Source organism: Bacteroidota bacterium (assembly GCA_016718825.1).
In the GTDB taxonomy this organism is placed as follows: Bacteria; Bacteroidota; Bacteroidia; order J057; family JADKCL01; genus JADKCL01.
The window spans coordinates 1-81,876 of the sequence record JADKCL010000029.1; the positions used below are offsets into that span (position 1 = coordinate 1).

Here is an 81,876-nt window from a genome sequence, read left to right on the forward strand (position 1 = left end):
AAGACCCTTCACGTAGTTGGTGCTGTCCATTGCACTCCTCGGTCGGGTGGTAGAATCAGCTTTCCTTTCAGGGGTAAATCCGTTGCGAAAGTGCCATGCCTTGGCAGCGCAGACACCGCACCCCTTAGCCTCCACCGTGTGGCTCAGGTGGAAGCCCCACTACCTTGTGCGAATAGGCAACGGTGACTCGAACAGTACAGAAAACCACCCTTCGTTCGAATGTAGGTGATGTCGCAGACCCAAACCTGCTCGGCTTCCGTAATTCCTAGATTTTCAAGGGGATAAGGCCACTTTCGATAATGATGGCGGGGAGTTGGTCGTGCGCGTGTTTGCGTTTAGGGCGCACCCAGCATACCGCGCTCGCGCAGCAAATCGAGCAGTTTGTCCCGACCACAATGTTAGGCCGCGATCCTCCAACTCGGTCCCATCATGTCTAAAGTGTCCGCACCGAACCGACCATTCTGCGCTGATTCTTGACCAACTCGACGATTTCGTCCTCCCGCATCCTGCAGTCGTCGAAATGCCAACCATGGTCATGCCCAGCCTGCAGCTTTGAATACCCAAACAGTTCACAAAAGCCGCTTAATGCTCGCTTTTTTTGCGGCGAGGCAATCATCCTTCTGGACTGTTTTAAAAGGCCGAGACTCTTTCTAATTGGCACCACCAGTTCCTCTTCAGCTACGTCAATCATCGTTGAATACGCCAGACTGCGAAGACGCTCGTCCTCAAGCCAGCCTCTCCAGTTCCCTTGATGCGAAGGTCCTTAGGCGTCAGCATCGCTTTTCCTGATCGGTCAAAGTGGCCAAAATTGAATCGGAAGAACAAATTTCAGCCATTTTTCCGAAATGTAACCACCCATTCCTTTGCGGTGTCACGCCCCTTGAGACCATGTTTCTCAGCGACCTGCAAATAGCTAAGGTCACCCTTCTCATAGTCCATCGCCCACTTGTTGGCGAAATGAATGGCGTACTTGCTCAGCCCCATCTGATGTTTTCCCGCCCCTTGCATAACTCTTACAACATTTGTGTAAAGCTATTTCAGGACAATTCCCATGGGTTGAATCCCTTCAATAAGATGGGTGTACTACCCTTGGAGCTGCAACACAAACATAGAAAATGAACACCGATTCCGTCCTTTGTCGTTTCGTTAATGTTCTATCACCAATTTCCGCGTCTGTATCTCACCTTCCACTTCTACACGAATGAAATAGATCCCAGCGCTCAGGCCAGAAGTTTCGATGAAGGTTTCGTTCTTTCCTGTAGCCATCGCTACTTGACTCGCTTTATGTTTCAGCACCCTTCCATGAAGATCGACCACGACGGCATCTACCACGGCAGGGAACCTAAGGTTTACTTGCAAAACAGCTTGCCGGTCCGCGGGCACGGGATACACCTGCCACCCCGCCAATGGCCACGCTCCTTGTGCTTCATTCACTGCATCGTAAATCAAAATGGAATCCCCCAGCGCCGAGAGCAGGATCGGATCAAAATCCTGATCGACAGCGACTGCATTCAACAGCCTTACCGGCACATACCCCAAGGTGGCAGTGAGCGGATACACCACCGCAGGTAGGAAGCCTACGCGCATCACGGAGCCAGCGCCGTTATGCCCGATACGATCCATGCGGCTGATTCCAATGTGCCAATCTGATCCCGAGGACTCGGGGTATGTCAATGTCAGCAGGTCGGGAATCCCATTCCCCAAAAACGAAACCGGAAACCGTCCATAGATCGTCCCTGGGGTCACCTGTTGCGCGTCGATTTGCAGGCTGAATGCAACGCCATGGCCTATGTTGACAGGGTTGCCGTTGTCTCCCCAATGCACTTGGAAAAACACGGTGTCGCCGGCAGGGAATGAATCCTGCTCCGGCACGACAAACAGCGGAATCCCTGCTGTCACACCCGTTCCCTTGTTGTGCGTAAGGCCATAATGGATCGAAATCAGGGTGGTATCCATGAAATTGACCGTGCCATTTCCGTCACAATCCGGGTGCTTGTGGTTTACCAAACTCGGCAGTGCCGTCGACCAGTCGGGTGCGGGCTGTCCGTACCAAGATGGACTTGCTCCGGGACGTAGGACCATTGAAACCGAATCCATAGCCTATGGCCAGCAAATCCTGGTTGTCGGCAATGCCATCGTGGTTCGCGTCGCCGGGCCATACACAGTCGGGATTCAAGGAAAGGCTCATCGTGTCCGAGCCCACACAGCCATTGGCATCGGTGGCTTGCAGCCAATAGGTCCCCGCAGCCGCAGCCGCAATGCTCGATCCCGTGCCGGCATTGCTCCAAAGGTAGGCTGTCATTCCTCCGGGGCCACTGATCATCCATGTGGTGTCGGGGCAAAAAGAGGTGTCAGGCCCGATGCTGAAGGTATTGGCGGGGAAAACACTGAGGCTGCTCGATGCGGTGGCGGTACAGCCATTGGCGTCGGTGACAGTTACAGAATAGGTACCAGCGACGGTCACCGTGATCGCACTCGTGGTGGCATTCGTGTTCCAAAGATAGCTCGCGAAGCCAGGCGTGGCAGTGAAGGTTGCATTCGTCCCCGAGCAAATCGTCTGGTTAGGACCGATGGATGCTGCTGGAGCGGTGTTGACGGTGAGTGTTGCAGATGCGGTCGACGTGCACCCGTTGGCAGCTGTGGCAGTGACCGAATAGGTTCCCGCAGTCGAAACCGTGATGGAATTTGTCGTCGCGCCATTGCTCCAGAGGTAACTGGCGAAGCCGGATGTTGCGGTGAAGGACGCTGTGGATCCCGAGCAAATTGTCTGATTCGGACCGATGGATGCTGCTGGAGCGGTGTTGACGGTGAGTGTCGCTGAGGCGGTCGACGTGCAGCCGTTGGCATGTGTGGCAGTGACCGAATACGTTCCCGCAGTCGAAACCGTGATGGAATTTGTCGTCGCGCCATTGCTCCAGAGGTAGGAATTGAAGCCGGATGTTGCCGTGAAGGTCGCGGTGGATCCCGGGCAAATTGTCTGATTGGGACCGATGGATGCTGCTGGAGCGGTGTTGACGGTGAGTGTCGCAGATGCGGTCGACGTGCACCCGTTGGCAGCTGTGGCAGTGACCGAATAGGTTCCCGCAGTCGAAACCGTGATGGAATTTGTCGTCGCGCCATTGCTCCAGAGGTAGGAACTGAAACCGGATGATGCTGTGAAGGTTGCAGTCGTCCCCGAGCAAATCGTCTGGTTGGGGCCGATGGAGACTGCTGGCGCGTTGTTGACCGTGAGTGTCGCAGATGCGGTCGACGTGCACCCGTTGGCAGCTGTGGCAGTGACCGAATAGGTTCCCGCAGTCGAAACCGTGATGGAATTTGTCGTCGCGCCATTGCTCCAGAGGTAGGAATTGAAGCCGGATGTTGCCGTGAAGGTCGCTGTGGATCCCGAGCAAATTGTCTGATTAGGCCCGATGGATGCTGCTGGAGCGGTGTTGACCGTGAGTGTCGCAGATGCCGTCGACGTGCAGCCGTTGGCATGTGTGGCAGTGACCGAATAGGTTCCCGCAGTCGAAACCGTGATGGAACTTGTCGTCGCACCATTGCTCCAGAGGTAATTGGCGAAGCCGGATGTTGCGGTGAAGGACGCTGTGGATCCCGAGCAAATTGTCTGATTAGGCCCGATGGATGCTGCTGGCGCGGTGTTGACCGTGAGTGTCGCAGATGCCGTCGACGTGCAACCGTTGGCAGCTGTGGCAGTGACCGAAAAGGTTCCCGCAGTCGAAACCGTGATGGAATTTGTCGTCGCGCCATTGCTCCAGAGGTAGGACGCGAAGCCGGATGTTGCCGTGAAGGTCGCGGTGGACCCAGTGCATATTGTCTGATTCGGCCCGATCGAAAGCGCAGGAGTAGGGAAATTGCTGAGATTCACGGTATCTCTGGCAATGCATCCCGCACTATTGGTGACCGTAACCGCGTAATTTCCTGGCGTGGAAACGGTGATCGTATTCGATGTGTTGCCATTGCTCCAAGCATAGCTGGTATAGCCGCCGATAATGCTGAAGGTGGCAGTGGCACCTGGGCAACGTACTTGGTCTGCACCCAATGAAACGGTGAATGGCACAACGGTAGCGGTTGCTGTATCCGTGAAGAAGCAGCCATTGGTTGTTTGCTGGGCAATTAGGCTGATGGTTCCAGGCGCATTCATTGTGGTGGAGGCGGTGGTGGCACCATTGCTCCAGAGGTACTGCCCATAGCCCGGCGCAGCTGAGATGGCTGTCAATCCGGGAGTACAAACGGTTACATTGGACAGCAAAGCGGGAGCGTAAGCAGCCTGGTTGATCGTTCCGCCAGCAACCGTGATGGTCTGGCTAGCGGTGCGCGATCCGCATCCGTCGGATGATGTGAGCGAAATCGTCGTACTTCCGCAGGGCAGCGTGACCGTAACGGAACCTCCGGTGACGCAGGACATTCCGGGAATCGTCCATGTCAGATTTGCACCCGGTGAGGAGTTCGATGTGAGGGTTACGGTGTTGCCAGAGACCGCGTAGGTGAATCCTGCAAACAATGACGAGACGCAAGGCGAAACGCATTGGATGCTTCCGGTGCCGGATATCGGGTTAGGGTTGACGCCCCAAGAGAGCAGGGTGCCATAAGGCATGAAGCTGAAGTTGCCCAACCCCATGCTGGTTGCCGGATTTGAAGTATATGTGGGGTCAGGCTGAAAAGAATAGGACAAGCTGGATGTCGGGAGCTGGCATTGCGTGTTGGATCTGAATTTGTGCAGGGACAGGCTGGTGTTGCTGATGCCTGCACAAAAGTATGCCCCGCTGGGGAGTAGGCTGGCAGCGAGGTATTCATCCTTCACCGGCGCCGTGCCATAGGCTGCCAATGTGGGATTGATATTCGAGGCGGTGATGTCCAAGATCATCAGGTCTCGCGTATCCGTGTAGTTGAATCCAGAGATTCCCATCGAGCCAAATAGACGCAAGTTCCCGTCGGGCTTTAACACCATCTTGGACGGTGAAATCCTCAGATATGGAAACTGCCCACCGATCCCGCGGTCGGCATCGTAACGCATATTGGTACAGGCATGGGTTTGGGTGTTGAATTTGCCGATCGCGACGGAGTAGTTCCAATTGCCTTGAGAATTGTAGTCCACCGCAGCTGCGTAGAAGATATTCCCATTGCAGTCCATTTGCACGGCGTCCCGTTCGAAATAGGACGAAGATGCGGGGCTGTAATCGTACATCGACACATTATATCCGCTGGTCACTGCCCCATTTTGCCCCAATCGGATGAACCACATATGATCGGACCAAAATTGATTGCGGGCAACCAACCAATAGCTGCTATCAGGAGCTTGGAAGCCTGCAATTCCACGAAAAAAGCTGTCATAACCCGTCCATTGCACCTGAAGGTTGGCATCGAGCTTTACATACCGAGACTGCGTTCTGCTACACAGGAAGTACCCGCCATAGCGGAGCTTGTTCACTGAAATATAGGGAAAGCCTCCATCGACGGCTTGGTGACGCAACACATTTCCGGCTTGGTCCACTTCCATCCAAAACTCAGTCATATAGGCCACCCCGGCTTGCGTGGTTCCGCCGACAACCAGAAAGTTTCCGTTGGGCATATCCACGACATCGTTCAGCTGATAGTTTGCTGTCGGAAAAGTCTTGGTCCACAGCACGGTTCCGACCGTGTCCACAAGCAGCACGAATGCCCCTTGGCTGCTTGCGCCTACGACCAAACTGTTCCCGTTTGCAGCGGAGGCGGTCCCCATCGGCGTCGTGGTGCCGAGGAAACTCACGTCCTCACGATAATAGGAATTGCTATTTGCCACCAAGGTGACTGCATGACAAACCGTACTGGAGCCGCAACTGTTGCTCACGGTTTGGCAAATGTTATAGGTACCGGGTGCTGCATAAGTATGAGTCGTGACCGGCCCGTTGATGATGGTACCGTCCCCGAAATTCCAGCTTTGACTCGTCGCATTGATGCTCTGATTCACCACTGTCGCCGTGGCACCGCCCAATGTCACCGAAAAACCTGGGGTAGGCACGCCCGAGAAGACATTCACATTGGAATAAATCGTATCCCTGCAGAAGCCACTGCTGAAAATCAAACTGATCGCGTAGTTGCCTGCCGCAGTTGGCGTCCAATGCAGGGTGTCTCCAGTGGCTGCGGTTGTACCATTCACGAGCCATCGCAGGCTGTCAAAGACAATGTGCGTGTTTTCATAGAAAGTGGTCAGTGATCCCACGCAGGAACTGGTGGGTCCCGCGATTTGGGCAGTCTGGCAGGGATTCACTTGGAGGCTGAAGGTGTCGGCTCCGCAACTGTTGGTGGCGACAAGCTGGGCGGTAAATGGACCAGCCGAGGCATAATGATGCAGTGGATCGGGAGATGACCCAAAGGTGCCGTCCCCGAAATCGTATTGAAGCGTGTAGTAGCCAAAGACTTCATCTGAAAACTGCACGTTTCCACCGCCCAGGGCCTGGGCGGAGAACGTGACGCAGGGTTTGTGGCAGGTGTATTGAGGCATTCCTTGTCCAGGGCCATTCCCGGGAGAAAAAAGCGACAACGTGTCTGGTAGAAACGTAACAGGAAACGGCGTGGTGGTGGGAAGACCAGCAAGCGATGCGGAAGGGAGATAAGGAACGCTGTTCGCAACGAGTCCATTGGGTAGCGGGTTCCCACCGCAAGTGGTGCGGATGTTGTATCCTCCAAAGAGCTGGACGGACTCCGAGGTATGGCTGATACCGAAACCACAATCGCCCTCCAATTCGACTGCCAAGGCATCGCCGAACGGCGTGCTTTGCAAACTGGAAAGAGCGGTCTCGGCCTGAGATGGGCCTCGATAATGCTGATGCCCATCAATGTTTCCATCAGTATCCATCAGCAATGCAGAAATGAATTGCATTCGCTGATATCCATTGCAACCCATACCGCAGAAGTCCTTGCCATTGGCAAATACCATCAGATCATTGCTGCCGGGCATTGCTACAGCCTCCAGCATCGTCACCTCAAACCCACATAAGCCAAATGGCGGTACTTTGACCGATTTACTCCACCACAGGTTCAAGTTGCTGTCCAGTCGTACCACAAAGGCTGTATCATGACGAAAACTCAAGGCAGCCAATCCATGATCTTGATAAACGGCATACCGGTCAGGAGCGTTTTGGATCACCTTGAGCACATTTCCATTGGCATCCAATACGCAGATTTGCGATCCGACCTCCACGTACATCCGCTGGTCTATGCCCCACTTTGCGCCTTTCAGTGTGCCGTTCAAGCCGATTCTCTTCTGGAAATCAGGCGTATATCCCGTGCTGAAGCGCATCAATCCGAATCCTGGCGAGCCATCTGTGTAAGTAGCAAAGACATGTCCGCTCGTATCCGCGACAAGGGCTTTCACTTCCAAGCCCATCATTTTGAATTGCGTGAAAACAGTGCCTTGCTCAGAAAAAACGGAGAATCGGGAGACTGCGGCATCGGAGCCTACAAGCCAAACCTTCCGATCCTTGTTGATCACAGCATAAGGCAGCGCAGTCGATGAAGCGAAATTGGGCCATAGTCCAAGAATCGTGTTGAATTGCGGATCCAAAACAGCAATTGGCCATTGAAATTGACCATGTGCACTCGTTACAATGTGTCGGTCCATCCCCATCGCAGCATTCGAAGTCACGACACCGGCAAATTCTCCCCAGATGTAGTAGCTTCGCCCCGATCCATGCGGAAAGTTGGGGGGTGAGGCAACCTGTCCCGGTAATAAGTTGGCAATGCCGATCAGGAGAAAGATCGACAAGAACAACAAACCAAAGCTTGTACTGGGCAACTTCATCACGGAACAAATTCAAATTCAAAACTGACGGCAAATCAAGCCATTGCTGGGACCATTTTCTGCGTCAACGTGAAGATAGAAGATTTTGCCGAAATAATTGAGTAAGCTTTCTCCGCGCTTCATTCTGAGGCAACAATGAATATCGATGAAGCCCGAAGTGGGAGTATTCTAATTCGCGTTTTCGATGAGCAAAAATTCGATAATTCCGAACGCGCACTCCACCCTCACACGCGCCGCCAGGCGCCCTAAGCATCCACTTTCTGCACCACAGCCAGCCTACCCCGGTCCTCCTTTGAAAGTAGCCACTGCATGCCGTCGGTCAATTCTGCCATATTTCCGATATCGACCGCCGTCTTTTCACCGCCTTTCGTCAGGGTCAAATCGGGCATCCGTTGATTCAACAAGATCCATTTGCGTAGGTGGAAATTGAAGTAGCCGATCGGTTTATGAATTAGGAAGAGGAAACAACTCCATCGCGATTGGTTGCCTACGGCTTTTTCGGCGCCTTGTCTGCACGGTTGGTGAATTGCTTGTAAATGATCTGCGGAATCTTGAACGGGCTCATCGACATGGAAGTCGCCTCCAAATTCTGGAAACTCCCATCCCGCCAATTCGGGGACAGCGCGTAGCGCTCCAAAAGCTCCTGCGTGATTTTCCCTCCGAATTGTATCCTGCTCACCACGTTTTTGGATTTTGGGAGGATAACTTGGTGGGGGTGGGATTGTTTTTGATGGGATGGGTTTCGAATGCTCTTTGTGCGTAATAAAGCGAGCGAATCGGCTTAGCGGATATTTCTTCGGAAAAGAACGTTGATTCCACGAGACATCTTTTTTATCTTTTGCGTTACGTTGCCTATATTGTCGTTACAATAATTGAATGCTACGGACTTCGCTTCATTCGATCGGTGCGACTATAGGTTTTTACCTGACCTGCCGCTTTTTCCATGCGGACCTTGTTCTATGGATGGTTTTTTCCTTGGGAATTCTCTCTGGGTTGGCTGCAAAACCTATTGAGAAAAACCGGATTCGTCCTTTGCTGCTCTTTTTGATCAGCTCGACAGCGATTTCGTTTTTGATTTCAATTGTGGACCCAATGACGTGGATTCACTTCCCATTCTTGCCCGCTTCGGCATTTATTACTGCCACTTTTGTTTTGGGAATTGAATTCAAACGTAATCCTCAAATCGCCTCTATCCGCAATAGCGAGCTCATTCTGTATGCCCTTCTGATTTTTGTGGGACCCTTGGCTTTCAGTGCTTCCGATAGATTCGAAGACGGAATGTGGGCGAAAATGGTGCTTTATTTGGGTTTTGGGATTCTTTTCGCGCGGAAGGGTGTTCCTTGGTTGCGCGCTCAATGGCTGCTTGCGCCCTTGATACTCTTATATGTTGTGGCGTTCTTCCCTTCCGATGACCCTTTTATTTGGATAGTCCTTTTGCTGCAGCCTACCATTGCTGTTATATGCTTCAATTTAGGATATTGGTTCATTCAACGCGATGCGATCGTCAAAGTACTTTCATCCGGGTTGATGTTGCTGATCGTGTTGCTGTACGTGATATTCATTCCCAAAATCATGTTTGACCAATCTTGGATTGAGGTCAATCAAAAACTACCGGAATTTTCACTTTCAAGGATCGATGGCAATACGATTGGCACGCGTGATGTTCAGGGAAAGGTGGTTTGGATGAGCTTTTTCAGTACAACTTGCCGACCATGTTTGGATGAAATGGCGCATACTCAAACAATTGCCAGACAATATTCGAATAACCGATCGGTAACGTTCCTTGCCGTTGCAAGCTCTCAATTTGACTCTTTTGAGAAATTTACCAACGCCAAACAATTTCATGAATTCGGTTTCGTGGTCGGATTTGAAATGGAACCTACACTTGCATCCGCGTATGCGCCTGAAGGCGTTCCCGTTGGAATTTTGGTGGACAGATCGGGAACAGTCGTTGCAAAAAAGACAGGTTTCTTTGCCAAGGATGGCATTCGTTTCGAAAATAAGCTTTCGCAGGCGATTGAAAAATTGCTGAGGGAATAATTTCCCTTTTGGAAGGTCAATGAGGCTTGATGCAACTGCGAACCAATACGTTGCTTGTTGGGTTCTGCAAAATGAATCAAGTATATACATTACCTTCACACCCTCAACCCACGCAGAGAAGATGAGTACCCACCCTCCGGTTTCCAAACAGCGCAAATGGGCAAAGCGGGCCTATTGGTCGGTGGTGCTCGTTGGTTTTGTTTGGCTTTGTTTGCTCCTGACGAATGAAGTCTTTTACGCGAGGGTTTTGCCGGCGTCGAGCGATTCCTTTCTTTGGCGCGGCGGATGGGACAGCGACAAGCATCTCACGTTGAATGGTCGCGTGGACATGGAAGTCGCCTCCAGATTCTGGAAACTCCCATCCCGCCAATTCGGGGACAGCGCGTAGCGCTCCAAAAGCTCCTGCGTGATTTTTCCTCCGAATTGTATCCTGCTCACCACGTTTTTGGATTTTGGGAGGATAACTTGGTGGGGGTGGGATTGTTTGTTTTGGTTTATCTTGCAAGTGTCGTATGATTTAGTGGCCTCAATGAAGAAAATCAATGGGAAATAAGCACGAATACTATTTTGACGATCCAGAAATTGGGATCGACCGTGAAACGAGTCATCCCAAGTACAATGCGATCATCCATGATCAATTCTATTTTGACTGTCTGGACGAGTTTTCACCTTTTGGGAACGACGAGGGTGCAGAAACCTTGATGGCGCTCAACGAATGGTTTAATGAAAAATCCGAGGACGAAGATGTGGTTGATTGGATGCTGGATCGGATCGATGGGTATGGATTTCCGTTCCAAGCAGATATTGCATCAATGCTTCAAGATTCGAGGACCATTAACGAAGTTCATGAAGAGGATGATAACTTCTTCCTTTGCATGGATGAAACGATCATTGCAACTGCATTCGGACAATATAAAATTTCGGGACTGATTGACGAGGAACTCAAGAAAGTTGGACTGATTGCCATTGATCGACAAATCTTGCTAAGCCGGCAAGATCTGCAAAATGGAGGATTGGACTTACGTAAATTGTACAAAGTTGTCGATCAGGAAAGTACACGGCCAGACGCAAACGGCAGTACAAGTCACCTCACGCATAAATATTTGGAGCGTCTAGGGATCATGAAGAGAGACCTACAGAAATTTGAGGTGGGATGAGTTGATTCCTTCAGTTGCTACAAAGTTGATTCGGGAATCAGCATAAAGGGAACTGGAGAGATCGTTGGGATCGGATCTACAGCCATTGACAATAACCTCGCCTATCTGAGAGATCTGGGATTGCTCAAACGTATTGGGACCAAAAGGTGGCAGGTGGATGATCCAGTACATCCAGGCCATAAGTGGGTAGATGGGTGGGTAGATAATGATCAATGATGATGCATAATCAATTCTTAATACATTGATTGTTAGTTGTTTGTAATTATTTTTGGAAATGATTCTTGCGCAAGGTGGGTAAATGAGTGGGTAGAAAACTTGAGATTGGATGTTTCTACCCATTCGTTTTTTGAAGCCCCAAAATGGCATCATTGGTGAAGTCAACACGCAGCACGATTGGGTCTTCGGTACTGTGGAGGTGTTTCTTCTTTTGATTCTGAAAGTGGAAGTAGGTTTTTCTGGCAAAGGATTGAAATCAAGGTTTGATTCGTGGTTTTCAAAAGCGGTTCATTTCCCTCGGATTTTGAACAAATAGTTTTCCAAATCATCGCGAACATTGTCAATTAGGGTCCAAAGATGCTCTTCGTGAACTGCTAATTCCTCTTCTAAATCGGCATCTTGAAATTGGCTCGATTTTGATGATTGAATATTGCGGAAGTTCCTGCGTGCCGTTCACAAATCGTTCCCTCATATCCGTAGGTTTTAGCCCAAAGTTCTTCAATGTTGCAATAATTGCCTCGAGACATTCTGAAACGCGATTGTTTCCAGTTTCTGTGAAACTATTCAAGGCGTTTTCAAAGTTATAAACTGAAGAATTGGACAGCAGGATGGTCAATCCCGACATTAGAAATTCTGTTTGAAATTCGAGAATGTAGGCAGCCGGATAAAAATAGCTGGGAATGGGGTTAATTCTTTCTTGATCAAGTAAATATAAATTTTCTTCAGAAAATACCTCAATGGAAAAGTGAACAACAAAGTCCGCAGAACTGAGATGATGCGTGTTTTCCTCCGTGAGTAGCATTTCGTTATTTTTTAGGTCAAATTGACCTCAAGCATCCACCATCTGCACAACAGCCAACCGTCCCCCGTCCTCGCGAGACAGCAACAACTGCGCCCCATCCTTCAATTCCGCCATCTTACCGATCTCAATGGGCGTCTTCACATCCCCTTCGATCAATGTCAAATCCGGCATGCGCTGATTGACCAACACCCACCTTCCTTGATGGAAATTGAAATACCCGACGGGCTTTTTTTGTTCGGGAGTCGTGCGCTCATTGGGGAAAATGTTGCGCATCATGTGCCATTCGTAGATGTATTGGTCGCTGTACACCATCAGGCGATGGTTGTCGGGCAGGAATTTGCCACCGCCGCGGCTGCTGTACAGGTTCAGGACCGGAAGTTGTCCTTTGTAGGGCGTGTCACAAAACGGACACTTCGGACTCATGCTGTTGTCAAAGACATACCATTTCTGAATGCACCTTGGGTTGCGGCAAGGCTGCACCAAGTCGTTGGTCTTGACCAGCGCTTGTTCCCAGTCATTGGCGGTCGGACGTTTGCTGGGATCGTGTAATCCCTCCAAAAATGCGCGGTCAAAGAGCTCCTTCAAATACGGGCCACAAATCGAATAGGGCATTTTGCTCGTGTCTTTCCAGGGCAATTCGCTGGGTTTGACTTGGTCGAGCTTGATGCGGTTGCTTTTGTCGGTCGGATGCTCGACAAACATCGCGTTTTTGCCCATGCTCAATTCCTCGTCCTTGGCCGGATCCATGTCGTGGACCTTGCTGCCGCGCAACGGATGGCGGTAGAGCAAGTACATGTAAATCAGCACCGCCAAGGCGTGCCGGTCCGTATTGATGCTCGGCAAAACCCGCTTCGGATCGTTTTTGGCCAAGTGATTGGTCGCCATCACCTCGGGCGCAATAAAGTCCGGTGTGCCGACCACATCCGGCGGAAATTTGCCGGGTACGACCAAGCCCATCAATGTCGATGATGGCAGCGTTTCCACCTGCAGGATCAACAAGGACGTTTTTGTAGCTCAAATCGCTATGCGCCAAGCCTGCGGCATGCATCCTGCGCACTGCGCGCGATTTTAATGCTGATCGCCAGGTAACTGCGCCAAGTCCCGCGCTCGCGGATGTCGAGAAATTTATTCTGATTGCTGGCGGATGCAAACCATTTCCCTTCCTTCTCATTGCCCTTGATGCCGAGCATGTCGTTGTTGACGGAGCCGTATTGGAAGAAAAAATGGGGTTTGTAGGTCGGACAAACAACACCGAGTTTGCCATCGTGTTCGACGATTTTGGTGGGCCAGCAAAAAAGTTCTTCCCAATAATTGCCGCCTTCTTGCCCGAAAATACGTTCGCGGAAAAGGCCAACGATGTTTTGGAGGCGGTCTTTGGAGGCTGCGTCCTGCTTGTCGCGAAAGAATCCGACGACATAGGACTTGTCGGGGCTGAAGTACACGTCCTTCATGCCGCCTTGGCCGATCATTTTGTTGATGTATTCGACGGGGCTGCCGTCTGTGGCTTTGATTCGGACGATGTCGCTCATGGGTTTTGCTTAGAATAAAATGGCAATTGTGCGGTCATCGTGTTCGCCGGCGGCCCAGAAATCGAGCCATTCCAGCATTTGCTCGGGTGCATCGAGGTTGTCGTGATCAAATGTCACGGTCTCGCTGAGTTCGTCCCAGAGCTTGTCCCAATTTTCCTGCTGCAACATATTGTGATCCGTATGGAATTTGGGATCGCTTACGCCGTCGGTCATCGCAATGACGGCAGTAAAGTCCTCGACGACATCAAATTCGATGCGTTTCATGACGGTGGCACCGTCGGCCCAAATTTCGGGCATGGTCAGAAACCGCGTCTGCCCCGCGAATTGTCCACCGTCGGGAGTGCCCATGAGTTTCATGTATTTGCCTTGCTGCAAGACGCCCACGGCACCGTCGCCCACCCACCAAGTTCCGACAAAGTAGCCAAAGTCAAATTGGCGGACGATGGTGATCATCAAAGTCGTATGAAAGGCTTTGGGCATTTCACCGATGCTATCGGCTTCCTCACAAATTGCTTTGTAGCCGGCATAGGCGGCATGGCTCAGTGCCTCGTAAATGCGGCTGCGGATCTGTCCGCGCAGGAGCTCGCTCGGCTCGCGCGTCCATGCGCCTGCGAGGGCTTCCAAATCAATGCTCAGTTTTTCGTCGAGCTTGGTTTGCAGGACTTGAACGGCTTTTTCGACGGCAATTTGCGAACCCCGGCGTGAGTAGGGGGCCGAACCGGCACCATCGGCGACCGCCATGATGTACCAGCTTTCGGGCTCATTCACCGCCAATTCAAACTCGTCGTCCCGGAAGGTTCCCGAGTGCGCATGCGAGCGTCCGCGGCGGCTTGCGGCGACCATGGTGCGCCCCGACATGTGCAAAAAGTCGCCTCTCAGATGCGGCTTTTGATAGGGAAGGCTCGCATCGGGATCGATGTCCTTCCACATTTTGCGCGGATCGGGCAGGATGTCGACTTCGCCTTGGAGCAGATAGTCTTGCGCGGGCAAGTCACCTTCGGCAGCAAATCGCAGCAAAATGGTCACAGGGACCTTGCCGTGATTGTCGGGGCAACCGCTGATCGACAATTCACCATCAAAATTGAAGGTGAGGCCGACTTGCTCAAAGCCTGTTGCTTCCCAAGCCGTGAGGTGGTCCAAGCTCCTGTGGAGCGGACTGATGTCGATTTTTTGCAGGTAATCGACACCCATTTTACCATTGGGAAGGTTGAGTTTCACGGGCTTTACTGTTGGCTCGACCGGAGCTTTTTCTTCAATTGTTTCGGGAGCGTCCCCGTCTGTACCGGGGTTGTCAATCGGTGGTTCGTCGCCGTCGCCCGCGATGGGGAGTTCGGTGTTGGTTTCTTCGAAGGATTCTTCTTTGATTTCCTCGGCAGGCAATTCATTTTCAGGCTGATCCGAATGAGTTTCTTCTACTGGGTTTTCTTGCGAATCTACCCTTGGATCAATTTCCGGCACCGGAATCGGAAATTCCTCGGTTTTCTCCTCCGGAATGTCGAACGCATCCGTCGGGAGGTCAATCGGCGCAGCGTCAATCGTCTGCTTTTCGATTTCGTCTTCCCTCAAGTCATCCGCCTCCGCATTTTCCTCCTCAACCTCCAATCCAACGGGCTGATCGTCAGTCAATACGATTTCTTCCTCCACCAACACCAAATCCGGATCGGCCGCTTCCAAGGCAATGTCCGGTTCGGGAGCGCCCAATCCCGCTGCGAGAAATGCCTCATGGACAGCGTCCTGCAATTCCGCATAGCGCACCAGCAAAGCCTTCAGTTCAGGATGCTCCATGAAGGCCGGGAAATCCTTGAACAACAGCTGATGATCGCCTTTGAAACGTGCGCGGAGGGCGTTTTGAACGAAAAGCCTTTCTTCTTCGCGTTCCTGATCAGCTCGGTTGGGAATGAACATTGTAGGGAAAATTAACCGCGTGTACGTGAAATGTCGAAACTACTGTTGCCACCGCCATCGCCCATCCGCAGATTGGCGTTGCACCAAGGACAGGTGGCGGTATTGCTGCGCTCGTCGACACAAAAGATATTGCCGCAAGGGCAAAGGGCCAACCCGATGCTATTGCCGCAGCAAGGACAGTGGGGAACCCCTTGCAATTCGTCGCTGTTGACTTTGGAATTGCCTTGCCCTTCTTGCGTGAGTTGAAAATATTCTTCGCCGACGGGAAACGCGCCACTCAAACGATAGCCGCGCGAGATACCTGCCGAACCCAACCAATCGCTGTTGGCGCCGGTTCCGGCTTTGTCATACTTAATAAGGTAGTGTTTCTTGGTGTTTTGGCACTTCCCAAGGAAGGTCGCGACATTTTGGTCGACCACAACGCTTCCGCCACCACCGGTTGCCGAACCGGGCTTTTCGTCCATAAAATGTTTGTCCACGGGAGCAAGGTTCAAATCGTCCTTGCTATAGAGGTTCACGCTTTGGCTGCTTGCTTGAATCGAAGCCGTGATCCACTTGAAAAATGCCTTGTAAGCATTGGCATCGCTATTTTTGAACAGCATGACCGTGTCCGTCAAGCGGTAGAGCACGCTCAAATCGGCGCCCGTGCCAAAGGAAACGGCAACGACTTGGGCCTTGTTTTTCCAGTCCCGGTTCCAAGTATCCAAGGCGGCCTGAAAATTGTCAGTCGGCGAGCCATCGGTGAAGATAAACACGATTGGTTTCCAGTCGCCTTTGCGTTCCATGGTGGTTTTGACCAAGGTTTGGCTCATGTCACGCATCAGGTGATTCAAGGCTTCGCCCAAGGCCGTTCCACCACCAAGGGGTAATCTCGGCGGATAAAACGTGATCACATCTGTCATCGGCGTGACCGTTTTGGCTTTACCTGCGAAGGCAATCACCGAAATGTACACCGTCTCCAACGCGTATGGATCGCGCTTGAGCTCTTGAATGATCATTCCCAAGCCGGTTTCCACCTGTTGGATCGGTTCTCCGACCATGGATTCCGAAACGTCGATCAGAAAATATACCGGGAGTCGTCTCATGGATTTTATTTTTGCTTCCTTCGAATGTTTACAAGCCCATCATCATCACCAAGGCAAGCCCGGCGATGATCAAAAACAGCACCAATTGCCCCATGTCGAGGAAAATCCCTTCGCCGACTTTGTAGGGTTTCATGCTTTTGCCGATGCCGCGTGCCATGGCACCGAAGATTTTGTCACCCGTATCAAACCAACCACGGTGCTTAGCATCGAGTTTGTCCTTGTGCGGGGCAAGTTTGGCGTAGACATACATCCCGACCAATCCCGCCACGACGACAAGCTTGATCAAAACGCCAAAAAAGCCGAATTTCATTAACAACAGACTCATATCACTACGTTGACTTCAGGTGGAGGAGGAGGGAGGCTCGCTTCTTGGCTTGTGCCCAAGCTTTTGTTGCCGGCACTGACCGAAGCGGAAACCCATTTGAAAAAGCTGCCGAATGTATTTGCATCCGTCGTGTCGAGGCTCACAATGTTGTCGGTGATGTCTTTCAGCGAATCGGGTTTTGCCTTCGGACCCGCTGCGCAGGCCACGATATTCCCGAAATTGAGCGCCTTGACCTTGGGAACGGCTTCCCGGAAGGTCATCAAGTCAGACGGACTGCCGTCCGTCATAATGAACAACAACGGCATCCAGTCGCCTTTGCGGTCGGCCGTCGTGCGGATGACTTCCGAATTGACACGCTTCACCAGCAGCTCCAAGGCTTCGCCCAGATTGGTCGGGCCGCTTTCAGGAACTTGTATATCAGGCAATTGAAAGACTTCGAGTTCGGTGAGGGGTACCAACACCTTGACATCGCGGTCGAATGTGATGATGCTTAAATGCACCGATTCCAAGGCAAAAGGATCCTGCCGCAGACTCGAAATCATGGATTCGAGGCCGACCTTGACAGATTCGATGGGCTCGCCGCGCATGGAGCCGGATGTGTCCAAGAGCAGGTAAACGGGTAGTCGCCGCATTGGGAGAGAACGAATTGGGTGAATTAAACGACAATGTTGATTTCGGGTGGGGGCGGAGGCAATTCCTGCAAGCCTGCCACTTCTTTGCCGGAGGCTTCGACCTTTTGGCTGCCCGTGGAGATCGAAGCCGATACCCACTTGAAAAATGCCGAAATCGTGCTGCTGTCGGCCGTATCGAGGGAAACAATGCTTTCCGTGATCTGCCTGAGCGAATCGACATTGGCATTGGCGCCGGCAGCGCAGGCGATGATCATGCCAAATTTCTTGGACCGGATCGCGGCCAAACCTGCTGCCAAATCATCGGTCGGCGTGCCGTCGGTCATCATAAAGACGATCGGTTTCCAGTCGCCCTTGACCTCGGCTGTGGTGCGTGCCACTTCCGTATCGACCTTTTGGGCGAGCAACTTGAGGGCGTCGCCCATGCAAGTCTGCCCTTGGGCCTGAATATTCGGCATCTGAAAATTGGCCAACTCCGTGAGTGGCACCACCTGACGGGCGCCATTGTCAAAGGTGATGACGCTCAGATAAGCCGTCTCAAGCGCATAGGGATCTTGACGGAGTGCAGCCACGAGGGTCTGCACGCCGTTTTTGACCGCTTCTATGGGTTCTCCAAACATCGACCCCGAAGTGTCTAGCAGGAGGTAAACCGGTAATTTTCTCATTCTAAAGGATCCAACGTCTTAGACGTATTGTTTCAAAATTTCGACGAAAGAGTCTGCGTAGTAGGCATTGCCCGTTGCGCGGAACTTCCATTCTCCGTCTTTGCGATAGACTTCACCAAAGATCATCGAGCATTGGTTTTCGTAGGAGGCATCCTCGCTGAGTGAATAGCGGGCGATTTCCTTGCCTTTGGCATCCACCGCGCGGATGAAGGCGTTGTCAATCAAACCAAAGTGTTGATTTTTTGTTCGGCCCTGATAGATCACGACCAAAAAGACGATTTTGGTGTACTGTGCAGGCAGCTCATTGAGCTTCACGATGATACGCTCATCGTCGCCGCCGGTACCGCCCGTCAAGTCGTCACCTGTGTGCCAGATTTTACCTGAAGGGTGGCGCAAGTTGTTGAAGAAGATCACGTCGGAATCCACCAAGCCGATCTTACGGCCGCCGCCGAGGTCGCGCTCGTAGCCGAAGTTTTTGACCTTGTCCTGATCATCCAACAGGAACGCCATGGCGTCCAAGTCAAATTCAGCCTCTTCGGCGCCAAACATCTTGCCAAAGAAGCCTTTTTTCTTTTGACGGACTTTCCAGCCCAAACCGATCGTGACCATCGACAAGTCATTGACATTCTTGTCAAGATTGATGGTCTGCCCTTTTGAGAGATTAATAGCCATGTGTATCTATTTTGAAGAGTGTGAGATCAAAATCAATTGTAAATGCCCAAGTATTCGCCCAAGCCCCCACGGTTGCCCATGCCCATGGCCTCAAAACGCCATTCCTTGTCGCGGCGGTAAAAGCGGCCGATGGTCACAGCGGTTTCGACCGAAAAGTCTTCGCTGAGCTCATATTTCATCATTTCGGAGCCTGTGCCTTGGTCGATCACACGGATGTAGGCATCCTTGACCTGCCCGAAATTTTGTCCTGCCTTGGAGGCGTCGTGGATCGTGACCACGAAAATCAGTTCCTCGACGCGTGCATCGACTTTGTCGAGGTCCACCATCAAGGTTTCCTCGTCTTCGCCGTCGTCATCTCCCGAAGCAGACTGCACGTCGCCGGTATGCTGCACAGCACCGTCAGGCGATTGAAGGTTGTTGTAAAACACAAAAAACTCGTCTTCGGGGAGTTTCCCGTTTTTGCCGATCATGAAAACCGAGGCATCGAGGTCGGCTTCCTTGCCGCTGACAGCAGGTTCCCAGCCCAAGCCCACAGCGACTTTGCTCAATCCTACATTGACGCGCTGACCTTTTTGAAGATTAATTGCCATAACAAACTGTGTATTAAGGATTTGCCAATAACAATAGCGAGAAAACAATTCCCAACCCGGCCATCCGCCCAACCTAGGCACGCCGATTAGGCAGACCATCACGGCCTTTTGACCTTCGGGGCCTGAAAATTAAGAAAAATTCAAGGATTGAAACCAGCCAATTTGGCCAAAAGTTTCCACGTCAACCGATTCCAAGCAAGGCCTCCAATTCGTCGAGCAATTGCTCGCGCTGTTCCTTCAGATTCTGGAGAATGCTGCGTTTGCGTCCTTTGATCCGCAAAAGGCTGGTCAACCCGGCAAAGCGACGGGCAAGCTGCGCATAAAGGAGGGCAAAAATGCCAATAATCGGCAGCGACACCCCGAATCCGACAAGCCACCAACCCGAGAGGCCGACAAGCCACGCCGCCAAAATGAGCAGGGCGTACCAAATCGGGAACAGAAACATGCCGACCACCATCATGATCGGCGAATGGTATTCGATTTCGTCGCTGATTTTGGGTGCAATCCAGCCAGGAAACCAATAGGGAAGCCAATTGGTGATGGCGCCTGCAGCAAAAATCGGGGCTGTCGGCACAAGGAAAAGCAGTATGGCGAACCAAACCCAGCCGCTGTTCAGTTTCTGAAACCGTTCGCGAAAAAAGCCTTCCCGGATCTGCAGCCTGTCCATCATAGCAAACCAGCGCTGGAAACGAAGTCTCAATTGCGCGTAGGATTCGCTGTTTTTGGCCTTGAGGTCGCGAAGCTTGTCGGCGATATGGCGCTCAGCAAGGAGGGCGTCGTGACCGCGGTGCTGACCATCGTCTTCCTTGAGCTGCTCCCGCAGCAGGCGGGTCACCTGCGAGAACAGCGTTTCCTGCTCCTGATCTTCCAAAACGACCATTCGGCTTTCGATTTGCAGGCGCACGGCTTCGGTGAGGGCACGCACGGCTTCAAAATTGTCCTTGGCATGGATTTCGGCAAATTGGGAGACCGGAATCGGCTCGCCCACGTCGATGCGGATGCGGGTACGTGAGCGGGTGGGCGCGGAATAGTTCAAAGCGACGGGCATCAACACAAGGCCTCCTTGGAAGTTGTTGGCGGATTCGTAGCTCATGGCAATGCGCGCGGCGCCCGTACGCAGTTCGCGCAGGCGTTTTTCGGCGTAGCTCGTACCTTCGGGGAATATCAGCAAGGTCCCGCCTTTGCCCAGGTAGGCGCGTGCATGTTCGAAATTATCCTGATTGTCAATGTTTTCTCCCGGCCGAATGTCTTGCTTCCGATAGACTGGGATCACATTGAAAAAGCGCAGCAACTTGGCCAATGGTTTGTTCCGAAACAGCGAACCATTGCCCATGAATCCGGCCATTTGATGCAACAAACTCGCCACGATCAGCGGGTCCATCAAGGTATTGGGATGGTTGGCCACCACGATCATCGGACCCTTGCGCGGAAGGCGTTCACGGCCATTGACGGTAAATTCTTTGTAGAATATCCGCAGCGTCAGACGCACCCAAACCCTCAAAATCATGTACAGCACGATCATTCTACCAAGATACGAAGGAATGGATAATGGAGAATGGAAAATGGAAAATGGAGAACTGCGCAGCAATCAGCGAAGCTAATCGCCGCAGTTGGGCCGGGAAGCGAAAGGGCAAAGCTGATTTTTGACGGGGTCCAAAATGCAAACGGACTCCAACATTGCTGCTGAAGTCCGATGCGTCGGGGGTTGGAAAATTCTTGTCCGGAGTCGGAGGAAAGGGGTTTCAATCCTTCGCCTTCATTCCGGTGGGATTTTGTAATCGTTTTGTCCTCAAGGTCGAGTGCTGTGATTTAGAGGCGGATAACCTTCTTGGTCAAGTGTTTCCCGTCGACCGTGGCATTGACGTAGTACAATCCGGCGGTTGATGGCATCTCGATCGTCGTGGTCGTTTCCGAAAGTGGATATTGGCCTACGACCTGTCCCAATTGATTCAGGATCTCCACGCTTCCGACCGTGAATGGCGCATTGACAGCGATGTTGAGCAAGTCGTTGGCCGGGTTGGGATAAACTTCGAAATTCATGGACTTCTCCTCGGCGATGCCCACGGAAATGTCTTGATGTTGGATCAATTGCTGAATTTGGCCCAAAGAAAGCGCATTGTCAAACACTTTCAATTCGTCGACGGAGAGACCATTGAGTTTGTCTGGTGCAAGGTCGCTCACCGCAGTTCCAATGTAGATTTTGGCGTTGGCATTCGGTCCCGAGGCGTTGTACAAAGTATCTGCAAATTGACGATCAAGTCCTCCGTCCACGTAGACGGAAGTGACAAGTCCGTTGTTTTGCGCCACGACATGGTGCCATCCCAAATTGTTGAATGAAAATTCGAAGTTTGTCGGTAGGGCGCCTGCCGAAGTGCCATCAAAAAAGGCGGTCATTTTGCCACTACCCATCTTGACACCAAATCCTAAGTAGGCACCTTGAACAATAAAACCTGTGGTCGAGGTCGCTGCTTGGCTGTTGGACATGATCCAGAAGGAAACGGCTGCTCCGGGCCAGTTGGAGTTGTTGATCGCATTGTCTGACTCCAAACCGATGCCGCTCACATAGCCGATGCAAGTGTCGGTGGTCACTCCCGTGGAGCCCAAGGGAATGAAGTTATACGCAGACCCGGAACCGTAAGAATGCAAATGGTTGAGGTTGACAGTATTGTCGCGCAAGGCGGGGTTAAAATCGTAATCCACCACCATGTTCTGCGCGAATAGGCTGGAAAAAGAGGCAAGCAAAACGAGGAAAAGTAAATGCTTTTTCATTCGGATTTTGATAATTGTTGATAGAATGCCCCTTGCTGCTAGCGATCAGCAAAGGGACAAATGTGATATTATGTTCCAACACGCAGCGAATGAAAACGGAACATAGCCTCGCAGCCATGCCCCGTTTCTTGGTGTTGGTAGAATTGATTATTCCTTTACAAAACGGGTTGCGGCTTTGCCACCTTCCGTTTGGATTTCGATCAGGTACATTCCTGCGGTAAGAGATGCCACCGATATCCTGTTTCCCATAGCCGAAAGTACTTTTTGACCGGTCATATTGTAGATGGCAATATTTTCGATCGGTTCGTTGATTTGAACCATCAAGAACTCCGAAGTCGGGTTGGGATAAACGGTCAAGTCCAACTGGGATTGTGGCATTTCGATGGACACGTTTCCTTGAAATTCATAGGCGCCGAGGATCCATCGAATAGCCGATCGATCTTGGATTTCCAATAATGTCGAGGTAAGGATTGACGGGTGTGGTGGCCAAAGTATCATCAATACCCATCGAACCTTGCATCAATTGAAAATCTCCGCCGCCAGAATTGACGAAGGTAGCGGACCCAGCCCAACAAGTTGGGCACAAAATCAGCCAACTGTTGGACTGAGGCATCAAAGATTCTCTAAAATTTGCAACGGCACCACTTGATCCAAGGACAGCAGGTGCAGTATTGTCGTCGGTGAAAATGCAGTTATTGAGCGAAATCGTTCCGGAAGTCGAAAATTGGAACACGTTGCTGCCTCCGATATTGCCCGCAAAGGTTCCATTCTGTACCAAAAGATCTGATTCAACCGTGGTAATCGCACCTCCAAATCGGGTAGCTTGGTTGATCCAAAATACGCAGTTGTACATTTTGATGTTGGAATACACAAAGTTGGCTGCTCCACCGTCATATTGTATGGTTTTGTTGTTGGTGAAGTTGCAAGCAACAAATCTTGAGTTGCTCCCTTCGGCATAAATTGCCCCGCCTTGGTTGTAGGTAGTGTTGTTCCTGAACAGCATGTTGGTGAAGTAGGCATCACCGCGCAAGATCATCCCGGAGCCGTTTTTTTCAGTCGATGTATTGGAAGAATATCCATTTTCGACGACAAATCCATCCATTACTGCTGTTGTGTCGATGTGCGCATAGACGTTGATGACATGTTCAGCAAATACGCCGGTCGTAATCTCGCCATTCAGTGTGGCCTTGTTGTAAACGGGATCTCGTTGGCTGAGGGATGTTTCGGTTCCTAGGAATCCACCATAAAGCACCACCCCGTTTTTTAGCCAAAAGCTGCGTCTTTCAACGTCATTGGGAAATACTCCCAAAGTATCAATGGATGGTTTGTAAGTGCCAACGGCAACCCAAATAGTGTCTCCTGAAGTCGCCAAATGAATCGCAACTTGGAGATCCGTGTAAGCATTAGCCCAAGACGTACCATCGTTGGCACCGGTAGCGGTTTCTGCCACAAAAATTTGTGCATTTGCAAATTGGAAAAGGAAGGCAGCAGCAACGAAGAGTAATATTTTTTTCATAATAAAAAATGTGGTTTCTATCAATTTGATATCAAATGTAGCGTGCGCTTGCGTCCGGGTATCTTAATGTTCAGCAACGGACATTTTGATTCATGAATGGACGGTTTGTGGCTACAATACGATGGAAAAAAAAAGAGGGCCAAGGCCCTCTTTTTTTGAATATTTCGATCGATCAAGGATTGGTCGTGGTTACTGGGAAACTCCAGTGCCAGAAAACTCTTCCATCACCTTCGACACGAAGGTCGACGGTTACAAAATCACTCTGTTGGCCAGTGCTTGGAGACAATGGCATGACGCCAGCAAGGATGACAGGCTGATTTCCGTTTCCGTTGCCATTGTTACCATTTCCATTGCCGGGAGAAGGCGGCACGACAACAACGCGGGACGACAACCCAATACCGCCACCAACAGTGCCACCAGGTACGCGGTCACCAGTAGCGCTGAAGCTACCGCGATTGTAAAGGTGAGCAAGATTGCCCGATACGCGAACCGCCAGGATGCCAGAGCCATTGCCCATGTCATAAAGTTTCACTTCAGAAACAACGGCGTTGCCGTTCTGCGCATGGGCGCCGATGCCTGCGAAAATAAGCAGCAGCAACAAGGAGAATAGTTTCAAATTTTTCATAGCTCTTTTTTGGTGTTTTGAACTGCACCAAAGATGCAATACCGGTCGGGAACGGGAAGCATCCACTTCAGTAATGGACATTTTAATTCAGGAATGGACGGATATCAGGGCTGATATGAAAAGAAAAGAGGGCCACGGCCCTCTTCTCTATTTTGATCAATCCATATCCTTGACGGAAATGGCTTAGATTCCTGTGCGATCTCTTTTGATTCGGCCTACCCTTGAATAGGTATAGTCGAGACCGTTGCCAATGCGGCGGAGGCTCACTGTCAAAGTCACCTCGTCATTTTCATTGGTGACTGGCGCTCCAATTGGAAACACGGCTGCAAGGAGTACTTGTTCGTTTCCGTTGGGATTACCATTTCCTGGTACTGGCGGTTGGACCACAACCCTGCCACCATCGCCAATAGATCCGCCTGCTGCTCTACCTGCAACTGCATCTCCAGTGATGGTAAATGTACCACCGGTGTATTGGCTTGCAAGGTTTCCTGAAAGCTTGACGACAATCATGCCGGAGCCGTTGCCCATATCTTCGATGTCGATACTAGACACGACGACATTGCCATTTTGTGCATTCGCACCAAATCCGGCAAGGATAAGCAGCAAGAACAAGGAAAACAGTTTCAAATTTTTCATATCTCTTTTTTGGTGTTTCGAACTGCTGCAAATGTGTTTGGTAGATTTTGAATCAGGTGCTTTTTTTTCAGGAACGGCCATTTTCCTTCACGAATGGGTCGGTTCTGCAATCGAATCCGGTAAAATGGTCGAAAAACAGGGTCTCAGCTCGGCTATTTACTTCGCGCGTCGCAAGAGCGCGAAACTCAACCGTGCAGATTCCGAATGTGCCTCAACCCGCAAGCGCAACGGCACGCAGTTGGATTCCCAAGGATGTCCTTGCCGATTGTTGCCAGCGTTATAGATGGTTCCCTAAACCTGACGCCTTGGTGCGCTCCGTTTCAGTCGGGTTATGCTGTTTGCATCAAGATCAGCGTTGTCTCACCGATCTTTGGAACCCATACGCTATGGCGAGCATTCCAATTATTCATGCCGCAATGCTTCAATCGGATCCAATCGCGCCGCTTTTCTTGCAGGGTAATAGCCTGCTGTGACCCCAACTACAAAACAAATCATAAAACCACCGATCACCCAATTCCAAGGAATGACAAATCCACTGCCGAGGAGCAGACCGACAATGTTGCCGACGAGGATTCCAAACCCAATCCCGAGAATCCCTCCCAGTTGTGTGATCACGCTCGCTTCGGTCAAAAACTGGAACATGATATGCCCATTGGTCGCGCCCAATGCCTTTCGCAGGCCAATTTCCTTTGTGCGTTCCGTCACGGAGACCAGCATGATATTCATCAAGCCGATCGAGGCACTGAGCAGTGTGATCAACGCGATCAAGGTCGCCGACCAAGTGAGGTAACGCAGATTCTCCATGAAATTGCTGAGAATCGCCTCCATCTTGATGATCCCGAAGTCCTCATCCTCGCTCGGCTTCAACTGTCGCACACGCCGCATGAGTCCCACCGCTTCATAGCTGTTGTCCTCGAGCTTGTCGATGTCTGCAGATAGCACGTGCAAGCTGAAGCTCCGGTCGGCAACGTAGAAGTCCTTTTGCAGCGTGGTATTGGGAATCACGCAAATTCGGTCGCCGCCGGCCATTCCTTGCGCACCGATTTCCTCAAACACACCGATCACCTCATACCCTTTTCCGTCCATGAAGACCGTCCTCCCAACAGGATCTGAGGCCGGAAAAAGGACACGTTGCACCTCGTACCCCAAAACGATCACGTTGCGCGCAAGCCTGACGTCGGAGGCTGTGAGGTTCCTGCCTCTTCCAATTGCGTAATTGTCTGTTGCAGAATAATTTTCGTCAGCACCAAAAACCTGGAGATTTCCTTGTGTGCTTTTGTTTTGGTATTTGCATACAGCAGCAAAACTGCCCATTCCGACGATGCTGACAGGTCCTAAAGTGTAGGCTTGCTTAAACTGCGTCGCTTGGGAGTAAGTAATCGGATCGTGAAGATTGTCTTTGTTGCCTTGTCGTGAGGAGCGTAACGTTGAGGTGTAGTTTTCGATGCGGAAGGTATTGGTGCCTAAGCGGACGAAGCTGTTGGAAAACCAGAATTTGATCCCGTCGATGGATGTAAGCACGCCAATCAATGCGCTGAGCCCAAATGCGATAATCAGCATCGTCAGCACGGTCCTGAGCAGGTTTCCTTTGATGGCGCGCAACGCCTCGATGATATTCTGGAGCAGTAACATTTACGTCCTTGGATTCACATCTGCGAAGGTCTGTGGAAAACCTTCCCGATTCCCCGAAATTCGCGTAATTTTGCGGGCTATTGTCCACAAAAATATGTTGATACCCTGCACTGTGCAAGGGTTGGGATTGGAGTAAATTGCCGCGTTATTCACTTGTCTAATTACCGAATAATCTGAGAAAATGGCTGGAAAAATTATAGAGCGGGTCATCGAGGAAGAAATGAAGAGTGCTTACATCGACTATTCGATGTCAGTGATCGTTTCCCGCGCCTTGCCAGACGTCCGCGACGGACTCAAACCGGTACACCGCAGGGTTTTGTACGGAATGACCGATCTCGGTCTGGGCGCAAGCAGGCCTTATAAGAAGTCGGCGAGGATCGTCGGTGAAGTTTTGGGTAAGTATCACCCACACGGCGATAGTTCTGTGTATGATGCCATGGTGCGTATGGCCCAAGATTGGAGTCTGCGTTATCCTTTGGTCGATGGTCAGGGCAACTTTGGATCGATTGACGGTGATCCACCCGCAGCGATGCGTTATACAGAAGCACGCCTTCGCCGCATTGCAGAAGAGATGTTGGCCGATATTGACAAAGAAACCGTCGATTTCAGGCCCAACTTTGACGATTCGTTAAAGGAGCCAAGTGTCCTTCCTGCCAAGGTTCCCAACTTGCTCATCAACGGAGCGAGCGGGATTGCCGTGGGTATGGCCACCAATATGGCCCCACATAACATCACGGAGGTGATTACCGCGACGATCGCCTACATTGAAAACCGCGACATCACCATCGCCGAGCTGACCAAAATCGTGATTGCGCCCGATTTTCCTACCGGAGGCATCATTTATGGGTACGAAGGTGTCATGCGTGCATTCGAGACCGGTCGCGGCCGCGTGGTCGTGCGTGCACGTGCCCGCATCGAGGAGCAGCCCAACGGCCGTGAATGGATCATCATCGAGGAAATTCCCTACCAGGTCAACAAGGGAAATTTGCTCGTCGGCATCGGCCAACTCATCAATGAAAAGAAGCTCGAAGGCATTTCAGACCTGAGAGACGAAAGCGACCGCGACGGTATGCGGATCGTGTTTGAGATCAAGCGCGATGCGATGGCCAATGTGGTCTTGAACCACCTTTATAAGTATACGCCGCTGCAGCAGTCGTTTGGTGTCAATAACGTGGCCTTGGTCAATGGCCGCCCGATGACGCTGAACCTCAAGGAGCAGATCAAATACTACGTGATCCACCGTCATGAAGTGGTGGTGCGTCGTACGGAATTCCTGTTGCGTGAGGCCGAAAAGCGCGCCCACATCTTGGAAGGTTTGTTGATCGCCTTGGACCACTTGGACGAGGTGATTGCCCTGATTCGCGCTTCACAAAGCCCGGATGTGGCCCGCGAAGGGCTGATGACCACTTTTGGCCTCAGCGAAATCCAATCGCGCGCGATTCTTGACATGCGTCTGCAGCGCCTTACCGGCCTCGAGCGTGACAAAATCCGCGAGGAGTACAACGAGTTGATGAAAATCATCAACTACTATAAAGAGGTGTTGGCAAGCGAGCCGCTGCGCATGGAAATCATCACTGCGGAACTGATCGAGATGCGCGAGAAGTACGGCGATGAGCGCCGCACGAGCATCGAGTATGCCGCAGGCGACATGAGCATGGAGGATTTGATCCCCAACGAGGAGGTCATCATCACCGTTTCGCACGAAGGGTATATCAAACGCACGTTGACCAGCGAAATCCGCAGTCAGAAGCGCGGCGGGAGAGGAGCCAAGGCGGCAGGAACCAAGGATACCGACTTCATCGAGCACTTGTTTACCGCTTGGACCCACAATTACCTCATATTCTTCACGCAAAAGGGCAAATGCTATTGGTTGCGTGTGTATGAAGTGCCGGAAGGTAGCAAGCAGAGCAAGGGCAGGGCGATCCAGAACCTGATTCAGATCGATCCGGACGATAAGATCAAGACCTTCATTACGGTGCAGGACTTGAAAAACGAGGATGCGCTCAACAATACGTCGGTGATCATGTGTACCCGTCAGGGTGTGATCAAAAAGACCTTGTTGGAGGCTTACTCCCGGCCACGTGCCAATGGTATCAACGCCATCAACATCAACGACGACGACATGTTGTTGGAAGCCAAGTTGGTGAAGCCGGGCGAAGAAGTCGTGATCGGTTTGCGTTCAGGCCGTGCGATCCGCTTCCCAGAGGATCAAACCCGCAACATGGGCCGTTCATCGACCGGTGTGCGCGGTGTGACTTTGGCACATAAGAAGGATGCTGTCGTGGGCATGGTGATCATCCATGAACCGAATGCCACCTTGCTCGTTGTGAGCGAAAACGGATTTGGAAAGCGTTCCAGCATCGAGGACTATCGCCGCACCAAGCGTGGTGGCAAGGGTGTCAAGACGATCAACATCACGGAAAAGACGGGTGATCTGATTTCGATCATGTCGGTGAGCGATACGACCAATGACTTGATGATCATCACCAAAAACGGAATCACGATCCGTACGCCGCTCGGCAACATCCGGGAGGCAGGCCGTGCAACGCAGGGTGTGCGCTTGATCAAGCTCAACGACGGTGACCAAATTGCAGCCGTGACCAAGGTCATGGAGGCCGAGGAGGAGGAAGTCGAATTGGTCGAAGGTGCAGACGCTGTTGTCAGTGGTCCTGAGGCAACCGTTGAAGGCGATGCGCCTGAAGTCAACGGTGGCGATGATGCTCCGGTTGAATAGTAAAATAGACGGTCAGGCCCTTCCGGGCTTGCTCGTGATAGATTGAAATATGTCGGATGTCAATGCCTTTGGGCTTTTTTGCGAAGCAATTGAAAAGGTTGCACCGTAAGAAAGTCCAGAGGTGACACCCGACATTGTTTTTCAAGGCGTTCTTTAGGGGTCGGAGGCTCGTTTTTAGCCGCTTTGGCTTCGAAGTTGCTCCGATTCCATCAGCTTAGTGGTGTTGATCTTTCGTTATTCTTGGCAATTGAAACAATAACTGCGAAATTGGCACTGAAATGGATAGAGGGGACTTGGATTTGAATTCGAGAACATAGATTTAGATAAAATATCCTACATCATGAAAAAATCGGTTTTGTTGATGATGTTTTTGATGCTCTTGACGGGCACGTTGGCTTGGGCCCAACCAGGGGACTCCAAGATTGAAACAGGCATCATTAATTTTCAAAATGGGGACTTCAAAAAGGCATTGGATGCTTTGAATGAAGGCCTTTCTGACCCAGGCGTACTCAAGCCCAAAAATTTGCCACGTGGATATTACCACCGTGCTTTGGCTAAAATTCAAGTAATGGGGGCAACAGCGCAGGCCTTGAAAGGTGCCACACCGACCGAGGAACAAGCGAAGTCCTTGGAAGACATGCTGATGGGTGCTTACGATGACTTGAAAAAGGCGCGTGCCACCGATGACGGTAAATGGGGTAAAAAGGTCGATGTTGAATTGGCGAAGCTGAACTTCGGCTTCAAGCAAAGCGGTTTGGCTGCCCTGAATATGACCTATGACAAAGGAACTTCTCCGGAGACCAAAAAGGAGGCCTATCAAAGTTTGGTTGATTTGATGAACCTTTCGATCGAGATCGATGCGACTGACTATTTCCCTTTTGACATGCGTGCGCAAGGCAAGTTGGGCCTCGCAGACTCCGTTGGTGCACTTGCTGATTTCACGACTGCCGCTAAATTGATCGAAGGGAATACCCATACTCGCCCTGACTTGTTCATCGCTTATACCTATTACCGCAAGGCGATCATCGAGCGCTACAATCAGCATAGTGTGGATGCCGCACTTACCTCCATCGAAAAAGGCAAGGCTGTGATGGAAAAGGAATGGGCCAAAATCACGGCGAAAAAGGCGGAAATGAAGCCTGAGGATTTTGCCAAACAAGAAAAGCAGTACAACGACGGCATGGAAGACCTTGGCAAGTTTGAATTGGACTTGCTGTTGAATGCCCCTGAGAAATTGCAGCAGGCCATTGACAAGTTCAAGGATGCAATTGTCAAGGAACCCAAAAATTACGTGCTACACGTTGCCTATGCGCAGTTGTTGGAGAAAGTAAAGAAAAGCGACGATGCCGCAGTGGTCTATGAAAAGGCAACTGTGATCGACCCAAGCAAGCAAATGGCTTGGTTCAACTTGGGCGCCATGTACGTGAACAAGGCCGTCGAACTCTATACGGAAGCCAACAAGATCAGTGATGATCCAGCAAAGGCCAAGGCCTTACAAGCTGAAGGTGATGTATTGTTCAAAAAGGCTCTTCCTTACCTTCAGAAGGCCAATGAGATTGACAAGTGTGACGGCGATACCCTCAGGGCATTGCTCCAACTCACCATCAACCTTCAATTGACCGACGAATACAAGAAATATAAGGACATCGAAAAAGCCTGCAAAGGCGGTTGATTGTCTGAGAAATTTGGCAAAAAGGCTTCCCAAATCGATTGGGGAGCCTTTTTGTTTTGAGAGGGGAATGAATTGCTGGAAAAATCCAGACAAAATCCGTCATAAAACTTACGTATTTGGTGGATGTATCGGCAAATGTTGCTTGTTTTTAAGACGGGCTGCCTCTAATTTTGCCTCCTAGAATCAATTCTTGGAAAAGAAAAAACACTCATGAAAGCATTTTTTGTAACGATCGCGTTGGTTTTTGGGCTGGGAATCAGTGCCATGGCGCAAAACGAGGGTCCCACCACGCATTTTACGATCGGCGTTCTCGATCAAATGGGCAAACTTGAGCTCTCGCGTATCTACGTGACACAAGTGAGCAAGCTCAACATGTTGTTGCCGTACATCCCGTTCAACCAGAAAGGCGATGCCGTATCGCTCGCAGGTATGGGTATTCCGGACACGAAAGACAACAATGGTTTCATCAAGCAACTTGACTCCAGCAGCGGTTCGCACAATGAGACTTTGGATCAGACACTGAACATCATCATTCCTTACGCCGACAAAAACGACATCATCAAGTCGATTCTTTTCTTGCAAAGCATGATCGAGCACATCGAATCAGGGCTGTAAGTGAAAAGTTCATAGTGAAAAGTGAAAAGTGGGAACCAGTCAAACGGTGACACTTTTCACTTTTTGTTTTCCATTCTTCAAGACGGTTTGCAGGACACGTGAACAATGAAAAGCCTCTAAATGGGACTTATCACTTTTCACTTTTTGTTTTCCAATCTTCAAGACGGTTTGCAGGACACGTGAACAATGAAAAGCCTCCAAAAGGGACTTTTCACTTTTAGTTTTTCACTTTTCACTTTTTGTTTTCCAATCTTCAAGACGGTTTGCAGGACACGTGAACAATGAAAAGCCTCCAAAAGGGACTTTTCACTTTTAGTTTTTCACTTTTCACTTTTTGTTTTCCAATCTTCAAGACGGTTTGCAGGACAAGTGAACATGAAAAGCCTCCAAAAGGGACTTTTCACTTTTAGTTTTTCACTTTTCACTTCTCAGTATTTTTGGATCTGATTGGGAAGATTGATCCGCAAGGAACCGAGAATGCTCAACGAGCTGTTGTTGTTTTCCTTCCGATACCGGCCCTCGAGGTCTGCGTAAGCATCCAAACTCAGCAATCGATAAGATAGCCTTCCGTACAATTGGGTGATTTTCAGCGGATCGCCTTGCCCGACAACGTTGTTGTAGTCTTGTACCCTCGTGGTATAGGGTTTGAAAATATCGCCTCCGTAGTTCAGCCCGTTGATGTCTCGCCCCTTGAGGACGGAGTTCATCATCAGAAGCGCAGACCAACGGGGAAAAGGTTGATAACGCAAAATCAAGTTTACATCGTGGGCATTGGCGCCGTAGGCATAGCCCAAAGGCTGCCCATAATGCGAATAGCTCGCGCTGGGATTAAAGTGGGAATAGGTATAGGGCCTTACCCAGTTGTATTCCATTTGCAGATCAAGCCCGCGCAGCCAAAAGGCATCGATGTACTTGATTCCGAATTGGTAGCCAAATTTATTGCCGACATAGCCCGGGCCGATGGTGCGGTTCCGAAAGTTAAGGTCATCCAGCAAAAATTGACCGTAGTGCTGGAATCGCTTCAACGCATTCAGCTTCCAATGGAGGCCGAGCATTGAATTGTCTGGCGAACCCAATGATTGTTCAACGGAACGGTAAAAAATGATAGGATTCATGTATTCCAATTCAAATCCACGGTTTCCGCCCGGCAGATGCGGCGAATAAACCACAGATTCGAAGAGACCAACGGAAAATTGCTTCCAAGGCTTGTAGTTCAGTTCGTGCATCACGGCATACTTCTTTGGAAACGTACCATAGCCGTCGGGTTTGCCCTTGATGAAATCGGTCATCAAGGCGAAGTGGTTGATGTATTCGAGTTTCCAAATGCGGGTATTGAGGTTGAGGAAGAAGTAGTCTGTTGCTTGATCATTGAGCAGGAGGCTCTGATGACCGTTTCCAAGAAATGCGCGGTCCTTGCCGAGTTTCAGCCGGAATTGTTTTCCAGGGCTGTAGGTGACATAGCCTCTCGCGGTGAAGTAGTCAAAACCGGTATTGGGGGCTACATCAAAGGTCTTCACAAAGTTCTGACCATATAAAACGCCGAGATCGGCATAGCTTCCCCTGACAAACTGGGGCAACTTTGCTTGGTTTTCAGAGACTTCTGTAAAGAATCCCAGCCGATTGGAGATGGAGCCCCGCAGTTGCACGCCACGGGAATTTCTATAATTGAAAAGTCCGATTTGGGAGTTGTCAAGGGTATAGTTGTGTTGATCCATACCTCCGGCAATATGGCCGATCACGTTGGCATATAGCCTTACTTTACCGTTTGCATAATGAAACAGATCCCGCTGATTTTTGAAGAAGTACTTCAAAACCCCCTTTTTGGCGTTGGCGTTGGCAAAGTCATCGTCTGCCGAGAGTCTCGTAAGGCGAAGCCATTCGCGTTCAGTGGGTTTCATAGCCGAGGTGTCGGCAGCGGCAAAAATTTCAGAAACGGCTTGCCGGCTATAGGGTTTTTGGTCTGTATGAACGGTTCCGCCTGTAACACCCTTGATATCAAGGCGATCAATGAAGTGATAAGCCTCGTGCTGCAAAGGAAGGTCGGCATCTTGGGCGAATGCATTTGTTCCGATTGCGAACATTAGTGCAGCCCAAATTATTCTCTGAAAATTCATGACGCTAAGATATTCATTCTCTTCTTTGAAACCATACAAGCACCAATTTTTACCGTTCGCCACCAAAACAGCCTCCTTGGCGTGAAGGTACATGTCGTGACATGTGGATTTGAAACCGAAATTCTTTACATTTGTGATTGGTCATTTAGTATAAAGACATGTTGAGAGAATCTACGACTTTATCCAAAGGCTTGCTTGCCCGCTTTAGAAGTTCATCATTTTTGCTATTGCTTGCTTTAGGAGCTGCTTCGAGCGCCAATGCACAGTACTGTGCATCCAACGCGACGAGCACCTTTGACTCCAATATTGGCCTGGTACAGGTCAATACGATTAACAACAGCACCTTGGGTGTTTGCGCATCTTACAGCAATTTCACCTCTCAAAGCACCAATCTCACGATTGGTAGCAATTATTCCATCACCGTGACGGCTGGAACATGTGGAGGTAACTACACCAAATACGGTAAAGCCTATGTTGACTGGAACCATGATTTTGATTTTCTCGATCCTAACGAGCAGATCGCGGCATTTGGTCCAGCACCAGCCACCAATACCTTCACTACGCCTTTCACAGTGCCGTTTGCAGCCTTGCTTGGCCCAGCTCGTTTGCGTGTAGTGGTGGTGGAAACCGGTACACTTGGATCCGTCAATTCCTGTGGTACTTACACATGGGGCGAAACCGAGGATTACACCGTCAACGTGCTTCCATCTGCACCTAATGATATGGGTGCGACCGTGATCATTAACCCCAACTCAGGTTGTAACTTGACGTCAACAGAGCAGGTTCAGATCACTGTGACCAATTTTGGAACCAACACACAAACGGCTTGGAACGTTGGCTACCGTGTCAATGGCGGTGCTCCGGTGATCGCCCCGATGACCGGCAACCTCGTTTCGGGTGCCTCTACCAACCATACGTTTGCGGTTCCTGCCAACTTGAGTGTGCCTGGCACATACACGATCAAGTCATGGACCTCGCTTGCGGGAGATGCATACGGTGGCAATGACACTGTTACCAAAGTCGTTACGGGTATTCCCGGGGTTTCAACCTATCCATATTTCGAGAATTTTGAAGCCGGCAATGGTGGATGGCTCCCTGGCGGCACAGCGAATACTTGGGCCTATGGTACGCCTGCCAAGACGACGATTATTGGCGCGGCATCCGGCACAAAGGCTTACGTCACAGGTGGTGTAGGTACTACGCCCTATAACAACAACGAGCAATCGTATGTGCTTGGCCCCTGCTTTGACTTTGCAACCCTTCAGAACCCTTGGGTCTCCATGAAAATCTGGTGGGCCTCCGAATTTGGTTGGGACGGTACAAACCTTCAGTCCTCAACGGATTTTGGCAATACATGGGTCAATGTCGGAGCCTATTTGGATCCGGGAAACTGGTACAATGACAATACGATCGTGGGTCAACCAGGTGGTTCTGGCGAAGGCTGGACGGGCGGTGCTTTCGGAAATACCAGCGGTTCAGGTGGTTGGGTCACGGCAGCGCACAGACTCGACGGCTTGGCTGGTTTGGGTTCCATCCGCTTCCGTATGACTTTTGCTTCCGATGGTTCTGTAAATGCCGACGGTGTTGCATTTGATGACTTCAGAATCGCTGAAGGCCCGGTTTGCAACTTGGGTCCTGATCAGTTGCTTTGTGGCGGCGATACGATCGTGTTGGACGCCGGTCCCTATGCCTCATTTTTGTGGACACCCGGTGGTCAAACGACCCGTTACAAAACGATCACCCAAAACAACACTGGTCTTCAAATCGTCAAAATTACCGACTCAAACGGGTTCTATGACTATGACTCGGTATTGGTTTCTTTGTCGAATCCATATTTGAATATCGGTCCTGACTCAAGTATTTGCCCTGGCGACACGGTGATGTTGGACGCGTTGTTCCACAACGGCGCAAGCTATGTTTGGAACACTGGCGCCACGACGCAAACCTACCCTGCAACCTTGGGTGGCACGTATTGGGTAGAAATCACCGACTCTGCAGGTTGTCAGAAAACGGATTCGATGACATTGACCATTTTCACGCCTCCGTCCTTGAGCCTCGGGTCTGATACCACGGTTTGTGCCAATACCCCCGTTATTCTCGATGCAGGCACGGGTCCGGTTGGAACAATCTATCAATGGAATACCTCAAGTCAAACCCAAGTTTTGGTGGTGACTTCGGCAGGACAGTATAGTGCAAGCGTGACAACCCCTGGCGGATGTGCTGCCGTCGATACCGTTGAGGTTTTCCATTACCCGACCCCGGGTGTCAATTTGGGACCCAATCGCGTCGAATGTGGCGCCTTTACCTTGGATGCTGGTCCAAATGCCACAAGCTATCTCTGGAGTACAGGTGCGACAACGCAGACCATCAGTGGTTCCACGGCAGGTAACTACAGCGTGACCGTGACCAATCAATACGGTTGTGCGGCCACCGACGTGGTCAGCATCACGATTGGTACGGTTCCGACAGTTTCATTGAGCGCGCCACAATTGCTTTGCAATGGTCAAACAGCGGCCTTGGATGCTGGCAATCCGGGTAGCACCTATCTCTGGAGCACGGGCGCAACGTCTCAGGTGATCACGGTATCGACTGCAGGCACCTATATCGTCAATGTCACCAACGCCAATGGCTGCACCGGTCGAGACACCATTTTGATTTCAGTTTCGACATTGGCCGTCAACCTTGGTCCAAATACCAATATTTGCGACAATGGTACCCAAACGCTGAATGCTGGAAATCCGGGAATGACCTTCCTGTGGAGCAATGGCGCAAGTTCACAGTCGATCGTGGTCGCCCAACCTGGCACGTATTCCGTGACGGTTACCGATCTACAGGGTTGCAGTGCAGGCGATAATATCATCTTGTCCCAAGTACCGGGTGTCTATGCCAATATTAGCGCACCTTCGACGGCATCTTTGTTCTTCCCCGTTCAGTTCACCGACATCAGCACGGGTAACCCCACGCAATGGACTTGGTGGTTTGGCGATGGATTGACGAGCAACCAACAGAATCCGGTGCACAATTACAGTGCGATTGGCCTTTACACAGTGACGTTGATCGCTTCGGATGGCTTCTGCCGTGATACCTTCACAACGACGATTGACGTGAACAACTACGTTGGAGTGGACGAAAGCAGCTTTGCAGCTGCAATCAACCTGTACCCCAATCCCTCTGATGGCCTCTTCAATCTTTATCTTGAACTCTTCAAGCGCAATGACCTTGAAATCAAGGTTACTGACCTGAGTGGCAAGGTTGTGTTTGCCGAATTGGTTCGTAAAGCAATTACCTACAAGGGTGAAATTGATTTGAAAGATCTTTCTAAGGGCGTTTATATCCTATCCTTGCAAGCGGGAGAGAATAAAATCTACCGCAAGCTCGTGATTCAATAATCGCGCTTTAGATTCTTTCTTCTATAGTTCGCCTCAGTCCAAAACTGAGGCGAACTTGTTTTTTGTGGCAAAGACAATCCCAGCTGTAGAGGATAGCGCTTCGTTCGCGACATCGTGGTCTTGTTTCCAAGCAATCACGTCAACTTGAATGTCGTGAATTTGGCCATTGAATACGGGGCTTTCATCGAAAAGCTTGCTTAAAACCATGCATTTGGCTAAATTGCAGATTCTTAAAGCGTTCGTAATTTAAGGATCACAAAATGAATCAACTTTTGCGCGTTTATTCACTTTTAGCCTTGCTTTTCTTGTATTCAGGCAGCGTTTTTGCGGCGTTGAATGGTGCCTATACCATCGGGTCGGGACCAGCCACCGGGACGAATTACCTGACGTTTTCTTCGGCAGTTTCAGACATGGTTTCTGGTGTGCGGGCTGACGGTGGACCCGCCAATGGAGTCGGAGTCTCAGGTCCGGTTGTGTTCACCGTGGCCGCAGGAACTTACAATGAGCAGATTTTGATCCCCGTCATTACGGGTGCATCGCCGCTCAATACGATCACTTTTGATGGGGTGGACCCATTGACCCGCGTGATCACTTGGTCAAGCGTCACTTCCGGTGATTACACCATTCGCCTGAATGGTGCGGACTACATTCGATTTCTGAACCTTGGAATTGCCAATCCGGGAGCGACTTTTGGCTTTGGTGTGCAGTTGCTTGCAGGAGCAGACAACAACATTATCAATGGATGTCGCATCGTTCTCCCCAGTACCTCCACAGGTTCTACAAAAGTGGGTATTTGTGCCGCAACGACCTACACGACCCTGGGTTTGTTTGCCTCCAATCTTTCCTTGATCAACAATACGATCATCGGAGGCTACATTGGTGTGACCGTGAATGGCCCAAGTGGCACGCAAGCGACTGGTCTTACCATGACTGGGAATACGATCACAGATGCTTATTATTCAGGTATGTACATCAGCTACATCAACCTGATGAATGCCTCGCAAAACACCATTCTGATGCGAAACGGATACGCATCGGGGTATGGTGCGCAGTTGCGTTATTGCTCGCAGTTTGACTTCTCACGGAATTCAATTCAAAGAGCGGGTCTTTATGGTGTTTATTTGATTGGCACCAACTTCAATATGAACAACCCCGCCAATCTCACCAACAACATGATTGGAGGTGGTTTTCAAACCACGGGAACTAGCTACGGCATCTACCTGACGACCAACCGTTTTTTGAATATCTACCACAACAGTGTTTTGTGTGACAACAGCTCCGGATCTGGTTCGCGGGCCCTCTATGTCTTGGGTACGAGCAATGACCTGAACATTCAGAACAACTCCTTTGCAACGACGGTCGCGGGCTCCGCGAGTTATGCCATGTACGTCACCTCGACGACTGCATTGGCTTCTTGTGATTACAACAACTATTACACGGCAGGCAATACGCTTGCTTATTTTCAAGCAGCCTATGCCACTTTGCCAGCGTTGCAACTGGCTTATCCAGGATTCAATCAGAATTGCCAGGTTGGTTGGCCCAACTACAATTCCAACACGGATTTGCATACAACTGGAGCGCCTTTGAGCAACTGGGCGGTCAATATTCCCGCAGTTACCAACGATATCGACGGCAACACACGGCCACTTCCGCCGGATTTGATCAAGGATGTAGGTGCTGACGAATTTAATGTTCCACTTGTGGACTTGGACATCGCACAGTTGGTGAACCCCTTGGTGCCTACCATTGGTGCAAATTCAGTGCAGGTCAGGTTGCAAAACAATGGAGGCAATTCGCAGAATGGAACGCCGGTAACCCTTCAGTATTCAACCGATGGTGGTGCTACTTGGCCCGTCACGCAGGTTTTTACGCCTACCACCTTGGGAGCGATCGGAAATCAGGAGACATTTACCTTTACAACGCCTTGGACGATTTCTACAGCCGGCAACTACAACTTCTGCGTTCGCATCAATCCGCAGTTGTTGGGAGATCCTGACGGGAGTGATCAGCTTTGCCTGAGTGTTTGCACGGGAATGTCAGGTACCTACACTGTCAATGGCGGCCTTGCCACGGGTGGTACCAATTACAACAATTTTTATGATCTCAGTGCCGCGCTTGGCGGTTGTGGAATTTCAGGTCCGGTGCTCGTCAATGTCGTGCCAGGCGTTTACAACCAATCATTTACCATTGGTCACATCAATGGTGTTTCTTCCATCAACACCGTAACCATCGACGGTGGCGATACTTCGTTGGTGACGATTCAAGCGAGTATTTCGACGGCCAACGGCTCGATCATTACCTTGGACAGCGCGGATTATGTCACCTTCAGGGGGATCAAAGTGAATTCCTTGGGGGTAACCTACGGTAGCTGTTTCAAATTGACCAACGGTGCCAACAATGTCACCATCGACAGTTGTGCCTTGGTGATGCCCGCGAATGCCACATCTGCCTATCATATCGGTGTGCTTTCCTCCGGAACCACCTATTCCACCTACGGCAATCATGCCAATGATCTGACTGTGAGCAATAACGTGATTCGTGGCGGATACTACGGTGTGAGGATCAATGGGATCAGTACAACCGCCTATTGTAATGGAAACCGGATTCTCAACAACAAGATCAGTCATTTCTACTACTACGGAATCTATTCTTACTACCAAAGCACGCCTGAATTCCGTGGGAATACGATCATCAGTAGGACCTCGGGAACATTCAGCACGTCGTCGTATGGGATTTATGCCTACTATGCGCAAGGCTCCTTCCGTATCGAAGACAACGTTGTTCATTCTGTAGGCAACTATGGCGTCTATTTGAACTTTGGCAATGCGAATAACTCAGGTACCGGTCGCATCGTCAACAACATGATCGGAGGCAATTTTCAAAGTACAGGAACCGCCTATGGCCTTTACATGGCATCCAGCAAAGACATTGATGTTTACCACAACAGTATCTATCTGGGTGATAACAGTGGCTATGTCGTTTACGTGGTCGGCAGCCCACCTACCGTGGACAGCCTACGTTTTGTAAACAATATTTTTGATGCAGGAGGATCTTTCCCCGGCATCGGAGGCAGGACTTTCTACGCGGCAAATTCGGCAACCGTTCAAAGATTGGACTACAACCTGTATCACTCGCGTGGTAGTCAATTCGCGGTTTGGGGTGGCATCACCTACGCATCGTTTCTTACTTGGAGGCAAGGTGCTCCGCTGGTAAATGTGAATTCGGTCAGTGATGATCCGGGCTTTGTCGGACCTACCAATTTGCATCTTGTTTGCAGCCCTAGCGACAACCTGGGTACGCCTTTGGGCATCAATTTGGATATTGACAAGCAAACACGCTCGCTTTCGACGCCTGATATGGGAGCCGATGAGTTCACAAGTATCACGGTAAGCACGAGCCTTGGACCTGATACTGCCTACTGCGGATCACAAGTCATTTATGCAGATACGGTCGCATTCGAGCAGTTTCAGTGGGGCGGTGTCAATCAATATTTGCCATTTACCAACGTAGATACGACTGGATTTTATTCGGTTTATGTGATTGATTCCAACAATTGCCGTGCTACGGATACGGTCTACATCGTGATTGACAGCCTTCCGATGCTTGCCTATGAAGGTGATACCGTGACGGTCTGCAATACAACGATCCTTGATGCTCAAAATGCGGGAAGCACATATCAATGGAGTAACGGTGCACAAACGCAAACCACCACTCCTGCAAACGCAGGCATGTATTTCGTGACGGTGACAACCACAGCGGGATGTAGTCTCACAGATAGCGTTTTGGTGAATCTGAATGCAAATCCGACCCTCGAATTGGGGCCTGACACGACATTCTGTCTGGGTGCAGGCGCGTTATTGGATGCTGGGGCTGGGCCAACAGGGACGACCTACCAATGGAATACTGGGGCAACGACGCAAATCGTGGTCATCACATCGCCTGGCAGCTACTTTGTGACCGTGACCTCCGCCCAAGGCTGCGTCTCCACGGATAGCGTGTTTATGAACATTTTGCAGGCACCGGTATTGAACCTGGGTCCCAATCATACCGCTTGCGGTCCTGAAATACTGGATGCTGGGAACACGGGTGCATCCTATCAATGGAGTACAGGTTCCAATGCCCAGACCATCACCGTGAATTCGTCAGGAACCTATTCGGTGACCGTGACCAACGGTGCTGGTTGTCAGACGGTTGATAACATCACCATTACCATGGGTTCGACACCGCAGGTCGCCTTGGGTCCCAACCTTCTGCTCTGTGGAGGTCAAACGGCAACATTGGATGCCGGTAATCCAGGTAGTACTTATGCCTGGAGTTCAGGTGCAACGACGCAGACGATCACCGTTTCTGCAGCGGGAACCTACATTGTGAGCGTTACCAACCAAGGTGGGTGCGTCGGGCATGATACCATTTCCGTCACGCAAAGCACGCTGTCAGTGAATCTCGGACCGAATACCAACATCTGCGACAACAGTACCCAAACCTTGAATGCAGGTAATCCAGGGATGACCTATCTCTGGAGCAACGGTGCAAGCTCGCAGTCGGTGGTCGTCAATCAGCCGGGAACCTATTCGGTTACCGTGACCGATGGCTTGGGATGCACTGCAGGTGACAATATCATTTTGTCGCAGGTGCCTGGGGTCTATGCAGGAATTTCGGCGCAAGCCACGGCTAACCTCTATGCGCCTGTACCCTTCACAGATGCAAGCACCGGAGGCGTAACCACTTGGTTTTGGGACTTTGGTGATGCCCAGACCAGCACACTGCAAAATCCAGTTCATTCCTACCTTGCGTTGGGCGTCTACACCGTGACGTTGATTGTGACCGATGGTTTCTGTCGCGATACAACTACCACTATGGTCGATGTCAACCAATATGTGAAAGTCGACGATGCCTCGTTTGCTGCTTCATTGGACATTTATCCCAATCCTTCGAATGGCCTTTTCCATTTGTATTTGGAATTGCACAAACGCAGCGATGTTGATCTGCGCGTGATGGATCTCAGCGGAAAGGTGGTCTACCAAGACCAATTGCGCCGCGCCGTCAGCTATCAAGGTGATCTCGATTTGAGCAATTTGAGCAAGGGTGTTTATGTGCTAACGCTGGAGTCCAGCGGTCAGCGCATTTTCCAAAAGTTGGTCATTCAATAGCCTTCGCAACTTGAAGGATGGTTTTTGGCTTCGAAAATGCCTGGAACCTGATTGTGGCCCGAAAATTCTCAGGATTTTCGGGCCACAACTTTTTAACGTCCCTTGATTTTTGCTGGAGAATGTTCTTAATTAGTCCTTCGAGGGGTAGGAGAGTGCGGTCGAAGGAAATTCCATTAGTTTCATTACACGACTTATAGAGAGGAATGCTATTGAGCATTCATGGGCCCCGACCTTCTCAGTCGGGGTTCCAGTTTTTTGGATAAGCTATTGGTGATGAAGAATCACCGCTTTCCTTATTTTGAAAATTGAGTCTTCTCTTCGAAATTCGATTTTACATTCGTCAGCGATGAACAATTACAGGACCATCCCCGACTTGATCAAGATTTTACCCGATTCTGGTCGTGACCATGCTGAGGAATGGTGGCTCAACCTTTCAGAGTCAGAACGACGCGAGTTCGGTGATCTTTGGGAGGAATCCTTGGAAAAGGATGCCAAAGGTTTAGTATTGGTAGGGTTTGATGCTGATCGCGGCTATATCTTCAAGGGATCCTTTAGGGAAGGCGATGACGTGGACGTTGCTGAGTTTGACGACGACGAATTGTTTGATCAATATTTCAACGAAACCGGACAATCAACGACAGCGCCCGTTTACCGTGTTTTCCATGTTTGCATGGCACATCCCGCAGCAAAGGCTTGTTTGGACAATGGCTTGATCCCCCACGATTTTAAATGTCCGCTTGCAAACGAAGAATGTCCCATGCGAATGGTTTTAAATGCGACAAATGGACGGAGCATCCAAATCCAGGCAATTTTATAGCCTACAGCGGCTTAAACTGCTCAAACGTTTCTTGACAATTCCGGCAATGGTGTACCGCACGGCAAGCCGTCGGACCAAAAGGTGAAATCAAAAAGGTATTGTTGGAGGAGCACTTGGGACAAACCGCATTCTGCAAGACCTCCAAAGTAAGCATCCCATCGAAGGCCGGAGGAGGGGAAAGGCCGAAGTCTTTCAGGAGCACCCGCCCACGCGGGCTGATCAGGTTGGTCGACCAAGGTTCATTGTACATGACGTCGACCCGACTTTCTTTTACACCATGCGCGGTAAGCACCTGCACGATGTTTTCCTTCATATGGTTGATCGCAGGGCAGCCAGCAAAAGTCGGCGTCAGTTGCACGACAACCGCGCCATTCTCATCGATCAGGACGTCACGAATCACCCCCAAATCCACGACGGAAATCACAGGTATCTCGGGATCCTTGACTTCCTGCAAGGCTTCGTAGACTTCGTCTTGGGTGATCATCACCAGACTGCGTTGGTGTCGATGGCAAAAACTTCGTCCATTTCAGCGAGCAATTTCTCCAGATGCGGTGTATGCTTGCCTTGACGGCCACCATAATGGGCTGTTTTATCAGCAACATTCGGGACTTTCAATCCGCATTCTTTCATGAGTGCCTCGACAGCTTCCACCCAGCGGGCTTCCAATTCTGATTCGGGTGCTTGAATGCCATCCGCAAAAATTGCAGCATCCTGGGCAGTCGGCTCAAAAAGGCTGAATGCGATCGGGTACGCGAAATCAAGTGCTGCTTGCAGGTTGCGATTGGCCTCGTCTGTTGCCCGACCAAGCTGCTTGAGCCACGTCGTCGCATGCAAGTAGTGGTAGCGTTCCTCGCGAAGCAGTTTCTTCGCCAATTCAGCCAAAGGCCTGAAGCTCGAGCGCGTCAATTCCTCCAAACGGATGCTTTCTGCCAAGTCATACAAGGCATGGCGCATCAGGCTGAAGGCATAGTCGCCGATCGGATACTCGACCAATTGGCTGCTCCTGAAAGCATCCGACTTGCGGCCGAAGCCGATTTGGTCGGGTGTGGGCTCGCCAAACAACTCGTTGAGGATCACATAATAGGCTTGAGCATGGCCGATTTCGTCTTGTGCCATAGAGGAAAAGGCAATGTCCTCTTCCAAGATTGGCCCGATGCCGGTCCATTCGCTTTGGCGGTGGCCAAGGATCAAATCGTCATCGCCGATGCGATAGAGCAGGTCTTTGATAGCTTCTACATTCATGGAGCAGAATTCTCAGAATTTACGGAATCAAGGTAGGGGTTGAATTCAACTGATCCTTGAAAAAATGTTATAAAACCGATTACACCAAAGGACAGCAGCTTTACAAAGCAGCCCAGAATTCAGCACAAAGCCTATTTCTGAGAATTCTGTAAATTCTGCTCCGCGTTGAACTTCTGAATGATATGCTTGTTTTTGTAGCCGAATGCCTCGCGGTAGCTTTTGTCGAGGGCTGGCTCAAACATATCAGAGTCGTCGTAGCTCGTCGCCGAAATCGCGCTCGTTTTTGCGACCCAAAGGTTCACGCATTTCATCCGCCGGGCATACTGCTCCTTGGCGAAGATCAATGCGAGTTCTGCATTGGGCGCGTGTACGCTGCCTACATGCACATGTTGCGCACCCCGCGAGGTCTGATGAAAAACCTCGTAGGTCTCAAACTGATCGAGCTCGACCTTGGGCGAATATTCGTTTTCCTCAGGCAGATCTGAACGGCTGATGCGGGGATCCAGTGAATTGATTTTCATTGCTTCGCGGATGAATTAGGACAATGGAGCGACATAAGCACCGCTGTAAACTTTAAGTGCATTTCTGACCCAGGCACCGTTTTCTTCGGCCATGCGACGCACAGCGAGGCGCTCGGCGTTGCAAGGGCCGTTGCCATTGATGACTTCGTAGAACTCGTTCCAATCCGGATCCGAAAACTGCCAGATACCGTCGGCATCCTTGTGAAGATTCGGATCGGGAATCACCAAACCGAGTTCCTTGATCTTTGGCACGTAGGTATCGAGGAAAATGTTGCGCATTTCGTCGTTGGTGGCCATTTTGACTTTCCACCTGACGAGCACTTCCGTGTGTTGGCTCGCCTTGTCGGGTGGCCCGTGGAAGTGCATGATGGGTTTCCACCAGCGGTTGAAGGCTTCCTGCACCATTTGGCGCTGCGTCGGAGTGCCGGTTGCCAAGTGAACCACGGAATCGTGGCCATATTTCAGGTGAAAGGATTCTTCGTAGCAAATCCGCTCCAAGGCGCGGCAATAGGGGCCATAGCTCCCTTTTGCGTTAATCGTCTGATTGACAATCGCGCCGGCATCTATGAGCCAAGCAATCACCGCGGTGTCTGCCCACGTTTTTGCCGGGTAGTTGAATACGTTGCTGTATTTGCTTTTGCCGCTGATCAGGTCATTGATCATTTCCTCGCGGGATTTGCCCAAAGTTTCGGCGGCGTTGTAAAGCAATTGGCAGTGACCGGATTCGTCCTGCACCTTGGCCATGAGCGCCAATTTGCGACGGAAGCCCGGTGCACGTGTGATCCAAGTTCCTTCAGGAAGTGCACCGATGATTTCGCTGTGTGCGTGCTGCTCGATCATGCGAATGAGCTGCTTCCGGTACATAAAAGGCATCCAATCCTGCGGTTCGATCTTCTCGCCGCGGTCGATCTTGGCCTGAAACTCTTCCAACCGGATCGGATCTTCGTCCTTCAGTTCTTTTCCAAAATTGTCAAACTCTGTGACTGTCAACGCTCCGTACATAGAAGTTAAAAGTTAAAAGTGATTAGTGAAAAGTTATCAGTGGGATTTATACGCTGGAGTGTAATTTGAATATCTCGAAAAATTCTCAATTCTCCACTCAGACAGTTCTTACAAGCCCATTCAGCAAAATGCCTGCGAGGTGCTGCCCGATTTCTTCGCTCGAGAGTTCGCCATCGGCGCGATACCAGGTATGCGTCCAATTCAGCGCACTCATAATGGTACGCGTGCTGAATCCTTCGTCGTAGTTTTTGAAGAGGTTTTCCTGAATGCCTTGCCTTACGACTTCCTTGAAAATGGATTCGTATTCATTCCGCAGCATGGCATATTCGCTCCTGCGTGGCTCACCAATATGGCGCCATTCTCTAAAAAACACTGCTGAGGCATCAATGTTGCGGGTAATCACGCCAACGTGGGCGACGATCATATCGGTCAATTTCTTCTGGGTATGCAACTTCGAATTGGCGATGGGCTTGACGGATTCGAAAAACTCGTTGGCGCAACGGTCCGCGATCGTCCAAAGGATGTCTTCCTTGCTTTTATAATGGCTGTAAAGGCTTGCGGCCTCCATGCCAACGGCATCGGCAAGATCTCGAACACTCGTTGCCAAGTATCCTTTTTCATTGAACAGCTTTTCGCCAGCGGCCAAAATCTGCGTTTTTCTTTCCGCAACTGCTTTTACTGCCATTTTGAATCAGCCTACCTAGCATTCGTTAGGCAATAGTCGAAAAAAAAAACGACAATGTCAAGCGGGTTGATATTTATCATGAATCCCAGCCCGAAGGACTTGTTGCCGGCGGCATCGCATTTTCTGGAAAATGAATTGTGCAGATTGTTTTTGCGCCAATCTGAAAGCATCACCGCACAGCCCTTGTGGATGTGGAAGGTATTTCCTGACGGTAAAGTGCAGGTGATCAGGACTTGAGCAGATTCTGACAGCAATCCACATCATATTGGGTAAAAATCTATGAAGGCTTTTTTGAATCTATTGGGGGATATGCTAATTTTATCGCCGATTGTACCTTTTCGCCCCATTTCTGGGGTTGTAAGGCATTAAATTTTCGAGCTCTCAAGGCATGGATATTGTCTCAGGTAATGATGTATTGATGGTTTCGCCCATCTTGGTGCTGCTCTTCACGGGCTTGCTGCTGATGTTGTTGGATGCCTTCAAAATTCACCAACCCCTAGGTTGGGTGGCCGGACTTGGCGTTTTGGCTTCCTGCGTGTTGGCTTTGCCACCCGTTTTGGAAGGTATGGGCGGCACGCTCCAACCATTTTCCATGTACAACATGATGCGTACCGACAGCACATCGGCGTTGGTTCACATCTTTTTATGTATCTCCGGACTTTTTACCCTCTTTTTTGTGGGGGATTTCATGAAAAGGCAGCCGGCAAAGGTGTACGACATCTACGCCTTGCTGGTCTTCTCCTTGACGGGAATGGTCATGTTGGCCAATGCCAATGATTTGATTATGACCTTTATTGGTCTGGAGACCATGTCCATTTGCCTCTACGTGATGGCGGCTATGTACAAAAAGGATCCACGCAGCAACGAGGCCGGCCTCAAATACTTCCTCCTTGGCGCGTTTGCTACCGGCTTTTTTGTCTATGGTATCGCCTTGATTTACGGTGGCGCAGGTTCAACGAATTTCAGTGCCATGGACTTTGGTCGCCTCGTCACTAGTCCATTGTTTTACCCTGGCGTGGGAATGCTGATCATCGGTTTCCTCTTTAAGGTGAGTGCATTTCCCTTTCACGCCTGGACCCCGGACGTTTATTCTGGAACGCCAACTCCCCTCACCGGCTTTATGGCCACGGGGAGCAAGGCAGCCGCATTTATCGCCTTGGCGATGTTCATCAACTTGCATCCTGCCATCGCCGGCGACGACAAGTTGCAGTACGTTATCTTGGGCTGCGCGCTGCTGACAATGATTTATGGAAATATCGTGGCTGCCCGTCAGTCCAATCTCAAGCGTATGTTGGCTTATTCCAGCATCGCTCACTCCGGATATGTATTGCTTGCCATTACGAGCGGCGAGCGCGGGATTGAGGCCGTGATCTTCTACATGTTGATCTACACGCTGATGAACATCGGTGCTTTCGGATTGGTCGGCATGGCCGAAACGACGACAGAAGACAACAATCTTTCCAGTTGGAAGGGTTTTGGACGCACCAATCCTTGGTTGGGCGCTGCACTTTCGATATTCCTCTTTTCATTGGCCGGTATTCCGCCTTTGGCTGGATTCATGGGTAAGTACTTTGTGTTTGCGGCAGCGATCAGCAGCGGAATCATTGTTCCTGCGATCATCGGTATCCTTACCTCTGTCATTGGCGCTTACTATTACATCAGCGTTGTCAAGACGATGTATTTCGACGAGAAAGATACCCCCAAAGTGGTCACATCCAAAGATATGGCGCCGACGATGGGCATCGTGTTGTTGGTGATTTTGGTCGTCGCTTTTGGTGTGTTCCCATCCTTGATTCAGGACTACGTGACCAGTGCAATTGGCGGTCAGGCTGCAATGCCGGCTTTGCCACTGACAGGTGTGGTACAGTAAGGATTCCCAATTTTTTTGTTTTTGCCTTAGATTTGCACCTCTTTCGCTGAATCTTCAGCGAAGTTGGTTTCTGTTATCCTCATTCCTGAAATTGTTTACAAACCCATGAATCTTCAAGACGCCATTGCGCACCCGCTGTTTGAAAAATTGCGGGAAACGACACGAAAGCTGGGCGTGCGCAGCTACGTGATCGGAGGCTATGTGCGCGACCACATGCTTGGACGCACCTGCAAGGACATCGACATTGTCGTCGAAGGAAAGGGAATCGACTTGGCAAGGGCATTTGCAAAGGACATCGGCAGCGATGGATTTTCGTTTTTCGAGAATTTTGGAACTGCCATGGTCATGTTTGGGGACTATCAAGTCGAATTTGTCGGTGCCCGCAAGGAAAGTTATCGCCGCGAGTCCCGCAAGCCCATCGTCGAAGAGGGAACGCTGGAGGATGACCAAATCCGTCGCGATTTCACGATCAATGCCATGAGCATTTCGTTGAACGAAGACGATTACGGGCAATTGGGAGATCCTTTTGATGGCGTTTTGGACCTTCGGGACCGGATTGTCAGGACGCCGACCGATCCGGATGTCACCTTTAGCGACGATCCTTTGCGCATGATGCGTGCCATTCGATTTGCAACCCAACTCAATTTTGTGATTGAGGATGAGACCTTTGATTCCATTGCGCGCAACAAGGACCGGATTTCGATTGTCTCGCAGGAGCGCATTACCGAGGAGTTGAATAAGATCATCCTGGCCAAATACCCATCGGTCGGATTCAATTTGTTGTTTGAGGCCGGGCTGTTGCACATCATCTTTCCGGATTTCGTGAAGTTGCATGGTGTGGACATTGTCGATGGCCGCGGTCACAAGGACAATTTTCACCATACCCTTCAAGTCGTGGACAATGTCTGCGCCCTGACGGATGATCTATGGCTGCGTTGGGCAGCCGTGTTGCATGACATTGCTAAGCCTGCAACCAAAAAGTACTATCCCAAGCAAGGCTGGACCTTCCACGGGCATGAAGACATGGGCGCTCGCTGGGTGCCACGCATCTTCCGTGACCTGCGCCTTCCGCTGGACGGGAAAATGAAATTTGTGCAGAAACTGGTCAAGCTGCATTTGCGGCCGATCGTTTTGGCTCAGGAAATCGTGACCGACAGTGCGGTGCGCAGGCTCATGTTTGAGGCGGGCGAAGACATTGACGCTTTGATGAAGCTTTGCCGCGCCGACATCACGACACGTAACGAGAAAAAATTCGAAAAGCACCTGCGCAACTTTGCGCTCGTCGAGCAGAAGATCATCGATCTCGAGGAGCGCGACCGCATCCGCAACTGGCAGCCGCCATTGTCGGGCGAAATGATCATGGAGCTGTTCAATGTACCTCCAGGGCCGATTGTCGGCCATATCAAAAGCGCTGTGCGCGAAGCGATTTTGGATGGTGTCATTCCAAACGAGGAAGGTCCGGCGATCGACTTGGCAAGGGATGTCGCGACAAAACTCCTTGGCAGAAAATCCAACGAAAAATAGGATATTTACCAAGATGAAATCTTGGCGAATGAAAGGATCCATTTTGCGTCGCAGCCTCTTGCCGGCCGTTTTATTGCTCGTTTTGATAGGTTCGGGACAATTCAACTTGCATGCCCAACGGGGAATCGGCTTTCGATTCGGGTCCGATTTTAACCACTTTTTCCGCGCTGAGGAGCATCCTTTGGTGGATGGATGGTGGAGCAATCTGGTTTTCGGATCTTACTACGAAGCCTATTTCCAGGATGGCGGCGCTCAAATCGGCCTGAATATTCTCTATAAAAATGACCGTGAAAAGGGATTTCCCAATTTTCCAGTCGTGCAGCGCGATTGGCGGGCTGGTCAAAACATCGGCCTGACAGCTTTGGAGTTGGACTTCAAAGTAGGGCCGCGATTTGGCCTGTTTAACCCCAAAATCGGCGCGCAGGTGATGTATTGCCTCCGCCGAGAAGGCTTTTTGGAACAAGGTGACAGTTCAAGCTTGAACCGCACCTATTTTCAACTGCCCTTTGGATTGAGTTTGGAAGGGCCGACCGGCTACGGCAGCGTGGGATTTGGCGTATTCTACAGCGTCGGCATGAACAACGTCATCAAAGCGCCGACACCAGGACTACGCGACTACGACGGCTCCAAAATCAGAGGCCTCCGCTTCGAATTGAACATTGTCTTCTCCGCAGGCGAGCAAAAGGAAAAGCATCCCGACAAGATTTACGACCCCGAGACAGGGGAGGAGATTGTGCCGAATGATGATGGGAGGTAGGGATTCCTACCAATAGAACTTCATCGAGAAATTGTTACCCCCTCACCCCAACAACCCCTCCGCCTTCGCAACAGCCTTCGCAATCCCAGCTGCATCCTTACCGCCGGCGCTTGCAAAAAACGATTGTCCGCCGCCGCCGCCTTGGATTTCCTTGGCGATTTCGCGGATCAAGTTGCCTGCATTGACCGTTTTGGCGGCATCCAAGTCCTCGGTGATGACCACGTTGAGCATCGGCTTGCCATCAAAGATGGCGCCGAGCACGATCACCGCATTCGTCAAGCCCTTGCGCAGGTCAAAGGCCAAGGTCTTCAGTTCCTTGTCGCTCGGAACCTCTACCACTTCGTTGATCAGCGTCAAATTGCCGACGGATTTTGCACGTGCAAGCAAACCTTCCTTCAGGTCGCCGACTGCTGCTGCTTGCAGCTTCTGAAGATCCTTTTCGAGCTTTTTGTTGGCGTCGAGCAGGGTTTCCAAGGCTTTGGCCGGATCCTGCGGATTGCGCAACAAATCCGTCAAGCTCTCCAAAATCGCCAATTTTTGCTCCATGTATGTGATCGCGCCATCGCTCGTCACAGCCTCGATGCGGCGTACGCCGGTCGAAATCGAACCTTCGCTCACCAATTTGAAGAGGCGAATTTCGCTCGTATTCTGCACGTGCACGCCACCGCAGAGCTCCACGGAATATTTCGGATCGAATGTGATCACCCGCACGGCGTCGCCGTACTTTTCGCCAAAGAGCATCATGGCACCCAAGGTCTTGGCCTCCGAAATGGGGACATTCCGGCGCTCGGACAAGGCAATGCCTTCTGCAATTTTCGAATTCACGATGCGCTCCACCTCGGAAATCTCGGCATCGGTCATTTTTTGGAAATGGCTGAAGTCAAAGCGCAGGATCTGATCCGAGACCAAGGAGCCTTTTTGCTCGACGTGCGTGCCCAAAACGCGGCGCAAGGCGGCGTGGAGCAAGTGCGTCGCGCTATGGTTGGCACGGATGAGGCGACGACGTTCGGCATCGACCTCGGCTGCCCATTCGCCGGTTGCGATTTCAGGCAATTCCTCGACAAAATGGATGATCAGGTCATTTTCCTTCTTGGTGTCGAGCACCTTGAGGGTTTCATTGGCGCTGCGGAGGAAGCCTGTGTCACCGACTTGTCCGCCAGACTCTGCATAAAAAGGTGTGCGGTCAAGCACGACCTTGATACACTTTGCCTTTGGCTGTCTCGAGCGTACGGTAGCGGGTGATCTGCGAAGTTCCCTCGGTGGTTTCGTAACCCGTGAAAACCGGCATGCCATTCATCGGTTGCACTTCCACCCAGTCGCCGGTTTTGACTTCGCCTGCTGTACGACCCCCGTCTCGCTGTGCCTTCAATAACGCCTCAAACGTATCCTCATCCACGGACCAGCCTTGCTCTTTGGCCATGACCTTGGTCAAGTCGATCGGGAATCCGAAACGGTCATAAAGGTTGAAGGCAAATTGCCCATCGATGATGCGGACATTGTTTTGATGTTCGCGGACGTACTCGTCAAACAGGCGCGTACCACGCTCCAGCGTACGCAGGAAGCTTTTTTCCTCCTCTTCGATGACCCTTTTGATGAATGCTTTTTGTGCATTGACCTCGGGGAAGACGTCGGCATAAATTGCAGCGAGCACATCGACCAAACGGTAGAGGAAAGGCTCCGTACGTCCCAGAAATTGGAATCCGTAGCGGGAGGCACGACGCAGAATCCGGCGCACGACATAACCTGCCTTGCCATTCGAAGGAACCTGACCGTCGGCGATACAGAAACAAATCGAACGAATATGGTCCATGACCACGCGCATCGCAATGCTTTCTTCCTCGGTGCGACCGTATTTGCAGCCGTATTCCTTCTCCAGAAAATCGATGTACGGGCGGAAAAGGTCGGTGTCGTAATTGCTTTGTTTGCCTTGCAGCGCCATGCAAAGGCGTTCGAAGCCCATGCCGGTGTCCACATTTTTGGCAGGCAACGATTCCAATGACTTGTCTGCCTTGCGGTTGAACTCCATGAACACGAGGTTCCAGATTTCCACCACCTGCGGATGATCGTTGTTGACGTGGTCGCGGCCAGGCGATTTCGCTTTTTCTTCGGCACTGCGAATGTCCACATGGAGTTCGGAGCAAGGCCCGCAAGGACCGGTGTCGCCCATTTCCCAGAAATTGTCCTTTTTGCTGCCGCGCAAGATATGGGATTCATCCACCCATTTTTTCCATTCTTCAAGGGCATCCACGTCTTCGGGCATATTGTCGCCTTCATCGCCGCCAAAAATGGTCACATAGATGTCGTCTTTGGGGATCCCGAAGGTGTTGTGCAGCAAATCCCAAGCCCAGGCAATCGCATCGGTCTTGTAATAGTCGCCAAACGACCAGTTTCCCAACATCTCAAACATGGTATGGTGGTAGGTGTCGTGGCCCACATCGTCCAAGTCGTTGTGCTTGCCGGATGCGCGCAAGCATTTTTGTGTATCGGCGATGCGCAGGGCTTTAGGTGGTTTGATGCCCAAGAAATTGTCCTTAAATTGAGCCATCCCGGAGTTGTTGAACATCAGGGTCGGATCGTCTTTGGCAATGATCGGCGCACTCTCAACGATGAGATGTTGGCGTTCTTGGAAGAATTTGAGGAATTGACTGCGTATTTCGCTCGAAGTTTTCATGCTGGAAAGCCCTTTATTTTTCTCACACTGCACGGTGGATAAATTATCACGACCGCTTGCGTTTAAGTTTTTTAGTTCTAATTTTGAATCTGTGGATAACCTGTGGATAAGCTGTCACCGCCTGTGGGGGTTTCAGTATCCGTCAGAAATATCGAAATTTGCGCGGCCATTGCCGCATGGAATTCTGCCTTCATAAAAAGGCTGTAAAACTAGGAAAAAAACGTCAACTGTATGGCTAAAATCAAATATTACTACGATACAGAGACCTGCAACTTTGAGAAAGCCAACATGGATTCGCATACCATTTTGCGAACTGTGCTGTCTTATCTGATGGTTTCCGGTGTCGTGGCGATTTTGGTGGTGGTCTATTTGTTCTATTTTTCTTCGAATCCATTGACGGAGCAGCTCAGGCAAGACAACCGGGACCTATCCCTTCAGCTTGAAAAGTTTGATGAAGCGATTGCCTCTCTTGAAACGGATTTGGAGGCCCTCCATCAAAAGGACGAAGACGTTTACCGTGCCATTTTGAAAGCAGACCCCATCAAGGATGAGTGGGAGGCGGGTTCGGGCGGTTCTGCGGAGTTCAAACCCTTTGAAAAGGAATCGCTGCAGGAAACCGACATGCGCATGGATGCCTTGAATAGCAAAGTCAAGATCCAAAGGGAGTCGTTTCGCCGATTGCTCGCCATGTATGCAGTGCGAGAGGATGAAATGAAGCACATGCCTTCCATCCGGCCGATTGCCAACGATTGTATCAGTGGGTTTGGCTATCGTTTTCATCCGATCCTGAAAGTCAGGAAACTCCATACCGGGCTTGACTTTGGAGCACCGATGGGTACGCCGATCTATGCAACGGCTGAAGGTACAGTGATCAATGCCAATCACGGGGCCAATGGATATGGACTTTGTGTGGACTTGCAGCACGGATTTGGCATTGAAACAAAGTATGCCCACTTAAGCAAAGTCGCTGTGAAGGTGGGGCAGAAGGTTAAGCGAGGGGACTTGATCGCTTATTCGGGAAATTCAGGATTGTCAAAAGGCCCTCACTTGCACTACGAAATCAAAAAAGACGGTGTCAAAATCGATCCCATTGATTATTTTTACTCGGATTTGACGCCTGAGCAGTACGTGAGTTTCAAACGTCAGGCCAATCAGATCAATGAGTCAATGGACTGATGGAAGAGCAAGAAGACATTCAGAAGAAGTATTACACGATTGGTGAAGTGGCAGACATGTTGGATGTCAAGCCCTCGCTCATCCGTTTCTGGGAGACAGAGTTTCCCCAATTGAGCCCACGCAAAAATCGCAAGGGAAACCGCACCTACACCGAGGCCGATATCGCGATGCTCAAGACCATTTATTATTTGGTCAAAGAGCGCAAATTCACCCTCAAAGGTGCCCAAGACAAACTCAAGCAGAATCCCAAAGATCTTGAATACGAGCAACGCACCCGAGAAACTTTATTAAAAGTGCGTGGATTCTTGGCAGAATTGAAAGAATATCTTTAAGTTTGCCCTCCCAATCATCGAGGTGTAGCTCAGTTGGTAGAGTACACGTCTGGGGGGCGTGTGGCCGCTGGTTCAAGTCCAGTCACCTCGACTAAAGGAAAATAAGGCTGTCCAACGCGGATGGCCTCTTTTTTTGCGCGGTTTCCTTGTTTTCCTGTGGACAATTAGCCCAAATTTGCTCAAGAAAATTTGTTCATTTTGAAACCCCAAGCCGCCTAGTCGGCATTTTTTGATCATCTGGACCGAATTCAATGGCTCATCCCACTGCAACCGAGGCAATCAAGGCCCGTATCGATCAGCTCACAGACGAGTTGAATGCCCACAACCACCGCTACTACGTCTTGGCAGCGCCGACGATATCGGATTTTGAGTTTGACAAACTCCTGCGTGAGTTGCAGGACCTGGAACAGCAATTTCCTGATGCCATGCGGCCCGATTCGCCGACGATCAGAGTGGGAGGGACGATCACCAAGGATTTTCCGCCATTTATCCACAAACGTCCGATGCTCAGCCTGCAAAATACCTACAGCAGGGAAGAGGTCGATGACTGGCTCAAATCCGTGGAAAAACTCTTGGAGGGACAGTCCTTCACGTACATCGTGCAGCACAAATACGACGGTGTTTCCTTGAGTCTGCACTATGACAATGGCATTCTCACTGCTGCTTCCACACGTGGCGACGGCGTCCAAGGAGATGAAATCACGGCCAATGCCAAAACCATTCAAACCGTGCCGTTGCGGGTAAAACATGCAGCCATTCCCGCTGAATTTGAGGTCAGAGGCGAAGTGTTGATGCACGTTGCGCCCTTTAATGCCCTCAATGACCAACGTGAGGAAAACGGGGAGGCGCGCTTGATGAATCCTCGCAACGCAACCGCAGGCACCCTGAAAAACCAAGATTCCAGCGTGGTTGCTTCGCGGCCACTGACCTTTTATGCCTATCAACTTTATTCTGACGGCGCCTTGCCCGATACGGATGGTGCGCAGCAAGCCCTCCTTCGCGAATGGGGTTTCAAGGCCAATGAAAACGTCGGCATCTGCAAAAACATCGACGAGGTATTTGAATACATCAACCATTGGGACAAACACCGCGACGAACTTCCTTACGAAATTGACGGCATTGTCATCAAAATCAACGAAGTAGCTGTTCGCGAGGCGCTCGGATTCACGAGCAAGTTTCCCCGGTGGGCCATCGCGTTCAAGTATCAAGCCGAGCAGGCCGAGACCGAATTAAAATCGGTAAGTTATCAAGTAGGCCGCACGGGCATCGTCACGCCGGTTGCCAATTTGGAGCCTGTATTGCTTGGCGGAACCATGGTCAAACGCGCCTCCTTGTACAATGCCGATGAGATCGAACGGCTTGGCTTGCATGTGGGTGACATCGTGCGCGTAGCCAAAGGCGGCGAAATCATTCCCAAAGTGATTGAGGTCGTATTGCCAATGCGCAAGGCAGGCTTGGAGCCGGTCGTTTTTCTCACACACTGCCCGGATTGCGGGACGGCCCTGCAAAAGAATGAAGGCGAGGTCGGTTCATTTTGCCCCAACGCAGCAACTTGCCCTCCGCAGGTCAAAGGCCGAATCGAGCATTTTGTGGCAAGGAAGGCCATGAACATCGACGGACTTGGGGCGGAAATCATTGGGCAATTGGTAGATGCACGCCTGATCAGTGATTACACCGATTTATATGACTTGACATTTTCCCAAGTCGTTGCCATGGATCGATTCGCCGAAAAAAGTGCCAAGAACCTTATAGAATCCATTGCAGCAAGTAAAAATGTCCCTTATCCGAGGGTGGTTTTTGCTTTGGGAATTCGCTTTGTCGGTGAAACGGTGGCCAAAAAACTCGTCAAACAATTCCAGACGATCGATGCATTGGCGGCGGCCACGAAGGAAGATATTCTACAGATCCACGAAATCGGAGAACGTATCGCCGAAAGCATTCTGGAATTTTTTGGAAGTGAGATCAACCAAGCCCGTTTGGCAAGGTTGAAGGCTGCAGGTTTGCAATTTGAGCTGGCAGAAGGGGAGAAGGCTGTTTCTCAAAAGCTTGCCGGAATGAGTTTTGTAGTTTCGGGTACTTTTGAACACTTCAGCCGGGACGGAATCAAGGATGTGATCGAGGCGAATGGAGGCCAAATCAAAGGCTCCGTCTCGCCAAAAACGACCTACCTGCTTGCGGGCGCAGATGCAGGTCCTTCCAAGCTTGACAAAGCCGCCAAAGACAAGGTCAAGGTGCTCTCTGAGCAGGAATTCAGGGAGATGCTCGCATGAATTGGCTACAATCCCTGAGGCATCGCTATGCAGTGCGCACGTTTGAAAAGCGCGCGAAGAAGGTCAGTTTTCCGCATGCCTTTGTGGACCTCGACCGCGCAACCTCCATCGGATTTGTCGTGAACATCGAGCAATTTTCTGCGGACAATCTTGTGTACTTTACCAAGTACATCACCCACCTCGAAGACAAGGGGAAAAAGGTGGTTGTGGTCGAAATCAGCTACGGACGCAAGGCAGAACCCATGTTTCACGACTCCAATCAGTCTATTTTTATCGGAAGACAGCAGATGAATTGGCTGCAATTTCCTTCGATTAAACGGATGCAGGAGCTGAATTCGGCCAATTTGGATATCCTGGTCAACCTCGATACATCGGAAAAGTTGACCTCGCGTTTTGTTTGCGGTTTGTCAAATGCCAAAACCCGCGTAGGTGTGCACGAGGCAAGTTTTGTTGCCTATTACGAATTGTTATTGCAGGTTCCAATGGAGATGAAACTGAACAAGATATTGGAGACCTTTGAGTTCTATTCCAAAATGCTTGAGAAATGAGAAAATTTCAGGGAACAGGTGTGGCGATGACCACGGCTTTTTTATCAGATGATGCGCTGGACCGCGACGGCATCACCAAATTGACGCATCATCTTGTGGATGGCGGCGTTGAATTTTTGGTGATTCTGGGGACCACTGGAGAAGCGGCTACGATTTCTGCCAAAGAGCAGGAAACGGTTGTGGAGACCGTGATGGCTGCAAATGCCGGACGCTTACCGGTTGTGCTCGGCGTCGGCGGCAACAATACATCCGAGGTGATTGAAAAGGCGCGCAATTGGTCCTCCAAATACAAGCCCGATGCATTGTTGTCGGTGAGTCCCTATTACAGCAAACCTTCACAGGAAGGCATTTTTCGGCATTTTTCGGCGATTGCAGAGGCCGTGACCACGCCGATCATCCTGTACAACGTGCCTGGCCGCACAGCGAGCAACATGACATCTGCGACGACCTTGCGACTTGCGCATGCCTACAAGCATATCATTGGCATCAAAGAGGCAAGTGGCCTTTTTGAGCAAGCGATGGAGATCATTCGGGATCGCCCTGAAGGTTTTTTGGTGCTTTCGGGAGATGATGCCATCACCTTGCCGCTGATCGGAGCCGGCGCCGACGGTGTGATTTCGGTGGTTGCCAACGCATTGCCGAGGCAATTTGGGGAAATGGTGCGCCAAGCACTTACCGGCGACTTTGCGAATGCCCGGAAGCTTCATTACCCCATGTTGCGTTTCACACAGCAATTGTTTGCCGAAGGGAATCCTGTCGGGATCAAGTCAGCCCTTTCCTTGCTCGGCATCGGGGGCGATCATGTGAGAATGCCGTTATGGCCCGCAAGTGAGGGTTTGCGCGCGCAATTGCAGCAGGAGTTGTCTGCAATGGGAATGCGCTAAGCCGCGAAACGTTGCTTGAAAATGGAAAGGGATGGATACACGCGTATCCATCCCTTTTCATTTTGCGCTTTTAGACACAAAAAAAGGCAAGAACGCAGTCTTGCCTTATTTCTTCAAGATCAAAAGGATCAACCTTCGTTCTTGCTGTCTTGAACTTCCTTGCGGATGTCCTGAGCCATGACCTTCAAGTCCTGCATGCCCTTGCGGATACGCGTACCTGCAGCCTTATTGCTCTTGTTGTAGAACTTGTCAAAGTCGCCTTCGAGACCCATGACCAGATGCTTCAGTTGTTCAAATCTACTCATCTCTTTAAAATAAATGTGTTGGTATTCATGCGAAGATAGGCAATTGGGCAAAAGAAACTACCGACGTCGGCTAATAATTTTACACATTCCAACCGCCAATTGTTCATAAATGGGCAAAAAGAAAACGGTTACCCCAAAGTAACCGCTTTCTTGATTCCCAAATGAATCAAAGCGCACCAATTTGAAGCGGTGCACCTTGCTTGTAAGCGCCTGATTCGACCTTTGCACGGATCTCCTCAAATGCGTTCAAGGTATATTCCACGTCTTCCATGGAGTGGGTAGCAGTTGGAATGATGCGCAGCATCAGTTCGCCACGCTCGACCACAGGATAGGTCACCACGGAAACAAACAGATTGTAGTTCTGACGGAGGTCGATGATCATGCGGGCAGCTTCCTCATACGAGCCCTTCAGGTAAACTGGAGTGACCGGAGATTCAGTGATGCCGATGTCAAAATTCCGCGCACGCAAGCCTGATTGGATCGCGTTGACGATGCTCCAGAGTTTTTCGCGCATTTCCGGCGAATTTTTCAGGAGTTCGAGTCGCTTCAATGCCCCTACAGCCAATGGCATCGGGAGCGTTTTTGCGTAGATCTGCGAACGCATGTTGTAGCGGAGGTAGTTGATGACATTCTTGTCACCGCAGACAAATGCGCCAATGCTTGCCATCGACTTGGCGAAGGTGCAGAAAAGCACATCAATCTTGTCTTGGCAGCCAAGGTGTTCGCCGGTACCGATACCTGTAGCGCCCATGACACCAAAGCCGTGTGCATCGTCGACCAACAAACGGAAGTTGTAACGGTCTTTGAATGCGGCAATTTTGTCGAGTTTGCCGAGGTCACCCTTCATGCCAAAAACACCTTCGGTGATCACCAAAATGCCGCCGCCCGTCTTTTCGACGATTGCAGTTGCTTTTTTGAGGCGATCCTCAAATTGGTCCATGTCATTGTGCTTGAAAACGAAGCGCTTGGCAAGCGTCATCATCATGCCATCCATGATACAGGCATGGCTCAGTTGGTCATAGACGATCACGTCGTGACGGTCAACCAAGCTCTGGATAATGGAAACTTGACCCTGGTAACCAAAGTTGAGCAGATATGCATCTTCCTTTTGCATGAATTCGGCCACCTCACGCTCAAATTGCTCGTGGATGTCGGTGTTGCCGGTAAGCATGCGGGAACCCATGGGATATCCCAAGCCATACTTCACTGCAGATTCGCCATCGGCTTTACGCACTTCCGGGTGGTTGCAGAGGCCCAAGTAGTTGTTGAGCGACCAATTGAGGACTTTCTTTCCACGGAAAGTCATCCAAGGTCCGACTTCGCCTTCCAATTTTGGAAAGGTGAAATATCCGTGGCCAACTCCGGCAAATTGCCCAAGGTCGGCCTTCATCATCTTATCAATCTTACTGAAAATGTCCAAGTCTCTAAGCGTTTAGGTTGAACCAAAATGCACAAATCAGGTGCAAAATTACAATCAAATGCTGAAAGTCAAAAAATTAGGCCCGTAAGGGTCATACTCTCAAGCGCCGCAAGGTCGGGATTCTTGAAATATTCGAAAACTTGAGTTATTCACCAATCTTGATAAACTCTGCACATCGCTCAAAATCCCTCGAATTGCAATAAGTACATCGGAGCAGCGTTTCCAGAAGGAGATTGTGCAATTTTGCCGTGGAATACTGAAGTTTCTCGTGCACGATTCCGTTGGAATACCTTATCTTTGCGCCCTGTATGCGAAAAATCGTTGTCCCATTTCTTCTACTCACCAGTTTGGTATTGTTGGTGGCCCTCTCAGGCTGCGATCCGTATAAGAAATTGGCCAAGAGCGATTCCATTGCCGACAAGGACAGCGCCGCGACCGCTTACTACAAACACAAAAAATACGACCAAGCGGTTTTTCTGTTTGAGGAGCTCATGGCCGTGTACCGCGGTCATCCCCGGATGGAGGAAATGTACTATTACTATGCTTACTGCCGCTATTTCATGGGCGAATTGGTGACTGCGGCATTCTACTTTGACGACTATTCCCAGAAATATCCAGGCAGCAAGCATGCCGAAGAGTTTGAGTTCATGACCGCTAAATGCTACTATCAGATCTCGGATCCCTATTATTTGGACCAGAAATACACGCAAAAGGCAATCAATCAGTTCCAATTGTTCCTCAGCCGGCATCCTGATACCGAGCACAAGGAAAAGAGCATGACTTACTTGACGGAACTGCGTGAGCGTTTGGCAAAAAAGGCATTTGAACAGGCGTTGCTCTATCACAAGATCGGCTACCACAAAGCTGGCGTCGAGGCTTTTAAAGTGATGATCAACGAATACCCGGATTCGAAATTTAGAGAGGAATCGCAATTCCTCCTCGTGAAATCGGCGGTGGATTTGGCCGCATCCAGCATCAGTAGCAAGCGCCTCGATCGCTACAACGAGGCCATGGAATTTCATGAAAAGTTTGTAGAGAAGTTTCCTTCGAGTAAATTTGCTGATCAAGCTGAAGGTCTGCGATCTGAAATCGAGCGAAATCAAAAGAAATTGCTGGAAGAAAAGGCCAAAGACGACGAAAAAGCAGCCTTTGAGGTGTTTAAGCGGTCAATGACTGCGGTAATGGAAGCAAGTGAGGAGGACGTTCGAAAGGAAGAATACGCCAAATCACTCGACGCCTACCGCAGTTTTCAGGAGAAGTATCCCAACAGCTCCTACCTCGCAGATGCCGATCGGTTGTTTCAGCAATACGAAGAGAAGTTCAAAGAATAATTGAATACAGTACATGGAGAATAATTTCCTGCCCCTGAACTTGGACGATATGAGTTACCCAACCGGTAACATCTATAAGTCTGTGTCCATCATTGGAGCCCGTAGCAATCAGTTTACCGTTGCGATCAAGGAAGAACTTGGTCGTCGCTTGGCAGAATTTGCACCTGCACACGACAATTTGGATGAGATCACGGAAAACCGTGAGCAAATCGAAATTTCGCGTCACTACGAGCGCCTTCCAAAGCCAACGCAAGTGGCCGTCGAAGAGTTCATGGCCCATCGCGTCTATTGGAGGCACAGGGACAATCCAGCAGACACCAACGCCCCTGAATTGAATCCTTGATACGCCCATGCTTGCCGGCAAGAAAATCATTGTAGGCATCACAGGCAGTATCGCAGCATACAAAGCCGCACTTATGGTGCGGCTTTTCGTTAAGAATGGTGCCGAGGTACGTGTGGTGATGACAGAGGCCGCAAAGCAATTTGTGGGTTCGCTGACGTTTTCCAACCTTTCGCAACAGCCCGTTTTTTCTGGCTTGTGGGACGGAAACTGGACCGAACACGTGCATCTCGGCGCTTGGGGGGACTTGATGGTGGTCGCACCTGCCTCTGCCAATACGCTCTCCAAATTTGCATTGGGCATTTGTGACAATGCGTTGACAGCGGTCTATTTGAGTGCAAAATGCCCCGTTTTGGTGGCACCCGCGATGGATGCAGATATGTATCAGCATCCAAGCACCTTTCGCAATCTCAACCAACTGAAGAAGGATGGCGTTCAAGTCCTCGGGGTTGGAACCGGTTTTCTTGCAAGCGGTTTGGTGGGAGAGGGAAGAATGGCGGAGCCGGAGGACATCCTGGAAGCGGTCATCAACCACTTCGGTCCAAGGCCCTTGCACGGCAAAAAAGTACTCGTTTCTGCCGGACCTACCCGTGAGGCCATTGATCCTGTGCGTTTTATCAGCAATGGCTCCACAGGTACCATGGGCTACGCCCTCGCAAGGCAAGCTGCCAATTTGGGTGCAACCGTCACCCTTGTCTCCGGCCCGGTAGCCCTGTCGCCTGATGGGCCTTGGGAATTGATCAACGTCAATTCGGCAGCGGAGATGTTTGTCGCGATGACAAGCCGTAGTGCTGACCAAGACCTGATCATCATGACAGCCGCCGTCGGCGACTATCAACCGGTCGAATTCAGCCCCACCAAAATCAAAAAAGCGGATAAAAATTTGGTATTGGAGCTTGGCCGCACGCAAGATATCTTGCGGCACCTTGGAGATACAAAGCCCGCAGGGCAGGTTTTGGTGGGCTTTGCCCTCGAGACCAACGATGAAGAAGCGCATGCGCTGGACAAAATGAAGCGCAAAAATCTGGATTTTATCGTCCTGAATTCGCTGCGCGATTCTGGCGCGGGATTTGGTGGCAGTACCAACAAGGTGACTGTATTTGGTCGTGACGGTCAAAAGCAGTCGTTTGAACTCAAAGGAAAAGTAGAAGTTGCGGCAGACATTTTGAATGCCGTATGCAAAACGATTCAACAATGAAACTACGCTGGTTCATCGCAATTGCTGGATTTTTGATGCTTTCGTGTTTGCAGCGCTTGCAGGCACAGGAACTTCAATGCATTGTCAAGGTCTCTGCACCCACGGTCGGGAGTGATCAGTCGATCTATCCGCAGATGGAGGACGCGATCATGAAATATGTCAATTTCAGAAAGTGGACCGATCTCAACTATGAACCGCGGGAGCGCATCAAGTGTCGTTTGCAGATCATCATCAACAATCGCCCCGAAGTCGATCAATTCACCGGGACGTTTCAAGTGCAGGTGATTCGGCCCGTGTTTAATTCAGAGTATGAGTCGATGATCCTTAATGTACAAGACGCCGACATCAACTTCAAATTCGTTCCTTTTACGCCCCTCGAATTTTCAGAGAACAACTACATCGACGAACTCACCTCCTTGCTGAACTTCTACTGCTACATGATCATCGGATTCGATCAGGAAAGTTTTGAGATGGGAGGCGGTGCCGTGCATTTCCAGAAAGCGCAGACGATTGTGAACCTTGCAGGCAACAGCGGAGGAAGCGGATGGCGCAACTATGACGGGACGCGCAACCGCTATTGGCTGGTCAATGATATGCTTGACAACTCCATGCGTCAGATCCACAACATTTTCTATGTGTATCACCGCCAAGGACTTGACCAAATGGAAAAGAATCTTGTAGCCGGTCGCACTGCAGTCTTGGGCGCGTTGCGCGAACTGCAGAAAATGAATCAAAGATTCCCCGGAAAGTACATCACACGCGTTTTTTACACGGCAAAGGGCCCTGAAATCATCCAGATTTTTAGCAAAGCCAACATGCAGGAAAAGGCAGAGGTGATTCGTATCATGAGTGAAGTCGACCCCTCCAATGCCAGCGACTACGAAAAGATCAACGAAGAGAAATAATTGATAATGGAGAATGCAGAATTGAGAATTGCACTTCACTGAACTGAGTCACCATTTTCCATTCTCAATTCTCAATTCTCAATTTTCCATTCCCCATTCCTCATTCTCGTTATATTTGTGATATGGGAAAACGAACGATCCGCATTCCGCGAAGCAAGATTGCAGCAGAATTGCCCAGCCTTTCCGGGAAGAGCGTTCAGGTCGTGATGCTGGACGGGAAAACCCATGCCGGATGCGTTTTGTCCACAAAATCCGACGAAATTCTTGTGGAGGATGTCAACGCAGCCTGGACGGGGAAATCGCGCCATCAACAACGACTGCTTCTTCAAGACATCCATTACATTGTTTACGACCTCATTAGCACTTGGTAAGTCATGCTTCGATCCCTCTACATCGCCAATTATGCCCTCATTGATGAAACCGACATTTTGCTCGGAAAAGGGCTCAACATCCTCACCGGTGAAACGGGGGCCGGTAAATCATTGCTGCTAGGAGCCATCGGTTTGATTTTGGGCCGTCGGGTTGACTACGGCTATATTTTCAACCCCGAGAAAAAATGTGTCGTCGAAGCCGTATTCGAAAATATCCCTGCTGAAACGGCGAATGAACTCAAGAAAATCGAGGATTTTGACTGGGATGATGCCCATTTGGTGATTCGAAGGGAAGCCGCTGCCGATGGGAAGTCCCGCGCTTTCATCAACGATACGCCCGTGAATCTGCAGGTGCTCAAAGACGTCACCGGAATGTTGGTCGACCTGCATGGGCAGCATCAGAATCAAATGTTGCTCGATCCAGATTTTCAGTTGAAACTGCTCGATCAATTTGCTGGAACGACGCCGTTGGCCAGGGAATTCGGGAAAAAACTTGGCGAATTGAGCAAAATTCGGAAGCAGATCGATGAACTGGAGAAAGAGGAAGCCCTCGCTCGTCAACAACAGGACTACTTCCGGTTTTTGGTGGAAGAATTGACGACAGCAAATTTGAGTCTGGAAGAAGAGGCGACCCTGGAAGCCGAACTCGAAATGCTGGAACATGCCGGCGAAATCAAGGAAACGCTGGGATTCGTCAACAGTACGCTTTATGACGACGAATCCTCGGCCTACAGTCAATTGAGCGCCGCGATCGAGCGCCTCGATCGTGCCGCCAAAATCAACGAAAGCATTGGTCAGCATCAGCAAAGCTTGAACGAAGCCCGCATCCTGCTGCAGGAAACGGTCCGCGAACTCGACCGCATCGGCGACAAAATTGACCTTGATCCGGGAACCCTGCAGGCCATGCAGGAGCGTTCGGAGTTTTTGCAGCGCCTCAAGAAGAAATATTCCGTTTCCAATGTCTTCGAATTGATCGCAGCACGGGAAGAATACGCGGCAAAAGTCGGGCATTTTGATTCCTTGGGGAGCCAAATCGAAGACTTGAATATCCGCCTCGCCGAGGCGCGAAAAGAAGTTGCAGCTGCAGGCACGACCTTGGAGGCGTCGCGGAAAAAAGTTGCCTTGACCTTGAATGCGAGCGTGGATGACTTGTTGCGGCAAGTAGGTTTGGAAAATGCCAAGTTTGAGGTGACGATTGGCCGAATCGAAGACGCCAACGGCATCCTGGAAATCGACGGAAAGCGCATCCAGCCCAATCCTTCAGGCATCAATCGGGTGGATTTCAGAATTCGCACCAACGCGGGTTTGCCCTTGGGTTCGCTCGGGCAAATCGCCTCCGGGGGCGAAGTTTCCAGGGTCATGCTCGCCATCAAAGCTGCCCTCGCGGAAAAAGCAGAGCTTTCTGTCCTCATCTTCGACGAAATCGATACGGGCATCTCGGGCGAAGTTGCCAACAAAGTCGGCAAGGTCATGGCGCAACTCGCCAAGCGCTATCAGCTCATCGCGATTACGCACCTGCCCCAAATTGCAGCCAAAGGCGACCATCATTTCCGCATTTACAAGGAAATTGTCGGTGCAGGAACCATTAGCCGGGTGGAAAAACTCGATGAAAACGGTCGCGTGATGGAGCTCGCGCACATGCTCAGTGGCGCAGACCCGAGCGAACATGCAATCAAAAATGCAAAAGAATTGATATCTTCGGCCAAAGGCTGAGCCTCGGCTGCCTGAATTGAATGTATATTTTCCTCAAAAGAAGAAACAACTAGATATGGGTTACAACCTGCTCAAAGGAAAAAAAGGAATCATCTTTGGCGCGCTCGACGAGTCGTCCATTGCTTGGAAAGTCGCTGAAAAGGCCCACGCCGAAGGCGCTGAAATCCTGCTTACCAACGCGCCCGTCGCGCTGCGCATGGGACAAGTGAATCAGCTTGCAGAGCGTTTGGGAACCGTCGTCGTTCCAGCAGACGCCACCGAGATGGCTGACCTCAACAACTTGTTTGACGTCGCCGCAGAGCGCTTCGGCAAGGTCGATTTCATCCTGCATTCGATCGGAATGTCGCCCAACGTGCGCAAAAACAAGGGTTATACCGAGCTCAACTACGATTGGTACCACAAGACCCTCGACATTTCGGGGATGTCGTTTCACCGCGTGATGCAAGTCGCCTACGAGCGCGACATGATGAACGAATGGGGCAGCATCCTGGCGCTGAGCTACATCGCTGCGCAACGCACATTCGCAAAATACAATGACATGGCGGAGGCCAAAGCGCTGTTGGAAAGCATCGCGCGTAGCTTCGGCTACCACTTCGGCAAAGCCAAAAAGGTCCGCGTCAACACGATCAGCCAAAGCCCGACCCCGACGACAGCCGGTTCCGGTGTGAAAGGCTTCGACAAAATGCTTGATTTCGGCGAAAAGCTCAGCCCGCTCGGCAACGCCACCGCCGACGAATGCGCAGATTATTGCATCACCCTCTTCAGCGACCTCACCCGCAAGGTGACCATGCAAAACCTCTTCCACGACGGCGGCTTCAGCAGCGTCGGCATTTCGGAGGATTTGCTGGAAGCGTTATGAGAGAATTGAGAATTGAGAATGGAGAATGTCCTTTGGGGTGTTCTCCATTTTTTATTTTTCGGGAATCGCAGAAATGGAGCACGGTTCATTTTCTCTGGTGCTTAATTTTCCATTCTCCATTTTCAATTATTCATTAACTTGTGGCATGAAGGGAAATTTGATTTCTGCAGGAAAATCTTGCGCCTTTTTGGGCTTGGCCTTGATTTTGGGAGGCTGTGCCGCCAAATTGGAGGGGCCGGTGCCCGATTCCGGGTCTGCCGATTTCTCCCGAACGGTAGCGTTTGGCGGTTCGGCGATGTCGGGGATGAAAGACGGGGCTTTGTATGCCGAAGGGCAACGGACCTCGATTCCGATGTTGGTGGCCAAGCAGCTCGCCATGGCGGGCGGAAATCTGCTGTCACAGGCCGAGATTCCTGCGGGTTTGTCGTTGGGTTTGAATCCATATCCTTGGGAGACGCCTTACCAAACCAAAAGCCAACTCGGAGACCGCACCGATTGCAATGGCGAAGTCAGTTTGGGGCCTGTCAAAACAGCCTTGACGGAGAATGACCTTTCTGGAACGGCAATTTGGGACCGTCATCTCGGCATCATTCATGATTTTACGGTGCCTGGAGCAGGACTTTGGGACTTGGATCGCAAAGACTTGGGAGATGATCATTTGATGGGAGGGGCTTCTGTATTCGCTTCGCGTTTGCCATTCGCAGGCACCAACAAAAGCATTTTTGAAGCAGTTGTGGAAATGCAACCCACGTTTGTGATTGCTTGGCCGGGCATGGACGACATGTGGAACTGGGCGAGCAAGGGTGGTACTGGAACGCCAATGCCAAGCCCCGCCGCATTCAGGTCCAAGCTCGATTCGATTCTTTCCGTCTTGTCCGCAGGTGGTGCGAAAGGTGTTTTGGCCACGATTCCTGACGTGCTGGACATTCCATTCTTCACGACGATCCCCACAAGGGCCTTGGTATTGGACTCCGCCAATGTCCACGACTTGAATACACTTTATGGCACGGGCGGCATTGACTTGGAGTTTGTAATCGGCGAAAATGGCTTTGTCGTGGAAGATTCCAATTCTCTCTATGGCATCCGTCAGTTGACTGCCGACGAATTTTTGACGCTTACCGTGCCGCTGGACTCGATGAAATGCTTCAAAATGGGCGTTTTGTTCAAGATGATTCCTGACCGTTGTTCGTTGATCGACCGCGAATTGCAATTGTTACGTTCCAACATCGCTGGCTACAATGCTGCCATCGTGGATTTGGCCGCGCAGTATGATTTTGCTGTGGCCGACATGGCGGCTTACTATACGCAGGTCAAGTCGGGAATCCGGTTTGACGCGGTTGACTTTACTGCCGAATTTGCATCAGGAGGCTTCTTTTCCTTGGATGGCTTCGGGCCAAATGCCAAGGGAGCCGGATTGATCGCGAATGCGTTTTTGGATGCCATCATGGCGAAGTACGGTGCTGTACTTCCAAAGGTGGCCATTGACGATTTGAACGGCGTATTGTTTCCCTGATCGGACTTCTTCGAAATGCAAAAGGGCTGGCAAAATGAATTTGCCAGCCCTTTTGCGTGAAGGAAAACCTGCTTATTGAAGGACGACGCGCAGGGTGCGCGAGAATTGCTCTCCTTCGACTTTCACCAGGTAAATTCCTGCTGCCAAACCTTGGCGGTCGAGGCGAACAGCTGCTGCGCCGTTCACGTTTCCAGTGGAGACCATTCTACCTGTGGCATCGATCAAGCTATAATCCCAATTGGCAGGCACTTCGCCACTCAATTGAATGTCAAATGCTTGTTGCGCAGGATTTGGGAAAACCTCCATTTGAATCCGGGAAATGGCATCGGCCTGACCAGCAAGCGGATCACAAGTGGTAGGCTCATTGCAAACCAAGTGATGCATGAAATTGCTGATGATATTCACGGTTGTCACCAAATCGGCTCCACCGTTGATGTGCGGGGTATGATCGCCGCCGGGATAAGTCCAAAAACAATTGTCAATGCCCAACTCAACGGCTTTGGCGGTGATGCTTGCGCTACCATCGACGACAAAAATCGGATAGAAGCCAGCGACCGTGATCATGGCAGAGCCATAAGGAACCACGGCGTCCTGATCGCCATGAAGGCTTACAATCGGTTCATCATTGGCAGTCATCCAAGCGGTATCCGCGAGCATGCCACAAACATTGACGACGCCATGAATGCGTGAGCTGTAGCCAGGGTTACCACTGTTTCCTTCGATACCGCCGCCGGTTCCTGCCAAGGTGGTGTCGATGTAGCTCGGCATTTCGTTGATGTCGTCCAAGAACGCATAGTGGCAGGCAGAAACTGCGCCTGCAGATACGCCGCCAATGTAGAGGCGATTGGTGTCAATGCGGTAAGGATTGCCGTTTTGGGCACTTTTGTAAAGAAATCGAACGGCAGCTTTGAAGTCAGCCACTGCACGCCACACAGAAGTGGAGGCCTTGATGGAGTCAGGGCCGGGGAAAGGAAGTCCGGCCATACCCAAACGGTATTCGACAGATGCGATCACAAACCCGCGCTTGCTCAAAGGATCTGCCAAGCTTGTAATGTCCACCGCATCCTTGCTGCCGCCGACAAAACTGCCTCCATGCTCCATCACGATGATCGGGCGCAGCGGTTCGTTGTCTCCCGTAGGTTCCCAAATGTCCATCTCCAAGGATTGGTTTTGCCCTTGCAGGTTGATGTTGGCACCGTAGGTGATGTTATTGGTGCGGGTATAGGCAGAAAATACCTCGGATAGGTACCGGCCATTACCGCAATCGCTCTGGGCAATGGCACCCACAGCCAAAAGCGCAAACGCAACAAATAGTGTAATTTTTTTTCTCATACAGACGTTCAATTTGAATGGAAATTTAAGAAACCCTTACCGAATTGCAACCTTTGAAATGTCCTGCATCGATCAAATGTTGTATTTGCTCGATGAATTCCGTGCATGGAAGAGGTTATGTTGTCCGTGGAAAAGGATCAAGCCTCTTCTTGCCAGCCTTGTTTCCCCAGCAACGGAACAAATTGGTAGTATCCATCCTTGACAATCTGCCATTCGTTTTCTGCAATGCGCGTCACCGTTGCCATCTGTTGTTTGTCCAATTCGCCGACGGGAATGATGAGTTTTCCACCAATTGTCAGTTGTTTTTTGAGCGCTTCGGGCACGCTCGGGCTTGCTGCAGTGACCAAAATGCGGTCAAATGGCGCAAATTGGCTCCAACCCATGGTGCCATCACCCCATTTCAGGCGAACTTTGTAGCCTAGTTCCTCAAGCAACGCTGCGGCCTTTTGATGATGTACGCGGATGCGCTCGACGCTGAACACCTTTGCACCCAATTCGCAGAGCACGGCAGCTTGGTAACCTGAGCCTGTTCCGATTTCCAACACTTTCATTCCGGGTTTGACGTCGAGCATACTGCTCTGAAAACCAACGGTCAGTGGCTGACTGATCGTTTGTCCGTCGCCAATCGGCAGCGGCCGGTCTTCATAGGCCGCCTCCGTGAAAGCACTCTCGACAAAGGCATGGCGCGGCACCTTGCGCATTGCAGCAAGTACGGCCTCGTCTTTCAGGCCCTTTTCCATCATCGCTCGGATCAATTTCTCCCGCAGACCCTTGTGTTTATAGCTGTCAATCATCGCTGCAAAGGTAGCAAGATTTGAGGCTTCGTCCACAATCCTGCATATTGTGTAATGTCGGTGGGCAAATGGATTTTCAAATGATGGGGGATATGATAATTTTGCAGGATACTAAGTAAAGGGAGTATGATCAAAATCGGTGTCATCGGCGTCGGCCATCTGGGAAGCATTCATTTGCGCCTGTTGAAGGAAATTCCAGAGTATGAAGTTGTTGGTTTTTTTGATACCGACCGGGAGCGGGCCGCCGCCATTGAGCAGGAGATGGAAGTCAAGTCTTGGGACGACATGAATTCGCTGATCGAAGCCTGCGATGCCGTGGACATTGTCACGCCAACCGTTTCCCACTTTGAATGCGCCAAGGCAGCTTTGAAGCGCTTCAAGCATATTTTCATCGAAAAACCCGTTACACATACTGTCGAAGAGGCCAAATCTTTGCAGCGCCTTGCACGCGAAGCCAATGTCAAGGCCATGGTCGGCCACGTCGAGCGTTTTAATCCCGCCTATTTGGCGATCAAGGATCAGGAATTGCGTCCACTTTTTATCGAATCCCACCGTTTGGCGCAGTGGAACCCGCGCGGCACGACCGCTTCCGTGGTGCTCGACCTCATGATCCATGACATCGACATCATCCTTTGCCTTGTCGGATCAGGGATCAAAAAGATCAGCGCCAGCGGTGTTTCCGTCGTGAGCGAGACGCCCGACATCGCCAATGCCCGCATCGAATTTGACAATGGGGCCACGGCCAACCTTACCGCAAGCCGCATCTCCTTCCGCAATATGCGCAAGATGAGGTTGTTCCAAAGGAAAATGTACCTTTCGGTGGATTTTCTCAACAAAACCTGCGAAATCATTCACATGAATGATCAGGACAGCACCCCCGATCCCACCAAAAATAAAATCGAATTCAAATCGGGTGAATCCACCAAAACCTTGACGTTTGAAAATCCCAAAGTGACGCCTGTGAATTCCATTCGAATGGAATTTGAGGAATTTGCCAAGGCGATCAACAACGACACAGAGGTGCCTGTCACACTCGAGCAGGCTACGTTAGCGCTAGACACCGCTTATTTGATCATGGACAAAATCAATCAACTATGCATCGTTTGATCCGGCTTCTGCCTGTTGTTGCTTGCTGCATGAGTTTGCTTGGCTGCGAAGTGATCAATCCAGCGGAGGAATTGCCCGCCTACATTTCGATCCAGAATCCGATGGTGAGCGCGCCGGATGATACGTCTTTTCGCAGCAACACGGGTGTCCGCAACGCTTGGCTCTACCATGGCGGATTTTTGCAAGGCGTCTACCAAATTGATCCCCAAGTGGATACAAACGGTCGCGTGGTACCCTTTCTGCAGTTGGATCAAACGGACTTTTTCATCGAAGGCGGGATTTACGAGTCTGGGCAATCCAGTTTTCAGATCATTTACCCGTTTTGGGACAGGGTCTCGTTTGATTGGGCTGCGACCGCAGGAGATACATTGGAAGTCACGCCGGTGTTTCATTATACCGATCCGAGCAAATATGAAACTCCAGTTTCGGTTACCTTCGAAGGCGGAGGGGTTGATTTTGACCGGTTTGCATCCGGATTGCCTGATACAGCGACATTTTTTGTGACTTCTGCGACCGATCCCTACCGCGGACTCAATTGCGGCAGGGTCGATTTTCTGCCGGGGGAACGGTACTTTGAAGTGATCAATACCGTGCCTTTCCGGAGTACCCAAGCGCTGAATATTTTCGCGGAGATTACTTATCAGAATACAATCCCATTTACCGTCGGGCTCATTTATGGATCGCGCACGAGCCCCAACCGCCTTCCGATTATGACCATCAGCCCGAGTGGCACTTGGAATACCGTGTACGTCCACATGATCACCGAAGTGCGCAACATTATCAACGCCTTGGGTCCCAACACGGACTTGTGGCTTTGGATGATTGCCGATGGCGAAAACAAGGAAGGTTATATCCGTTTTGACGACATTCGTGTGATCAAGGAGAAGTAAGCACGAATGAACCGCTTCAGGAAATCCCTCTTGTATTTTTTACTGGATCTGATCGCCTCTTTTGGGGTGTGGATGCTCTTTTTCCTGTTGCGACGTTATCTCTTCGAATCCAGCACTTTTTCCTATTCAGACGAAAAGGCCATTTTGCAGCTGCGCAATGCCGGCATCATTGCAGGCTATTGGGTGATCCTCTACGGCATTGGCGGATTGTATTCCGATCCGTTCCGTAAGTCGCGTTTGCGGGAATTGCTGCAAGTTTTTCAAGCCACCGGCTTCGGTGTTTTGGTGCTGTTTTTTACGATTTTCCTCGATGATCCTAAGCCGATTACCACTTCTTGGCGGTTCTACTTCATTTATTTTCTACTTCAGTTTGTCACCATCGCCTTCTTCCATTTTCTGGTTTCGACGAATACGAATTCGAGGATCAGGCGCAGGAAAATCGGTTTCTCCACCCTGATCATTGGTTGTGGACCTACGGCTTTTAAACTCTGGAATGAATTGGAGTCGCGTCGCCGATCATTGGGGTACACGTTTCAAGGTTATCTGAGCCTCCCCGGCCATCCCGACAGCCTGTTTTTTGGAAAGCTGAAGCATTTTGGGGACATCAGCCGCATCCATGAGGTCGTCAACAGCCGCAAAATCGATGAAGTAATCATCGCGCTGGACCAAGACGACAAAGAGCGCATCGTCGAAGTGGTGGATTTGCTCGAGACCACAAGGGCACGCATCAAAATCGTGCCTGGTGTGCATGACCTCCTGCTCGGGCGTGTGCGCACCACCCACATGATGGGTTCGCCGCTCATTGAAATCAATCCTAAATTACTTTCCAATGCCGAGGCATTTTTCAAGCGCGGATTTGACCTCACAGCCTCTATTTGCGCGTTGATTTTGTTGGCGCCGGTATTTCTCACCCTTGCCATTATCATTCGCCTGGATTCAAAAGGACCGATTTTTTATCGTCAGGAACGCATCGGGAAATGGGGCAAGCCCTTCAAAATCATTAAATTCCGATCCATGCGCACCGATGCTGAAGCCGCCGGACCAGCGCTCAGTTCGGAAAATGATCCGCGTATCACGCGCGTAGGCCGGTTCATGCGCAAGACCCGTCTCGACGAATTTCCGCAATTCCTCAACGTGCTCAAAGGCGACATGAGCATCATTGGACCTCGCCCGGAGCGGCAGTTTTTCATCGATCAAATCGTGAAAATCGCCCCGCATTACCGGCATTTGCACCGCGTACGCCCCGGCATCACGTCGTGGGGCCAAGTCAAATACGGCTACGCTTCAACCGTCGAGGAAATGATCGAACGCATGACCTACGACATTCTCTATATTGAGAACATTTCGCTGTTGCTCGACATGAAAATCATCATTTACACGGTGTTGGTGATGATTGAAGGAAGAGGGAAGTAAGTGAAAAGTGAATAGTTAAAAGTGAAAAGTGGGTCCTTGGTGATGGCTCGTTGGGCGTTGAGAAGGGAAAGTAGCGCGTGAAGCCAGGAGTGTTGAGTGTTTGATTATCATAGGTGTTGCCGGGATTGAATAAACTTGTTGGTGAAGCTGAGATTCGTAATTTTAGCTGCTGTTTTGTAATTGGTTGAATAGAAAATGCTACGCGAATTACCGAAACCACTGGTGAATGTCCCCTCGATTTCTGCGGTGCAGATGTTGGAGGTGGAACGGTTGATGGTTTCGGAGTACCTGTTGGACCCGATGCAGACGATGGAATTGGCGGGGAGGCATTTGGCGCATTTGGCACGGTTGCTGTTTTTGAAAGGCCGTGCCGATGGCAAAGCCATCTCCTTGTTGGCGAGCAATGCCACCAAAGGTGCCTGTGTTTTGGTGGCTGCGCGCAAATTGCATCAATGGGGCGGCAACGTAAGGTTGGTGCTTTCGCATGAAATTGACGAATATGAAGGCCTTGTGGGTGCGCAACTCGAACGCGCGCGCCGGCAAGGATTGATCATCGTGGAGCCGCCCGCGCTCGGCGGAAACCTCATCATCGATGGTTTGATGGGTTTGCATTGGCCGGGAGACCCTTCTGGGCGTTTGGCTGACCTCATCGAATGGGCCAATCGGCAACTTTCCCCCGTGCTTGCTTTGGAATTGCCCGCCGGGTTGGACGCGGAAACCGGACAGCAGCGGCGTCCCTGCATGCGCGCAAGCGCGACGATGGCTTTGGGCTTGCCCAAAACCGGTGTCGTCAAGGAATCGGCCCGCGCCATGGTGGGGGATATCTATCTTGCCGATGTGGCCATTCCTCAAGCGCTGTATGCCGCTCCCGGATTGGAACTCAAGGTTGGTGCAATTTTCGCGGAATCAGATATTGTTCGGATTCGGTAATTCTGACCTCGACCTCGCCTTGTCAAAATAAAGCCCTTAGCCTACCGGGAGGTGAGGACTCCAGGAGGGTGGGGGGGGGGGGGATGCGAATTTCATCTTAGCCCAAATTTTGCACCCAATTGAATGTGGTCCCCATTTTCATCGGCTTGCCGGAAATCAGGTAGCAGCCGATATATTTCCACGTTCAGGTCCAGCATGTTGTGCCGATGTCCACGGTTACTGATGCCGCCGTCGATCAACAATGCAATCACGGCATCTCTTGGATCGGGTGTTCCACTTCCGCGCAGATTCTCATTCCCGTAGCTCAATTCCGTACATTTTTTGAGAATTCGGTCCCAAGGGGCGCTGCCATCGCTGCCGGTATGGTCGAGGAATCCCCTTTTTTCGCAATCCAGTCCATGCATTTTTGCCGCTTCGTACACGCATTGTTTGGGCTGCAAGATCGACAACGGCCCCATTGAATTCAGCATGGCCATCAATTCCTTTCCCGCGATATAGTCGTCGTGTTCGAGGCCGCTCCAACTTGCCGCTTGTCGTCGTATTGACCGATGATCTGCGCGTAGACCTTTGGGATAGGCCCGGGCAAAGTTGACTTCCAAAACCATTTGTTTCTCTACATCACTCAGGTAGGTCGCGTTTTTGGCGGTGTTGAGGGCCGCAAAGTCCACTTTGGAGGTGTCAACTTTGCCTTCGAATGTAAATGCAACCTTCACGCGGTCACAGCGGTAGCCCCAACTGTACCAATACGTGTCGTTGTTCTTTGAAAACGCGATTCCCAGGTATTTGCAGTTCGGATCCAGAATATTGGTATGGAAATCAGCGACCACGTCCATTGCTTCAAATGCACCGCCAATGCCATGCATGCCGCTCGATTCGCCGCATAAGTCATTGGTGCCCTTGTAGGCGGGATCCAATGTTCCTTTGTCGAGATGTTCGCGACATTGCGCCTCCAATCCGGGATCCCATATCACTTTTTCCAAGGGTGCCGATTCTGCCAATTGCTGCGCAAATGCCGGATTGTGGTCGGCGAGCTCTTTTTGATGCTTTTTGAGAAAACTCCTTGGGTGCCGTTCGCGCCTCATTGATCAATTGGATCACCTCAAGGGTCAAGGGATGCTTCTGTGTGAAAGCCGATTCGACGAATAAAAAGCTGCCAATCAGAAAGAGGAAAATCGTCCGAAGGAAACGCATAAGTGGGGAGTCTTTGGGTATCAAACGGGGCGAATGCGATTGCGTTACAGCGCAGCTGAATTTATTCTGTTCAGTCGCGTTCTTCGTAGCGTTTGCCGGTCCATTCCAAGATGCGGTTTTGATCGACCACGAGTTCGTGGAACCCTTCAGTTTTGGTGGAAAGAACGCCCAAACGCTTGCACGGCGTGCCGTCCCACATGATTTTTCCGTTGCCAAAATTCACGGACCAGCGCATTCGCCCGCGGTCCTTCCAAAACGTTCCCCAGATCAAGTCCATCTTTCCGTCTGCATCGAGGTCAAACTGCATTTTGAGCGTATCGGCTGCGTCGGTTCCTTCGAATGCCAATGCCCGGAGGTCCTTCAGCGCCGCCATTTCCACCATTTGGAATGTCCTCCACTTTGACCAATTCGCCGTCTTGCAACGCAAAACGTTGCTTGTTGCCGGCGATGGCTGTGGAGATCGTCGCTTCCGGCGAATTTTCAATGATCACGGACCATTTGCCGTTCCATTGTTCAAGAACAGGATCACGAAACGATGCCCCCTGTTTCTCGCTGTAATGGTAGCGGCCGTTGCCGCGGTAGGAGACCACAAAATAGGAATTGAGACAACATTGACCGCTGCAGGCAGCGTTGTAACGCAGCAGAATGTCCTGAAAACCATCCCCGTCCAAGTCCTGTTCCGCCATCACCTCCAAGCAACCTGCGTCCGCAGGGGCGATGATTTCCTGCGAACTCCCATCAAAATTTCCGATCAGCGTGATGGGCTGTCCCTCTACTTTCCGAAATTCGAAATTGCCCAAAACAAGCCGTGAGGTGTCAGGGGCAGAAGCTTCGAAGAATTCAAAGCTGTCTTCCAATTCGTCGTGTTTGCCCAAATCATCCGCGCCAGAAGTATTGGGTTGGCTTTTGGCGCATCCCGACGACAATACAAAGACGATCCAACAAAGTTGGACGCCGCGTTGCCAATTGGGATAAACCTCAGGGAATGTCATATTTCAAGTCGGATACAAATGCGTTTTTGCAATTCCAATCCATGTCAAAGGTAATTGATTTCGAGCGAGAAGGGAAGAGGACACGTTTGTCTTTGCGGCCCTTTGCGACTTTGCGGTTTTCCGTGTACCCCCCCGATTAAACCGCAGAGGACGCAAAGGGCCGCAAAGGGATGGAAATGCCTTATCGTCACTCAGAGCGAAGCGATGAGTCTACCTTAGCAGAAACACCCGATGCTCACAGGCAAAAGGTGTTACCAAACGGTAGATGCTTCGCTTCGCTCTGCATGACAATAGAGGGGATAATCATCACAACTTACCGACATTCAACAAAATCCCTCACTTCCCCTTCCCGACAAAATGTGGCACAAATCCGCCTTGGATGCAACCGGGAATGGGAATCAGGTTGTCACCCTTGATGTCGCAGCCTGCGATCTCGGTCAAGCCTTTGTACCAGGACTTTGTGTACTTCTTGTCAAGTTTGTCGAGTTCGACAAGCAGGTGAAATCCGCCGCGGGTCTTGAGGACGGTGACGCAATCGAGGTTCACATGCTGCCCAGCCTCCGCCAAGACGGAGTCCAATTCCACATGGTCATAATCCAGGTCAAAATACACCTTGCGCGCGCAAGCCTTCTGAATCTCGCTCATGACCTCCTGATGCGGATTGTAGCCGGTATAATCCTGCGTGATCAATTGCGCGAATTTGATCAAGGATGCTTTGGTCGCATCAAGCAAGCTCCGCGGATTCGGATTGATGTACAAGGCCAAGGCCTCCACAGGAATTGCAGTCCCCTTGCTTGTATAGGATCCCACCGCGCATTCCAATTGTTTGATCTTGGAAAACAGCATATCCTTTTCCGCAGTAAACCGCTTCAATTGCGCCTTGTCGGATTTCAAAACCCCCGGCGCGCAGTATTTGCTGCGGGCGAGCAAGGTCACATAATAAACCTCGCCCTTCTTGAGATTGGGCAGCCAATCGATGAAGGCCCGCAAACGGGATTCATCTTGTATGATTTTGTAGTTCATGATGCCTCCTTACAACGCCCCGCGAATGATCTCATCCACCACCAACGGATCCAACAGCGTCGAGGTATCGCCCAAGGACTCCGTTTCGCCTTCGGCCACCTTGCGCAAAATGCGCCGCATGATCTTCCCTGAACGCGTTTTCGGCAAGCCATGGACGAATTGGATCTTCTCCGGTTTGGCGATTTTTCCGATTTCCCTCACGACGGTCTCGATGATTTCGCCACGTGTAAGCTCTTGGTCGTCAGGGAATTGTTTGCAGATCACGAAGGCGTAAATGCCTTGGCCCTTGATCGGATGCGGATAACCCACGACGGCTGATTCGACGACATGGGAATCCAGATTGATGGCGTTTTCGATTTCGGCGGTGCCAAGGCGGTGTCCTGAGACATTGATCACGTCGTCGACGCGGCCAATGATGCGGTACATGCCATCTTCATCGCGACGCGCACTGTCGCCCGTGAAATAGTGGCCCTTGAACGCACTGAAATAGGTATTGTAACAACGAACATGGTCGCCGTAAGTCGTGCGCAAAATGGAAGGCCAAGGGAACTTGACGGTCAAATAACCTTCGACGCCATTCTCCAGGATTTCCTTGCCCTCGCCATCCAACAAACAGGGTTGAATGCCCGGCAGCGGCAACCCGGCAAACGAAGGCTTCATCGGATGGTGCCCGCCCATTCCGGAGATCATCACGCCGCCGGTCTCGGTCTGCCACCAAGTATCGACGATCGGGCAACGCTCCTTGCCGACGTGAACATTGTACCAATTCCAAGCCTCGACATTGATCGGTTCGCCGACCGTGCCGAGGAGCCGCAACGAATCGAGGCTGTAGCTCAAAACGTGATCAAGCGGCAAAGCCATCAAGGCGCGGATCGCTGTCGGCGCCGTGTAGAAAATCGTCACGCCATGCTTGTCAATCACCTGCCAGAATCTTCCCGGATCGGGATGGGTTGGAATGCCCTCAAACATGACCGTCGTCGCGCCGCAAAGCAGCGGTCCGTAGGTGATATAACTATGTCCCGTGACCCAGCCGATGTCGGCAGTGCACCAGAAAACATCGTTTTCAGCGTATTGGAAGACGTTTTGGAAGGTATAGCCCGCATAGACCATGTAGCCGCCGCAGGTGTGGACGACGCCCTTGGGTTTGCCCGTGGAGCCGCTTGTGTAAAGGATGAAGAGCAGATCCTCGGCATCCATTTCCTCAGCGGGACAGTCGTCGCCGACATGTTGGAGTTCGTCATGGAGCCAAACATCGCGGCCGGCCTCCATGTGAGGTGTCCAGCCGCAGCGGTCCACCACAATGACGCGTTCGACGGTCGGGCAATGTGCGATGGCATCATCCACGACGCGCTTTGCGGGCGTCTGCTTAGCCCCGCGGGCGATGCCGTCGCTCGTGAGCACGACCTTGCAGGCAGCATCTTGTATGCGATCCGCCAAGGAATTTGCCGAGAATCCGGCGAAGACGACCGAATGCACCGCGCCGATACGGGCGCAGGCGAGGACCGAGATCATGAGCTCGGGGATCATCGGCATGTAGAGGCAGACGCGGTCGCCTTTTTGCACGCCGTTGCGCTTCAGGACGTTGGCCATGCGGCAGACTTGTGCATGGAGTTCCTTGTAAGTGAAGTGTTTGGCTTTTTCGGTGATGTCGTTGGGTTCCCAGATCAAGGCAACCTGATTGCCGCGCGTGGCGAGGTGCCGGTCGAGGCAATTTTCCGTGATGTTGAGCTTGGCATTGGTGAACCATTTCACATCCGGCCCTTCAAAAGTCCAATCGAGCACCTTGTCCCAAGGTTTGCGCCAGTCAAAATGGCCCGCGACATCGCCCCAAAATCCCTCAGGATCAGCGACACTGCGTTGGTAGGCCGATTGGTATTCCTCGAATGAATTGATCTTGAAACTCATCTTTACATCAAATTAGGGGGAGAAATTAATGAATTTATGGCATTCGAAGGGGGAGAATTCAAATTTTGGGGAGAAAGGTGGGTTTCAATCATAGATTCGTAAAAATCTTTATATGACGGAACGAACACACAGAAAGAACCGGATCAGAATCAAAGTACGCAGGACCTTGAGCCGATATCTGAGTCTGTGAAAAGCGGATTGAACGGGGTGAGGAACAGATCAGAAATGGAAATACGAAAACAAAGGCGCAGGTCGACAAGCGGTTTGACCAATGGCTGCGTTCGAAGTAAAATGGACTGATTCATGACCTGATTGCCTGACGACAAACCCCGAATCGGTTGCTTTTCGGGGAATTCTTTTCGCTCGCAAGCCAAAGCAAAATTCCAACCCGACTATTGTTTCCTTCCGGATTTCCTCCCATATTGTCAGGAAATCACCAACTCCCAATGTCAAAATCACCACTCTTCGGCGCGTTGAAGCGCGTGTTGCGGCTCAGCCAAATCTCCAAAGACCATGGCATCCCTGCGGATGAAGTCTCCGAATGGGCAGCCGAGCAACGTGCAAATGAAATTTCCCGTCGGGAATTCCTCGGAAAGGCCGCTGTCGCTGGCGCAGGACTTGCCCTGATGCGGATGGTTCCTTCGGATAGCATGAAAGGCGATTCGGATGCCAAAATCGTCATCGTCGGCGGCGGCATTGCAGGGTTGCACGCTGCTTATATCCTTAAAAAGCAGGGGATTACAAAGGGTGTGACGATCTACGAAGCCTCCAACCGCACCGGAGGACGCATGTTCACCCAAAAGCTCAACGGCAATACCGGCACCACGGAACTTGGCGGCGAATTCATCGATAGCAACCACCTTGATATGCGCGCGCTCGCCAAAGAATTTGGCGTCGTTGAGCTTCGCAAGGACAGCGACAAGCTGATTCCCGAAGTGTTTTTCATGGATGGCAAAGCCTATTCGCAAGAAGATGCCATTCGGGCGTTTCAAAGTATCCGCGAAAAGGTAGGTGCCGACAGCTTGCTGGGTGGCAAAGCCTTCGAACGCCTCGACTACATGTCGATGGAGGCCTATTTTGAGACCTTGGAAACCGAGGAATGGTTCAAAAAGGCGATGGCTGTCGCCTACGTCGGCGAATATGGCCTCGACATGGGCGACCAAAGTGCCGTCAACTTCACCGCCTTGGTCGGTGCGCAGGAACCCAACAAGCTTGACCTCTTTGGTACAAGCGACGAAAGCATCAAGTTTTTGGGTGGCAATCAGCAGATTTGCGACCGCCTCGCGGAGGCCGTTCAAGATCAAATTCGCCTGAATCATGCGTTGGTAGCCATCAAAAACAAGGGCAAGGGTTTCGTGCTGACATTCGAAGGGGAAACCAAGGAAGTAGAAGCGGATATCGTGATCATGACGATTCCCTATACCGTTTTGCGCAATGTGGAAGGCATTGAAGAACTCAAGGGCATGTCTACCAAGAAGTTGAACTGCATCCGCGAACTGGGTGCGGGCAAAAACAGCAAGTTTTTCCTCGACATGAATTCCCGGATTTGGCGGGATCAGGGTTTTCAGGGTTACCTCTACACCAACAAAATCCATACAAGTTGGGACAGCTATCATCTTCAGAATGAGAACGCCGGAAAGTCGATTTATTCGATATTTTTTGGCGGCGAAGTCGGGGCGAATGCGGCCAAGGGTGGGGGAGAGGCCTATTTGGATGAAATTTCGACCGCATTCCCCGGATTCAAGGAGCAATATTCCGGCTACACGTCACAGATGAATTGGTGGAAGCATAAATG

Annotated in this window: 67 protein-coding genes, 1 tRNA gene and 2 pseudogenes; 33 read left to right on the top strand and 37 right to left on the bottom strand. The window is 50.8% G+C overall.

Annotation, left to right across the window (positions count from 1 at the left end; all coding sequences use genetic code 11):
* Nucleotides 1-433: 433 nt before the first annotated feature.
* The 5 genes from IPN95_23125 to IPN95_23145 all read right to left on the bottom strand — a co-directional run bounded on the left by IPN95_23125 (nt 434) and on the right by IPN95_23145 (nt 8,462).
* Nucleotides 434-691, bottom strand: a complete 258-nt coding sequence (locus tag IPN95_23125; protein ID MBK9452260.1) for a hypothetical protein — start codon at nt 689-691, stop codon at nt 434-436.
* A gap of 137 nt (nt 692-828) precedes the next feature.
* Nucleotides 829-1,008 carry a hypothetical protein gene (locus IPN95_23130; protein MBK9452261.1) on the bottom strand — a complete coding sequence of 60 codons (180 nt, stop codon included), beginning with the start codon at nt 1,006-1,008 and terminating at the stop codon, nt 829-831.
* A 138-nt stretch (nt 1,009-1,146) separates the two neighbouring features.
* Nucleotides 1,147-2,082: a T9SS type A sorting domain-containing protein gene (locus tag IPN95_23135; GenBank protein MBK9452262.1), complete on the bottom strand. Its 936-nt coding sequence runs from the start codon at nt 2,080-2,082 to the stop codon at nt 1,147-1,149.
* On the bottom strand, nt 1,979-7,783 hold the full coding sequence (locus IPN95_23140) for a PKD domain-containing protein (GenBank protein MBK9452263.1): 5,805 nt from the start codon (nt 7,781-7,783) through the stop codon (nt 1,979-1,981). Before IPN95_23140 ends, IPN95_23135 begins: the two co-directional genes overlap by 104 nt.
* Before the next feature lie 487 nt (nt 7,784-8,270).
* The gene (locus IPN95_23145; GenBank protein MBK9452264.1) at nt 8,271-8,462 is read right to left on the bottom strand and encodes a hypothetical protein; all 192 of its coding nucleotides are present in this window, start codon (nt 8,460-8,462) and stop codon (nt 8,271-8,273) included.
* 755 nt (nt 8,463-9,217) lie between these two features.
* Between IPN95_23145 and IPN95_23150 the strand changes: the two genes are divergently transcribed.
* From IPN95_23150 to IPN95_23160, 3 genes are all read left to right on the top strand, one after another.
* Nucleotides 9,218-9,823 carry a TlpA family protein disulfide reductase gene (locus IPN95_23150; protein MBK9452265.1) on the top strand — a complete coding sequence of 202 codons (606 nt, stop codon included), beginning with the start codon at nt 9,218-9,220 and terminating at the stop codon, nt 9,821-9,823.
* Between the two features lie 121 nt (nt 9,824-9,944).
* Nucleotides 9,945-10,211: a hypothetical protein gene (locus tag IPN95_23155; protein MBK9452266.1), complete on the top strand. Its 267-nt coding sequence runs from the start codon at nt 9,945-9,947 to the stop codon at nt 10,209-10,211.
* A gap of 154 nt (nt 10,212-10,365) precedes the next feature.
* Nucleotides 10,366-10,980 (top strand): hypothetical protein, encoded by a 615-nt coding sequence (locus IPN95_23160; protein MBK9452267.1) that lies wholly within the window; start codon nt 10,366-10,368, stop codon nt 10,978-10,980.
* Nucleotides 10,981-11,536: 556 nt separating this feature from the next.
* On the opposite strand, the gene IPN95_23165 is transcribed toward IPN95_23160, so the two are convergent.
* From IPN95_23165 to IPN95_23235, 15 genes and pseudogenes are all read right to left on the bottom strand, one after another.
* A complete protein-coding gene (locus tag IPN95_23165; GenBank protein ID MBK9452268.1) occupies nt 11,537-11,998 on the bottom strand; it encodes a hypothetical protein in 462 nt (153 codons plus the stop codon).
* Nucleotides 11,999-12,025: 27 nt separating this feature from the next.
* Nucleotides 12,026-13,527, bottom strand: a pseudogene (locus IPN95_23170) (kinase).
* Nucleotides 13,528-13,536: 9 nt separating this feature from the next.
* Nucleotides 13,537-15,432: a protein phosphatase 2C domain-containing protein gene (locus IPN95_23175; GenBank protein MBK9452269.1), complete on the bottom strand. Its 1,896-nt coding sequence runs from the start codon at nt 15,430-15,432 to the stop codon at nt 13,537-13,539.
* An 11-nt stretch (nt 15,433-15,443) separates the two neighbouring features.
* Nucleotides 15,444-16,517 (bottom strand): VWA domain-containing protein, encoded by a 1,074-nt coding sequence (locus IPN95_23180; protein ID MBK9452270.1) that lies wholly within the window; start codon nt 16,515-16,517, stop codon nt 15,444-15,446.
* Between the two features lie 28 nt (nt 16,518-16,545).
* On the bottom strand, nt 16,546-16,842 hold the full coding sequence (locus IPN95_23185; GenBank protein MBK9452271.1) for a hypothetical protein: 297 nt from the start codon (nt 16,840-16,842) through the stop codon (nt 16,546-16,548).
* Entirely contained in the window at nt 16,839-17,474 is a 636-nt protein-coding gene (locus tag IPN95_23190) for a VWA domain-containing protein (GenBank protein ID MBK9452272.1), read from the bottom strand. Before IPN95_23190 ends, IPN95_23185 begins: the two co-directional genes overlap by 4 nt.
* 23 nt (nt 17,475-17,497) lie before the next feature.
* A complete protein-coding gene (locus tag IPN95_23195; GenBank protein MBK9452273.1) occupies nt 17,498-18,136 on the bottom strand; it encodes a VWA domain-containing protein in 639 nt (212 codons plus the stop codon).
* Nucleotides 18,137-18,154: 18 nt separating this feature from the next.
* Nucleotides 18,155-18,808 (bottom strand): TerD family protein, encoded by a 654-nt coding sequence (locus tag IPN95_23200; protein MBK9452274.1) that lies wholly within the window; start codon nt 18,806-18,808, stop codon nt 18,155-18,157.
* Between the two features lie 32 nt (nt 18,809-18,840).
* Entirely contained in the window at nt 18,841-19,398 is a 558-nt protein-coding gene (locus tag IPN95_23205; protein ID MBK9452275.1) for a TerD family protein, read from the bottom strand.
* A 181-nt stretch (nt 19,399-19,579) separates the two neighbouring features.
* A complete protein-coding gene (locus tag IPN95_23210) occupies nt 19,580-20,920 on the bottom strand; it encodes a 1-acyl-sn-glycerol-3-phosphate acyltransferase (protein ID MBK9452276.1) in 1,341 nt (446 codons plus the stop codon).
* A gap of 287 nt (nt 20,921-21,207) precedes the next feature.
* Complete coding sequence (locus IPN95_23215; protein MBK9452277.1) at nt 21,208-22,167, bottom strand: T9SS type A sorting domain-containing protein; 960 nt, start codon at nt 22,165-22,167, stop codon at nt 21,208-21,210.
* Between the two features lie 147 nt (nt 22,168-22,314).
* Nucleotides 22,315-22,545 (bottom strand): T9SS type A sorting domain-containing protein, encoded by a 231-nt coding sequence (locus IPN95_23220; protein MBK9452278.1) that lies wholly within the window; start codon nt 22,543-22,545, stop codon nt 22,315-22,317.
* A 25-nt stretch (nt 22,546-22,570) separates the two neighbouring features.
* Nucleotides 22,571-23,683 (bottom strand): hypothetical protein, encoded by a 1,113-nt coding sequence (locus IPN95_23225; protein MBK9452279.1) that lies wholly within the window; start codon nt 23,681-23,683, stop codon nt 22,571-22,573.
* A 172-nt stretch (nt 23,684-23,855) separates the two neighbouring features.
* Nucleotides 23,856-24,308 carry a hypothetical protein gene (locus IPN95_23230; protein MBK9452280.1) on the bottom strand — a complete coding sequence of 151 codons (453 nt, stop codon included), beginning with the start codon at nt 24,306-24,308 and terminating at the stop codon, nt 23,856-23,858.
* 183 nt (nt 24,309-24,491) lie between these two features.
* Nucleotides 24,492-24,944 carry a hypothetical protein gene (locus IPN95_23235; protein MBK9452281.1) on the bottom strand — a complete coding sequence of 151 codons (453 nt, stop codon included), beginning with the start codon at nt 24,942-24,944 and terminating at the stop codon, nt 24,492-24,494.
* Between the two features lie 31 nt (nt 24,945-24,975).
* Between IPN95_23235 and IPN95_23240 the strand changes: the two genes are divergently transcribed.
* Entirely contained in the window at nt 24,976-25,227 is a 252-nt protein-coding gene (locus IPN95_23240; GenBank protein MBK9452282.1) for a hypothetical protein, read from the top strand.
* Nucleotides 25,228-25,346: 119 nt separating this feature from the next.
* Here the strand turns inward: IPN95_23240 and IPN95_23245 are convergent, their stop codons facing one another.
* Nucleotides 25,347-26,576: an ABC transporter permease gene (locus IPN95_23245; GenBank protein MBK9452283.1), complete on the bottom strand. Its 1,230-nt coding sequence runs from the start codon at nt 26,574-26,576 to the stop codon at nt 25,347-25,349.
* A gap of 181 nt (nt 26,577-26,757) precedes the next feature.
* Between IPN95_23245 and gyrA the strand changes: the two genes are divergently transcribed.
* From gyrA to IPN95_23260, 3 genes are all read left to right on the top strand, one after another.
* A complete protein-coding gene (gyrA, locus tag IPN95_23250) occupies nt 26,758-29,310 on the top strand; it encodes a DNA gyrase subunit A (GenBank protein MBK9452284.1) in 2,553 nt (850 codons plus the stop codon).
* A gap of 340 nt (nt 29,311-29,650) precedes the next feature.
* Nucleotides 29,651-30,982, top strand: a complete 1,332-nt coding sequence (locus IPN95_23255) for a hypothetical protein (GenBank protein MBK9452285.1) — start codon at nt 29,651-29,653, stop codon at nt 30,980-30,982.
* Nucleotides 30,983-31,192: 210 nt separating this feature from the next.
* Nucleotides 31,193-31,597: a hypothetical protein gene (locus IPN95_23260; protein MBK9452286.1), complete on the top strand. Its 405-nt coding sequence runs from the start codon at nt 31,193-31,195 to the stop codon at nt 31,595-31,597.
* 428 nt (nt 31,598-32,025) lie between these two features.
* Here IPN95_23260 and IPN95_23265 read toward each other — a convergent pair whose 3' ends face one another.
* Nucleotides 32,026-33,678, bottom strand: a complete 1,653-nt coding sequence (locus IPN95_23265) for a hypothetical protein (protein MBK9452287.1) — start codon at nt 33,676-33,678, stop codon at nt 32,026-32,028.
* Nucleotides 33,679-33,869: 191 nt separating this feature from the next.
* On the opposite strand from IPN95_23265, the gene IPN95_23270 reads away from it, so the two are divergent.
* The 3 genes from IPN95_23270 (at nt 33,870) to IPN95_23280 (ending at nt 43,067) form a co-directional block, all read left to right on the top strand.
* Nucleotides 33,870-37,100: a T9SS type A sorting domain-containing protein gene (locus IPN95_23270; protein ID MBK9452288.1), complete on the top strand. Its 3,231-nt coding sequence runs from the start codon at nt 33,870-33,872 to the stop codon at nt 37,098-37,100.
* A gap of 260 nt (nt 37,101-37,360) precedes the next feature.
* Complete coding sequence (locus IPN95_23275; GenBank protein ID MBK9452289.1) at nt 37,361-42,250, top strand: T9SS type A sorting domain-containing protein; 4,890 nt, start codon at nt 37,361-37,363, stop codon at nt 42,248-42,250.
* A 346-nt stretch (nt 42,251-42,596) separates the two neighbouring features.
* Nucleotides 42,597-43,067, top strand: coding sequence for a hypothetical protein (locus tag IPN95_23280; protein ID MBK9452290.1), 471 nt, complete (start codon nt 42,597-42,599; stop codon nt 43,065-43,067).
* Nucleotide 43,068: 1 nt separating this feature from the next.
* On the opposite strand, the gene paaJ is transcribed toward IPN95_23280, so the two are convergent.
* The 5 genes from paaJ to IPN95_23305 form a co-directional block, all read right to left on the bottom strand.
* Complete coding sequence (gene paaJ, locus IPN95_23285; protein MBK9452291.1) at nt 43,069-43,554, bottom strand: phenylacetate-CoA oxygenase subunit PaaJ; 486 nt, start codon at nt 43,552-43,554, stop codon at nt 43,069-43,071.
* Entirely contained in the window at nt 43,551-44,309 is a 759-nt protein-coding gene (gene paaC, locus IPN95_23290) for a phenylacetate-CoA oxygenase subunit PaaC (GenBank protein MBK9452292.1), read from the bottom strand. The genes paaJ and paaC overlap by 4 nt, the downstream gene beginning before the upstream one ends.
* A 131-nt stretch (nt 44,310-44,440) precedes the next feature.
* Nucleotides 44,441-44,830, bottom strand: a complete 390-nt coding sequence (gene paaB / locus IPN95_23295) for a 1,2-phenylacetyl-CoA epoxidase subunit B (protein MBK9452293.1) — start codon at nt 44,828-44,830, stop codon at nt 44,441-44,443.
* Between the two features lie 15 nt (nt 44,831-44,845).
* Nucleotides 44,846-45,832, bottom strand: coding sequence for a 1,2-phenylacetyl-CoA epoxidase subunit A (gene paaA / locus IPN95_23300; GenBank protein MBK9452294.1), 987 nt, complete (start codon nt 45,830-45,832; stop codon nt 44,846-44,848).
* A gap of 97 nt (nt 45,833-45,929) precedes the next feature.
* A complete protein-coding gene (locus IPN95_23305) occupies nt 45,930-46,517 on the bottom strand; it encodes a TetR family transcriptional regulator (GenBank protein ID MBK9452295.1) in 588 nt (195 codons plus the stop codon).
* 78 nt (nt 46,518-46,595) lie between these two features.
* Between IPN95_23305 and IPN95_23310 the strand changes: the two genes are divergently transcribed.
* The 4 genes from IPN95_23310 (at nt 46,596) to IPN95_23325 (ending at nt 50,668) form a co-directional block, all read left to right on the top strand.
* Nucleotides 46,596-46,754, top strand: coding sequence for a hypothetical protein (locus tag IPN95_23310; GenBank protein MBK9452296.1), 159 nt, complete (start codon nt 46,596-46,598; stop codon nt 46,752-46,754).
* Between the two features lie 151 nt (nt 46,755-46,905).
* Nucleotides 46,906-48,387 carry an NADH-quinone oxidoreductase subunit N gene (locus IPN95_23315; protein ID MBK9452297.1) on the top strand — a complete coding sequence of 494 codons (1,482 nt, stop codon included), beginning with the start codon at nt 46,906-46,908 and terminating at the stop codon, nt 48,385-48,387.
* 105 nt (nt 48,388-48,492) lie between these two features.
* Nucleotides 48,493-49,911, top strand: coding sequence for an HD domain-containing protein (locus IPN95_23320; protein ID MBK9452298.1), 1,419 nt, complete (start codon nt 48,493-48,495; stop codon nt 49,909-49,911).
* 13 nt (nt 49,912-49,924) lie between these two features.
* Complete coding sequence (locus IPN95_23325; GenBank protein ID MBK9452299.1) at nt 49,925-50,668, top strand: hypothetical protein; 744 nt, start codon at nt 49,925-49,927, stop codon at nt 50,666-50,668.
* Nucleotides 50,669-50,710: 42 nt separating this feature from the next.
* Here IPN95_23325 and alaS read toward each other — a convergent pair.
* A pseudogene (gene alaS / locus IPN95_23330) lies at nt 50,711-53,339 on the bottom strand (alanine--tRNA ligase).
* A gap of 231 nt (nt 53,340-53,570) precedes the next feature.
* Here alaS and IPN95_23335 point away from each other — a divergent pair.
* The 6 genes from IPN95_23335 to IPN95_23360 all read left to right on the top strand — a co-directional run bounded on the left by IPN95_23335 (nt 53,571) and on the right by IPN95_23360 (nt 58,549).
* Nucleotides 53,571-54,515, top strand: a complete 945-nt coding sequence (locus IPN95_23335) for a M23 family metallopeptidase (protein ID MBK9452300.1) — start codon at nt 53,571-53,573, stop codon at nt 54,513-54,515.
* The gene (locus tag IPN95_23340) at nt 54,512-54,847 is read left to right on the top strand and encodes a MerR family transcriptional regulator (GenBank protein ID MBK9452301.1); all 336 of its coding nucleotides are present in this window, start codon (nt 54,512-54,514) and stop codon (nt 54,845-54,847) included. Before IPN95_23335 ends, IPN95_23340 begins: the two co-directional genes overlap by 4 nt.
* An 18-nt stretch (nt 54,848-54,865) precedes the next feature.
* Nucleotides 54,866-54,938: transfer RNA gene (locus IPN95_23345), tRNA-Pro, on the top strand.
* A gap of 160 nt (nt 54,939-55,098) precedes the next feature.
* Nucleotides 55,099-57,117, top strand: a complete 2,019-nt coding sequence (ligA, locus tag IPN95_23350; GenBank protein ID MBK9452302.1) for an NAD-dependent DNA ligase LigA — start codon at nt 55,099-55,101, stop codon at nt 57,115-57,117.
* On the top strand, nt 57,114-57,665 hold the full coding sequence (locus IPN95_23355; protein ID MBK9452303.1) for a hypothetical protein: 552 nt from the start codon (nt 57,114-57,116) through the stop codon (nt 57,663-57,665). The genes ligA and IPN95_23355 overlap by 4 nt, the downstream gene beginning before the upstream one ends.
* Nucleotides 57,662-58,549: a 4-hydroxy-tetrahydrodipicolinate synthase gene (locus IPN95_23360; protein MBK9452304.1), complete on the top strand. Its 888-nt coding sequence runs from the start codon at nt 57,662-57,664 to the stop codon at nt 58,547-58,549. Before IPN95_23355 ends, IPN95_23360 begins: the two co-directional genes overlap by 4 nt.
* 128 nt (nt 58,550-58,677) lie before the next feature.
* Here the strand turns inward: IPN95_23360 and IPN95_23365 are convergent, their stop codons facing one another.
* Nucleotides 58,678-58,854, bottom strand: a complete 177-nt coding sequence (locus tag IPN95_23365) for a histone H1 (protein ID MBK9452305.1) — start codon at nt 58,852-58,854, stop codon at nt 58,678-58,680.
* A gap of 166 nt (nt 58,855-59,020) precedes the next feature.
* Nucleotides 59,021-60,247: a pyridoxal phosphate-dependent aminotransferase family protein gene (locus IPN95_23370; GenBank protein ID MBK9452306.1), complete on the bottom strand. Its 1,227-nt coding sequence runs from the start codon at nt 60,245-60,247 to the stop codon at nt 59,021-59,023.
* Nucleotides 60,248-60,582: 335 nt separating this feature from the next.
* Between IPN95_23370 and bamD the strand changes: the two genes are divergently transcribed.
* The 8 genes from bamD (at nt 60,583) to IPN95_23410 (ending at nt 68,504) form a co-directional block, all read left to right on the top strand.
* The gene (gene bamD, locus IPN95_23375) at nt 60,583-61,605 is read left to right on the top strand and encodes an outer membrane protein assembly factor BamD (GenBank protein ID MBK9452307.1); all 1,023 of its coding nucleotides are present in this window, start codon (nt 60,583-60,585) and stop codon (nt 61,603-61,605) included.
* Nucleotides 61,606-61,618: 13 nt separating this feature from the next.
* Nucleotides 61,619-61,948, top strand: coding sequence for a hypothetical protein (locus IPN95_23380; protein MBK9452308.1), 330 nt, complete (start codon nt 61,619-61,621; stop codon nt 61,946-61,948).
* A gap of 7 nt (nt 61,949-61,955) precedes the next feature.
* On the top strand, nt 61,956-63,143 hold the full coding sequence (coaBC, locus tag IPN95_23385; protein ID MBK9452309.1) for a bifunctional phosphopantothenoylcysteine decarboxylase/phosphopantothenate--cysteine ligase CoaBC: 1,188 nt from the start codon (nt 61,956-61,958) through the stop codon (nt 63,141-63,143).
* A complete protein-coding gene (locus IPN95_23390; protein MBK9452310.1) occupies nt 63,140-64,048 on the top strand; it encodes a DUF4835 family protein in 909 nt (302 codons plus the stop codon). Before coaBC ends, IPN95_23390 begins: the two co-directional genes overlap by 4 nt.
* A gap of 122 nt (nt 64,049-64,170) precedes the next feature.
* Entirely contained in the window at nt 64,171-64,419 is a 249-nt protein-coding gene (locus IPN95_23395; protein ID MBK9452311.1) for a hypothetical protein, read from the top strand.
* A 3-nt stretch (nt 64,420-64,422) separates the two neighbouring features.
* Complete coding sequence (recN, locus tag IPN95_23400; protein MBK9452312.1) at nt 64,423-66,132, top strand: DNA repair protein RecN; 1,710 nt, start codon at nt 64,423-64,425, stop codon at nt 66,130-66,132.
* Nucleotides 66,133-66,187: 55 nt separating this feature from the next.
* Nucleotides 66,188-66,991 carry an enoyl-ACP reductase gene (locus tag IPN95_23405; protein MBK9452313.1) on the top strand — a complete coding sequence of 268 codons (804 nt, stop codon included), beginning with the start codon at nt 66,188-66,190 and terminating at the stop codon, nt 66,989-66,991.
* Nucleotides 66,992-67,136: 145 nt separating this feature from the next.
* Nucleotides 67,137-68,504 (top strand): hypothetical protein, encoded by a 1,368-nt coding sequence (locus tag IPN95_23410; protein ID MBK9452314.1) that lies wholly within the window; start codon nt 67,137-67,139, stop codon nt 68,502-68,504.
* 72 nt (nt 68,505-68,576) lie between these two features.
* Here the strand turns inward: IPN95_23410 and IPN95_23415 are convergent, their stop codons facing one another.
* Complete coding sequence (locus IPN95_23415) at nt 68,577-69,836, bottom strand: T9SS type A sorting domain-containing protein (GenBank protein ID MBK9452315.1); 1,260 nt, start codon at nt 69,834-69,836, stop codon at nt 68,577-68,579.
* Nucleotides 69,837-69,973: 137 nt separating this feature from the next.
* The gene (locus IPN95_23420; protein ID MBK9452316.1) at nt 69,974-70,630 is read right to left on the bottom strand and encodes a protein-L-isoaspartate(D-aspartate) O-methyltransferase; all 657 of its coding nucleotides are present in this window, start codon (nt 70,628-70,630) and stop codon (nt 69,974-69,976) included.
* A gap of 126 nt (nt 70,631-70,756) precedes the next feature.
* Here IPN95_23420 and IPN95_23425 point away from each other — a divergent pair, with 126 nt between their 5' ends.
* The 4 genes from IPN95_23425 to IPN95_23440 all read left to right on the top strand — a co-directional run bounded on the left by IPN95_23425 (nt 70,757) and on the right by IPN95_23440 (nt 74,970).
* Nucleotides 70,757-71,737, top strand: coding sequence for a Gfo/Idh/MocA family oxidoreductase (locus IPN95_23425; GenBank protein ID MBK9452317.1), 981 nt, complete (start codon nt 70,757-70,759; stop codon nt 71,735-71,737).
* Nucleotides 71,725-72,627, top strand: coding sequence for a hypothetical protein (locus IPN95_23430; protein ID MBK9452318.1), 903 nt, complete (start codon nt 71,725-71,727; stop codon nt 72,625-72,627). Before IPN95_23425 ends, IPN95_23430 begins: the two co-directional genes overlap by 13 nt.
* Before the next feature lie 6 nt (nt 72,628-72,633).
* Complete coding sequence (locus tag IPN95_23435; GenBank protein MBK9452319.1) at nt 72,634-74,040, top strand: sugar transferase; 1,407 nt, start codon at nt 72,634-72,636, stop codon at nt 74,038-74,040.
* A gap of 195 nt (nt 74,041-74,235) precedes the next feature.
* Nucleotides 74,236-74,970, top strand: a complete 735-nt coding sequence (locus IPN95_23440) for an NAD(P)H-hydrate epimerase (protein ID MBK9452320.1) — start codon at nt 74,236-74,238, stop codon at nt 74,968-74,970.
* Between the two features lie 92 nt (nt 74,971-75,062).
* Here IPN95_23440 and IPN95_23445 read toward each other — a convergent pair whose 3' ends face one another.
* The 5 genes from IPN95_23445 to acs form a co-directional block, all read right to left on the bottom strand.
* Entirely contained in the window at nt 75,063-76,052 is a 990-nt protein-coding gene (locus tag IPN95_23445) for a hypothetical protein (protein MBK9452321.1), read from the bottom strand.
* A 179-nt stretch (nt 76,053-76,231) separates the two neighbouring features.
* Nucleotides 76,232-76,534 carry a hypothetical protein gene (locus tag IPN95_23450; GenBank protein MBK9452322.1) on the bottom strand — a complete coding sequence of 101 codons (303 nt, stop codon included), beginning with the start codon at nt 76,532-76,534 and terminating at the stop codon, nt 76,232-76,234.
* Nucleotides 76,458-77,153 (bottom strand): hypothetical protein, encoded by a 696-nt coding sequence (locus IPN95_23455; GenBank protein ID MBK9452323.1) that lies wholly within the window; start codon nt 77,151-77,153, stop codon nt 76,458-76,460. The genes IPN95_23450 and IPN95_23455 overlap by 77 nt, the downstream gene beginning before the upstream one ends.
* Before the next feature lie 336 nt (nt 77,154-77,489).
* Entirely contained in the window at nt 77,490-78,176 is a 687-nt protein-coding gene (locus IPN95_23460) for a hypothetical protein (protein ID MBK9452324.1), read from the bottom strand.
* A 9-nt stretch (nt 78,177-78,185) separates the two neighbouring features.
* Nucleotides 78,186-80,081: an acetate--CoA ligase gene (gene acs, locus IPN95_23465; protein MBK9452325.1), complete on the bottom strand. Its 1,896-nt coding sequence runs from the start codon at nt 80,079-80,081 to the stop codon at nt 78,186-78,188.
* Nucleotides 80,082-80,527: 446 nt separating this feature from the next.
* Between acs and IPN95_23470 the strand changes: the two genes are divergently transcribed.
* A partial coding sequence (locus IPN95_23470) for an FAD-dependent oxidoreductase (GenBank protein ID MBK9452326.1) occupies nt 80,528-81,876 on the top strand: 1,349 nt, incomplete at its 3' end.

Coding starts and splice junctions, on each gene's coding strand:
- IPN95_23125 (MBK9452260.1), bottom strand. CDS start 691: ATGATTGACGTAGCTGAAGAGGAACTGGTGGTGCCAATTAGAAAGAGT.
- IPN95_23130 (MBK9452261.1), bottom strand. CDS start 1,008: ATGCAAGGGGCGGGAAAACATCAGATGGGGCTGAGCAAGTACGCCATT.
- IPN95_23135 (MBK9452262.1), bottom strand. CDS start 2,082: ATGGTCCTACGTCCCGGAGCAAGTCCATCTTGGTACGGACAGCCCGCA.
- IPN95_23140 (MBK9452263.1), bottom strand. CDS start 7,783: ATGAAGTTGCCCAGTACAAGCTTTGGTTTGTTGTTCTTGTCGATCTTT.
- IPN95_23155 (MBK9452266.1), top strand. CDS start 9,945: ATGAGTACCCACCCTCCGGTTTCCAAACAGCGCAAATGGGCAAAGCGG.
- IPN95_23160 (MBK9452267.1), top strand. CDS start 10,366: ATGGGAAATAAGCACGAATACTATTTTGACGATCCAGAAATTGGGATC.
- IPN95_23165 (MBK9452268.1), bottom strand. CDS start 11,998: ATGCTACTCACGGAGGAAAACACGCATCATCTCAGTTCTGCGGACTTT.
- IPN95_23175 (MBK9452269.1), bottom strand. CDS start 15,432: ATGTTCATTCCCAACCGAGCTGATCAGGAACGCGAAGAAGAAAGGCTT.
- IPN95_23180 (MBK9452270.1), bottom strand. CDS start 16,517: ATGAGACGACTCCCGGTATATTTTCTGATCGACGTTTCGGAATCCATG.
- IPN95_23185 (MBK9452271.1), bottom strand. CDS start 16,842: ATGAGTCTGTTGTTAATGAAATTCGGCTTTTTTGGCGTTTTGATCAAG.
- IPN95_23190 (MBK9452272.1), bottom strand. CDS start 17,474: ATGCGGCGACTACCCGTTTACCTGCTCTTGGACACATCCGGCTCCATG.
- IPN95_23195 (MBK9452273.1), bottom strand. CDS start 18,136: ATGAGAAAATTACCGGTTTACCTCCTGCTAGACACTTCGGGGTCGATG.
- IPN95_23200 (MBK9452274.1), bottom strand. CDS start 18,808: ATGGCTATTAATCTCTCAAAAGGGCAGACCATCAATCTTGACAAGAAT.
- IPN95_23205 (MBK9452275.1), bottom strand. CDS start 19,398: ATGGCAATTAATCTTCAAAAAGGTCAGCGCGTCAATGTAGGATTGAGC.
- IPN95_23210 (MBK9452276.1), bottom strand. CDS start 20,920: ATGATCGTGCTGTACATGATTTTGAGGGTTTGGGTGCGTCTGACGCTG.
- IPN95_23215 (MBK9452277.1), bottom strand. CDS start 22,167: ATGAAAAAGCATTTACTTTTCCTCGTTTTGCTTGCCTCTTTTTCCAGC.
- IPN95_23220 (MBK9452278.1), bottom strand. CDS start 22,545: ATGCCACAATCCCAGTTGGACTTGACCGTTTATCCCAACCCGACTTCG.
- IPN95_23225 (MBK9452279.1), bottom strand. CDS start 23,683: ATGAAAAAAATATTACTCTTCGTTGCTGCTGCCTTCCTTTTCCAATTT.
- IPN95_23230 (MBK9452280.1), bottom strand. CDS start 24,308: ATGAAAAATTTGAAACTATTCTCCTTGTTGCTGCTGCTTATTTTCGCA.
- IPN95_23235 (MBK9452281.1), bottom strand. CDS start 24,944: ATGAAAAATTTGAAACTGTTTTCCTTGTTCTTGCTGCTTATCCTTGCC.
- IPN95_23240 (MBK9452282.1), top strand. CDS start 24,976: ATGTGTTTGGTAGATTTTGAATCAGGTGCTTTTTTTTCAGGAACGGCC.
- IPN95_23245 (MBK9452283.1), bottom strand. CDS start 26,576: ATGTTACTGCTCCAGAATATCATCGAGGCGTTGCGCGCCATCAAAGGA.
- gyrA (MBK9452284.1), top strand. CDS start 26,758: ATGGCTGGAAAAATTATAGAGCGGGTCATCGAGGAAGAAATGAAGAGT.
- IPN95_23255 (MBK9452285.1), top strand. CDS start 29,651: ATGAAAAAATCGGTTTTGTTGATGATGTTTTTGATGCTCTTGACGGGC.
- IPN95_23260 (MBK9452286.1), top strand. CDS start 31,193: ATGAAAGCATTTTTTGTAACGATCGCGTTGGTTTTTGGGCTGGGAATC.
- IPN95_23265 (MBK9452287.1), bottom strand. CDS start 33,678: ATGTTCGCAATCGGAACAAATGCATTCGCCCAAGATGCCGACCTTCCT.
- IPN95_23270 (MBK9452288.1), top strand. CDS start 33,870: ATGTTGAGAGAATCTACGACTTTATCCAAAGGCTTGCTTGCCCGCTTT.
- IPN95_23275 (MBK9452289.1), top strand. CDS start 37,361: ATGAATCAACTTTTGCGCGTTTATTCACTTTTAGCCTTGCTTTTCTTG.
- IPN95_23280 (MBK9452290.1), top strand. CDS start 42,597: ATGAACAATTACAGGACCATCCCCGACTTGATCAAGATTTTACCCGAT.
- paaC (MBK9452292.1), bottom strand. CDS start 44,309: ATGAATGTAGAAGCTATCAAAGACCTGCTCTATCGCATCGGCGATGAC.
- paaB (MBK9452293.1), bottom strand. CDS start 44,830: ATGAAAATCAATTCACTGGATCCCCGCATCAGCCGTTCAGATCTGCCT.
- paaA (MBK9452294.1), bottom strand. CDS start 45,832: ATGTACGGAGCGTTGACAGTCACAGAGTTTGACAATTTTGGAAAAGAA.
- IPN95_23305 (MBK9452295.1), bottom strand. CDS start 46,517: ATGGCAGTAAAAGCAGTTGCGGAAAGAAAAACGCAGATTTTGGCCGCT.
- IPN95_23310 (MBK9452296.1), top strand. CDS start 46,596: ATGAATCCCAGCCCGAAGGACTTGTTGCCGGCGGCATCGCATTTTCTG.
- IPN95_23315 (MBK9452297.1), top strand. CDS start 46,906: ATGGATATTGTCTCAGGTAATGATGTATTGATGGTTTCGCCCATCTTG.
- IPN95_23320 (MBK9452298.1), top strand. CDS start 48,493: ATGAATCTTCAAGACGCCATTGCGCACCCGCTGTTTGAAAAATTGCGG.
- IPN95_23325 (MBK9452299.1), top strand. CDS start 49,925: ATGAAATCTTGGCGAATGAAAGGATCCATTTTGCGTCGCAGCCTCTTG.
- IPN95_23335 (MBK9452300.1), top strand. CDS start 53,571: ATGGCTAAAATCAAATATTACTACGATACAGAGACCTGCAACTTTGAG.
- ligA (MBK9452302.1), top strand. CDS start 55,099: ATGGCTCATCCCACTGCAACCGAGGCAATCAAGGCCCGTATCGATCAG.
- IPN95_23355 (MBK9452303.1), top strand. CDS start 57,114: ATGAATTGGCTACAATCCCTGAGGCATCGCTATGCAGTGCGCACGTTT.
- IPN95_23360 (MBK9452304.1), top strand. CDS start 57,662: ATGAGAAAATTTCAGGGAACAGGTGTGGCGATGACCACGGCTTTTTTA.
- IPN95_23365 (MBK9452305.1), bottom strand. CDS start 58,854: ATGAGTAGATTTGAACAACTGAAGCATCTGGTCATGGGTCTCGAAGGC.
- IPN95_23370 (MBK9452306.1), bottom strand. CDS start 60,247: ATGATGAAGGCCGACCTTGGGCAATTTGCCGGAGTTGGCCACGGATAT.
- bamD (MBK9452307.1), top strand. CDS start 60,583: ATGCGAAAAATCGTTGTCCCATTTCTTCTACTCACCAGTTTGGTATTG.
- IPN95_23380 (MBK9452308.1), top strand. CDS start 61,619: ATGGAGAATAATTTCCTGCCCCTGAACTTGGACGATATGAGTTACCCA.
- coaBC (MBK9452309.1), top strand. CDS start 61,956: ATGCTTGCCGGCAAGAAAATCATTGTAGGCATCACAGGCAGTATCGCA.
- IPN95_23390 (MBK9452310.1), top strand. CDS start 63,140: ATGAAACTACGCTGGTTCATCGCAATTGCTGGATTTTTGATGCTTTCG.
- IPN95_23395 (MBK9452311.1), top strand. CDS start 64,171: ATGGGAAAACGAACGATCCGCATTCCGCGAAGCAAGATTGCAGCAGAA.
- recN (MBK9452312.1), top strand. CDS start 64,423: ATGCTTCGATCCCTCTACATCGCCAATTATGCCCTCATTGATGAAACC.
- IPN95_23405 (MBK9452313.1), top strand. CDS start 66,188: ATGGGTTACAACCTGCTCAAAGGAAAAAAAGGAATCATCTTTGGCGCG.
- IPN95_23410 (MBK9452314.1), top strand. CDS start 67,137: ATGAAGGGAAATTTGATTTCTGCAGGAAAATCTTGCGCCTTTTTGGGC.
- IPN95_23415 (MBK9452315.1), bottom strand. CDS start 69,836: ATGAGAAAAAAAATTACACTATTTGTTGCGTTTGCGCTTTTGGCTGTG.
- IPN95_23420 (MBK9452316.1), bottom strand. CDS start 70,630: ATGATTGACAGCTATAAACACAAGGGTCTGCGGGAGAAATTGATCCGA.
- IPN95_23425 (MBK9452317.1), top strand. CDS start 70,757: ATGATCAAAATCGGTGTCATCGGCGTCGGCCATCTGGGAAGCATTCAT.
- IPN95_23430 (MBK9452318.1), top strand. CDS start 71,725: ATGCATCGTTTGATCCGGCTTCTGCCTGTTGTTGCTTGCTGCATGAGT.
- IPN95_23435 (MBK9452319.1), top strand. CDS start 72,634: ATGAACCGCTTCAGGAAATCCCTCTTGTATTTTTTACTGGATCTGATC.
- IPN95_23440 (MBK9452320.1), top strand. CDS start 74,236: ATGCTACGCGAATTACCGAAACCACTGGTGAATGTCCCCTCGATTTCT.
- IPN95_23445 (MBK9452321.1), bottom strand. CDS start 76,052: ATGAGGCGCGAACGGCACCCAAGGAGTTTTCTCAAAAAGCATCAAAAA.
- IPN95_23450 (MBK9452322.1), bottom strand. CDS start 76,534: ATGGCGGCGCTGAAGGACCTCCGGGCATTGGCATTCGAAGGAACCGAC.
- IPN95_23455 (MBK9452323.1), bottom strand. CDS start 77,153: ATGACATTCCCTGAGGTTTATCCCAATTGGCAACGCGGCGTCCAACTT.
- IPN95_23460 (MBK9452324.1), bottom strand. CDS start 78,176: ATGAACTACAAAATCATACAAGATGAATCCCGTTTGCGGGCCTTCATC.
- acs (MBK9452325.1), bottom strand. CDS start 80,081: ATGAGTTTCAAGATCAATTCATTCGAGGAATACCAATCGGCCTACCAA.